At 70.1% G+C, this 112,487-nt stretch carries 110 protein-coding genes, 3 tRNA genes and 3 pseudogenes (2 of these 116 only partly in view); 83 read left to right on the top strand and 33 right to left on the bottom strand.

What is annotated here, in order from left to right:
* From pntB to ACULK2_RS17855, 3 genes are all read left to right on the top strand, one after another.
* Window positions 1-955, top strand: partial view of a Re/Si-specific NAD(P)(+) transhydrogenase subunit beta gene (gene pntB, locus ACULK2_RS17865; RefSeq protein ID WP_445967801.1) — the 3' portion only. It extends 461 nt beyond the left edge of the window; 955 of the gene's 1,416 nt are visible here — the last part of the coding sequence; the start codon falls outside the window, past its left edge; it ends in the stop codon at window positions 953-955.
* A gap of 154 nt (window positions 956-1,109) precedes the next feature.
* Complete coding sequence (locus ACULK2_RS17860) at window positions 1,110-1,715, top strand: DUF308 domain-containing protein (RefSeq protein WP_445967802.1); 606 nt, start codon at window positions 1,110-1,112, stop codon at window positions 1,713-1,715.
* On the top strand, window positions 1,712-1,999 hold the full coding sequence (locus ACULK2_RS17855; RefSeq protein WP_445967803.1) for an ABC transporter ATP-binding protein: 288 nt from the start codon (window positions 1,712-1,714) through the stop codon (window positions 1,997-1,999). The genes ACULK2_RS17860 and ACULK2_RS17855 overlap by 4 nt, the downstream gene beginning before the upstream one ends.
* 281 nt (window positions 2,000-2,280) lie before the next feature.
* Here ACULK2_RS17855 and purB read toward each other — a convergent pair whose 3' ends face one another.
* Both purB and ACULK2_RS17845 read right to left on the bottom strand, forming a co-directional pair.
* Complete coding sequence (gene purB, locus ACULK2_RS17850) at window positions 2,281-3,666, bottom strand: adenylosuccinate lyase (RefSeq protein WP_445967804.1); 1,386 nt, start codon at window positions 3,664-3,666, stop codon at window positions 2,281-2,283.
* Window positions 3,663-4,190, bottom strand: coding sequence for a low molecular weight protein-tyrosine-phosphatase (locus ACULK2_RS17845; RefSeq protein WP_445967805.1), 528 nt, complete (start codon window positions 4,188-4,190; stop codon window positions 3,663-3,665). The genes purB and ACULK2_RS17845 overlap by 4 nt, the downstream gene beginning before the upstream one ends.
* Before the next feature lie 90 nt (window positions 4,191-4,280).
* Between ACULK2_RS17845 and ACULK2_RS17840 the strand changes: the two genes are divergently transcribed.
* The 3 genes from ACULK2_RS17840 (at window position 4,281) to ACULK2_RS17830 (ending at window position 7,174) form a co-directional block, all read left to right on the top strand.
* A complete protein-coding gene (locus ACULK2_RS17840; protein WP_445967806.1) occupies window positions 4,281-5,204 on the top strand; it encodes an aminoglycoside phosphotransferase family protein in 924 nt (307 codons plus the stop codon).
* A gap of 135 nt (window positions 5,205-5,339) precedes the next feature.
* The gene (locus ACULK2_RS17835; protein ID WP_445967807.1) at window positions 5,340-5,669 is read left to right on the top strand and encodes a hypothetical protein; all 330 of its coding nucleotides are present in this window, start codon (window positions 5,340-5,342) and stop codon (window positions 5,667-5,669) included.
* The gene (locus ACULK2_RS17830; RefSeq protein ID WP_445967808.1) at window positions 5,666-7,174 is read left to right on the top strand and encodes a hypothetical protein; all 1,509 of its coding nucleotides are present in this window, start codon (window positions 5,666-5,668) and stop codon (window positions 7,172-7,174) included. Before ACULK2_RS17835 ends, ACULK2_RS17830 begins: the two co-directional genes overlap by 4 nt.
* Window positions 7,175-7,201: 27 nt before the next feature.
* Here the strand turns inward: ACULK2_RS17830 and ACULK2_RS17825 are convergent, their stop codons facing one another.
* Window positions 7,202-7,582 (bottom strand): phage holin family protein, encoded by a 381-nt coding sequence (locus tag ACULK2_RS17825; protein WP_445967809.1) that lies wholly within the window; start codon window positions 7,580-7,582, stop codon window positions 7,202-7,204.
* A 52-nt stretch (window positions 7,583-7,634) separates the two neighbouring features.
* Here ACULK2_RS17825 and ACULK2_RS17820 point away from each other — a divergent pair, with 52 nt between their 5' ends.
* Genes ACULK2_RS17820 through ACULK2_RS17805 form a run of 4 tightly spaced genes read left to right on the top strand, consistent with a single transcriptional unit; the run spans window position 7,635 to window position 12,390 of the window.
* Complete coding sequence (locus tag ACULK2_RS17820) at window positions 7,635-8,717, top strand: histidinol-phosphate transaminase (protein ID WP_445967810.1); 1,083 nt, start codon at window positions 7,635-7,637, stop codon at window positions 8,715-8,717.
* Window positions 8,718-8,760: 43 nt separating this feature from the next.
* Complete coding sequence (locus ACULK2_RS17815) at window positions 8,761-9,894, top strand: thiamine pyrophosphate-dependent dehydrogenase E1 component subunit alpha (RefSeq protein WP_445967811.1); 1,134 nt, start codon at window positions 8,761-8,763, stop codon at window positions 9,892-9,894.
* Between the two features lie 59 nt (window positions 9,895-9,953).
* Window positions 9,954-10,919, top strand: coding sequence for an alpha-ketoacid dehydrogenase subunit beta (locus ACULK2_RS17810; RefSeq protein WP_445968215.1), 966 nt, complete (start codon window positions 9,954-9,956; stop codon window positions 10,917-10,919).
* A gap of 43 nt (window positions 10,920-10,962) precedes the next feature.
* Complete coding sequence (locus tag ACULK2_RS17805; protein ID WP_445967812.1) at window positions 10,963-12,390, top strand: dihydrolipoamide acetyltransferase family protein; 1,428 nt, start codon at window positions 10,963-10,965, stop codon at window positions 12,388-12,390.
* 54 nt (window positions 12,391-12,444) lie between these two features.
* On the opposite strand, the gene ACULK2_RS17800 is transcribed toward ACULK2_RS17805, so the two are convergent.
* Window positions 12,445-12,942, bottom strand: a complete 498-nt coding sequence (locus ACULK2_RS17800) for a GNAT family N-acetyltransferase (RefSeq protein WP_445967813.1) — start codon at window positions 12,940-12,942, stop codon at window positions 12,445-12,447.
* 118 nt (window positions 12,943-13,060) lie between these two features.
* On the opposite strand from ACULK2_RS17800, the gene ACULK2_RS17795 reads away from it, so the two are divergent.
* The 8 genes from ACULK2_RS17795 (at window position 13,061) to ACULK2_RS17760 (ending at window position 21,057) form a co-directional block, all read left to right on the top strand.
* Entirely contained in the window at window positions 13,061-14,116 is a 1,056-nt protein-coding gene (locus ACULK2_RS17795) for a metal ABC transporter substrate-binding protein (RefSeq protein ID WP_445967814.1), read from the top strand.
* 4 nt (window positions 14,117-14,120) lie between these two features.
* Window positions 14,121-14,888, top strand: coding sequence for a metal ABC transporter ATP-binding protein (locus ACULK2_RS17790; protein WP_445967815.1), 768 nt, complete (start codon window positions 14,121-14,123; stop codon window positions 14,886-14,888).
* Window positions 14,889-14,901: 13 nt separating this feature from the next.
* Entirely contained in the window at window positions 14,902-15,858 is a 957-nt protein-coding gene (locus ACULK2_RS17785) for a metal ABC transporter permease (RefSeq protein ID WP_501044941.1), read from the top strand.
* The gene (locus ACULK2_RS17780; protein ID WP_445967817.1) at window positions 15,858-16,700 is read left to right on the top strand and encodes a metal ABC transporter permease; all 843 of its coding nucleotides are present in this window, start codon (window positions 15,858-15,860) and stop codon (window positions 16,698-16,700) included. The genes ACULK2_RS17785 and ACULK2_RS17780 overlap by 1 nt, the downstream gene beginning before the upstream one ends.
* Complete coding sequence (locus tag ACULK2_RS17775) at window positions 16,697-17,101, top strand: Fur family transcriptional regulator (protein ID WP_445967818.1); 405 nt, start codon at window positions 16,697-16,699, stop codon at window positions 17,099-17,101. Before ACULK2_RS17780 ends, ACULK2_RS17775 begins: the two co-directional genes overlap by 4 nt.
* 388 nt (window positions 17,102-17,489) lie before the next feature.
* The gene (locus ACULK2_RS17770) at window positions 17,490-19,046 is read left to right on the top strand and encodes a quaternary amine ABC transporter ATP-binding protein (RefSeq protein ID WP_445967819.1); all 1,557 of its coding nucleotides are present in this window, start codon (window positions 17,490-17,492) and stop codon (window positions 19,044-19,046) included.
* A complete protein-coding gene (locus ACULK2_RS17765) occupies window positions 19,043-19,990 on the top strand; it encodes an ABC transporter permease (RefSeq protein WP_445967820.1) in 948 nt (315 codons plus the stop codon). Before ACULK2_RS17770 ends, ACULK2_RS17765 begins: the two co-directional genes overlap by 4 nt.
* Before the next feature lie 173 nt (window positions 19,991-20,163).
* The gene (locus ACULK2_RS17760; RefSeq protein WP_445967821.1) at window positions 20,164-21,057 is read left to right on the top strand and encodes a glycine betaine ABC transporter substrate-binding protein; all 894 of its coding nucleotides are present in this window, start codon (window positions 20,164-20,166) and stop codon (window positions 21,055-21,057) included.
* A gap of 150 nt (window positions 21,058-21,207) precedes the next feature.
* Here ACULK2_RS17760 and ACULK2_RS17755 read toward each other — a convergent pair whose 3' ends face one another.
* A complete protein-coding gene (locus ACULK2_RS17755; protein WP_445967822.1) occupies window positions 21,208-22,419 on the bottom strand; it encodes an AI-2E family transporter in 1,212 nt (403 codons plus the stop codon).
* A 296-nt stretch (window positions 22,420-22,715) separates the two neighbouring features.
* Between ACULK2_RS17755 and ACULK2_RS17750 the strand changes: the two genes are divergently transcribed.
* Window positions 22,716-23,036, top strand: coding sequence for a carboxymuconolactone decarboxylase family protein (locus tag ACULK2_RS17750; RefSeq protein ID WP_445967823.1), 321 nt, complete (start codon window positions 22,716-22,718; stop codon window positions 23,034-23,036).
* An 18-nt stretch (window positions 23,037-23,054) separates the two neighbouring features.
* On the opposite strand, the gene ACULK2_RS17745 is transcribed toward ACULK2_RS17750, so the two are convergent.
* Window positions 23,055-25,292 carry a winged helix-turn-helix domain-containing protein gene (locus tag ACULK2_RS17745; RefSeq protein ID WP_445967824.1) on the bottom strand — a complete coding sequence of 746 codons (2,238 nt, stop codon included), beginning with the start codon at window positions 25,290-25,292 and terminating at the stop codon, window positions 23,055-23,057.
* 98 nt (window positions 25,293-25,390) lie between these two features.
* The gene (locus tag ACULK2_RS17740) at window positions 25,391-25,798 is read right to left on the bottom strand and encodes a DUF7144 family membrane protein (protein WP_445967825.1); all 408 of its coding nucleotides are present in this window, start codon (window positions 25,796-25,798) and stop codon (window positions 25,391-25,393) included.
* 268 nt (window positions 25,799-26,066) lie between these two features.
* On the opposite strand from ACULK2_RS17740, the gene gad reads away from it, so the two are divergent.
* From gad to ACULK2_RS17705, 7 genes are all read left to right on the top strand, one after another.
* On the top strand, window positions 26,067-27,434 hold the full coding sequence (gene gad, locus ACULK2_RS17735) for a glutamate decarboxylase (RefSeq protein ID WP_445967826.1): 1,368 nt from the start codon (window positions 26,067-26,069) through the stop codon (window positions 27,432-27,434).
* Between the two features lie 4 nt (window positions 27,435-27,438).
* Window positions 27,439-28,074: a hypothetical protein gene (locus ACULK2_RS17730; protein WP_445967827.1), complete on the top strand. Its 636-nt coding sequence runs from the start codon at window positions 27,439-27,441 to the stop codon at window positions 28,072-28,074.
* Window positions 28,075-28,289: 215 nt separating this feature from the next.
* Window positions 28,290-28,526, top strand: coding sequence for a 50S ribosomal protein L28 (rpmB, locus tag ACULK2_RS17725; RefSeq protein ID WP_056727420.1), 237 nt, complete (start codon window positions 28,290-28,292; stop codon window positions 28,524-28,526).
* Window positions 28,526-28,693 carry a 50S ribosomal protein L33 gene (rpmG, locus tag ACULK2_RS17720; RefSeq protein WP_021760158.1) on the top strand — a complete coding sequence of 56 codons (168 nt, stop codon included), beginning with the start codon at window positions 28,526-28,528 and terminating at the stop codon, window positions 28,691-28,693. Before rpmB ends, rpmG begins: the two co-directional genes overlap by 1 nt.
* A 3-nt stretch (window positions 28,694-28,696) precedes the next feature.
* A complete protein-coding gene (rpsN, locus tag ACULK2_RS17715) occupies window positions 28,697-29,002 on the top strand; it encodes a 30S ribosomal protein S14 (protein WP_234660293.1) in 306 nt (101 codons plus the stop codon).
* A gap of 298 nt (window positions 29,003-29,300) precedes the next feature.
* The gene (locus tag ACULK2_RS17710) at window positions 29,301-29,588 is read left to right on the top strand and encodes an HU family DNA-binding protein (RefSeq protein WP_129233735.1); all 288 of its coding nucleotides are present in this window, start codon (window positions 29,301-29,303) and stop codon (window positions 29,586-29,588) included.
* A gap of 164 nt (window positions 29,589-29,752) precedes the next feature.
* Window positions 29,753-31,756, top strand: a complete 2,004-nt coding sequence (locus ACULK2_RS17705; protein ID WP_445967828.1) for a bifunctional copper resistance protein CopD/cytochrome c oxidase assembly protein — start codon at window positions 29,753-29,755, stop codon at window positions 31,754-31,756.
* Window positions 31,757-31,825: 69 nt separating this feature from the next.
* On the opposite strand, the gene ACULK2_RS17700 is transcribed toward ACULK2_RS17705, so the two are convergent.
* Window positions 31,826-32,875, bottom strand: a complete 1,050-nt coding sequence (locus ACULK2_RS17700; RefSeq protein ID WP_445967829.1) for a hypothetical protein — start codon at window positions 32,873-32,875, stop codon at window positions 31,826-31,828.
* A gap of 197 nt (window positions 32,876-33,072) precedes the next feature.
* On the opposite strand from ACULK2_RS17700, the gene ACULK2_RS17695 reads away from it, so the two are divergent.
* The gene (locus ACULK2_RS17695; protein ID WP_445967830.1) at window positions 33,073-34,389 is read left to right on the top strand and encodes an ATP-dependent DNA helicase; all 1,317 of its coding nucleotides are present in this window, start codon (window positions 33,073-33,075) and stop codon (window positions 34,387-34,389) included.
* An 82-nt stretch (window positions 34,390-34,471) separates the two neighbouring features.
* Here the strand turns inward: ACULK2_RS17695 and ACULK2_RS17690 are convergent, their stop codons facing one another.
* Both ACULK2_RS17690 and ACULK2_RS17685 read right to left on the bottom strand, forming a co-directional pair.
* Window positions 34,472-35,062: a hypothetical protein gene (locus ACULK2_RS17690; RefSeq protein ID WP_445967831.1), complete on the bottom strand. Its 591-nt coding sequence runs from the start codon at window positions 35,060-35,062 to the stop codon at window positions 34,472-34,474.
* A 10-nt stretch (window positions 35,063-35,072) separates the two neighbouring features.
* Entirely contained in the window at window positions 35,073-35,480 is a 408-nt protein-coding gene (locus tag ACULK2_RS17685) for a DUF4383 domain-containing protein (RefSeq protein WP_401000636.1), read from the bottom strand.
* 241 nt (window positions 35,481-35,721) lie between these two features.
* Here ACULK2_RS17685 and ACULK2_RS17680 point away from each other — a divergent pair, with 241 nt between their 5' ends.
* From ACULK2_RS17680 to ACULK2_RS17640, 9 genes are all read left to right on the top strand, one after another.
* Window positions 35,722-36,990, top strand: coding sequence for a serine hydrolase domain-containing protein (locus tag ACULK2_RS17680; RefSeq protein WP_445967832.1), 1,269 nt, complete (start codon window positions 35,722-35,724; stop codon window positions 36,988-36,990).
* 117 nt (window positions 36,991-37,107) lie between these two features.
* Window positions 37,108-37,914 (top strand): class II glutamine amidotransferase, encoded by an 807-nt coding sequence (locus ACULK2_RS17675; protein WP_445967833.1) that lies wholly within the window; start codon window positions 37,108-37,110, stop codon window positions 37,912-37,914.
* The gene (locus ACULK2_RS17670) at window positions 37,889-39,772 is read left to right on the top strand and encodes an MFS transporter (RefSeq protein ID WP_445967834.1); all 1,884 of its coding nucleotides are present in this window, start codon (window positions 37,889-37,891) and stop codon (window positions 39,770-39,772) included. The genes ACULK2_RS17675 and ACULK2_RS17670 overlap by 26 nt, the downstream gene beginning before the upstream one ends.
* Complete coding sequence (locus tag ACULK2_RS17665) at window positions 39,769-41,265, top strand: DUF2252 domain-containing protein (RefSeq protein ID WP_445967835.1); 1,497 nt, start codon at window positions 39,769-39,771, stop codon at window positions 41,263-41,265. Before ACULK2_RS17670 ends, ACULK2_RS17665 begins: the two co-directional genes overlap by 4 nt.
* Window positions 41,266-41,435: 170 nt before the next feature.
* On the top strand, window positions 41,436-43,037 hold the full coding sequence (locus ACULK2_RS17660; protein WP_445967836.1) for a sodium-dependent transporter: 1,602 nt from the start codon (window positions 41,436-41,438) through the stop codon (window positions 43,035-43,037).
* On the top strand, window positions 43,034-43,201 hold the full coding sequence (locus tag ACULK2_RS17655) for a methionine/alanine import family NSS transporter small subunit (protein ID WP_445967837.1): 168 nt from the start codon (window positions 43,034-43,036) through the stop codon (window positions 43,199-43,201). Before ACULK2_RS17660 ends, ACULK2_RS17655 begins: the two co-directional genes overlap by 4 nt.
* Before the next feature lie 106 nt (window positions 43,202-43,307).
* Window positions 43,308-44,192: a phosphatase PAP2 family protein gene (locus ACULK2_RS17650; protein WP_445967838.1), complete on the top strand. Its 885-nt coding sequence runs from the start codon at window positions 43,308-43,310 to the stop codon at window positions 44,190-44,192.
* Window positions 44,179-44,994 carry a phosphatase PAP2 family protein gene (locus ACULK2_RS17645; protein ID WP_445967839.1) on the top strand — a complete coding sequence of 272 codons (816 nt, stop codon included), beginning with the start codon at window positions 44,179-44,181 and terminating at the stop codon, window positions 44,992-44,994. The genes ACULK2_RS17650 and ACULK2_RS17645 overlap by 14 nt, the downstream gene beginning before the upstream one ends.
* 124 nt (window positions 44,995-45,118) lie before the next feature.
* A complete protein-coding gene (locus ACULK2_RS17640) occupies window positions 45,119-46,861 on the top strand; it encodes a SulP family inorganic anion transporter (RefSeq protein ID WP_445967840.1) in 1,743 nt (580 codons plus the stop codon).
* A gap of 3 nt (window positions 46,862-46,864) precedes the next feature.
* Here ACULK2_RS17640 and ACULK2_RS17635 read toward each other — a convergent pair whose 3' ends face one another.
* Window positions 46,865-47,647: an SDR family oxidoreductase gene (locus ACULK2_RS17635; RefSeq protein WP_445967841.1), complete on the bottom strand. Its 783-nt coding sequence runs from the start codon at window positions 47,645-47,647 to the stop codon at window positions 46,865-46,867.
* A gap of 158 nt (window positions 47,648-47,805) precedes the next feature.
* Between ACULK2_RS17635 and ACULK2_RS17630 the strand changes: the two genes are divergently transcribed.
* Complete coding sequence (locus tag ACULK2_RS17630) at window positions 47,806-47,991, top strand: hypothetical protein (protein ID WP_445967842.1); 186 nt, start codon at window positions 47,806-47,808, stop codon at window positions 47,989-47,991.
* Window positions 47,992-48,172: 181 nt separating this feature from the next.
* Window positions 48,173-49,753, top strand: a complete 1,581-nt coding sequence (locus ACULK2_RS17625) for a multicopper oxidase family protein (protein WP_445967843.1) — start codon at window positions 48,173-48,175, stop codon at window positions 49,751-49,753.
* A 143-nt stretch (window positions 49,754-49,896) separates the two neighbouring features.
* Here the strand turns inward: ACULK2_RS17625 and ACULK2_RS17620 are convergent, their stop codons facing one another.
* Genes ACULK2_RS17620 through gadC form a run of 3 tightly spaced genes read right to left on the bottom strand, consistent with a single transcriptional unit; the run spans window position 49,897 to window position 53,227 of the window.
* Window positions 49,897-51,246 carry a dipeptidase gene (locus ACULK2_RS17620; protein ID WP_445967844.1) on the bottom strand — a complete coding sequence of 450 codons (1,350 nt, stop codon included), beginning with the start codon at window positions 51,244-51,246 and terminating at the stop codon, window positions 49,897-49,899.
* Window positions 51,243-51,692, bottom strand: coding sequence for a hypothetical protein (locus tag ACULK2_RS17615; RefSeq protein ID WP_445967845.1), 450 nt, complete (start codon window positions 51,690-51,692; stop codon window positions 51,243-51,245). Before ACULK2_RS17615 ends, ACULK2_RS17620 begins: the two co-directional genes overlap by 4 nt.
* Window positions 51,689-53,227 (bottom strand): glutamate/gamma-aminobutyrate antiporter GadC, encoded by a 1,539-nt coding sequence (gadC, locus tag ACULK2_RS17610; protein WP_445967846.1) that lies wholly within the window; start codon window positions 53,225-53,227, stop codon window positions 51,689-51,691. Before gadC ends, ACULK2_RS17615 begins: the two co-directional genes overlap by 4 nt.
* A gap of 174 nt (window positions 53,228-53,401) precedes the next feature.
* Between gadC and ACULK2_RS17605 the strand changes: the two genes are divergently transcribed.
* The 8 genes from ACULK2_RS17605 to ACULK2_RS17570 all read left to right on the top strand — a co-directional run bounded on the left by ACULK2_RS17605 (window position 53,402) and on the right by ACULK2_RS17570 (window position 59,698).
* The gene (locus tag ACULK2_RS17605) at window positions 53,402-53,785 is read left to right on the top strand and encodes an SHOCT domain-containing protein (RefSeq protein ID WP_445967847.1); all 384 of its coding nucleotides are present in this window, start codon (window positions 53,402-53,404) and stop codon (window positions 53,783-53,785) included.
* A gap of 239 nt (window positions 53,786-54,024) precedes the next feature.
* Window positions 54,025-55,473, top strand: a complete 1,449-nt coding sequence (locus tag ACULK2_RS17600; RefSeq protein ID WP_445967848.1) for an ABC1 kinase family protein — start codon at window positions 54,025-54,027, stop codon at window positions 55,471-55,473.
* A gap of 112 nt (window positions 55,474-55,585) precedes the next feature.
* On the top strand, window positions 55,586-56,233 hold the full coding sequence (locus ACULK2_RS17595) for an RNA polymerase sigma factor (RefSeq protein ID WP_445967849.1): 648 nt from the start codon (window positions 55,586-55,588) through the stop codon (window positions 56,231-56,233).
* 1 nt (window position 56,234) lies between these two features.
* Complete coding sequence (locus ACULK2_RS17590; RefSeq protein WP_445967850.1) at window positions 56,235-57,005, top strand: hypothetical protein; 771 nt, start codon at window positions 56,235-56,237, stop codon at window positions 57,003-57,005.
* 146 nt (window positions 57,006-57,151) lie between these two features.
* Entirely contained in the window at window positions 57,152-58,822 is a 1,671-nt protein-coding gene (locus ACULK2_RS17585; RefSeq protein ID WP_445967851.1) for an FAD-dependent oxidoreductase, read from the top strand.
* Between the two features lie 61 nt (window positions 58,823-58,883).
* Complete coding sequence (locus tag ACULK2_RS17580; protein WP_501044940.1) at window positions 58,884-59,009, top strand: DUF8730 family Cys-rich protein; 126 nt, start codon at window positions 58,884-58,886, stop codon at window positions 59,007-59,009.
* A 76-nt stretch (window positions 59,010-59,085) separates the two neighbouring features.
* The gene (locus ACULK2_RS17575; RefSeq protein ID WP_445967852.1) at window positions 59,086-59,247 is read left to right on the top strand and encodes a DUF8730 family Cys-rich protein; all 162 of its coding nucleotides are present in this window, start codon (window positions 59,086-59,088) and stop codon (window positions 59,245-59,247) included.
* Window positions 59,248-59,257: 10 nt separating this feature from the next.
* Window positions 59,258-59,698, top strand: a complete 441-nt coding sequence (locus tag ACULK2_RS17570) for a hypothetical protein (RefSeq protein ID WP_445967853.1) — start codon at window positions 59,258-59,260, stop codon at window positions 59,696-59,698.
* Window positions 59,699-59,708: 10 nt separating this feature from the next.
* On the opposite strand, the gene ACULK2_RS17565 is transcribed toward ACULK2_RS17570, so the two are convergent.
* Together ACULK2_RS17565 and ACULK2_RS17560 are read right to left on the bottom strand one after the other, a co-directional pair.
* Window positions 59,709-59,957 (bottom strand): hypothetical protein, encoded by a 249-nt coding sequence (locus ACULK2_RS17565; RefSeq protein ID WP_445967854.1) that lies wholly within the window; start codon window positions 59,955-59,957, stop codon window positions 59,709-59,711.
* A 204-nt stretch (window positions 59,958-60,161) separates the two neighbouring features.
* Complete coding sequence (locus ACULK2_RS17560) at window positions 60,162-60,851, bottom strand: hypothetical protein (protein ID WP_445967855.1); 690 nt, start codon at window positions 60,849-60,851, stop codon at window positions 60,162-60,164.
* 216 nt (window positions 60,852-61,067) lie between these two features.
* Here ACULK2_RS17560 and ACULK2_RS17555 point away from each other — a divergent pair, with 216 nt between their 5' ends.
* From ACULK2_RS17555 to ACULK2_RS17520, 8 genes are all read left to right on the top strand, one after another.
* Entirely contained in the window at window positions 61,068-61,742 is a 675-nt protein-coding gene (locus ACULK2_RS17555) for a GntR family transcriptional regulator (protein ID WP_445967856.1), read from the top strand.
* Between the two features lie 112 nt (window positions 61,743-61,854).
* On the top strand, window positions 61,855-63,054 hold the full coding sequence (locus ACULK2_RS17550) for an NAD(P)/FAD-dependent oxidoreductase (RefSeq protein WP_445967857.1): 1,200 nt from the start codon (window positions 61,855-61,857) through the stop codon (window positions 63,052-63,054).
* Entirely contained in the window at window positions 63,051-63,425 is a 375-nt protein-coding gene (locus ACULK2_RS17545; protein WP_445967858.1) for a (2Fe-2S)-binding protein, read from the top strand. Before ACULK2_RS17550 ends, ACULK2_RS17545 begins: the two co-directional genes overlap by 4 nt.
* Window positions 63,422-64,846 (top strand): FAD-dependent oxidoreductase, encoded by a 1,425-nt coding sequence (locus ACULK2_RS17540; RefSeq protein ID WP_445967859.1) that lies wholly within the window; start codon window positions 63,422-63,424, stop codon window positions 64,844-64,846. Before ACULK2_RS17545 ends, ACULK2_RS17540 begins: the two co-directional genes overlap by 4 nt.
* Window positions 64,843-65,796, top strand: coding sequence for a dihydrodipicolinate synthase family protein (locus ACULK2_RS17535; RefSeq protein ID WP_445967860.1), 954 nt, complete (start codon window positions 64,843-64,845; stop codon window positions 65,794-65,796). The genes ACULK2_RS17540 and ACULK2_RS17535 overlap by 4 nt, the downstream gene beginning before the upstream one ends.
* Window position 65,797: 1 nt before the next feature.
* Complete coding sequence (locus ACULK2_RS17530) at window positions 65,798-66,799, top strand: proline racemase family protein (RefSeq protein ID WP_445967861.1); 1,002 nt, start codon at window positions 65,798-65,800, stop codon at window positions 66,797-66,799.
* Window positions 66,800-66,890: 91 nt separating this feature from the next.
* A complete protein-coding gene (locus ACULK2_RS17525) occupies window positions 66,891-67,358 on the top strand; it encodes a hypothetical protein (protein ID WP_445967862.1) in 468 nt (155 codons plus the stop codon).
* A 58-nt stretch (window positions 67,359-67,416) separates the two neighbouring features.
* Complete coding sequence (locus tag ACULK2_RS17520; RefSeq protein WP_445967863.1) at window positions 67,417-67,686, top strand: hypothetical protein; 270 nt, start codon at window positions 67,417-67,419, stop codon at window positions 67,684-67,686.
* Between the two features lie 136 nt (window positions 67,687-67,822).
* On the opposite strand, the gene ACULK2_RS17515 is transcribed toward ACULK2_RS17520, so the two are convergent.
* Genes ACULK2_RS17515 through ACULK2_RS17505 form a run of 3 tightly spaced genes read right to left on the bottom strand, consistent with a single transcriptional unit; the run spans window position 67,823 to window position 69,888 of the window.
* Window positions 67,823-68,029: a cold-shock protein gene (locus ACULK2_RS17515; RefSeq protein ID WP_445967864.1), complete on the bottom strand. Its 207-nt coding sequence runs from the start codon at window positions 68,027-68,029 to the stop codon at window positions 67,823-67,825.
* Between the two features lie 52 nt (window positions 68,030-68,081).
* Complete coding sequence (locus ACULK2_RS17510) at window positions 68,082-68,309, bottom strand: hypothetical protein (protein WP_501044939.1); 228 nt, start codon at window positions 68,307-68,309, stop codon at window positions 68,082-68,084.
* A gap of 31 nt (window positions 68,310-68,340) precedes the next feature.
* On the bottom strand, window positions 68,341-69,888 hold the full coding sequence (locus ACULK2_RS17505; protein WP_445967865.1) for an adenylate/guanylate cyclase domain-containing protein: 1,548 nt from the start codon (window positions 69,886-69,888) through the stop codon (window positions 68,341-68,343).
* A gap of 194 nt (window positions 69,889-70,082) precedes the next feature.
* Between ACULK2_RS17505 and ACULK2_RS17500 the strand changes: the two genes are divergently transcribed.
* The 3 genes from ACULK2_RS17500 (at window position 70,083) to ACULK2_RS17490 (ending at window position 73,125) form a co-directional block, all read left to right on the top strand.
* Entirely contained in the window at window positions 70,083-70,484 is a 402-nt protein-coding gene (locus ACULK2_RS17500) for a DUF1801 domain-containing protein (RefSeq protein WP_445967866.1), read from the top strand.
* Window positions 70,485-70,605: 121 nt separating this feature from the next.
* Complete coding sequence (gene gntH, locus ACULK2_RS17495) at window positions 70,606-71,784, top strand: guanitoxin biosynthesis MBL fold metallo-hydrolase GntH (RefSeq protein ID WP_445967867.1); 1,179 nt, start codon at window positions 70,606-70,608, stop codon at window positions 71,782-71,784.
* 36 nt (window positions 71,785-71,820) lie between these two features.
* Window positions 71,821-73,125, top strand: a complete 1,305-nt coding sequence (locus tag ACULK2_RS17490; protein ID WP_445967868.1) for a cation:proton antiporter — start codon at window positions 71,821-71,823, stop codon at window positions 73,123-73,125.
* Between the two features lie 99 nt (window positions 73,126-73,224).
* Here ACULK2_RS17490 and ACULK2_RS17485 read toward each other — a convergent pair whose 3' ends face one another.
* Complete coding sequence (locus ACULK2_RS17485; protein WP_445967869.1) at window positions 73,225-74,268, bottom strand: LacI family DNA-binding transcriptional regulator; 1,044 nt, start codon at window positions 74,266-74,268, stop codon at window positions 73,225-73,227.
* Between the two features lie 116 nt (window positions 74,269-74,384).
* Between ACULK2_RS17485 and ACULK2_RS17480 the strand changes: the two genes are divergently transcribed.
* The 5 genes from ACULK2_RS17480 (at window position 74,385) to ACULK2_RS17460 (ending at window position 83,993) form a co-directional block, all read left to right on the top strand.
* Window positions 74,385-75,299 carry a carbohydrate ABC transporter permease gene (locus ACULK2_RS17480; RefSeq protein ID WP_445967870.1) on the top strand — a complete coding sequence of 305 codons (915 nt, stop codon included), beginning with the start codon at window positions 74,385-74,387 and terminating at the stop codon, window positions 75,297-75,299.
* Window positions 75,300-75,382: 83 nt separating this feature from the next.
* A complete protein-coding gene (locus ACULK2_RS17475) occupies window positions 75,383-76,249 on the top strand; it encodes a carbohydrate ABC transporter permease (RefSeq protein WP_445968216.1) in 867 nt (288 codons plus the stop codon).
* Window positions 76,250-76,322: 73 nt separating this feature from the next.
* Window positions 76,323-77,675, top strand: a complete 1,353-nt coding sequence (locus tag ACULK2_RS17470; RefSeq protein ID WP_445967871.1) for an ABC transporter substrate-binding protein — start codon at window positions 76,323-76,325, stop codon at window positions 77,673-77,675.
* A 133-nt stretch (window positions 77,676-77,808) separates the two neighbouring features.
* Window positions 77,809-79,587: a glycoside hydrolase family 35 protein gene (locus tag ACULK2_RS17465; RefSeq protein ID WP_445968217.1), complete on the top strand. Its 1,779-nt coding sequence runs from the start codon at window positions 77,809-77,811 to the stop codon at window positions 79,585-79,587.
* 104 nt (window positions 79,588-79,691) lie between these two features.
* On the top strand, window positions 79,692-83,993 hold the full coding sequence (locus tag ACULK2_RS17460; protein WP_445967872.1) for a glycoside hydrolase: 4,302 nt from the start codon (window positions 79,692-79,694) through the stop codon (window positions 83,991-83,993).
* A 51-nt stretch (window positions 83,994-84,044) separates the two neighbouring features.
* Here the strand turns inward: ACULK2_RS17460 and ACULK2_RS17455 are convergent, their stop codons facing one another.
* From ACULK2_RS17455 to ACULK2_RS17440, 4 genes are all read right to left on the bottom strand, one after another.
* A complete protein-coding gene (locus tag ACULK2_RS17455; protein ID WP_445967873.1) occupies window positions 84,045-85,061 on the bottom strand; it encodes a TerC/Alx family metal homeostasis membrane protein in 1,017 nt (338 codons plus the stop codon).
* Between the two features lie 263 nt (window positions 85,062-85,324).
* Window positions 85,325-85,840 carry a TetR/AcrR family transcriptional regulator gene (locus ACULK2_RS17450; protein WP_445967874.1) on the bottom strand — a complete coding sequence of 172 codons (516 nt, stop codon included), beginning with the start codon at window positions 85,838-85,840 and terminating at the stop codon, window positions 85,325-85,327.
* Complete coding sequence (locus ACULK2_RS17445) at window positions 85,837-86,280, bottom strand: SRPBCC family protein (RefSeq protein WP_445967875.1); 444 nt, start codon at window positions 86,278-86,280, stop codon at window positions 85,837-85,839. The genes ACULK2_RS17450 and ACULK2_RS17445 overlap by 4 nt, the downstream gene beginning before the upstream one ends.
* A gap of 113 nt (window positions 86,281-86,393) precedes the next feature.
* The gene (locus tag ACULK2_RS17440; protein WP_445967876.1) at window positions 86,394-87,158 is read right to left on the bottom strand and encodes a hypothetical protein; all 765 of its coding nucleotides are present in this window, start codon (window positions 87,156-87,158) and stop codon (window positions 86,394-86,396) included.
* 387 nt (window positions 87,159-87,545) lie between these two features.
* Here ACULK2_RS17440 and ACULK2_RS17435 point away from each other — a divergent pair, with 387 nt between their 5' ends.
* From ACULK2_RS17435 to ACULK2_RS17420, 4 genes are all read left to right on the top strand, one after another.
* On the top strand, window positions 87,546-87,749 hold the full coding sequence (locus ACULK2_RS17435) for a hypothetical protein (RefSeq protein WP_445967877.1): 204 nt from the start codon (window positions 87,546-87,548) through the stop codon (window positions 87,747-87,749).
* The gene (locus tag ACULK2_RS17430; RefSeq protein ID WP_445967878.1) at window positions 87,746-88,150 is read left to right on the top strand and encodes a hypothetical protein; all 405 of its coding nucleotides are present in this window, start codon (window positions 87,746-87,748) and stop codon (window positions 88,148-88,150) included. Before ACULK2_RS17435 ends, ACULK2_RS17430 begins: the two co-directional genes overlap by 4 nt.
* A gap of 81 nt (window positions 88,151-88,231) precedes the next feature.
* Window positions 88,232-88,372, top strand: a complete 141-nt coding sequence (locus ACULK2_RS17425) for a hypothetical protein (RefSeq protein WP_445967879.1) — start codon at window positions 88,232-88,234, stop codon at window positions 88,370-88,372.
* 461 nt (window positions 88,373-88,833) lie between these two features.
* Window positions 88,834-89,997 carry an IS481 family transposase gene (locus tag ACULK2_RS17420; protein ID WP_445967880.1) on the top strand — a complete coding sequence of 388 codons (1,164 nt, stop codon included), beginning with the start codon at window positions 88,834-88,836 and terminating at the stop codon, window positions 89,995-89,997.
* 52 nt (window positions 89,998-90,049) lie between these two features.
* Here the strand turns inward: ACULK2_RS17420 and ACULK2_RS17415 are convergent.
* A tRNA-Gly gene (locus tag ACULK2_RS17415) sits at window positions 90,050-90,189 on the bottom strand.
* An 817-nt stretch (window positions 90,190-91,006) separates the two neighbouring features.
* Between ACULK2_RS17415 and ACULK2_RS17410 the strand changes: the two genes are divergently transcribed.
* The 4 genes from ACULK2_RS17410 to ACULK2_RS17395 all read left to right on the top strand — a co-directional run bounded on the left by ACULK2_RS17410 (window position 91,007) and on the right by ACULK2_RS17395 (window position 94,817).
* Entirely contained in the window at window positions 91,007-91,636 is a 630-nt protein-coding gene (locus ACULK2_RS17410) for a hypothetical protein (protein ID WP_445967881.1), read from the top strand.
* A 339-nt stretch (window positions 91,637-91,975) separates the two neighbouring features.
* Window positions 91,976-93,067: a peptidoglycan-binding domain-containing protein gene (locus ACULK2_RS17405; protein WP_445967882.1), complete on the top strand. Its 1,092-nt coding sequence runs from the start codon at window positions 91,976-91,978 to the stop codon at window positions 93,065-93,067.
* On the top strand, window positions 93,064-93,708 hold the full coding sequence (locus ACULK2_RS17400) for an ABC transporter ATP-binding protein (RefSeq protein ID WP_445967883.1): 645 nt from the start codon (window positions 93,064-93,066) through the stop codon (window positions 93,706-93,708). The genes ACULK2_RS17405 and ACULK2_RS17400 overlap by 4 nt, the downstream gene beginning before the upstream one ends.
* A 44-nt stretch (window positions 93,709-93,752) precedes the next feature.
* Complete coding sequence (locus ACULK2_RS17395) at window positions 93,753-94,817, top strand: ABC transporter permease (RefSeq protein WP_445967884.1); 1,065 nt, start codon at window positions 93,753-93,755, stop codon at window positions 94,815-94,817.
* 94 nt (window positions 94,818-94,911) lie between these two features.
* On the opposite strand, the gene ACULK2_RS17390 is transcribed toward ACULK2_RS17395, so the two are convergent.
* Together ACULK2_RS17390 and ACULK2_RS17385 are read right to left on the bottom strand one after the other, a co-directional pair.
* Entirely contained in the window at window positions 94,912-95,514 is a 603-nt protein-coding gene (locus tag ACULK2_RS17390; protein WP_445967885.1) for a response regulator, read from the bottom strand.
* Entirely contained in the window at window positions 95,511-96,557 is a 1,047-nt protein-coding gene (locus ACULK2_RS17385; RefSeq protein WP_445967886.1) for a sensor histidine kinase, read from the bottom strand. The genes ACULK2_RS17390 and ACULK2_RS17385 overlap by 4 nt, the downstream gene beginning before the upstream one ends.
* A 701-nt stretch (window positions 96,558-97,258) precedes the next feature.
* Between ACULK2_RS17385 and ACULK2_RS17380 the strand changes: the two genes are divergently transcribed.
* From ACULK2_RS17380 to ACULK2_RS17355, 6 genes and pseudogenes are all read left to right on the top strand, one after another.
* Window positions 97,259-98,239, top strand: coding sequence for a hypothetical protein (locus ACULK2_RS17380; RefSeq protein ID WP_445967887.1), 981 nt, complete (start codon window positions 97,259-97,261; stop codon window positions 98,237-98,239).
* Window positions 98,240-98,282: 43 nt separating this feature from the next.
* A pseudogene (locus ACULK2_RS17375) lies at window positions 98,283-99,652 on the top strand (glycoside hydrolase domain-containing protein); the annotation flags it as partial.
* A 384-nt stretch (window positions 99,653-100,036) separates the two neighbouring features.
* Window positions 100,037-100,576 carry a hypothetical protein gene (locus tag ACULK2_RS17370; protein WP_501045002.1) on the top strand — a complete coding sequence of 180 codons (540 nt, stop codon included), beginning with the start codon at window positions 100,037-100,039 and terminating at the stop codon, window positions 100,574-100,576.
* A gap of 877 nt (window positions 100,577-101,453) precedes the next feature.
* A pseudogene (locus ACULK2_RS17365) lies at window positions 101,454-101,528 on the top strand (siderophore-interacting protein); the annotation flags it as partial.
* Window positions 101,527-101,754 (top strand): annotated as a pseudogene (locus ACULK2_RS17360) (SIP domain-containing protein); the annotation flags it as partial. The pseudogenes ACULK2_RS17365 and ACULK2_RS17360, both read left to right, overlap by 2 nt.
* 40 nt (window positions 101,755-101,794) lie before the next feature.
* Complete coding sequence (locus ACULK2_RS17355; RefSeq protein ID WP_445967888.1) at window positions 101,795-101,986, top strand: SIP domain-containing protein; 192 nt, start codon at window positions 101,795-101,797, stop codon at window positions 101,984-101,986.
* 478 nt (window positions 101,987-102,464) lie between these two features.
* Here the strand turns inward: ACULK2_RS17355 and ACULK2_RS17350 are convergent.
* Window positions 102,465-102,536 (bottom strand) — tRNA-Gly (locus ACULK2_RS17350).
* Window positions 102,537-103,025: 489 nt separating this feature from the next.
* On the opposite strand from ACULK2_RS17350, the gene ACULK2_RS17345 reads away from it, so the two are divergent.
* A complete protein-coding gene (locus ACULK2_RS17345; RefSeq protein ID WP_445967889.1) occupies window positions 103,026-103,745 on the top strand; it encodes a RelA/SpoT-related domain-containing protein in 720 nt (239 codons plus the stop codon).
* A gap of 510 nt (window positions 103,746-104,255) precedes the next feature.
* Here the strand turns inward: ACULK2_RS17345 and ACULK2_RS17340 are convergent.
* The 5 genes from ACULK2_RS17340 to ACULK2_RS17320 all read right to left on the bottom strand — a co-directional run bounded on the left by ACULK2_RS17340 (window position 104,256) and on the right by ACULK2_RS17320 (window position 108,019).
* Entirely contained in the window at window positions 104,256-104,786 is a 531-nt protein-coding gene (locus tag ACULK2_RS17340; protein WP_445967890.1) for an RNA polymerase sigma factor, read from the bottom strand.
* Complete coding sequence (locus ACULK2_RS17335; protein ID WP_445967891.1) at window positions 104,783-105,436, bottom strand: hypothetical protein; 654 nt, start codon at window positions 105,434-105,436, stop codon at window positions 104,783-104,785. Before ACULK2_RS17335 ends, ACULK2_RS17340 begins: the two co-directional genes overlap by 4 nt.
* 218 nt (window positions 105,437-105,654) lie before the next feature.
* Window positions 105,655-106,308 carry a response regulator gene (locus ACULK2_RS17330; protein WP_445967892.1) on the bottom strand — a complete coding sequence of 218 codons (654 nt, stop codon included), beginning with the start codon at window positions 106,306-106,308 and terminating at the stop codon, window positions 105,655-105,657.
* Window positions 106,305-107,558, bottom strand: a complete 1,254-nt coding sequence (locus tag ACULK2_RS17325) for a sensor histidine kinase (protein ID WP_445967893.1) — start codon at window positions 107,556-107,558, stop codon at window positions 106,305-106,307. The genes ACULK2_RS17330 and ACULK2_RS17325 overlap by 4 nt, the downstream gene beginning before the upstream one ends.
* A gap of 390 nt (window positions 107,559-107,948) precedes the next feature.
* Window positions 107,949-108,019, bottom strand: a tRNA-Gly gene (locus ACULK2_RS17320).
* Window positions 108,020-108,100: 81 nt separating this feature from the next.
* On the opposite strand from ACULK2_RS17320, the gene dcd reads away from it, so the two are divergent.
* The 6 genes from dcd to ACULK2_RS17290 all read left to right on the top strand — a co-directional run.
* A complete protein-coding gene (gene dcd / locus ACULK2_RS17315; RefSeq protein WP_430647030.1) occupies window positions 108,101-108,706 on the top strand; it encodes a dCTP deaminase in 606 nt (201 codons plus the stop codon).
* Between the two features lie 5 nt (window positions 108,707-108,711).
* Window positions 108,712-109,917: a hypothetical protein gene (locus ACULK2_RS17310; RefSeq protein WP_445967894.1), complete on the top strand. Its 1,206-nt coding sequence runs from the start codon at window positions 108,712-108,714 to the stop codon at window positions 109,915-109,917.
* Window positions 109,914-110,981: a glycosyltransferase gene (locus ACULK2_RS17305; RefSeq protein ID WP_445967895.1), complete on the top strand. Its 1,068-nt coding sequence runs from the start codon at window positions 109,914-109,916 to the stop codon at window positions 110,979-110,981. Before ACULK2_RS17310 ends, ACULK2_RS17305 begins: the two co-directional genes overlap by 4 nt.
* On the top strand, window positions 110,978-111,859 hold the full coding sequence (locus ACULK2_RS17300; protein WP_445967896.1) for a nucleotidyltransferase family protein: 882 nt from the start codon (window positions 110,978-110,980) through the stop codon (window positions 111,857-111,859). The genes ACULK2_RS17305 and ACULK2_RS17300 overlap by 4 nt, the downstream gene beginning before the upstream one ends.
* Window positions 111,859-112,125 (top strand): PqqD family protein, encoded by a 267-nt coding sequence (locus ACULK2_RS17295; protein WP_445967897.1) that lies wholly within the window; start codon window positions 111,859-111,861, stop codon window positions 112,123-112,125. Before ACULK2_RS17300 ends, ACULK2_RS17295 begins: the two co-directional genes overlap by 1 nt.
* Before the next feature lie 97 nt (window positions 112,126-112,222).
* Window positions 112,223-112,487, top strand: partial view of an ABC transporter ATP-binding protein gene (locus ACULK2_RS17290; RefSeq protein ID WP_445967898.1) — the beginning only. Its footprint extends 1,547 nt past the window's final position; the window shows 265 of its 1,812 coding nt (coding positions 1-265); its start codon is at window positions 112,223-112,225; its stop codon lies off the right edge, out of view.

Here is a 112,487-nt window from a genome sequence, read left to right as displayed (position 1 = left end):
CGTCGCGTTCCTGAAGCTCTCGGGGCGGATGAAGTCCGCGCCGCTCGTCCTGCCGGGCAAGAACGCCCTGAACCTCGGCGCCATCGTCGCGTTCGTCGTGCTCACCGTCTGGTACGTGATCACGCCCGAGCTGTGGCTGCTCGTCGTGGTGACGGCCCTCGCCCTCGCGCTCGGCTGGCACCTGGTCGCCTCGATCGGCGGCGGCGACATGCCCGTCGTGGTGTCGATGCTGAACAGCTACTCCGGCTGGGCGGCCGCGGCCGCGGGCTTCCTGCTGAACAACGACCTGCTCATCGTGACCGGCGCGCTCGTGGGTTCCTCGGGTGCGTACCTGTCGTACATCATGTGCCGCGCCATGAACCGGTCGTTCATCTCGGTCATCGCCGGCGGGTTCGGCATCGAGGCGCCCAGGAAGGGCGACGACGACCTCGGCGAGCATCGGGAGATCGTGGCCGAGGATGCCGCTGAGATGCTGAAGAACGCCTCGAGCGTGGTCATCACCCCCGGGTACGGGATGGCGGTCGCGCAGGCCCAGTACCCGGTCGCGGAACTGACGGCGAAGCTCCGCGAACGCGGCATCGACGTGCGCTTCGGCATCCACCCCGTCGCCGGCCGCCTCCCCGGGCACATGAACGTCCTCCTCGCCGAGGCGAAGGTGCCCTACGACATCGTCGAGGAGATGGACGAGATCAACGACGACCTCGGCTCGACGTCCGTCGTGCTCGTGATCGGCGCGAACGACACGGTCAATCCCGCCGCGGCCGAGGACCCGGGCAGCCCGATCGCCGGCATGCCCGTGCTCCGCGTCTGGGAGGCCGACAACGTCATCGTGTTCAAGCGCTCGATGGCGTCGGGCTATGCGGGCGTGCAGAACCCGCTGTTCTTCCGCGACAACGCGCAGATGCTCTTCGGCGACGCCAAGGAGCGCGTGGAGGACATCCTCAAGGCGCTCTGATCCCGGTCGGGGTGGCGCCGGTCGGTGACCGGCTGAGACGGTGACGGATGCCGCGGCTCGCGTCGCGGCATCCGTCCCGCCGTGGCGGTGCCCAGCATCCTCTCGAACGCGGCGCGCGTAGGATTGAACGGTTCCCCATCCGAAAGAGGTCGCCGTGGCCGAAGCCCGCGATACCGCGCCCGAGCGCGCAGGCGCCTGGCTGCTCCCGGTGATCCGTGGAGCGCTCGCCATCGTCCCGTCCGTGGTGATCACGTTCTCGCAGGACCACTCGGCCGCCCTCGGCCTCGCCGTGTTCGGCTGGTGGGCGCTCGTGGCCGGCGTCGTGGTGGGCGCGCTGTCGGCGCGGCTGGTGGCCGACCGCCTGGCGCGCTGGACGTTCGTCGCGAACGGCGTGATCACCGCCACCGCCGGGCTCGTCGCCATCTGGCTGGCCGGAACCCCCTCGGCCGGTGTCGCCACCTTCACGTTCACCGTGGCCGTGTGGGCGGCCGTCACCGGCATCCTGGAGCTCTTCGCCGGCATCCGGGCGCGCGGCCGGGTCGCCGCCGCGCGCGACTGGCTGGCCGTCGGCGGGCTCACCGCCGCCCTGGCTCTCGTGTTCGTCATCTTCCCGCTCGATCCGGTCACCGCGGTGGGCCTCCTCGGCGCCTACCTCGTCGTGACCGGCGTGCTGCTCGTGATCGGCGGGTTGTCGTTGAAATGGGCCGCGACCGGGCCGGCGGGCGCCGGCGACGCGGCATCCGGATCGGAGCGATCGTGACCAACTCCCCCGACGGCGGCTACCGTCCGAGCCGGCGCGACGTGCTGCGCCCCATCGAGTACGTGGGCGGCGCCGCGATCGCGGCCGTGTTCACCGCATTCATCGTGCTGTTCGGCACGCGTGACTGGACCATCACGCTGATCACCCTCGGCGGCGTCTTCATCATCGTGCTGATGGTGCTCGCCCTCCTGTCGATGACCGTGAAGCCCAACGCGGGTGAGCACGGCGACGGCTCTGGCGGCGACCCCGAGCGCCGCCAGGGCGGCGACCGCTCGGGCCACTAGCCCCCGCGCGGACCACGCGGGCCTCCGCGCACCCGCGCGCCCGCGCCCGCGTCCGCAGGCCCGCATGCCCGAACGCGCGAACGCGCCCGCGAGCCCGCATGCCCGAACGCGCCCGCGAGCCCGCCCGCCCGATCGAGTGCGATTTCTGCGGTGGAGGCCGATCCGTCCGGTACTCCAACGCAGAAACCGCACTCCAACGTTGGCGCAGGGCGTGAGCGCAGCGCATGAGCGCCGGGCGTGAGCGCAGCGCGCGCAGGAGGCTGGCGCAGCTGCGCCGGGCGTCAGTCGCGCAGGCGGTCGACCAGCGGGTCGGCGATGCCCGTGTAGGTCGCGGGCGTCAGCGCGAGCAGGCGCTGCTTCGCGTCGTCGGAGATGTCGAGCCCGCCGACGAACTCGGCCAGCTCGGTCGCGCCGACGCGCTTGCCGCGCGTGAGCTCCTTCAGCAGCGCGTAGGGATCCTCGATCGACGAGCGGCCGGCCGCGACCTCGGCGCGGATCACGGTCTGGATCGCCTCGCCGAGCACCTCCCAGTTGCCGTCGAGGTCGGCGAGCAGCAGCGCGCGGTCGAGGTCGATCTCGCCGAGGCCGCGCAGGATGTTGTCGAGCGCGAGCACCGAGTGGCCGAAGCCGACGCCGATGTTGCGCTGCGAGCTCGAGTCGGTGAGGTCGCGCTGGAGGCGCGAGGTGACGAGCGTCGCGGCGAGCGAGTCGAGGATCGCCGACGACAGCTCGAGGTTCGCCTCGGCGTTCTCGAAGCGGATCGGGTTGACCTTGTGCGGCATGGTCGACGACCCCGTCGCACCGGCGGCCGGGATCTGCCGGAAGTAGCCGAGCGAGATGTACGTCCAGATGTCGGTGGCGAGGTTGTGCAGCACGCGGTTCGCGTGCGAGATGCGGCCGTAGAGCTCGGCCTGCCAGTCGTGGGACTCGATCTGGGTGGTGAGCGGATTCCAGGTGAGGCCGAGGCCCTCGACGAACTCGCGCGAGACCGTGGGCCAGTCGACGGATGGCGCGGCCACGACGTGGGCCGAGAACGTGCCGGTCGCGCCCGAGAACTTGCCGAGGTACTCGGTCGCCTCGACCTGGCGGAGGATCCGCTCGAGGCGGTACGCGACGACCGCGAGCTCCTTGCCCATGGTCGTCGGGGTCGCCGGCTGGCCGTGCGTGCGCGAGAGCATCGCGGCGTCGCGGTGCTCGTGGGCGAGCCCGACGAGCTTCGCGATCACGGCCCGGTACTTCGGCAGCCACACCTGGGCGACGGCGTCGCGCACGGTGAGGGCGTAGGAGAGGTTGTTGATGTCCTCGCTCGTGCACGCGAAGTGCGTGAGCTCGGCGAGGTTCGAGAGGCCGAGCTCGTCGAGCCTGCCGCGCACGAAGTACTCGACGGCCTTCACGTCGTGGCGCGTCGTCGCCTCGACGCGCGCGAGCTCGTCGATGTCGGCCTGGCCGAAGTCGGTGACGACCGCGCGGAGCGCCTGCTTCGCGTCATCCGCCAGCGGGCTCGTCCCGAAGAAACCGCGATCGGTCTGAGCGATGAGCCATTCGATCTCGACGTGCACGCGCGCGCGGTTCAGGCCCGCCTCGGACAGGTGCTCGCCGAGTTCGCCGACGGCGGCGCGGTAGCGCCCGTCGAGCGGGCTGAGCGGCTGGGGAGGCAGCGAAGTCATCGGGTTCCTTGTCTGAGAGCCGGCGCGAGTTGCCGGAAGAGCGCCTGAGTCGACCGCTCTATCATCCCAAGAACCCGGTCGAAGGTCGCATCGTCGCTGTAGTACGGGTCCGGGACGTCCTGCAGGGCGGCGAGCTCGGGGTCGAACTCGAGCAGGAGCCGCACCTTGTGCGCGTCGACCGTCGTGCGCGCCCAGTTGCGCAGCACGCGCGACTGCCCGCGGTCGAACGCGACCACGAGGTCCAGCATCGGGAAGTCCTCGGGGTCGAACTGGCGTGCGCGATGGCGGCTGCCGTCGTACCCGGCGCGCTCGAGCGCCTCGAGCGTTCGATGGTCGGCCTGCTCCCCCACGTGCCAGTCGCCGGTCGCCGCCGACTCGATCTCGAGTCGGTCGCCGAGCCCCGCGCGTTCGGCGAGAGCGCGCAGTACGACCTCCGCCATCGGAGACCGGCAGATGTTGCCGGTGCACACGAACGAGACACGGAAGCGCTGCGCGGAGTCCCCGGCCGGGTCCGCAGGCGTCATGGAACCCTATTCTGGACCGAATCCGGTGGTTCCGGACAGAGCGGGATCGGGTGCGGGTATTCCGCGGCGCCCCGCGAGAGGGGGTCTGTCGTGGCGGATGCACCCGACGCCGACGTCGAGGTCGAGGTCGACGCCGAGCTCGTCGCGAGGCTCGTCGCGGCGCAGCATCCGTCCTTCCTGGGGCCGGTCCGTCCGGTCGCCGTGGGGTGGGACAACGCGATCTTCCGGCTGGGCGATCGATGGGCGGTGCGGATGCCGCGGCGCGCGCTCGGAGACCGGAACGTGCGGCACGAGCAGCGGTGGCTCGCACGGGTGGCGGCCGCGCTTCCGCCCGGGGTGGCTTCCCCGGTCCCGGTCGCGGCGGGCGTGCCGGGCGACGGCTACCCGTACGCGTGGAGCATCACGCCGTGGTTCCACGGCGAGGCCGCGGCATCCGTCGACCCGGCCGGGCGCACCGACGTCGCCGAGGCGCTGGCGGAGACGATCGTCGCGCTCGGCCGTCCGGCGCCGGCCGACGCGCCGCCGAACCCGTACCGCGGCGTGCCCCTCGTCGCGCGTGACGACGTGGTCGCGGAGCGCCTGGCGTCGGGCCGGCTCGAACGGGTCGTGGCGACGGATGCCGCCGCGCTCGCCGGGGTGTGGGCGGATGCGCTCGCGGCGCCCGCGTGGCCGGGGCCGCCGCGGTGGGTGCACGGCGACCCGCACCCCGGGAACCTGCTCGTCCGGGCGGGCTCGGGTGGAGCGCTTCGCCTGACGGCGCTGCTGGACTTCGGCGACCTGACGTCGGGCGACCCGGCGACGGACCTCGCGGCGGCGTGGCTCGTGTTCGACACCGCTGGGCGGGAGCGGTTCCGCAGCCGGGTCGAGGCGATGCGGGCGACGGATGCCGCGGACTGGACCCGTGCGCGCGGGTGGGCGCTCGCGATGGGCTCGGCGATCGTCGACACCGTGGGCGTGGACGGGCCGATCGGACGGGTCGGCGCGCATGCGCTGGAGCAGGTGCTGCTGGACTGAGGTGCCCGGAAAGGGGCCACATGCCGCTCGTCGCGTCGTTGCCGAGCCGTCCTCCCCATCACACGGTCCGCCGCGTACACCACGTGAACCGGTGACCACGCCCGCAGCGGTCGTCGCCGGGAGCACGATCTCGGAGTGGTCCCCTTCGCCTCCTCCCCCGTCGTCCGGCTCGATGAGCTCGAGCGGGCGCTCCTCGCCGTCCGGCGTCTCCGCGTCGAGGTCGAGCACGTCCGTCCCGGGCTCGTGCTCGAGCGGATCGAGGGCTGGCACGCCGACGCGGCCGACCTCTACGCCGAGCGGGCGAGCGAACTGCGCTACGCCCTCGCCGGCGCCGAGCGGGCGCTGCTCGACGCGGAGGGACGACTCGCGGTCGAGCGGGAGCGGGCGCGCGACGCCGTCACGGCCGCGGCGCTGGCCGCGGCGACACCGGATCGACCGGTGTCCTGGATGGGAGGGGGTCGATGAGCGACCTGACGGTCCGGAGCGGCGCGCGCTACTCCGTCGAGACAGATGCGCTCATCGCCGAGGCCGTTCGGCTCTCCGCCGTGTCGCATCTCGTCGAGGGCTGGACGACCCGCGCGGCGCTGCTGCGCGCCGAGGCCGAGGGACTCGGCGACGCCGGCGGCGATCGGGGCGCGGCGATCGACCTCGACACCGCACACGCCGGTTTCGCCGCCGCGGTCGATGCCGCCTCGAGCCTGTCCTCCAACCTGGGGCTCAGCGCCGCTCGCTACGCGCTCACCGAGGAGGCGGTCGCGGGGCTCGCCGCAGCGGGCCGCCGGGTCGCCGCCGGCCTCGCCGACCTCGCGGTGTCCGGGCTGGCGCTGCCCGTCCTCTCGACCGGGGCGATCTCTCTCGGGCTCATCGCGCAAGCCGGCGTCATCCCGCTGCTCTTCGATCGCGAGCGCTCCCTCGCCGCGGTCGAAGCGGTGCTCGGCGAGCACGGCCTGCCGCTCCTGTCCGAGCCCGCCTTCGTGGGCCTCGTGCGCGCCGCGGCCGACCAGGCCGACGAGTTCCTCGCGGGTCTCTTCCGGATACCGGGCCTGTTCGCCGTCGGGGACGGACTCGACGCCCCGGAGAACGCAAGCCTGCTGCTCGCAGCCGCCGGCGTCGTCGGGCTCGTCACCGGCTCGCGCGCGCTTCGCGAGACGTCGCTCGCCGACCCGGTGCAGGTGGGTCCGCCGCAGGCCCACGGCCGCCGACGCGCGGAGCCCGGTGCGGGACCGCCCGGCCCGGACGCCGACGACGCGCCGCTCCCGCCCGCCGGCATCGAGGACCTCGCCGAACGCATCCCGCCGTCCGACGAGGGCGGACCGCAGGTGCGCATCGAGCGCTACGACACCGCCGACGGCAGTCGCTGGATCGTGTACTCGGCCGGCACGGCCGACTTCGGCCTGACGCCCGACGAGGAGCCGTACGACATGACCGCCAACCTGCACGGCGTCGCCGGGGCGTCCGCCCTGCACGACCTCATCGGACTGCCGAACGAGGCGGCCGCATCGGAACGGGCGGTGCGGGCGGCGATGGCGGCGGCGGGAGTGGCGGCCGGTGACCCGGTGATGGTGGTCGGCCATTCGGCGGGCGGGATGGTGGCCGCGAACCTGGCGGCGGATCCCGACCTCGACGTCGTCGCGGCCGTCAACTTCGGCGGTCCCGTGGCCCAGGTGGCGACCGGCACGACGCCGGTGCTCTCGGTCGGGCATGACGAGGACTTCGTCCACGCGACGGCCGGGTCGGGCGTCCCCGCCCGCGGACGCATCGAGGTCGGGTTGAGCGCCGGGCCGCTCGACCCCGGTCCGGGCGAGGCCGTGCCCGCGCACGCGATGGAGCGCTACGTCGGTGCAGCGGGACAGGTCGACGGTTCCGCGGACGAGCGGCTCGTCGGGTTCCGCGGCCTCGTGACCGGGTTCACCGCCGGCGCGACCACGTCGGAGGTCTCGTACTGGCGGGCCGAGCGGGAGGGCCGGTAGCCGGTGGCGCCGGCGGACGGAAGGCCCTCAGTCCGAGGGGCGGACCACGAGCCCGATGAGCCAGCTGATGAGGCCGAGCACCAGCGCGCCCAGCACGCCCCACCAGAATCCGTCGACCTCGAGGCCGAAGCCCATGAGGCCGCTGATCCAGTCGACCAGCAGGAGCAGCAGCCCGTTGACGATGAACGAGATGAGCCCCAGCGTCAGCACGTAGAGCGGGAATCCGACGATGCGGATGAACGTGCCGATCGTCGCATTGACGATGCCGAAGATCGCGGCGATGAGGAGGTACGTGATCACCGTCGCGATCTCGGTGTCCTCGTACGGCACGACACTGACACCGGACACGATGAGCGTCGTGAGCCACAGCGCGAACGCGACGACGACGACCTTCAGGAGGAAGCGCATGCCTCCACTATGGCAGCGGGCCGACATCGGGCGAAGGGGTACGGTGGATGCCGTGACCGCATCGGAGCCCACGACCGCGCAGGTGCGCCTGCGCCCCGAGATCGCCGCCCTCCCGCCGTACCGCCAGGGCCGACCGGCTCCCGCCGACGGCTTCAAGCTGTCCAGCAACGAGAATCCCTGGCCGCCGATCGCCGCGGTCCAGGCGGCCATCGCCACCGCCGCGACCGAGGTCAACCGCTATCCGGATGCCACGGCCCTCACGCTCCGCGAGCGACTCGCCGATCGCTACGGCGTCACGTCCGACGAGGTGCTGGTCGGCGCGGGCTCGGTGTCGCTCCTCGCTCAGTTCGTGCTCGCCGCGGCCGCTCCCGGCGACGAGGTCGTCTACTCGTGGCGCTCGTTCGAGGCCTACCCCGGGCTCGTGACCGTCGCGGGAGCGTCGAGCGTCCAGGTCCCGAACCGTCCCGACCACGGTCACGACCTCGACGCGATGGCTGCGGCCGTGACCGACCGCACGCGCGCCGTGATCGTCTGCTCCCCCAACAACCCGACCGGCGTCCCGGTCTCCGCCGAGGAGTTCGAGCGGTTCATGGAGCGGGTGCCCGTCGACCGGCTCGTGCTGCTCGACGAGGCCTACGCGGAGTTCGTGCGGGACGAGGCATCCGTCGACGGCAGCTCGCTCATCGGGCGCTATCCGAACCTCGTCGTCCTCCGGACCTTCTCGAAGGCGTACGGGCTCGCCGGCGTCCGCGTGGGCTACGCGATCGGGCCGGTGCCGATCCTCGACGCCGCCCGTTCGACGGCCATCCCCCTCGGCGTGACCGCCGTGGCGACGGCTGGCGCGCTCGCCGCGCTCGAGCCCGCGAACGAGGTCGAGCTGCTCGGTCGCGTCGACGCGCTCGCCGAGCGGCGCGACGCGCTGCGCGAGGCGCTCATCGCGCAGGGCTGGCCGATCCCGGCTGCGCAGGGCAACTTCGTCTGGCTGCCGACCGGTGAGCGCACCGCCGAGGTCGCCGAGGCGCTCTTCGAGGGCGGCATCGTCGCGCGCGCGTTCCCGGGCGACGGCATCCGGGTCTCGGTCGGCGAGCCGGAGTCTGTGGACGTACTCCTAAGGCTTCTGAAGGAGCTTGTCTGACCTCCACAAGAAGGGCCCCCCACCGAGCGGGTACCGTGGAACGGTGGCAGCCCTCTCACGCGACTTCACCGCTCCGACGGTCCAGCTCCTGACGCCCGAGGGCGACCTGCGTCCGACGCCCGAGGCGGAGGCCTACCTCCCCCTCGTCGAGGCGCTGCCGGACGCCGCGCTCGAGCAGTTCTACCGCGACATGGTCGTATCGCGCCGGCTCGACGTGACCGGCGCGAACCTCCAGCGCCAGGGCCAGCTCGCGCTCTGGGTGCCGAGCCACGGCCAGGAGGCGGCCCAGGTCGGCTCAGCACGCGCCGCTCGCCCGCAGGACCACATCTTCCCCTCCTACCGCGAGCACGTCGTCGGCATGATCCGCGGGCTCGACCCGGTCGCCGTCCTGAAGCTCCTGCGCGGCGTGACGCTGGGCGGCTGGAAGCCGGAGGAGAACGGCAACTTCCACCTCTACACGCTCGTGCTCGCGTCGCAGACGCTGCACGCGACGGGCTACGCGATGGGCCTTCAGTTCGACGGGGCGACCGCGACCGGCGACCCCGAGGCGGATGCCGCGGTGCTCGTCTACTACGGAGACGGTGCCACGTCGCAGGGGGACGCCAGCGAGGCGCTCGTCTTCGCATCGAGCTACAGGACGCCGCAGGTCTTCTTCGTGCAGAACAACCAGTGGGCGATCTCCGTGCCGGTCTCGCGCCAGTCGCGCAGCCCGCTCTCGCTCCGCGGCGGCGGCTTCGGCATGCCCGGCATCCGGATCGACGGCAACGACGTGCTCGCGAGCTACGCCGTGACCCGGCAGGCGCTGGAGGGGGCGCGCGCGGGCGAGGGCCCGTCCTTCATCGAGGCCGTGACCTATCGCATGGGCGCACACACGACGGCCGACGACCCCACCAAGTACCGCACCGACGACGAGGTCGCGTACTGGACCGCCCGTGATCCGATCGCCCGGTTCCGTACGTGGCTCGAGGGTCGCGGCGCGTCCGCGGAGTTCTTCGACGGCGTCGACGAGGAGGCGGCGGATGTCGCAGCCGGCGTCCGCACTCGGGCACTCGAGATCACCGCACCCCCGCGCGCCGACATCTTCGCCCACGTCTACAGCGAGCCGCACCCCGTGATCGACGCGCAGTCGGCATGGCTCGAGGAGTACGAGAACTCGTTCGAGGGAGGCCACGCATGACGGTCGAGACGATCGCCGGTGCACCGGCGGAGACGCCCGAGTTGCGCGGTGTGCACACGATGTCGATGGCGAAGGCCATCAACGCGGGTCTCGCCGAGGCACTGCGCAACGACCCGAAGGTCCTGCTCATGGGCGAGGACATCGGCGCGCTCGGCGGCGTGTTCCGCGTGACCGAGGGCCTGCTCGCCGAGTTCGGCGACCGCCGCGTGCTCGACAGCCCGCTCGCCGAGTCGGGCATCGTCGGTACCGCGATCGGCATGGCGATGCGCGGGTACCGCCCCGTCCTCGAGATCCAGTTCGACGGCTTCATCTTCCCCGCCTTCGACCAGATCACGACCCAGCTCGCGCGCATGAACGTGCGGCACGACGGCGGGATGCCGATGCCCGTCGTGATCCGCGTGCCGTACGGCGGCCACATCGGCTCGATCGAGCACCACCAGGAGAGCCCCGAAGCCTACTTCGCGCACACGCCGGGGCTGCGTGTCGTCAGCCCCTCCTCGCCGCACGACGCGTACTGGATGATCCAGGAGGCGATCGCGTCGAACGACCCGGTGCTCTTCTTCGAGCCGAAGAGCCGCTACTGGCCGAAGGGGCCGGTCGACCTCGACCACGCGGGCCTGCCGCTCCACGCGAGCCGCGTCGTGCGCCGCGGCGACGACGTGACGGTGGTCGGGCACGGCGCCATGGTCGCCACGCTCCTTCAGGCCGCCGACATCGCCGCCGAGGAGGGCCGGAGCCTCGAGGTCGTCGACCTGCGCTCGCTCTCTCCCATCGATTTCGGGCCGATCGTCGACTCGGTGCAGCGCACCGGACGCCTCGTGGTCGCGCAGGAGGCGTACGGCTTCGTGAGCGTGGGGTCCGAGATCGCGGCGACCGTCGCCGAGCGGGCCTTCTACTCGCTCGAGGCGCCGGTGCTGCGGGTGTCGAGCTTCGACACGCCCTTCCCGCCGGCGGCGCTCGAGACGGAGTACCTGCCGAGCGCGGATCGCGTGCTCGAGGCCGTCGACCGTTCACTGTCCTACTGATCGCGCGTCGCTTCCGACCGCACCGACGAACCTGAGGAGCACGATGAGCGAGATCCGATTCCCGCTTCCCGACGTGGGCGAGGGCCTGACCGAGGCCGAGATCGTGCAGTGGCGCGTCGCGCCCGGCGACCGCATCTCGCTCGACCAGGTGTTCGTCGAGATCGAGACCGCGAAGTCGCTCGTCGAGCTGCCGAGCGCGTTCGAGGGCACCGTGTCGGAGCTCCTGGTCGAGGAGGGACGGACGGTCGACGTCGGCACGCCGATCCTGGTGATACAGACGGATGCCGCTTCCGGCATGTCTTCACCCGATGCGGCGCCGGCTCCGGCGGCCGACGCACCGGTCGCAGCACCGGCGGCCCCCGCCGAGGCCACACCGGTGCCGGCGCCGACGGGCGACGAGGGCGGCGCCGTGCTCGTCGGACACGGCAGCAGCGGCCCGACGCAGAGCCGCCGTCGCCGGCACCCCGCCCCGGGCGGCGCGCACGAGCACCTCGCTCCCCCGCCCGCTCCCCCGACGCCGGCACCCGCCGCTCCCGCTCCGGCCCGGCCGGCCGCCTCGGCTGCGGCGACGGAGACCCCCGCTCGCCCCGCCGAGCGGCACGACGACGGTGTTCCCGTGATCGCGAAGCCTCCGATCCGCAAGCTCGCGAAGGACCTCGGCGTCGACCTCTCCCGCGTCGCGCCGACCGGCCCGATCGGCGACATCACGCGCGACGACGTGATCCGCGAGGCGAGCCAGGCGAGTGTCTTCCGCAACATCCAGACCCCCGAACTGCCCGCCGACCGTGAGACGCGCATCCCGGTCAAGGGCGTGCGCAAGGCGATCGCGCAGACCATGGTGCAGAGCGCGTACTCTGCGCCGCATGTGTCCGTGTTCGTCGATGTCGATGCCACACGCACGATGGAGTACGTCAAGCGCCTCAAGGCCTCCCCCGACTTCGCGGGAGTCCGGGTCTCGCCGCTGCTCATCATGGCGAAGGCCATGATCTGGGCGGCCCGCCGGAACCCGACGGTCAACGCGCAGTGGACCGACGAGGAGATCATCGTCAAGCACTACGTGAACCTCGGCGTCGCAGCGGCGACTCCGCGCGGGCTCATCGTGCCGAACGTCAAGGAGGCGCAGGCGATGACGATGGTCGAGCTCGCGACCGCGCTCGAGCAGCTGACGCTCACCGCGCGCGAGGGCAAGACGCAGCCCGCCGAGATGCAGGGCGGCACGATCACGATCACGAACATCGGCGTCTTCGGCATGGACACCGGTACGCCGATCCTCAACACCGGCGAGGTCGCGATCGTCGCCCTCGGCACGATCAGGCAGAAGCCGTGGGTGGTCGACGGCGAGGTGCGGCCGCGCTACGTGACGACCATCGGCGGCTCGTTCGACCACCGCGTGGTCGACGGCGACGTGGCCAGCCGCTTCCTCGCGGACGTGGCCTCGATCATCGAGGAGCCGGCACTGCTGCTCGAGTAGGCGCGGACGGACCGACGTCGCCTGACGCCCGCTGGGAACCCCGGCGGGAGCCGTTCAGAGGCGGATCTCGTACGCCACGTCGTCGTCGGTTCGGCCGACCTCGAACAGGCCGGCCTGCTCGAGCACGCGCCGGGCGGGCAGGTTGGCGATCTCGCACTCGGCGCGCGCGACGAGCGCGCCGGCGTCGCGGAGCCGTGCGACGGCGGCTTCCACGACGTGGAGGGACAGGCCCTCGCCGCGGGCGGCCGGGACGAGGCCGAAGGCGAACTCGACGGCGCCGCGATCGTCGGGCGGTCCGAACAGGTTGACGCCGCCGACGGCGACGCCCTCCTCCCCGTCGGGGCCGAGGCGGCGCACGAGGTACGGGCCGAAGGGCGCCGGGTCGCCGTCGCGCTGCGCTGCGCGGACGTACTCGGCCAGCAGATCGGGCTCGTCGGTGAACGAGTAGCCGCCCTCCCACCCGTCGGCGGGGTCGACGTGGCCGTCGAGGAGACGCTCGGCGTCGGCGGGGGTGAACGGGTGCAGGGTGATGGGGCTCGTGGTCGTTTCCACGGCTGACACTCTCGCATGGACGACCGACGAACGACAGTCCCAGTCCACAGAACGTCATGCGAACGGCAGGCTCCAGCTGGTTTTGACAATCATTATCAATAAGCCGTACGCTCGAGTCATGCCCATCGCATCGTCCCGCACCGCCCGCCTGTCCGCACTCGCCGTCGGTGCGGCATCCGTCACCCTGCTCGCGGGGTGCGCGACGCCCGGCGCCTCGGAGGGCGACGGCGTGCAGGTGGTCGCCACGACGACGCAGGTCGAGGACTTCGCGCGCGAGGTGGCGGGGGAGTCGGCCGACGTGACCGGCCTCCTCGAACCGGGGCAGAGCGCGCACTCGTTCGACCCGTCCGCCGCGCAGCTGCTCGCGCTCGGATCGGCCGACGCCCTGGTGGTCAACGGCGCCGGGCTCGAGTCGTGGATCGACGACGCCGTGGCGGCCTCCGGGTTCGACGGCGTGCTGATCGACGCGAGCACCGGCATCGAGCTCGAGGCGACCGACGACGACCACGCGCACGACCACGGTGAGGCGGCCGAGGACGACCACGCCGACGATGAGCATGCGGAGGAGGAGCACGCCGAGGACGCGCACGACCACGCCGACGGCAATCCGCACATCTGGACCGACCCGGTGCTCGCCGAGCGTATGGTCGAGAACATCGCCGACGGGCTCGCCGGGGTTCCGGGCATCGATGCCGGCGCCGTCCTCGGGAACGCCGACGAGTACACCGCGGAGCTCGAGGCGCTCGACGCCTGGATCGGCGAGAACGTCGCGCCGGTCCCCGTCGAGGGCCGCCTGCTCGTGACCAACCACGACGCGTTCACCTACTTCCTCCACGCGTACGACATCACCTTCGTCGGCAGCGTGATCCCGAGCTTCGACGACAACGCCGAGCCGAGTGCGGCGGAGATCGATGCGCTCGTCGCGAGCATCGAGGAGACCGGGGTGCAGGCGGTGTTCTCGGAGGCGTCCATCTCGCCGAAGGCCGCCGAGACGATCGCGGAGGAGGCCGGCGTCGCCGTCTACTCCGGTGAGGACGCGCTCTACGGCGACTCGCTCGGCCAGCCCGGCTCCGAGGGTGAGACCTACATCGGGAGCCAGGTGCACAACCTGCGGCTCATCCTCGAGTCGTGGGGCGTCGAACCTTCCCCGCTGCCCGCCGTGCTGGGAGGATGACGGCATGACCGATTCGCGCTCCGTCCTCGTCCTGGAGGATGCCGCGTTCCGGCACCCGGGCGGGGCGGGCGTCAGCGGGCTCCGACTCTCGGTCGCGCCCGGCGAGGCGGTCGCCGTCATCGGGCCGAACGGCGCCGGGAAGTCGACGCTGCTCCGTGGCATCCTCGGTCTCGTCCCGCTCGCTGCGGGCGCGATGCGCGTCGGCGGAACCGAACATGCCGCGGACGGCAGGATCGGTTTCCTGCCGCAGTCCTCGGAGCTCGATCCGGACTTCCCGATCAACCTCGAGCAGGTGGTCATGCAGGGTCGATACCGCCGGCTCGGCCTGCTCGGCTGGCCCGGCCGACGGGACCGCGAGGTCGTGCGCGGCGCGCTCGAGACCGTGGGGCTCGCGGACCGCGCGCGCCGGCGGTTCGGGGAGCTCTCGGGCGGGCAGCGGCAACGCGGGATGCTCGCGCGCGCGCTCGCCTCCGAGCCCGCCCTGCTGCTGCTCGACGAGCCGTTCAACGGACTCGACCAGGCCAACCGCGAGGCGCTCGTCGACACCATCCGCACGCTCAAGGCGAGGGGCGTCGCCATCATCGTGTCGACCCACGACCTCGAGCTCGCCCGGGAGGTCTGCGACACCGTCCTGCTGGTGAACGGCACCCAGGTCGGCTGCGGGCCGGTCGAGGACGCACTGACCCTCGAGAACGTGCAGGAGTGCTTCGAGGGCGTCGGCGTCGAGATCGACGAGCACACCCTGGTCGTCCCCGGCCACGAGGGTCATTGATGCCGGAGCGGGCATGCGACCGGGGGAGTGGTCCGCGGTGAGCCTCGGCGACATCCTCTTCGGCGCATTCGCACTGCCCTTCATGGGGCGTGCCCTGCTCGTGCTCGTCGTGCTGTCCGTCGTCGCAGGCATCGTCGGGGTGCTCGTGAACCTGCGCGGCCTCGAGTTCATCAGCGACGGCCTCACGCACGCGGTGTTCCCCGGGCTCGCCATCGGGTTGGCGGTGGGCGGCACGGCGGGCCTCGTGCCGGGCGCGGCGATCGCCGCCCTCATCGGGGCGGTGCTGCTGACCCTCTTCGTGCGAGCGGGGGTGACCTCCGACGCCGCGGTCGCGGTCGTGCTCACCGCGACGTTCAGCGTCGGAGTGATCGTCGTGTCGCGCAGCGACGACTACGCGGGAGAGCTCGAGGCGCTGCTGTTCGGTCGGGTGCTCACGATCGCGCCGGATGACGTCGTTCCGCTCCTGGTCGTCTCGCTCGTCGCGGCGCTCGCGGTGGGCGCGACCCTCAAGCAGCAGCTCTTCCGAGCCTTCGATCCCCAGGGCAGCCGTGCCGCCGGCGATCGCGGGCTCGCGCTCGACCTCGTGCTCAACGCGTCGATCGCGCTCGTCGTGGTCGCGGGCGCCAGCACGGTCGGGACGCTCCTCGTCCTCGCCCTCCTCATCGTCCCCGGGGCGTCCGCCCGCCTCGCGACCGTCCGCCTCTGGTGGCTCTTCCCGATCGCCGCGGCGGTCGGGGCGATCAGCGCCTGGCTGGGGCTCGCGGTCGGGTACGGCGCATCCGTCGGCGCGGGGGTCGACCTGCCCGCCGGCAGCACCGTGGTGGCCGTCTTCGTGGTGGTCTACGCGCTCATGCTCGGCACGCGCGTGGTGCGGGACAGGATCGTCGGCCGGCCCGCGACGCCGGCATGGTCGAGCGGGCCGGTCGCGTCGTCCCGTCGGACCGACGGCGCACGGGCGGGGGAGCGCTGATGGGCTACTTCGAACGCGCACTGCTCGCCGCCGTCGTGATCGGCGCCGGCGCGGGCTTCGTCGGCGCGCTGGTCGTGATGCGCCGGCGGACGTTCTTCGCCCAGGCGCTGACGCACGCCACCTACCCGGGGGCGGTCGCCGCCGCCGCGCTCGGCCTCAGCGTGCCGCTCGGGGCGGCCGTGGCATCCGTCGCCATCGTCGCCGTGGTCGCCGCCATCGCCCGCGTCCGGCACCAGGGAGCCCAGGTCGCCGCGGGCATCGTCCTCACGGGCGGCTTCGCTGCCGGCGCCCTGCTGCAGGCCGTGATCCCCGGCATCCCGGTCCGCCCCGAGTCGCTGCTCGTCGGGTCGATCCTCACGGTCACCGACGCGGACATCGCGCTCGCCGCCGCGGTGCTCGTCGGCGCGGTCGTGCTCGTCGCGGCGTTCGGCCCGCGGATCGCGTTCTCGACGTTCGACCCCGACGGCTTCCTGGCGGCGGGGTTCCGCGAGTGGCCGGTCGAGCTGCTCGTGCTCGGGCTGACCGCGGCATCCGTCGTCAGTTCCCTCCCGGCGGTCGGCGCCATCCTCGCCATCGCGCTCATCGCGGCCCCGGCGGCCGCGGCCCGCCTGGTCGTCTCGACGTACCGAGGCGTCCTCCTCGCGGCGCCCGTCATCGGCGCGGCCGCCGGCGTGGTCGGCGTGCTCGCCTCGCGCGCGCTCGCCGTCGCCGCCGGCCCCGCCATCGCGCTCGCGGCGACGGCGTTCTTCCTCATCGCGCTCGGCGGCTCACAGCTGCGCCGACTACCCTCGAGGCGGGCTCCGATACCGGTGGAGACCGCGGAGGACGCACGGATCGCATGAAACGGAACACCTGGCAGCGCGAGGCGGTGCGCGACGCGCTCGACGGAACCGAGGGGTTCATCAGCGCGCAGGCGCTGCACTCGGCGCTGCACGCGAGCGGCTCGCCGATCGGCCTGGCGACCGTGTACCGCGCGCTCGGCGACCTCGCCGCGAGCGGCGACGCCGACTGCCTGCAGTCGCCCGAGGGCGAGGCGATCTACCGCGCGTGCAGCACCGGCCACCACCATCACCTGATCTGCCGCAACTGCGGCCTCACGGTCGAGATCGCGGCCGACGAGGTCGAGACGTGGGCCCAGCGCGTGGCCGCCGAGCAGGGATTCACCGCTCCGGCGCACGTCGTCGACGTGTTCGGCCTCTGCGCCGAGTGCACGCGGCAGACCGCGGAGGGCGCGCGGGGCTGAGGCGCTCGCCGAGGGCGGCCGGAAGCCGGAGCTCTGCGCCGAACGGAAACTCCCGGTCAGCGGAGAATCGTCGCGCCCGGTTTGAGAACCGTGCGGAGACGGGGCTACGGTTGACGACGGTCCATGTGGACCAGACCGCCCAGTCCGCGCCCCCGGTCGCCCGGCACTCGCCCGAGTGCCCACCGGGGTCGTACGGTTCCCCGCGTGGTGTTCGGCCCGGATGGCCGGACGCGCTGGATTCGGCGCTCGCCCGGCGTGCAGCAACGCCGCGGCTCGAGCCCGTCTCCCGGATCGCCGGGATCCCGGCCGTGACCCTGAGCACGCTCCTGCCCTCCGGCCGAGCACCATGGCCGGCGACCGACGAGCGCGCCTCGGAGTGCCCGCACACATGCCCGAATCGTCCGTTTCCGAGACGGACGGCGCCGCGACCCCTGATGTCGCCTCGCCGCCCGGCACGACCCCCGAACCCCACGCAACCCGATCCGACGCCGCGGTGCCCGACGCCGCGGCCGACCCCGCCACGGCGGCCGCTGCCGCGGCCGCCCGCCTCGCACCGCCCGCCCTCGAGGTCCGCGGCCTGACCCGCTTCTTCGGCCGCAAGCCCGCCGAAGCCCTGCAGCGACTCGCCGACGGCGCCACGCGCGACGACATCGCCCACCTCGGCACCGCCGCGGTCGTCGACGCCGGCTTCGACGTGCGGCGCGGTGAGATCTTCGTCGTCATGGGCCTCTCCGGTTCCGGCAAGTCGACGCTCATCCGCATGCTCAACGGCCTGCTCGAGCCCACCGCGGGCACCGTCACGGTCATGGGGGAGCGGATCACCGGCGTCTCGCCCAAGCGCCTGCGCGCCATCCGGCGCGACCACGTCTCGATGGTGTTCCAGCACTTCGCCCTCCTGCCGCACCGCACGGTGCTCGACAACGCCGCCTACGGCCTGGAGATCCAGGGCGTTCCCGCCGGGGAGCGCCGCGAGCGCGCCTCACGCGTGCTCGAGCGGGTCGGGCTCGGCGGCTGGGGCGACCGGATGCCCGCCGAGCTCTCGGGCGGCATGCAGCAGCGCGTCGGGCTCGCCCGCGCGCTCGCCGCGGACACCGACATCCTGCTCATGGACGAAGCGTTCTCGGCCCTCGACCCGTTGATCCGTCGCGAGATGCAGGAGCAGCTCGTCGAGCTGCAGCAGGAGCTCGGCAAGACCATCGTCTTCATCACGCACGACCTCAACGAGGCCATGTTCCTCGGGGACCGCATCGCCGTGATGCGCGACGGGCGCATCGTGCAGCTCGGCACCGCGGAGGAGATCCTCACCGACCCCGCCGACGACTACGTGGCGCAGTTCGTGCAGGACGTGGACCGCGCCCGCGTGCTCACCGCAGGCAACGTCATGGAGGCGCCGCGAGCGATCGTCTCGTCGAGTGCCGGACCGCGCGCCGCCCTCCGCGCGATGCGCGACCTGCAGACCTCGACCGTGTTCGTCGTCGCGCCCGGCCGGCGCCTGCTCGGCGTCGCGCACGATCGCGAGGTGCTCCGCCTCGTGCAGCGCGGCGAGCGCAGCCTCGACTCGGCGATCCGCGACGACATCGCGACCGTCGGCCCCGACGAGCACCTCGCCGAGCTGCTCGGCAGCTCGGTCGAGCAGGAGCTCCCGCTCGCCGTCGTCGACGAGCGCCACCGGCTGCTCGGCGCGGTGCCGCGGGTGACCCTGCTCGCGGCGCTCGGCAACATCGCACCGTCGACCGGCGAGATCGCGGTCGTCGACCCGCCGGCGACCGTGCCCGTCGAGGTGATCACGGCGACGCTGCACGGCACCGAACCGGGCGAGCCGGAGCGCGCCGAACCGGAGAGCGACCCGTCGGCCGAGCCCGGCACGTCGGAGCGCATCGAGCCGGCCGAGCCCGGGAGCGTCGCCGACCACCGCGCCGTCGCGACCGAGGGGAGCCGCGCATGAACGAGGTCCGACTCCCCCTCGGAGACGTCGCCGAGGCCGTCATCGACGTGCTCACCGAGGCGCTCGGCGCCCTGTTCGACGTCATCCGCGCGATCTTCGCCGGGTTCTACGACCTCGTCGACGTCATCCTGTCGACCCCGCCGTTCTGGGCGGTGATCCTCGTGATCGCCGCGATCGCCTGGTTCGCGAAGGGCTGGAGGCTCGCCCTGGGCACGCTCCTCGGCCTCCTCGTGATCGTGGGCGTCGGCCAGTGGGAGAACGCGATGGACACCCTCGCGCTCGTGCTCGTCTCGAGCGCGATCGCCGTGGTGATCGCGATCCCGCTGGGGATCCTCGCCGCCCGGAACGACGTGGCGAGCCGCGTCATCCGGCCGATCCTCGACTTCATGCAGACGATGCCGGCCTTCGTCTACCTGATCCCGGCCCTCATCCTGTTCCGGGTCGGCGTGGTGCCCGGCATCGTCGCGACCATCGTGTTCGCGATGGCGCCGGGCGTGCGGCTCACCGAGCTCGGCATCCGCGGCGTCGATCGCGAGGTCGTCGAGGCCGGGTACGCCTTCGGCTCGTCGCCGTCGCGCATCCTGCGGCAGATCCAGCTGCCGCTCGCGATGCCGTCGATCATGGCGGGCGTCAACCAGGTGATCATGCTCTCGCTCTCCATGGTCGTCATCGCCGGGATGGTCGGCGCGGGCGGGCTCGGCGGTGACGTCGTGCAGTCGCTCACGCGGATCGACGTCGGCCTCGGCTTCGAGGCGGGCCTGTCGGTCGTGATCCTCGCGATCGTGCTCGACCGCATCACCGGCGCGTTCGGGAGCGGTCGCACCAAGCGCGCCTTCCGATCGAAGCGGGCGGATGCCTCGAACGCGACCGACCTCGCGGAGACCGACGACTCCGGCATGGCACTGAAGCACTCCGCCGTGAAGTCGCCCGTCGGCTCCAAGTAACCAGAACATCCGGTCACCCCGTATCCGCCTCGAGCGGGACGGCGGTGCCCGGCATGCCCGGCCCCCGTTCGCCCATCCGGCAAGCGAGCGGCCGGGACCCCCGCGCGGACCCGCGCGCGGAGACATCCCCGACACCCGTGCCACAGCACACGGGAGGAAAGGAACACCCTGCAATGACCAAGCATCACCTGATCCCCGCGCTCGCCCTCGGCGGCGCCGCGGCCCTCGTGCTCTCCGGCTGCGCCTCCGGCGCCGAGGCCGAGACCCTCGACAACGGCGACCGCGCGGACCTCACGATCGCCGTGTTCAACGGCTGGGACGAGGGCATCGCCGCGAGCGAGCTCTGGAAGGCCGTGCTCGAGGAGCAGGGCTACGACGTCGAGCTCGAGTACGCCGACGTCGCGCCCGTCTACCAGGGCCTGAGCGACGACGACTACGACGTCGTGCTCGACACCTGGCTCCCCATCACCCACCAGGACTACATCGACGAGTACGGCGACGAGCTCGTCGACCTCGGCGCCTGGAACGAGGACGCCAAGCTCACGATCGCGGTGAACGAGGACGCCCCGGTCGACTCGCTCGCCGACCTCGCCGCGAACGCCGACGCCTTCGGCAACCGCCTCGTCGGCATCGAGCCGGGCTCGGGCCTCAACCGCGTCACGACCGAGAGCGTCATCCCGACCTACGGCCTCGACGGCATGGAGTACCTCACCTCGTCGACCCCGGCGATGCTCGCCGAGCTCACCGCCGCGACCGACGCGGGCGAGAACATCGCCGTCACGCTCTGGCGTCCGCACTGGGCGTACGACGCGTTCCCGATCAAGGACCTCGAGGACCCCGAGGGCACGCTCGGCGACGCCGAGGGCATCCACTCGTTCGGCGGCAGGAGCTTCGAGGAGAACTTCCCGACGCTCTCCGGCTGGCTGAAGGACTTCCGGATGGACACCGAGCTCCTCTCCTCGCTCGAGAACGCCATGTTCAACGAGAACGACACCGACGACTACGGCCCCATCGTGGAGCAGTGGATCGCCGACAACCAGGAGTACGTCGACTCCCTGACCTCCTGAGGTCGACCGACCCCCTGAGGTCGACTCGCGCCGTGACGGCGCGATGAGCCGAGGAGCGGATGCCGCGGGCGCACGTCGTGCCCGCGGCATCCGCTCTTCTCGTTCCGGACCGTCGCCCCGCCCCGCCCGGGCTCGGCGAGGCGACCGCGCTCAGGGGTGGTCGGCTGCGCCCGCGCCCCGGGTGCGCTCGGCGCGCCGGGCAGCGCGAGCCGCCTTGAGCTCCGCGTCGGTCGCCGCCATGGAGTCCTTGGCATCGTCGAGGTCGCCGAGCAGTGGCCGCATCCAGGCCATGGAGGGATTCGTGTCGACCAGGAGCACGCGCACCAGGAGCGTGAGCGGGATGGCGAGGATGGCGCCCACCGGCCCGATGACGAGCGCCCAGAACAGCACCGAGAAGAAGGTGATGCCCTGGCTCAGGGCGACCGCGTTGCCGACCACGCGAGGCTGGACCACGGACTGCACGCCGGCGTTCACGATGCCGTAGACCACGATGACCGCGATCACGGTCGGCCACCCGCCGACCAGGCCGCCGAAGATGAGCGGGGGCACGATGGCGATGAAGTACCCGATGTTGGGGATGAAGCTGCAGAGGAACGACAGGAGCCCCCAGATGAAGGCCCCGGGGACGCCGAGCAGCACGAGCGCGAGCCAGTTGAGGAAGCCCTGGACCAGTCCGAGCAGGGTCGTGACGACCATGTACCGGCGCACGTTCGACGCGTAGGCGGACAGGGCCGTCACCACGAGCGGACGGTGCGGCCGAAGCTGCCTGAGCAGCGTGGGAAGGAAGGCGCCGTCCATCGCGAGCAGCAGCAGCATCGTGAAGATGATGACGAGCAGGCTGACCCAGCCCGTCAGGCCGCCGATCAGGCCGCCGACGAACCCGACGAGCACCGAGGGGTCGAAATCGGACCCGATCGCGGCGATCTGGTCGGCCGTGACGCCGATCGATGTCAGCCACGACGCGACGTCGCCGAGCCACTCCTCGATCTGCGGCTCGAACTGCGGGAGGAGCGCCGCGAACTGGCCGAACGCGACCAGCACCGCGTATCCGAACGTGAGCAGGAGCAGGATCACGGCCAGGATCACCGAGCCCGTGGCGAGACCGCGCGGAACGCCTCGGCGCTCGAGTGCGTCGCGCAGCGGGTGCACGCAGATCGTGAGCACGAGTGCGAAGAACACCGGCGCGAAGATCGGCGCGATCGAGGCGAGCCCGAAGGCCCCGAGCACCGCACCGCCGATGCCCATCAGGATGAACGCGTTGCGATGCTGCGGAACGGCCGCCGCCATCGCCTCGGCGACCTCGGGGCCTCCGTCGTCCGCGGGGGTCGTGGTGTCGGTCGTACGGCCGCGTCGCCACTTCATGACGGTGCCACCTCTTCGCCGCCTGCGTCATCGGTCATCGTGTCGTCCCCTTCCGCCATGACGGACCGTGCGGTCCGGCGGCGACGCCTTCCGTCGACGGCGGTGGGGAGACCCACCCGCGGTCCGCTGCCGTGGGGCACGATACGGTCGTCCGGCTCGCGCCCGCATCATTCGAATCGGGTGAATCGACGGTGCGGAACCAGATCACGCGTTTCGGGTGATGCGGACTGCCGATTCGAGGAATGGACTGGCGTCGAGCACTGGGAGTGCGCGGGACCCGGAGAGGGGTGCGTGTCGTGGACTATGCCGAACGATTGCGCCGATTCACGTTCAACGACGAACGGATCGACGCCGAACTCGCCGGCGCCGCGTCGCTCGACGAGAAGACCCTCGCCCTCGCCCGGATCGCCGCGCTCATCGCGATCGGCGGGGCGGAGCCCTCGTTCGGTGCCGAGGCGGATGCGGCGGTCGGGGCGGGAGCGACCCCGACGGAGATCGTCGACGTCCTGGCCGGAGTCGTGCCCGTCGTCGGGCTCGCCCGCGTCGTCGCCGCAGCGCCGAAGCTGGCGCTCGCGCTCGGCTGCGACATCGGCCTGGCCGCCGGCGACGACTACTGAGCGACCGCACTCGTCGGGTCAGGCTCCGAGCATGCCGAGCGCCACGGCCCTCGCGACGGCCTCGCTCCGCGTGGTGACCCGCAGCTTCCGGTAGATCGAGCCCACCTCCGAACTGACGGTGTTCCGGGAGATGAACAGCCGTCGTCCGATCTCGTTCAGCGTCAGATGCGTCTGCAGGTACGGCAGGAGCCTGAGCTCGGCCGGCGTGAGCGGCGTGCCACCGCCCGCGCCCGGGACCGAATCCGCGCGTCGCCGGAAGTCGGCGACCTCCTCCACGAGCCGCCCCATGCCGGGACGCACCGCCAGCACCTCGTCGATCTCGCGAAGGAGGTGCATCGCCGCTGTGCGCCTGCCGGCCTCGGTGTACGCCATCGCGAGCTGGAGCCGCACCTTGACCGCAAGGTAGGGCAGGACGTAGGTACAGCCGACCCGCGCCCGCATCGCGCGGGCGAGCAGGCGTTCCCCGCTCGACTCATCGCCGGCGTGGAGTGCGATGCGGGCGCCGACGGCCTGAGCGAGCGCCGCCGTCGGATAGCCGTCCATGTGGTGCGCCTCGATCGCGGCGAGCGCGACGGAGGAATGGCGCTCGGCCTCGTCCCACCGGCCGGCGTCGAGCTCGATCAGGGCCAGTTCGGGCGAGCTGAGGACGATCGAGTCCGCATTGCCCATCGCCGACGCCTGCTCGACGGCGTCGGCGAAGGCGCGCCGCGCGTCCTCCGGTCGCCCGGTGAGCAGCCGCGTCATCCCGGCGAGGTGCAGCGCCTGGTCGCGCCACGGGCTCCACGCCGGTTCGCTCGCGACGGCGAGCTCCGCGTCATCCGAGGCGCGCTCCGGCCCGTCGGCGAGCATGGCAGCGCGCAGCATGGCCCGCGCCGCCTCGAAATCCGGCTGGTTGTCCGCGGGAGCCGCACCGTGCGACGCCCGCTCGACGACGTTCGCCCACCGCTCGGCGTCGGCGGGCCGGCCCGTCAGGACCGCCTCCCACGCAGCGAGCACCGCCAACGGCGGATAGGTCGAGACGGCGTCATCGCCGAGCTCGGTGAGCCAGCGGTTCACGACCGTGACCTGTCCCGCCTGGTAGGTCGGCAGCGAGAGTTCGGCCACGAGGTGCACCGAACGCGATCGATCCCCGGCGGCCAGGAGATGCTCGATCGCCCGGGCGGGCACGCCGTGCTCCTCGTACCAGTCGGCGGCTCGACGATGCAGCGACTCCGCCGCTCCGCCCTCCGTGCGATCGAGCTCCGCGAGCAGGAACTCCCGGAAGAGCCCGTGGTAGCGGAACCAGCCGCGGCGGTGGTCGAGCGGCACGAGGAAGATGCCCGTCGCCGCGAGTTCCCGCAGCGTCGCGTTCGAGTCGGACCGGTCGAGCACGGCGTCGCACAGGGCGCCGGACATCTGCTCGAGGATCGCCGTCCGGCGCAGGAACCGCTGGGATGTCGGAGGAAGGCGCCGCAGGCATTCCCGGTAGAGGTAGTCGGCGACGAACCGGTCGTCGCCCGCGATCGAGGTGGCTTCGCCGCCGTCGCGCGCGATCATCGCCGCGAGGACGAGTCCGACCGGCCATCCCTCGCTGCGCTGCACGAGCGCGTCGAGCTCGTCGTCCGAGCGCTCGACGCCGACCGTACGGAAGATCACCCGCGCGGCCGCGACATCCGCCCGCAGGTCGGAGGCGCCGATCTCCCAGGTCAGGCCCTCCGCCCGGCGGCGCGCCAGGTGCGCCTGCTCGTGCCGGCCCGCGAGCACGACCTGCGAGCCGGCCGGCACCCCGGCGAGCGCCACCTCGAGCACGTCCTGGCAGGCCGCGGAGTCGACCTCGTGGAGATCGTCGATGAGGATCACGAACGGGCGGGGCGCGTTCGACAGGGTCGAGGCGAGGAGCGGAGCCGAGCGCCCGAGCGGGCCGACGTTCATCCCGCCCATCTCCGAGGCGAGCGGGCCCGACTCGGGGAAGGTCCGGGCGAAGGCCGTCGCCACGAGTGCGAGCACGGCGGCGGGGTCGTCGTCGAACCGGTCGAGGGCCACGCAGGCGACGGGCCGTTCCTCGGTCGCGGCCCATTCCGCGAGCAGGGTGGTCTTGCCGTATCCGGCCGGGGCGGTGACGCCGACGATCCTCGCCTGGCTCGTGCGCGCTCGATCGATCAGCGCGCGCCGGCTCGCGAACTCCGCCGGCAGCCGCGGCGTGTTGAGCTTCGTGTCGAGTAGGACGCGGTCCAGCTCGAGCGCGGGGGTCGTGCCCCCCCGTGTGTCCCCGACCACGGTCGCATCCTATGGGCGGCCCGGGTGAGGCTCAAGGACGGTCGACCTGCCGGGTCCCGCCCCGACGGGCGGGACCCGGCTCCAGCGCGATCGTGCGACTATCCGCGGGCCATCTTCAGTTCCCGCCCGTGCACCGTGAGGGCGTAGATCACGAGGATGTCGAGCACGATGATCGTGAGCGACCACCACGGCTGCACGGGCAGCAGGAACAGCTGGCTCACGGCGTTCAGGATGACGAGGATGATGGCGACCACGCGCGCCCAGGTGGCGCCGGCGAACAGGGCCAGCGCGACGAGGATGAGCGCGGCGCCCGTGATCAGGTGCCACCATCCCCATCCCGCGACGTCGAAGAGGAAGAGGCTCCCCTCACCGGTGACGAAGTACGCGCTGTCCGGTCCGATCACCGCCATCAACCCGTAGATGACGTCGAAGATGCCGGCGGTGAGCAGCACGATGCCCGCGAACCAGCCCCATCCGACCCATCCGGTCGTCTCGGTCTCACTCATCTCGAACCTCTCTTCAGGTGGTGTCGGGTGCCGCCCACCTCGCGGTGGGCTCCGACGGAACGCTGCCGAAGCTACCGCCCGGACGGAGGGCCGGGCATCACCCAGGTCGCGTGAAACGCCGCGCGAGCAGACCTCACCCAGAACAGGTGACGCGCCGGATGCGGGTCCGGCGTACCCTCGGCTCCGGAGGGGGTGTCCGGCGCGTGTCGCATCACCCTTCGGGGGCCGCGGCAGCGAAGCCGGAATCCGACGAATCGCAGGGGGAGCAATGCGCCACGACGACGAACTGATGCCGACGTTCACGCGAGCGGGAGAGGCGACGACCGCGAGGTACACGCGGATCCCCGAGGGCGAGATGCTGCCCGAGACCGCCTACCGCATCATCCACGACGAGTCGATGCTCGACGGCAACGCCCGCCTGAACCTGGCGACGTTCGTGACGACGTGGATGGACGAGCACGGCGATCGGCTGTACCACGACGCGTTCGACAAGAACATGATCGACAAGGACGAGTACCCCGCGACCGCCGCGATCGAGGAGTACTGCTGGCGGATCCTCGCCGACCTGTGGAACGCCCCCGACCCGGACGACGCGATCGGCACGTCCACGATCGGCTCGTCGGAAGCCTGCATGCTCGGCGGCCTGGCGCTCAAGCGCCGATGGCAGCACGCGAGGCGCGCGGCCGGCAAGTCGACCGAGACGCCGAACCTCATCATGTCGAGCGCCGTGCAGGTGTGCTGGGAGAAGTTCTGCAACTTCTTCGACATCGAGATGCGCTTCATCCCGACGAGCGACGAGCACCCGCTGATGGACGGCACCGGCCTCGAGGACGTGGTCGACGAGAACACCATCGGCGTCGTCGTGATCATGGGCGTCACCTACACGGGCTCGTACGAGCCGGTGACGAAGGTCGCCGCGAAGCTCGACGAGATCCAGGCGGCGACCGGCCTCGACATCCCCATCCACGTCGACGGGGCGTCCGGGGCGATGGTCGCGCCGTTCCTGCAGCCCGACCTCGAGTGGGACTTCCGGGTCGAGCGGGTGCAGTCGATCAACACCTCCGGGCACAAGTACGGACTGGTCTACCCGGGTGTGGGCTGGGTCGTGTGGCGCAACACGGCCGCGCTGCCGGAGGACCTCGTGTTCCGGGTGAGCTACCTCGGCGGCTCGATGCCGACCTTCGCGATCAACTTCTCGCGGCCCGGCGCGCAGGTGCTGCTGCAGTACTACCGGTTCCTGCGGCTCGGCCGCGCCGGCTACGCCGCGATCCAGCAGGCCTCGCAGGACGTCGCCCTGTTCCTCTCGGGGGAGATCGCCTCGCTCGACGCCTACGAGCTGCTCACCGACGGCAGCGACATCCCGGTGTTCGCCTGGCGCCAGGTGCCGGGACGGACCGACAAGTGGACCCTGTACCACCTGGCCGAGCGGCTCCGGATCAAGGGATGGCTCGTGCCGGCCTATCCGCTCTCCGGCGACCAGTCCGGCCAGACCGTGATGCGGATCGTGTGCCGCAACGGGCTCAGCAAGGACCTCGCCGAGGACCTGCTCCGCGACATCCGCGAGGAGACCGAGTTCCTCGACGGGCTCGAGGGGCCGATGCCGCACGAGGGCCTCGTCCAGACGTTCCACCACTGAACCGGTGACGGAGGACACCGGAACGAGCCGACGGCTCCGACGCGAGGCGTGGGGCTTCGCGGTCGGCTCGCTGTGCTTCTTCGTGGCCGCCTTCCCCTTCTACGCCGAATGGCTCGGCCCGGTGGGGGTCAACGTCACGTTCGTCGTCGGATCGGTGTTCTTCACGCTCGCCGCCTTCATCCAGTTGAGCCTCAGCGGCCGGCACGTCCCGCGGAAGGGCACGAACGTCGCGGACCGATGGGACTGGTGGGCGGCCGCCGTGCAGTTCGCCGGCACGCTCCTCTTCAATCTCAGCACGGGCCTCGCGCTCGCCGCCGCGATCGCGGACCCCGACTACGTGGGCGCGGGCTGGAGGCCGGACGCGTGGGGCTCGCTCGCCTTCCTGGCCGCGAGCTCGTTCGCGATCGTCGCCACCGGGCGCCGCGGTGAGCTCTGGGACACCGACGCCCGGACGTGGCACGGCACATGGCTGAACATGCTCGGCTCGGTGTTCTTCGCGCTCTCCGCGATCGGCGCGTACGTCCTCCCCGAGACCGGGACCCTCGTCAGCCTGCTCTGGGCGAACCTCGGGACGATGCTCGGCGCCCTCTGCTTCCTCGTCGCGGCGCTGCTGTCGCGGCGGTCGATCCCGAAGGGCTGAGCGGGCGGATGGCGCGTGCCGCGCGCCGCCCGCGGCATCCGCCCGAATTCGGCCGCCATCAGCCGGTCTGCTAGACTCGACGTTTGGCTGGGCGCTTCCACCGCCCGGACCGTGGACGAATCCCCTGTATCTCCCGCTCGCGCGGAGGGGATCCGCCTGCAGACAAGTGACCTTGGGAGGGGCCGTCCGGCCCCTCGGTATTGGAGGAAAGACCAATGGCAGCAGTGTGCCAGGTGACCGGAGCCGTCCCCGGCTTCGGCCACAACATCTCGCACTCGCACCGCCGGACGAAGCGCCGCTTCGACCCGAACGTGCAGAAGAAGACCTACTACGTGCCGTCGCTCCGTCGTAACGTCACCCTGAACGTGTCCGCAAAGGGCATCAAGGTGATCGACGCCCGCGGCATCGAGGCCGTCATCAAGGACATCCAGGCTCGTGGGGTGAAGCTCTGATGGCGAAGCAGCAGGACATCCGTCCCATCATCAAGCTCCGTTCGACGGCCGGCACCGGGTACACCTACGTGACCCGCAAGAACCGTCGCAACAACCCCGACCGTCTCGTGCTCAAGAAGTACGACCCCGTGGTGCGCAAGCACGTCGACTTCCGAGAGGAGCGCTAGGACATGGCCAAGAAGAGCAAGATCGCGCGCAACGAGCAGCGCAAGGTGGTCGTCGACCGCTACGCCGCGAAGCGCGCCGAGCTGAAGAAGACCCTCGTCGACCCGAACGCGACCGACGACGCCCGTGAGGCCGCCCGCGTCGGCCTGCAGAAGCTGCCGCGCAACGCCTCGCCGGTGCGCGTCCGCTCGCGTGACGCCATCGACGGCCGCCCCCGCGGCGTGCTCACGAAGTTCGGCGTCTCGCGCGTCCGCTTCCGTGACATGGCGCACCGCGGCGAGCTGCCCGGCATCACCAAGTCGAGCTGGTAAGCACCGCTTCCCGAGAGGGGCGTCCCGGATCATCCGGGACGCCCCTCTCGTCGTCTGCGATGGGTTCCGCCGACGGTCCGCGCCGACGGGCCGCATCATCGACGGTTGCCGCGGCATCCGTCAAGCCCCCTGCGAACCGGCTCCGAACCGCCGCCGGAGGCCCGGAAATCCGCGTGTTTCCGCGGGACTCTGCTACATTCGAGGCGGCCTGAACGGCTACGGGGGCGATCGACACGATCCGTTCCCGTGTTTCCACACGACAGCTGTATCAACAGCGAAGGTCCGAGGAGGACATTCAATGGCTGACAAGTCGCTCAACAAGTCGGAGCTCGTTGCCAAGATCGCCGCGTCGACGGGACAGAGCCAGACGGCCGTCGACGCCGTGCTCAACGGCTTCTTCGACACCCTCGCCGAGTCGGTCGGCTCGGGCACCAAGGTGTCGATCCCGGGCTGGCTCGCCGTCGAGCGCACCCACCGCGCCGCCCGCACGGGCCGCAACCCGCAGACCGGCGAGACCATCCAGATCGCCGCCGGCAACTCGGTCAAGGTCACCGCGGGCTCGAAGCTCAAGGCCGCCGCGAAGTAACCCGCGCGCGTCCGCAGACGCACTCCGCGACTCCCGAAGGGGCGCCCGGTCGGTCCGGTGCGCCCCTTCGTCGGCGCACGAGGTCAGTCGCGGAGGGTTTCGCCGGAATCGGCGGACCCGGGGTCCGCGACCGCGCTCCCAGCCGGCTCGCCTAGGCTCGTACGGTGATCCGTTCCGCCCGCGTGCTGGGCCCCGCCGCACTCGTCGCCGTCGCGCTCGCCGTGACCGTCGTCGCGCTGTCCTACGGCGGCGGTGCGGAGCCGTACCCCATCCAGGATCCGGGGCCCGTGGCCCGGTGGGGCGTGCCGGTCGCGAAGCTCTTCGTGAACCTCGGCGCCGCCGGCATGATCGGCGCGCTCGTGCTCGCCGTGTGGGCGCTGAGTCCCAAGCGCCGCGAATTCGATCTCGCGCTCGACGTGGCCGCGGCATCCGCGGCCGTGCTGACCGTCGCGAGCGCCGCCACCGGCGTGCTCACCTTCATGCTCGTCACCGGTGCCGAGTTCTCGCTCGGCGACCGCTTCGGCCAGCAGCTCGGCCAGTTCGCGACCTCGATCGAACTGGGCCAGGCGTGGCTCACCACGACGCTCATCGCGGCGGCCGTCACCGTGCTGTGCTTCGCGGTCCGCAACCACACCGCGCTCGTGTTCGTCGCCGTGCTCGCGGTCGTCGCCCTCGTGCCGATGGCGCAGCAGGGGCACGCGGCCGGCGCATCCGGGCACGACGAGGCGATCACGGCGCTCGGCCTGCACCTCGTGTTCGCGGCCGCGTGGCTCGGCGGCCTCCTCACCATCGTGCTGCTGAAGCCCGCCCTCGACGGCGAGCGACTGGGGGTCGTGCTCTCGCGCTACTCCACGGTCGCGCTCATCGCGTTCATCGTCGTGGCGGTCTCCGGCTACGCGAGCGCCGCGCTCCGCATCGGCACCTGGGACCAGCTCGCGACGCAGTACGGCGTGCTCGTCGTCGCGAAGGTCGCCGCGCTCATCGCGCTCGGCCTGTTCGGCGCCGCGCAGCGGCGCGTCATGATCGGGCGGATGCTGCGTGCGGACGCGACGGCCTCCACCCGCGGCTCCGCCGGCTCGTCGGCGAACCGGACGTTCTGGATGCTCGTCGTGATCGAGCTCGCGTTCATGGGGATCGCCTCGGGCGTGGCCGCCGCGCTCGCGCGCACCGCGACGCCGGTGGGCGAGGACGTCTCGGGCGGTCTCGCCCGCACTCCCGCCGAGATCCTCACGGGCGACCCGCTGCCGCCCGTGCCCGACGGGCTGCGGTACTTCACCGAGTGGAGCCCCGACCTGCTCTGGCTGATCGCCTGCGGCTTCGGCATCTTCTTCTACGTCGCGGGCGTCGTGCGCCTGCGCCGTCGCGGCGACCGCTGGCCGATCTACCGGACGGTGCTGTGGATCGCCGGACTGGCGCTCCTCGCCTGGGTCACGAGCGGCGGCGTGGCCGCCTACGAGCAGTACCTCTTCTCGGCGCACATGCTCGGGCACATGATGCTCACGATGGCGGTGCCGGTGCTGCTCGTGCCGGGCGCGCCCGTGACGCTCGCGGCACGGGCCATCCGACTCAGGAAGGACGGCAGCCGCGGCGGGCGGGAGTGGATCCTGCTCGGCGTGCACTCGAAGTTCGCGTCGATCATCGCGAACCCGATCGTCGCGGCCGTGCTGTTCGCCGGGTCGCTCTGGGTCTTCTACTACTCGCCGCTGTTCCGGTGGTCGATGGAGGACCACATCGGGCACGAGTGGATGATCGTGCACTTCCTCATCACGGGCTACCTGTTCGTGCAGTCGCTCATCGGCATCGACCCGGTGCCGTACCGCCTGCCGTACCCGTTCCGGCTGCTGCTGCTCCTCGGCACGATGGCGTTCCACGCCTTCTTCGGCCTCGCCATCATGATGGGCACGGGGCTGCTGCTCGCCGACTGGTACGGCGCGATGGGCTGGGGCACCGACGCGCTCGCCGACCAGCAGCTGGGCGGCGGAATCGCGTGGTCGATCGGCGAGATCCCGACCGTGGCGCTCGCGATCACGGTCGCGGTGCAGTGGTCGCGCACCGATGCCAAGGAGTCCAAGCGCCGCGACCGGCACGCCGACCGCACGGGCGACGCCGAGCTCGAGGAGTACAACGCGCGGCTCGCGGCGCTCGGCGAGCGCGACGGGGTGCGCTGACCCGCAGCGACCGGCCGCTCGGCGCGACCGGCCGCTCGGCGCGACCGGCCGCTCGGCGCGACCGGCCGTTCAGCGCAGCTGGATCGAGATCGACCCGTCGGGCCGCACGGTCGCATCGAGCGCGAGCGTGAACGACTCGTCCTGTTCGAGCGTCGAGAACGTCCCGTCGAAGAGCGACTGCACCTCGACCGAGATGTGGGCGAGGCCGGGCGTCGGCGGCATCTCGAACGTCGTCTCGCCGGGGACGAGCGTGACCACGGGCGACTCCAGGATGCTCCACGCCGGCTCGCCGACGACACGGTCGTCGATGACGACGCCGAACGGGCAGCCGGCCGGCTGGAGCACGGGCTGGCTCGCGCACTGGTCGATGAGGTACTCGTCGACCTTCGCCTGCACGCGCTCGACGAACGCCTCGGTCGGCAGCGCATCCACCGTGACGGCGGTCGTCGCGCCGGCCTCGGCGATGACCTGCACCGGCAGCGCCTCGAGGAGCGTGGACTGGTAGGTGAACTCGTACACGGCCGGAGCGATCGCGAGGTACGGGGCGGTCTGCCTGAATGCCGTCAGCTCGTCGCCGGTCTTGGTGGCGCGCGCGTCGAGCGTCAGCGTGCCGACCGTGAACAGCGGGCTCTGCGCCGCGGTGACGTCGATCACGGCGAGCGGGCTCGTCGCGAACTCCCACCGGTGCAGCACGCCGTAGAGCGGCTCGATGGGGCGGACATCGAACGCGGTCTGCACGATGGCCGTGTCGAGCCGGTAGCTCACCGTCACGGTGTGGTCGCCGTCGGCGTGGGCCTCGTCGGAGATGACGCGCACGTCCTCCGGGCCGGAATCGACGACGCTCGAGCGGAGCATCGCGGTCGAGATGTCGGCGGGAAGGCCTGCGCCGGCGAGGTCGCCCTCGTCGAGCCGGACGCCCGGCGTCGCCGCGGCGCCCACGATGTCGTCGCGCGCGATGGCGTCGAGGTAGCGCTCGACGAACGCGGGCGCCCCGTACAGGCTCTGGTTCAGGCCGCCGAGTGCGGCGAGGAAGGCCCCGAAGAGCACGACGGCGAGGCCTGTCCACCCGATGATCGCGACCGGCGACAGGCGTCCCTCACGTCGGCCCGAGCTCCCCACCCGGCAAGTCTAGACAGCGCCGTGTGACGGCCCGGTTTCTCCACAGCATCGATCGACGAATCGACGGATGCCTCGGCCGCGGGCCGGGCCGGAGGATCGCGGTCTACAGTGAAGACGCCCGTCCGCGGCATCCGCCCTCGAAGCGGGCCGCGCGAGACCCGCCGAACCCGTCGACACCGCGATACGAAGGCCCACCCGTGCAGCACGTGACCCTCACCGCCGAGCAGGAGGCGGTGTTCCGGGCGATCGAGCACACGCGCGAGCACGTGTTCGTGACCGGCCGCGCCGGCACGGGCAAGTCGACGCTGCTGAACCACCTGAACTGGAACACGTCGAAGCAGATCGTGATCTGCGCGCCGACGGGCGTCGCCGCGCTCAACGTCGGCGGGCAGACGATCCACTCGCTGTTCCGCCTGCCGATCGGCGTGATCGCCGACCACGAGATCGACCAGAACGACGCGGTCCGCAAGATCCTGAACGCGATGGACACGCTCGTCGTCGACGAGGTCTCGATGGTGAACGCCGACCTGATGGACGCGATGGACCGCTCGCTGCGGCAGGCGAGGCAGCGCCCGCACGAGCCGTTCGGCGGCGTGCAGGTCGTGCTGTTCGGCGACCCGTACCAGCTGGCGCCCGTGCCGGGGTCGGGCGACGAGCGCCGGTACTTCGCCGACACCTATCGCTCGATGTGGTTCTTCGACGCGAAGGTGTGGCAGGAGGCCGACCTGCGGATCTACGAGCTCGGCGAGATCCATCGGCAGCACGACGACGCCTTCAAGCACATGCTGAACGCCGTGCGCCACGGAATGGTCACCGCCGAGATCGCCGGAGTGCTGAACGACACGGGCGCGCGCCGCCCCCTGCCCGAACAGGGCGCGATCACGCTCGCCACGACGAACGAGACGGTCAACCGCATCAACCGCGCCGCCCTGCACCGGCTGCCCGGGCACTCGATCGCGAACGAGGCCGACGTGAACGGCGAGTTCGGCGGGCGAGGCTATCCGGCCGACGAACGGCTCGAGCTGAAGGTGGGCGCGCAGGTCATGTTCCTCCGCAACGACACCGCGGGGTGGGGCGAGGCGCCGCGCTGGGTGAACGGCACGATCGGCACGGTGACCTCGCTCGAGCGCGAGGTGCGCGTCGAGGTCGACGGCGAGGAGCACGAGGTCGAGCCCGCGACGTGGGAGAAGTACCGGTACTCATGGGATCCGGTCGCGAAGAAGCTCGCGCGCGACATCGTCGCCGAGTTCACGCAGTTCCCGTTGCGGCTGGCGTGGGCGGTCACGATCCACAAGTCGCAGGGCGCGAGCTACGACACCGCGATCGTCGACCTCGGCTCGCGCGTGTTCAGCCCCGGCCAGACCTACGTGGCGCTCTCGCGGCTGACGAGCCTCGAGGGGCTCTACCTGGCGCGCCCGCTCGTGCCGCGCGACATCATCGTCGACCGCGATGTCGAGCGGTTCATGTCGGGGGCGAGTCGCGACCTCGGCACGGCCGACGAACTGCCGGGCTGAGCCGACGAGCTGCCGGCCCGAGCAGGCGAGGGAAGCGACCGGGGGCGTCATCGCCACGCGCCCCCGGCCGCGGTCGGTGTGGTCAGTGGTGGTGGCCCGGCCCGCCCGGCGCGTCGACCGGATGCGTCCCGTGCTCGCCGTGGGGCACGGCCGACCGGCCGGCCTCGGTGGCGGCGAGGGCCGGCGTGGCGAGCGCCGAGACGAGCACGGCGCCGATCGCGAGGCCCGCGAGCGAACGGCGGGCCTCGGCGGCGGGGGAGGGGCGGGCATGCGCCGGGCGGCCGGCCGGCGTGCGGTCGACGACGGATGCCTCCGGCTGCGCCGGCACGGCGCGACCGTGCCGCGCAGCGGGGGCGACGGACAGTGCGACCGCCGCGAGGAACGCGCAGGCCGTCGCGAGCGGCAGGCCCGGGACATCCGCCACCGAACCGGACGCCACGGCGGCGCCCGCCAGCAGCAGCGCCGCGACCGAAGCGGCGAGCACCGTGCGCGGGGCGAGCGGGCGGCCCGAGCGGAGGGACAGGACGCCCCAGCCGAGCGCGGCGACGCCGAGCCCGGCCAGGACGACCTGCGGTGCACCCCCGGCACCGGCGGCGAGAGCCGTGCCGACCAGGCCGCCGCCGAGGGCGGCGAGCATCGGCCAGCTGCGGGTCGTCGTCGCCGGTGCGTGCATGGCCGGCTCCCTACGCCGTCGCCACGCGTGCGGAGCGCTCGGCGCCGACCCCCACGCCGAGCAGCACGATCGCGCTGGCCAGGTGCAGGAAGTGGTCGGGCGTGTTGAGCGCGAGGATGTTCGCCGGCGTGCCGGCGATGAAGAAGCCGACGACGCCGAGCAGCAGGTACGCGGCTCCGACGACGGCGTTGACGGTCTTCGCGGCGGCGACGTTCGACAGCCCGGCGATGAGCAGGGCGGCGCCGATCGCCAGGTGGGCGATGTTGTGCAGCGGATTGACCGCGAACACGCCGAGCAGCAGGCCGCCCTCGGTGGCGATGAAGCCCACGCCGCCGGTCACGGCGAAGCCGAGCAGGCCGACGAGGACGTAGACCGCGCCGAACACGGTCGCGGCGATGCGGTTGGGTGAGTTCTTCATGGCGATGCCTCCTTGACGTCGCGCGGCGGGCGCCGTGCTGGGAGGGGTTCGGCGCGCCGCGGCATCCGGTTTGGATCGCTTCCCGAGCTCGTCGGCCGTGCTCGTTCGGGGGACATGCCGGGGGTGCGCCGGGACGGGGTGCCGCAGGGGTCGCGGAGCGCCATGCGGCCGTGCAGGACGCGCGGGTTACAATCGCAGCGGACACACGGCGGGGGGCGTAGTGGCTGCAGGGACAGGTCGGATGCGTCGGCTGATCGCCGCGACGCTGGCGTCGGCGTTCGCGTTGGCGAGCCTCGCGGCGTGCACCGGCGCGGACGATCCCGCGGCGGACTTCGCCCAGGTCGACGCACCCTTCGACGCGGAGACCGTCGAGCAGCTCGAGGGGACCCTCGCCGAGGCGGTCCGGCTCAGCGGATCGAGCGGCGCGGTCGCGGGCGTCTGGGCGCCCTGGGCGGGCAGCTGGACCGTCGGGACGGGCACGGTCGATTTCACCGACGGCGCCGCCGAGGTCTCCGCGCAGACCGCGTTCCAGCTCGCCGACGGGACGGGGCAGCTCACCTGCGCGGTCATGCTGCGGCTCGTCGACGCGGGGGTCGTGGAGCTCGACGAGCACGTCGCCGACATGGTCCGCGGCATCCCCGGCCTGGACGGCATCACGCTCGAGCAGCTGTGCCGCAACCGCTCGGGCCTCGCGGACTACTACGCGCCGCTGCGCGCCCACTTCGTGAAGAACCCGGCGCGGATCTGGCCCGCGAACGAGCTGATCGCGAGCGGGCTCGCGTCCGGCCGGAAGGGCGCGCCCGGCGAGGTCTGGGCGGAGTCGGCGACCGGGATCCTGCTCCTGACCGCCGCGCTCGAGGAGCGGACCGGCAGGTCGTGGTCGGACCTCGCCGAGGAGTACGTGCTCGACCCCCTGGAACTCGAGACGACGACGCTGCCCTCGGCGTCCAGGACCTCGTACGGCGGCGCCCTCGGCGGCTACGCCGCCGCCTACTCGGGCGGCAAGCCGGCGTGCGACGCGATCGTCGACGTGTCCGAGCGCTCGAGCTCGATCGGCGGCACCGCCTCCGGCGCCCGCACGACCCTCGGCGACGCGAAGGCGATCAGCGAGTCGTACGCGACCGGGGCCATGTTCGACGAGGCGACCGCGCGCGACGTCTGGACGCTCACGCCGTTCGGCGGCGACACGCCCGGCTGGCAGGCGCAGGGCATCGGCGCCCAGCAGTACGGGCCGCTGCGCGGCGTCGCCGGCGAGTCGACGGGTGCCCTCTCGGCGATGTTCACCGACCCCGGGACGGGCCTCACCGTCGTGCTCGCCCTGAACAACTCCACGGGCGGTGAGAAGCTCGTGCGCGAGGCGGCGTTCGCCCTCGCGTCCATCGCCTCGAAGGCCGCGCCCGCCGAGGGCGGCGAGCGCCCGCTCGTCGAGCTCCCGTGGTCGCTCGAGCAGGCGACGCAGCGCATGACGGATGCCGCGCCCTGCCCGCTCCCGGCCGAGACCGGGGAATGAGACTTTGGACCCATCGCGCCCTGCCGCCCGGGTCCAGAATGGCGCCGACGGGGCGCGAACTCCGCGTCGGGGGGAGGCGTTCGCATGTGCCGATGGTTGGCGTATTCAGGGGAGCCGTTGAGGACCTCATCGGTTCTGCTCGACGCGACCCACTCGCTGGTCGCCCAGTCGCTCGACTCGCCGCTCGGCGCCGAGACCGTGAACGGCGACGGGTTCGGGATCGGATGGTATCCACCGGGCGCGGTGGCCGGCAGCATCCCCGCGGTCTTCCACAGCACCGAACCGGCGTGGAACGACGAGAACGTGCGCGAGCTCTCCCGGGCGATCGAGAGCCCGCTGTTCTTCAGCCACGTGCGCGCCGCCGCGGGCCCGCCGATCCAGCGCACGAACTGCCACCCGTTCCGCTGGGAGAACTGGCTGTTCATGCACAACGGGTTCCTCGCGGACTTCGCGAAGGTCAAGCGCGACCTCACGTTCGCGATCGACCCGTCGATCTATCCGCACGTGAAGGGCACCACCGACTCGGAGGTGCTGTTCCACCTGGCGATCACGAACGGCCTCGCCGACGACCCGGTCGCGGCGCTCCGCGCGACCGTCGACCTCGTCGAGCGCGTCGGCCGCGACCGCGGGATCATGTTCCCGATGCAGGGCACGATCGCGGTCGCCGACGGCGCGACGATCTGGGCGCTGCGGTACTCGAGCCAGGGCCGGTCGCGCACGCTCTTCCATTCGGTCGACATCCCCACGATCCGCGAGATGTACCCGGATGCGGAGCGCCTGCGCACCTTCGGCGAGCACGCGCACGTCGTGGTGTCCGAACCGCTGAACGACCTGCCGGGGGTCTTCGTCGAGGTGCCGGAGTCGACGATCGCCGTCCTCGATCGAGAGGGGTACCACCATGAGCCGTTCCGAAGCGCAGCCTGACCCCGGAGGAGCGGCCGGCGACGAGCCGGCCGGCTCACCCGACGCCGGCTCGGCCGACGCTCCGGCGCCCGAGCCGGCGCCCGCGTCGGCGACCGAGGCGGCACCCCCGGGCGGAGGTTCCGGGAAGACCTCGTGGGTCGTCGTCGCCTCGCTCTCCGCCGCCCAGTTCGTGATGGTGCTCGACAGCACGGTGATGAACGTGTCGATCTCGCAGGTCGTCGAGGACCTCGACACGACGGTCTCGGCCATGCAGGCCGCCATCACCTTCTACACGCTCACGATGGCGGCGCTCATGCTCGTCGGCGCGAAGCTCGGCGACGTGTGGGGTCGGCTCCGCGCCTTCGTGATCGGTGCGATCATCTACGCGATCGGCTCGCTGACGACGGCGCTCAGCCCGAACATCGTGGTGCTGTTCACCGGATGGAGCGTCATCGAGGGCGTCGGCGCCGTTCTCGTCATCCCCGCCATCGCCGCCCTCATCGCCGACAACTACGAGGGCCGTGCCCGGGTCACCGCCTATGCGATGATCGGCGCCGCCTCGGGCGCCGCGGTCGCCGCCGGCCCGCTCATCGGCGGATTCCTGACGACCTACGCATCGTGGCGGTACGTCTTCATCGGCGAGGTCGTCGTCATGGCCGTCGTCGTGCTCTTCTCCAGGCGCATCGTCGACCGCCACCAGCCGGAGAAACTGCGGATCGACCCGCTCAGCGTCGTGCTCTCCTCCGCGGGCCTGATCGCCATCGTGCTGGGCATGCTGCAGAGCAAGACGTGGGGCTGGGTCGTGCCGCTCGACTCGCCCGAGATCGGCGGCGTGCCCGTCGAGCCGCTCGGCATCTCGCTGACGACCTGGCTCATCCTCGTCGGCGGCGTGCTGCTGGCGTGGTTCGCCGGCAGGCAGCGCCGACTCCTCGAGCGCGGGCGCGAGGCCTTCCTCGACGTCTCGCTGCTGCGCATCGACCGGCTGCGGAGCGGGCTCTCGGCGCTCGGCGCCCAGTACGCGGTCACGGCCGGACTGTTCTTCATGGTGCCCGTCTACCTGCAGATGACGCTCGGGCTCGACGCCCTGCAGACCGGCATCCGGATCTTCCCGCTGTCGGTCTCGCTCATCTTCTTCTCGTTCGCCGGCACCCGGCTCTCGCGGGTGTGGTCGCCGCGCCGGATCGTGCGCGTCGGGCAGGTCGTGCTCGTCGGCGCCGCCGTGCTGCTCCTCGCCTCGGTCGACGAGGAGCTCCGCCACGTGGCGTTCGGCATCGGCATGTTCATCGCCGGTGCGGCGCTCGGGCTCCTCGCCTCGCAACTCGGCAACGTGAACATGTCGAGCGTCGGGCCCGAGAAGTCGAGCGAGGTCGGCGGCATGCAGGGCGTCTTCCAGAACCTCGGCTCCTCGCTCGGCACCGCGCTCATCGGGTCGGTGCTCATCGGCGCGCTGGCCACCTCCTTCGCCACCGGTGTCGCGACGAGCGACCTGCCGGCCGACGTCCGCGAGGCGGTCGCCGAGGGAACGTCGGAGGGCGTCGAGCTGCTCCCGGCGTCGGAGGTCCAGGGGATCGCCGAGGACGCGGGACTCTCGAGCGCCGACGCCGAGACGCTGAGCGAGACGTACCGCCAGTCGCAGCTGCAGTCGCTGCGGGTCGCGTTCGTCGGACTCATCGGGATCGCGTTGCTCGCGCTCCTCTTCTCGCGCGGCATCCCCGACGTCGTCGAGGGGGCGAGCGCTCGCCGCGGGAAGCGCGGCGAGGGAGGGTCCTCGGGTCCCGGCGGATCGCCCGATGCCGACGGCGACGCCGCCGACCCCGGCGGTCCCGAAGATCCGGACCACCCGGATCGGGTCGAGCACGTCGTGACGGACCGGCCATGAGCGCGGTCGTGGGATTCGACGGCCGACCGACCGGATCGGGCGACGACGCCGAGGTCGATCCGCACCGCACGGGCATCGAGGAGCTCGCGCCCCGCGACGACTTCGGGGCACGTGCCTCGGCCGGTCGCGCGGCGCGCGCCCGCGCCCCGCGCACCTCCCACGCGGGCTGGACGCCGCCGGCCGACCGAGGCGATCCGGTCGCGCTCCTCGAGGAGCAGGCGACCACGCGCGTGCCCGAACTCGTGCCGATCCGGTACGCACGCATGGGACGCACGCCGTTCGACTTCTTCCGCGGCGCCGCGCTCATCATGGCCGCCGACCTCGCGACCACGCCGGTGTCGGGCATCACGGCGCAGATCTGCGGCGATGCGCACCTGTCCAACTTCGGCGTGTTCGCCTCGCCCGAGCGCGACCTCGTGTTCGACATCAACGACTTCGACGAGACGCTGCCGGGGCCGTGGGAGTGGGACGTCAAGCGACTCGCCGCGAGCCTGGAGGTCGCCGGGCGCCACCGCGGCTTCACGGTCGAGGAGCGCCGCGACATGGTGCTCGCCGCGGTCGGCGCCTACCGCGGGCAGATGCGCAACTCCGCCCGCGCGCGCGTGCTGGACGCCTGGTACGACCGGCTCGACGCCGACGAGATCCGCGCCAGGGTGCAGCGCGAGCGCGAGGCGAACCGGGTCGACAAGGCGCAGGTCAAGCGCACGGAGGCGGCCCTCGCGAAGTCGCGCACGCGCGACAGCGTGCGCGCCTTCTCGAAGCTCGTGTCGGTCGAGGGCGGCCGGATGCGGATCGCGGCCGACCCGCCGCTCATCGTCCCGGTCGAGGACCTCGTCGAGCGCGGGCTCGAGGGCGAGGACGTCCCGCGTGTCATGCGCGGCATCCTGCGGCAGTACCGGACGACGCTCCGCCTGCCGCGGCATCCGCTCGAGGAGTTCGAGTACGTGCACATGGCGCGGAAGGTCGTCGGCGTCGGCAGTGTCGGCACCCGGGCATGGGTCGTGCTGCTCCGGGGACGCGGCGACGACGATCCCCTCATCCTGCAGGCGAAGGAGGCGGAGGCCTCGGTGCTCGAGCGCTTCCTCCCGCCGAGCCACTACGAGCAGCACGGCGAGCGCGTCGTGCAGGGGCAGCGACTCATGCAGTCGGCCAGCGACCTCTTCCTCGGATGGCAGCGGGTCGTCGGCGTCGACGGAGTGCAGCGCGACTTCTACATCCGGCAACTGCACGACTGGAAGGGATCCGCCGACATCGAGCTCATGCAACCGCGGGGCGCCACGCTCTACGCGGAGGCCTGCGGCGAGACGCTCGCTCGCGCGCACGCCCGGGCGGGCGATCGCGTCGCGATCGCCGAGTACCTCGGCGCGTCCGACCGCTTCGACCGGGCCATCGCGGAGTTCGCGTCGGACTACGCCGACCAGAACGACCGCGACTTCGCGGCGTTCACGGCGGCCGTGGCATCCGGCCGGCTGCCGGTCGCGGAACGGTTCTGAGACCGGGCCGGCGGAGCGGGTCCGCCCGACCGGGGCGGCCGGGGGCGGATGCCGCGGCGACGCGCGCCGAACGGAGGCTGCGGCATCCACCCCGCCCTTGGTAGCGTTCAGGGGTTCGGGTCGCAGCGAAGGCGCCGCGGCCGCAGGCGACGGGCCACTGGGAGGCGCGAATGTCGGCAACCGCAGGCGAGCACACGGCGGCGCAGCCGCGCGAGCAGTGGACGGGCCAGGTCGGATTCATCCTCTCGGCGATCGGCTCGGCCGTCGGACTCGGCAACATCTGGCGCTTCCCGGGGGTCGCCTACGAGAACGGCGGCGGCGCGTTCCTCATCCCGTACCTCGTGGCGCTCGTCACGGCGGGCATCCCGATCCTGTTCCTCGACTACGCGCTGGGTCACCGGTTCCGCGGTTCGGCGCCGACGGCCTTCCGGCGCCTCGGCGGGGGCCGGCTGCGGTGGCTCGAGAGCCTCGGATGGTTCCAGGTCGCGATCTGCTTCGTGATCGCGCTGTACTACACGGTCGTGATCGCCTGGGCGGCGAGCTACTTCGTGTTCTCGTTCGACCTGCGTTGGGGCGAGGACACGGCCGGATTCCTCACCGGCGACTACCTGCAGGTCGGCGAGCCGGGGCTGTCGTTCGTGTTCGTGCCGTCGGTGCTGATCCCGCTGGTGCTGATCTGGGTCGCCGCGATCGTGGTGCTCGCGTTCGGCGTCGCGCGCGGCGTGCAGCGCATCAACGTCATCTTCCTGCCGCTGCTGGTCGTCGCGTTCGCGGCGCTCGTCATCCGGGCGCTGTTCCTCGACGGTGCGGCCGACGGCCTCAACGCGCTGTTCACGCCCGACTTCTCGGCGCTCGGCGACCCGAACGTGTGGATCGCGGCGTACAGCCAGATCTTCTTCTCGCTCTCGATCGCGTTCGGCATCATGATCACCTACGCCTCGTACCGCCGGCGGCGGTCGAACCTCACCACCCCGGGCCTCGTGGTCGCGTTCGCGAACTCGTCCTTCGAGATCCTCGCCGGCATCGGCGTCTTCGCGACGCTCGGGTTCTTCGCGTTCGAGCAGGGCGTGGATGTCGCCGAGCTCGAGGGCCTCACCGGAGTCGGGTTGTCCTTCATCACGTTCCCGGCGATCGTGTCGCAGATGCCGGGCGGCCCGATCTTCGGCGTGCTCTTCTTCGGCTCGCTCGCCATGGCCGGCTTCACCTCGCTGCTCTCGGTGCTGCAGGTGGTCTCCGCGGGGTTCCAGGAGAAGTTCGGGCTCTCGCCGCGCCAGGCGGCGACCCGCGTCGGGATCGTGGCGATGGTGCTCTCGGTGCTGCTGTTCTCGACGACGTCGGGCCTCATCGCCCTCGACACCGTCGACAACTGGGCGAACAACATCGGCATCGTGGCATCCGCCGTGCTCACCGGGATCTTCGCGTTCTGGGTCCTCCGCAAGGGGCCCGAGCTCAGGTACCACCTGAACGCCGTCTCGACGTTCCGCGTCGGCGGCGTCTGGACGATCCTCGCGGGCGTGCTCGCCCCGGTGATCCTCGGCTACATGCTCATCTCGCGCATCGTCTCGCTCATCCTCGAGGGCTACGGCGGCTACCCCGAGTGGTACCTGCTCGCCGTCGGCTGGGGCACCGTGCTCGTCCTCGTCGTGATGGCGCTCGTGTTCACGGGCATCCCGTGGCGCCAGAGCCCCGACGCGTTCCGACCGTGGCCGCCGTTGCCCGAGCAGGTGCCGCGCGCTGATGCCACCACGTCGACGGAGGGGGGCCGGTCATGACCGGAACCGCGATCTTCTTCCTCGTCCTCGCGATCGTGCTCGTGTGGGGCGGGTTCACCGTGAGCGTCATCGCGCTCAGCCGGCGGCCCGACCGGCACGACTACCCGCCGGGCGGGGTCGACGACCACCGCGAGGACATCGGGCCCGTCGAGCGGGACACGTAGACGCGGGGCGTGTCGGCGCGGGGGCGCAACCCCCCGAACCGACCCGGCCGCGCGCGGCATACTGTGGGAACCCCCGCCCGGTGCGGGGCCCGAGAGGAGGTGCGCCGTGACCGAACCCGAGGCCGGCACGCAGGGGAGTGGTGCGCGCGGCGCCGACGCAGCCGACACGACGTCGCAGGGCTCGAACGCCCCGGACGCCTCCGGCGAGGACGGCGCGAAGCCCGGGCGCTGGCATCGGTTCCACGAGCGGTTCATCGTCGAGGAGCGGGTGCTGTCGTCGCGCGCCCGACGCAACCTCTACCTCACCGCGGCGGCGCTCGTCGTGGTCGGGCTCACGGGGTTCTTCGTCGTGCTCGACTCCATCCTCGAGTCCGACGACCTCTCCTTCATCGACGCACCGGTCGAGGCCTGGCTCGACTCCGGGCGCGACGAGTGGCTGACGACCTTCATGATCGTGCTCGCGATCGTGTTCGGGCCGATCGCGATGCCGATCATCATCCTCGTCACGACCGTCGCGTGGGGCCTCTTCGCCAAGCACGCGTGGCGCCCGCTGCTGCTCGCCGGCGGCATGATCCTGGGCGTGATCATCGTGCAGCTGCTCGCGCCGATCATCGCGCGGGACCGTCCACCGGCCGACGAGATGCTGTTCGGCTACGACCCGAGCTCGTCCTTCCCGTCGGGGCACGTGATGGGCGTCGCCGACTTCCTCTTCATCGGCACCTACCTCGTGTTCTCGCGCCACCGACGCCCCGTCGTGACGACGCTGGCGTTCGCGGCGGCCACGGCCGTCGTCCTGCTCACCGCGGCCTGCCGCATCTACCTCGGCTACCACTACGCGACCGATGCGCTCGGTTCGATCTTCCTGTCCCTCGTCGTGCTCGGCCTCGTGATCGCCGTCGACACGTGGCGCACGGTCCGGGTCGGCACGGACGAGCAGATCGCCGAGTCCGACCGGCGGCCCGAGATGTGGGGGCGCGATGAGCGCGGATGACCGCGAGCCCCGGTCCGCGTCCGACGAGGCCATGTACGCGGCCGACGACGTGCGGCCCGCCGACCCGGCGGCGACGCCAGGGGACGAGCCGCCCGAGCCGCACGAGTCGCACGCCGGACACTCGCACGCCCCCGCGCCGCTGCGGGTCAGCCGCCGCCCGTGGCTCTTCGCCGGCGTCGTCGCGCTCGTCGCCGTCGCGCTCGTCGGCGTCGTGATCGTCTACGCCGAGCGCCGGGCGTTCGACTTCGAGGTCGAGCTGATGACCGCGCTCGCCGCGGCCCGCACACCGGCCGTGACCGCCGTCGCGCTCGTGTTCGACGTGCTCGGCGGCGGGCTGCTCTCGAACGTCGTCTTCCCGATCCTCATCGCGGCGGCGCTGCTCGTCTGGCGGCGGCCGTGGGCCGCGCTCTACTTCGGCGTGGCGGCGCTCGCGAGCGCCGGCGTGACGCGGCTCGTCAAGGTCTCGGTGGGTCGCGTCCGTCCCGAGGACATCCTCGTCCACCCCGACTTCGGTTCCTTCCCGTCGGGTCACAGCTCGGCGGCGGCACTCATCGCGACCGCGCTCGGACTCGTCTTCATGCGCACCTGGGTGTGGGTCGCAGGCATCGCCTGGACCGTGCTCATGATGCTGAGCCGCATGTACCTCGGCGCGCACTGGCTGAGCGACACCGTCGGCGGAGCGCTCGTCGGTGCGGGCGTCGCGCTCATCGTCTGGGCGCCGTTCGCGTACCGCCTGTACCGCGAGAACCGACTGCAGCATCCGCCGATCTGGCGGCCGATCGAACCGGCCGCGACGACCTGACCCGAGCGCGTCGGCGCGCTGCGCCGCGACGCGCGGCCGTCGGCCCGGCGCGAGGCCGCGGCATCCGCCAAGATCGGAACCGGAGGCCGGAATGGGCGCGAAGGGCGAACGGATGCCGCGGCGGATGCCCCGCTGGGTCCCGCCGGGCATCGAGCTCGCGCGCACCTATCGCCGGGACTGGCTCGTGCCCGACCTGCGCGCCGGCATCGTCGTCACGGCGCTGCTCATCCCCGCCGGCATGGGCTACGCGCGCGTCGCCGGTCTTCCGCCCGAGACCGGCCTGTACGCGACCATCCTCCCGCTGCTCGCCTACGCGATCTTCGGTCCGAGCCGCATCCTCGTCCTCGGGCCGGATTCCGCGCTCGCCCCGATCATCGCTGCGGCGATCCTGCCGCTCGCGGTCGGCGACGACGAGCGGGCGGTCGCGCTCGCCGGACTGCTCGCGATCATGGTGGGCGCGATCCTGCTGCTCGGCGGCATCCTTCGCCTCGGCTTCGTCACCGACCTGCTGTCGAAGCCGATCCGCGTCGGGTACCTGAACGCGATCGCGCTGCTCGTGCTCATCTCGCAGGTGCCGGCGCTGCTCGGGTTCTCGGTCGAGGCGGACTCGCCGGTCGCGGAGGTCGGGGCGATCTGGGTCGCGCTCGTCGGCGCCGGGATCGACCCGCTCGCGGCAGCCTTCGGGCTCGGCTCGCTCGCGGTCATCGTCGGGCTCACACTGCTCCGTTCGCCCGTGCCCGGCGTGCTCGTGGCGGTCGTGATCGCAACCCTCCTGACCTGGATCCTCGGCCTCGGCGAGCAGCTCCCGGTGGTCGGCGCACTGCCGCAGGGCCTGCCCGCTCCGGCGCTCGGCAGGCTGGAATGGGCGGACGTCGCGGGGCTCGCGCTGCCCGCGGCGGGCATCGCGCTCGTCGCCTTCACCGACACGGCGGTGTTCTCGCGCGCGCTCGCCGCGCGTCGTGGCGAGACCGTGAGCGGCAGCGGCGAGATGGCGGCGATCGGCTCGGCGAACGTCGCGGCGGGCCTGTTCGGCGGGTTCCCGATCTCGGCGTCGTCGTCGCGCACCCCGGTCGCCGAGCAGGCCGGCTCCAAGTCGCAGCTGACCGGCGTGATCGGCGCGGTGCTCCTCGTCCTGTTCATCCTGCTGGCGCCCGGCGTGACGGCGTTCCTGCCGTCCGCGACGCTCGCCGCGGTCGTCGTGACGGCCGCGGCGAGGCTCATCGACGTGCGCGGGTTCGTGCGTCTGATCCGCATGGACCGGGTGGATGCCGCGCTCTCGGCGGCCGCGTTCGTCGGCGTGTTCGCATTCGGCGTCCTGCCGGGCATCGCCGTGACGATCGGCCTGTCGCTGCTCGCGTTCGTCTATCACTCGTGGCAGCCGTACCGTGCCGAGCTCGGGCGGGTCACCGGACTGCGCGGGTACCACGACCTCTCGCGCAATCCCGAGGGCGAGCGCATCCCGGGCGTCGTGATCGTGCGATTCGACGCGCCGCTGTTCTTCGCCAACGGCAGCCTGTTCGACGACTTCGTGCGCTCGCGCGTGGAGGCGGCCGGTCCGGGTGTCCGCACGGTGATCCTCGCCGCGGAGCCGATCACCGACATCGACACCACCGCCGTCGACGAGTTCGTCGAGCTCGACGACTGGCTCGCGAGCCGCGGCATCCGGCTCGTCATCGCGGAGATGAAGGACCCGGTGATCGACGTGCTCCGCCGCTACGGCCTGGGCGATCGGTTCACGCCCGACCGCTTCGCGCCGACGGTCGGCGCCGCGGTCGACGAGATCACGGGGACGCTGCGCGGCGACCTCGACGGCACGAAGTGGGAGGAGGAGCGGGACGACGGGCGAGACGACGAGTCGGGCCGCTGAGGTTCACCACGTCGCGTCGCCGCGGATGATCGCGTCGGAGCCGCCGTCGATGAAGACGACCTGGCCGCAGAGGTGCGCGTTCTCCTCGCTCGTCAGCCACGCGAGCAGGTAGGCGACGTCGCGCGGCTGGAAGATCCCGTTGAGGGGCATCGGCACCATCTCGAGGATCGCCGTGCGCGCCTCGTCGGTACCCGTGTACTGCGCCGTCATCGGCGTCTCGACGACGCCCGGCGCGATCGCGTTCAGCGGGATGCCGGCGCCGGCCCACTCGGGTCGCGGCGCCAACCGGCGGATCCAGCGCACGAGTGCGCGCTTGCTCGTGCCGTAGATCAGGTTCGCCTGCTCCGCCGAGCCGGCCTCGAGCTCGGCGGCGCGGGCCGTCGCGGCGGTCTCGTCACCGGCGAGGAACGCCTCGAGGAGCGCCTCGTCCGGTGGGAACACCGAGGCCATCGACGCGGTCGCGACCGCGCGCGGCGACGCGGAGCCGGCGAGGAGCGGCCGGAGCCCGTCGAGCGTCGCGAGGGCGCCGAAGTAGTTCACCGCCGCGGCCTTCGCGATCGGGACGGCGAGCCCGGCGTTGGCGATGATCGCGTCGATGCGCCCGCCGCTCGCGTCGGCGACCCCGGAGACCAGGTCGGCCCGCCCCTGCTCGGTCGACAGGTCGACGTCCACGTCGCTGTCGTGCAGGTCGACCCCGATCACGCGATGTCCGCGTTCGGCCAGGAGGTCGGCGGTCGCGCGGCCGATCCCGCTCGCGGATCCGGTGACGACGTAGGTGCGTGGCATGGCTGCTCCAGCTTCGGTGCGGCGGTCGCGCCGGGGTGCCGGCGTGGGACCCGATTCGCGGTCCCTTCCGAGCCTCCCCGTCATCGCGCCGCGCGCACGGGTCGTTGGGCCCGCGGCGGCGGACGCCCGGCGCCTAGCCTCGGGAGCGGAGGTGCGACATGAGCAACGGGTCGAATGCGGGTCTCGCCGGTGGCGGCGCGATCTACGGTCTCGGGATCTTCGGGGCCTGGGTGTACTTCTGGCTGCAGGCCGATGCCTTCTGGGAGTACGTGTGGGCGATCTTCCAGGGCCTGTTCTGGCCGGCGTTCATGGTCTACGAGCTCTTCGAGGCGCTCGGCGACTGACGTTCGCCCGGCCGCCTCGCTGCATTCGAGGACGGTTTCTGCGGTGGAGGTCCGTCTGAGGGGTACTCCATCGCAGGAATCGCACTCCAGTGTGCGCGGCGCCGGCCGCGGGCGGGCGGATCCGGCCGGGGCGGGGCGAAGGTCCCGGCGCCCGCATCGAGCGCCGGGATACCGTCGGGGTATGTCTGGCACCAGCGGGGACGAGCCCGGGCACCCGGCGCCGCGAGCGGGTGGCGACGATCGGGACGGCCCGGGCGGACTCAGTCGCCGCAGCGTGCTCGTCATCGGCGCCTCGGCCGTCGGCGCCATCGCCGTCGGGTCGGGCGGGCTGGTGTGGTGGAGCTCGTCGCAGGTCGACGGGTCCGACACCGGGGCACCCATCCCGACCGACGGCGGGCAGGATGCCGACGCCGAGGGCGCGACCGGCGAGACGTTCCGGGAGCCCGAGGTGCGTGCGAGCTCGGGCGGCCGGCTCGACGTCGGGTTCACCGCGGCCCTCACGACGGTCACGATCGACGGCCGGGAGGTCCGCGTGCTGGGCTTCGATGGCGGCATGCCCGGCCCGACGCTGCGGGTCCGCCCGGGCGACCGGATCACGCTCGCCTACCGCAACGACCTCGATGCGACGACGAACCTGCACACGCACGGCCTCGAGGTCTCGCCCGAGGGGAACTCCGACAACGTGTTCGCGATGATCCCCGCGGGCGGCACGTTCGACTACGCCTACGAACTCGGCGACGGGCACCCGCCCGGCGTCTTCTGGTACCACCCGCACCATCACGGCACGACGGCCGACCAGCTCTTCGCCGGCCTGTACGGCGCGCTGATCGTCGAGGACGCCGAACCGATCCCGGTCGCGCGGGAGCGCGTGCTCGTGGTCGCCGACATCTCGTTCGACGCGAACGGCGACGTCGCCGTGCCCTCGCGCCCCGATCGGATGCTGGGCCGCGAGGGCGACCTCGTGCTCGTGAACGGCCAGGTGCGTCCGACGATGGTCGCTGCGTCCGGCGACCGCGAGCGCTGGCGCATCGTGAACGCCTGCACGTCGCGGTACCTGCGCCTGCGCCTCGACGGGCAGCGGATGCGGCTGCTCGGCATCGACGCCGGGCGCTTCCCCGAGCCGCGCGAAGTCGACGAGATCATGCTGCTGCCGGGCAACCGCGCCGACGTCCTCGTCGACGCGACCGAGGGCGAGGCGGTGCTGCAGTCGGTCCCGTTCGATCGCGGCAGCATGGGCGCGATGGGATCGCCCCGCAGTGCGACGACGGGCGCCGACCTCGCGCGGTTCGTCGTGTCGGGGGTCGCCGCTGCCTCCGCGGGGCCGCTGCCCGCGGCATCCGTCGCCCCACGCGACCTGCGCGAGGCCGAGCCGACCGGGCGTCGCACGGTCATCCTCGCGATGGGCGGCATGGGCGGAGGCGGCGGAATGGGCCAGGGCATGGCGTTCACCATCGACGGCCGCACCTTCGCCGAGGGCCGCACCGACCTCGAGGTGGCGGCCGGCGCGATGGAGGAGTGGACGATCGAGAACACGAGCACGATGGACCATCCGTTCCACCTGCACGTATGGCCGATGCAGCTCGTCGAGGTCGACGGTCGGTCGGTCGACGGCGTGGACCGGCGCGACGTGGTGCCGGTGCCCGCGGGCGGGCGGGTCGTCGTGCGGATCGCGTTCGAGGGCATCACCGGCCGGACCGTGTACCACTGCCATATCCTCGACCACGAGGACCTCGGCATGATGGGCGCGATCCGCGTCGCGTGAGGACGCACGGGCCGCGCGTCCGCCTGCGACCGCCCGGTCCCGAACGAGGACGATCTCTGCGGTGGAGGGCCGCCCGCGGGCGTACTCCACCCCGGAAACCGCACTCGAACGTTCGGTGGGCGCGCGAGCGAGTCGGCTCGCGATCAGGACGCGACGGCGTACGAGCGCAGGAAGAGCGCCTCGGCGACCGCGAGGTGCTCGATCTCCGACGGGTGCACGCTCTCGTTCGGTGCGTGGATCAGCGCGAGCGGCTCCTCGACTCCCATGAGGATGATCTCGGCGCCCGGGTAGGTCTCGGCGAACACGTTGCACAGCGGGATCGATCCGCCCTGGCCGAGCGTCGTCATCGGGACCCCGAAGGCCTCGCGCATCGCCTCGGACATCGCCCGGAACGCCGGGCCGTCGGTCTCGGCGCGGAACGCCGATCCGATCGCCTCGGTCTCGACCGCGACGCGCACGTTCCACGGCGCGTGCGCGCGCAGGTGCGCGGCGAGGGCGTCGTGGGCGGCCTGCGAGTCCATGCCCGGCGGCACGCGGAGGTTCAGGCGTGCCGCGGCTCGCGGCACGATCGCCGCGGTCGAGCCGACCACACGGGGCGCGTCGATGCCGAGCACCGTGAGGGCCGGTCGCGCCCAGAGCCCGTCGGCCACGGTGCCGTCGCCCAGCAGGTCGACCCCGTCGAGCACGCCCGCGTCGGTGCGGAACTGGTCGGCGTCGTACGGCGCGCCCGTCCACGTCGCCGACCCGTCGAGCCCGTCGATCGTCGTGTTCCCGGTCGCGTCGCGGAGCGACGCGAGCATCGCGATGAGCGCCGCGAGCGCATCCGGCGCCGGACCGCCGAACATGCCGGAGTGCACCTCAGAGGCGAGCGCCTCGACGCGCACGACCACGTTCGCCATGCCGCGCAGCGTCACGGTCGCGGCGGGCCTGCCGACCGCCGCGTTGCCCGTGTCGCACACCAGGATCGCGTCGGCGCGCAGCACATCCGGGTTCGCCTCGACGTAGCGTTCGAGCCCGCCGGTGCCCTGCTCCTCGGAGCCCTCGACGACGAGCTTCAGGTTCACGGGGACGTCGTCGCCGAGCGCGCGCAGTGCGAGCAGGTGCATCAGGATGTTGCCCTTGCAGTCCGCCGCCCCGCGGCCGTGCCAGCGCCCGTCGACCTCGGTGAGCTCGAACGGCGGGGTGCGCCACGCGGACTCGTCGAGGGGCGGCTGCACGTCGTAGTGGGCGTACAGCAGCACCGTCGGGGCATCCGTCGCCATCGACCGCCGAGAGCCCACGACCGCGTCGGACCCGTCGGGCGTGCGCTCGAGGCGCGCGTCGGCGAAGCCGAGCTCGGCGAACCGGTCGCGCACCCACGCCGCTGCCCGCGCGCACTCCTCGGCCGGGAACTGCCGCGGGTCGGCGACCGATCGCATCGCGACCAGCTCGGCGAGCTCGTCGTGCGCCGCCGGCATCATCGACCGGATGCGAGCGCGGAGGTCGTCGCTCACGAGTCGCCGCCGTCGATCGTCCCCAGGTCGTCGACGAACTGCTGGAACTCGTCCAGCTCGTCGGGGCAGTACGTCTCGATGATGAGCAGCTGCCCCTGCAGCAGGCGCTCCTCGACGATGACCGGACGGGCGCCGGGCCCGGCGGCGCCGTTGGCCAGCTGGCTCAGCAGGATCGAACGCGAGAGCGCGTCGTTCGGGTTCGCGCAGACGGCGCCGCCGTCGTCGCCGAGGACCGACGCGATCTGCTGCGACGTGAGCGAGACCTCGACTCCGGCGTCCTCGAGCGCCTGGATCAGCTCCTGCGCCTTCTCGTCGGCCTCCGCGCTCTGGCGGGCCGCGCGCAGGCTCAGCAGTCCGATGACGACGAGGACGACGAGGAGGACGACGGCGACGATGTAGATGATCGACCGTTCGCGCCCGGTCTGCTGCTCGGTCTGGGTGCTCATGACGCGCTCCCCTCAGCGGTCGAGTCGGGCGTGGATGCGGAGCCGCCGCCCCCAGTGCCGGTCGCGGCGTCCGCCCCACCGGCGCCCGACTGGGGCGGGAGCTTCCACGACGGCTTGCGGAACCGGTAGAAGAGGTACGGCACGAGCAGGCCGAGGCCGAGCGCGCCGCCCGCGACGATCAGCAGGTAGATCCAGGGATCTCCGCCGCCGAACTGCGACGGCGGGATGAACCCGACGAGCAGTGCGGCGAGCGAGGCCGCGAAGCCCATGCCCGCGAGGCCGATGAGCATCGGGGCCCGGTAGCCGCGCGGGTGGTCGGGGTGCGTCCTCCGCAGCCGGATCGCGGCGACGAACATCAGCAGGTACATGATGAGGTACACCTGCGTGGTGATCACGGAGAAGATCCAGTAGGCGCTCGAGACGTTCGGGATCAGCGCGTAGCCGAGGGCGATGATCGAGGTGACGATGCCCTGGGTCACGAGCAGGTTCTGCTGGACGCCGTTCTTGTTGAGCTTCTGCAGGAACGGCGGGAGGTAGCCTTCCTCGCGCGAGATCAGCAGGAGGCCCTTCGATGGTCCGGCCAGCCAGGTGAGCATGCCGCCGAGGGATGCCGCGACGAGCATGATGCCCACGATCGGGGTCAGCCACGACACCGAGAACGCGGCGAACACGGCCTCGAACGCCTGCATGACGCCTGCCGTGAGCGAGAGCTGCTCGGCCGGGACGATCCAGCTGATCGCGAGCGCCGGGAGGATGAAGATGAGCAGCACGAGGCCCATGGCGAGGAAGATCGCCTTCGGGTACTCGCGTGCGGGGTTCTTCAGCGACGACACGTGCACCGCGTTCATCTCCATGCCGCTGTACGACAGGAAGTTGTTGACGATGAGCACGAGGCTCGCGAGGCCCGCCCACTGCGGCAGCAGGTTGGCGGCGGTCATCGGTGCGGCCGACTCGTTGCCCTGGCCGAGGAAGATCGCGCCGAGCAGCACGAGCACCGCACCCGGGATCAGGGTGCCGATGATGAGGCCGCCGCTGGCGAGTCCGGCGACGCCCTTGGTGCCGCGCGCCGAGATGAAGACGCCCGACCAGTAGCAGACCATGATGACGAGCGCGGTCCAGACCCCGCTCGACGCCAGAGCCGGATTGATGACGTACGCGAGCGTCGACGCGACGAACCCGAGCAGGCTCGGGTAGTAGAAGATCGTCATCGCGAACTGGCACCAGATGGCGAGGAAGCCCATGGGCTTCGAGATGCCGGTGGACACCCACTTGTAGACCCCGCCCTCCCAGCCGGAGGCGAGTTCCGCGGCGACGAGCGACGTCGGCAGCAGGAACACGATCGCCGGCACGAGGTACAGGAAGATCGCGGCGAGTCCGTAGACCGCCATGGTCGGCGCCGGCCGCAGGCTCGCCACCGAACTCGTCGTCATGAGCGCGAGTGCGATCCACGAGATCCAGACCGTGCCCGGCACGGCCTTCGCCTTCGACATCGCCGCGCCGCGCGGGCGTTCGGCCGCGGCATCCGCCGTGCTCACGACCTCACCGCCCGGGTCGTCATCGATCGGTCCACGCCCATCGCCCCCCTCGGTTCCGGATACAAGCGAAATCTAGCGACGCGCCGGAGCGCGGATTCGGGACCAAAGGCCGTCGATGAGCGGGCCCGGGAGTACCGTGTGACTCGTCATCGCAGCCGTCGAAAGGAACTCCCCGTGGATCTCTGGGCCTGGATCTGGTTCTTCTTCTGGATGTTCGCGTACATCGCGTACCTGTTCGTGCTCATCTACATCGTGATCGACATCTTCCGCGACCACTCGCTGAACGGGTGGCTGAAGGCGGTGTGGGTGATCTTCCTCGTGTTCCTGCCCTGGATCACGGGTCTGGTCTACCTGATCGCCCGCGGGAAGGGCATGGCCGAACGCTCGGCCCGCAAGCAGGTCGAGTACGAGACGCACACGGCCGAGGAGTACCGCCAGATCTCGTTCGCGAGCCCGGCCGACGAGATCGCGAAGGCGCAGGCGCTCCGCGACCAGGGCGTCATCACCCCCGGTGAGTTCGAGGCGATCAAGGCGAAGGCGCTGGGGTCGAAGTTCTGAGCGCCGGCTCGACGGAGTCGCGGCACCGCGCCCGGTACCGCGAGATCGCGGCGGTCCTGCGCCGGCACAGCTTCGGCCTCCTGGCCGGGCTGGTCGGCGGGGGCCGCCGCGCTCCGTTCCGGCGCGGGGCCGCGCCCGACGGCGACGCCGCGGCCGAGGCCGCCGCGATCGCCGGTCCGCCCGAGCACCTGCGCCGGGCGCTCGAGGAGCTCGGCCCGACGTTCATCAAGTTCGGCCAGTTGCTCTCCACGCGCTCCGACCTGGTGCCGCCCGCCTACGCCGACGAGCTCGCGAAGCTGCAGGACGCCGCGCCGCCGGTGCCCGTCGACCAGATCCGCGCGGTGATCCGGAGCGAGCTCGGCGCCGACGCCGACGAGCTGTTCGCCTCGTTCGAGGACGTGCCCCTCGCCTCCGCCTCGATCGGGCAGGCGCACGTCGCCGTGCTGCACGACGGCACGGAGGTCGTGGTCAAGGTGCGCCGGCCCGGTGCCGTCGCGCAGGTGCAGCAGGACCTCGAGATCCTCCGCAACCTCGCCGACCGGGCGAGCCGCAGCTGGAGCCTCGCCCGCGAGCACGACGCGCGCGGCCTCGCCGACGAGTTCGCGCAGACGCTGCTCGCGGAGCTCGACTACCTGCAGGAGGGGCGCAACGCCGAGCGCTTCGCCGCCGACTTCGATCTCGAGGCGGATGTCGCGATCCCGCGCGTCTACTGGGATTTCACGACGTCTCGCGTGCTCACGCTCGAGCGGATGACCGGCCTCAACGTCGGCGATGCCGCCGCGCTCGACGCGGCGGGGGTCGATCGCAAGCGCGTGGCGCGTCGAGGTGCCGAGATCGTCCTCAAGATGACGTTCGAGGACCGCTTCTTCCACGCCGATCCGCATCCGGGCAACCTGTTCGTCCAGCCCGACGGCACGATCGCGCTCATCGACTTCGGCATGGTCGGCGAACTCGACGAGACGCTGCGCGACCAGCTCGGCGCGCTCTTCGTCGCACTCGTGCGCGGCGACTCCGAGCGGCTCGCATCGGCGCTGATCGACCTGTCGCCGACCTCCGCGCATGCCGATCGCGAGCTGCTGGAGGACGACCTCGCCGAGTTCCTCTCCCGCTACCGGCTCGACTCGCTGCGCGCCACCCCGTTCGCCCGCATGATCGCCGAGCTGTTCGGCATCCTGCGCCGTCATCGGCTGCGCCTGCCGCGCCAGATGGCCCTGCTGTTCAAGGCCCTGCTCGTGATCGAGGGGCTCGCGCTCCGGCTCGATCCGGAGTTCCGGCTCGGCGAGACGCTCCGCCCGTATGCGCAGCGCCTCGCGCGCGAACGGCTCAGCGCGATCGCGCTCGCCAAGCGCGTCGCCCGGGCGTCGGCCGACCTCGGCGAGCTCGCGCTCGAGATGCCCGGGGCGGTCCGTCGGCTCCTCGAGCACGCGGACGAGGGCGGCATCCAGGTGCACCTCCGCGCCGCGGAGCTCGAGCCGCTCGTGGGCCGCGCCGAGCGCATCGGCAATCGGCTCGTGGCCGGCATGATCAGCGCCGCGCTCATCACCGGGGTCGGCGGGATCGTCTCGAGCGAGCGCAAGTGGCGCTCGTGGGAGGGCGTCATGCTCGGCACGGGTCTCGGCGTGCTCGGTTCGCTCGGCGGCTACCTGGCCTGGACGTCCCGACGATCGGGGCGTCGCCGGCGAGGGTGACGGACGCCGCGGGGCGCGTTCCGCACCTCGCACCGCCCGGCGGGTGCCGTTGCTGCGCGCTGCGGAAACGGGGACTGTCGTCCCCCTGTTCGGGTGGCATACACTACCGCGCGTGGCCGACCCCGACGGCGCACTCGCCGGAGCCCCCCTGCGCGTGGAGCGCACGCTGCGCACGCCTGCATCGGCCGGCGCCGAGCAGTTCGCGTCGGTGCTCCTCGCGGCGCAGGCGGGAGCCCGCTGGGCCAACACGCGGTTGTGGAACGACCACGCCCCCGCCGTCGCCGCATTCCTCCGGGCGCGCGGTTCGCGCGAGCCGGAGGACCTCACGAGCGAGGTGTTCCTCGCCGTGTTCGACCGCCTGGGCGACTTCGACGGGGGAGCGGCGGACTTCCGGGCCTACGTGTTCACGATCGCGTATCGGCGCCTGGCCGACGAGCTGCGCCGCCGGTCGCGGCGCGGCGACACGGCGGAGTGGTCGCAGGAACTCGACGACCGGCGTGCGCCGAGCGCCGAGGAGGAGGCGGTCGGGCGGCTCGGGGATCGCTCCGCCCGGGACCTCATCGACTCGCTCGCGCCCGATCAGCGCGACGTGATGGTGCTGCGCATCATCGGCGACCTGACGGTCGAGCAGGTCGCGCAGGTGCTCGGCAAGCGCCCGGGCGCGGTGAAGGCGCTGCAGCGACGTGCGCTGGAATCGCTTCGCAGGAAGATCGCGTCGGGCCGTACCCCTGGGCGCCGCTCCGTCGATGGCAGGGAGTGAGATGACGACCGACCCGATCACCGACGACGACGCGGAGGCACTGCTCCGCGGGCGTTCCCCCCGCGCCCGCGCCGAGCTCTCCCCCCTCGCCGACGCGATCGCCGGATACCGGATGTCGTCATCCGGGGGGTCGCCGCGGCCGAGCGCCGCGGTGGCCTCCCGCCTCGATCCCGACCTCGTGTCGGCGATCGGGGTCGCCCCTGGAGAGAACCCGGACATGGCGGCGAGCGCCCCTGCGTATGCGCCGCCGGCAAGGAGAAGACGAGTGGTGATGGAGTGGTTCGCGGGCCTCGGCCTGGCGACGAAGATCTCGGTCGGTGCGGCCGCGGCGATCGCGGTCGGTGCGACGGGAGCCGGCGCCGCGGGCGCCGCGGGCATGCTGCCCGAGCCGGCACAGGTCGTGTTCGACCAGGTCGCCGGCACGGAGCCGGGCGTGGATCGGGCCGGCGGTTCGGACCTGCGCGGCGCCGACGGCGCGGGTGACGACGAGAGGGCGACAGGGCTCGAGCACGCGGAGGAGCGCGCCGGTTCGGGGCTCGAGACGGCCGTGGAGCACGCCGACGAGAACGCCGAGTTCGGCCTCGACACGGCCGAGGAGAACGCCGGCTCCGGCATCGGCACCGGCGCCGAGCGGTCGGCGGACGCCGGGCAGCCGGCCGGCGCCGGCGACCAGGCGGAGGGGGCGGCCGACCAGTCCGACGGTGCAGGCGACCAGGTGGACGGCGCCGGTTCCCGGTCGGGCGACCACGGAGCTGCGGACTCGGACGACTGACCCGCGCAGTTTCGATCGGGCCCTCGCCGGGATTCGGCGGGGGCCCGTCGGCGTCCGGAGGGGAGTCGGAGGCACCGGTCGGCTGACCCGAGCGATACCCGGTACCTATTTTGACAATACCCCTGGGGTATTGATACGGTGGCGTCATGACCTCGAAGCGCTACCTCATCATCGGCGGTGTCGCCGGCGGCATGTCCGCTGCGACCCGACTGCGTCGCCTCGACGAGCACGCCGACATCGTCGTGCTCGAGCGCGGCGGGCACGTCTCGTTCGCGAACTGCGGTCTCCCCTACTACCTCGGCGGCGTCATCGAGGAGCGCTCCAGCCTCCTCCTGCAGACCCCCGCCTCGCTCGGCAGCCGGTTCAACCTCGACGTGCGCGTGCGCACCGAGGCCGTCTCGATCGACCGCGAAGCGAAGACCGTGCTGGTGCGCGACCTCGTCACCGGCGGGGAGACGAGGGAGCCGTACGACGCGCTCGTGCTCTCGCCCGGCGCCACCCCCGTCCGTCCGCCCGTGCCCGGCGGCGACCGCATGCTCACCCTCCGCGACATCGACGACGTCGACCGCGCGATGGCCGAGCTCGAGGTCGCGCCGCGTACCGCCCTCGTCATCGGCGCCGGCTTCATCGGCCTCGAGATGGTCGAGAACCTCGTGCACCGCGGCCTCGACGTCACGCTCGTGGAGCTCGGCGACCAGGTCCTCCCGCCGCTCGACGCCGAGATGGCCGCGCCCGTCGCCGAGCGACTCCGCGATGCCGGCGTCGACGTGCGCCTCGGCACCCAGGTGACCGAACTCCACGCCGACACCGCTCTGCTCAGCGACGGCACGAGCGTGCCGGCCGAGTTCGTGCTCGGCTCGATCGGCGTACGCCCCGACACCTCGCTCGCGGCCGCCGCGGGCCTCGAGATCGGCGAGCGCGGCGGCATCCGCGTCGGCGACGACCTGCGCACCAGCGACCCGCACATCTGGGCCATCGGCGACGCCGTCGAGAAGGTCGACGCGATCAACGGCGAACACCGCCCCGTCGCGCTCGCGGGACTCGCGAACCGCCACGGCCGGCTCGCCGCCGACGCGATCGCGGGCCGCGACATCCGGGTCCGCAACGCCCTCGGCACCGCCGTCGTCGGACTCATGGGCCTCACGATCGCCACGACCGGCTGGCCCGAGAAGCTCCTGCGCCGCGTCGGGCGCGAGATCCGCGTCATCCACACGCACCCCGCCTCGCACACCGGCTACTACCCGGGCGCCGAGCAGATGGCGCTGAAGCTCGTCGTCGACGCGAAGACCGACGAGATCCTCGGCGCCCAGGGCATCGGCGGCCACGGCGTCGACAAGCGCATCGACGTCATCGCGACCGCGATGGCCGGCGGCCTCACCGCCTCCGACCTCGCCGACCTCGAACTGGCGTACGCGCCGCAGTTCTCGTCGGCGAAGGACCCGGTCAACATGCTCGGCTACGTCGCGCTCAACGCCGCCGAGGGGCTCACCCCGTCGATCCAGTGGCACGAGCTCGACGCCGCGATGGCGGCGGGCGACACGCTGATCGACGTCCGCACGGCCGACGAGGTCGCCGCGGGCGCGATCCCGGGCTCGCTGAACCTCCCGCTCGACTCGCTTCGCGACCGCATCGACGAGCTGCCCGCCGGGCGCCTCGTCGTGCACTGCAAGGTCGGGCAGCGCGGCCACACCGCGGTCCGCCTGCTCGCCCAGCTCGGCCGCGAGGCCGTCAACCTCGACGGCGGCTACCTCACGTGGGAGGCCGGCGAGTCCGCCCGCCGCCACGCCGAGGCCCGCGAGACCGCGGCCGCCGCCTGACGCGGCGCGCCACCAGGCTCGAACGACACCCACGCACGCACGACCCCTGAGGAGAACCATCATGTGCAGCCCCGTCACCTGTTCCTGCGGCAGGACCACCTGGTCCGGCTGCGGCCAGCACATCGACTCGGTGAAGGACGTCGTCCCCGCCGACCGGTGGTGCGACGGCGACCACGACGCTCGCTGAGCCGCGGCATCCGCCCCATTCGACCTTCACCGGGCCGGCTCGACCGGGCCGCCCGCAGAACCCCGAGGAGAACCACATGTGCCGAGCCGTCACGTGCCGCAAGTGCGGCAAGACCACCTGGGCCGGGTGCGGCCAGCACGTCGACCAGGTCATGCGCGGCGTGCCGCGCGCCCAGCGCTGCGCGGGCCACGAGGAGGAGCCGTCGACCGGCTTCTTCGCCAGGCTCTTCGGGCGCTGATCCGCAGCCGATGCCGCTGATCCGGTCGATCCGGGGCGTCTCCGTCCGCCCGGACACGCTCGCGCCCGGCTCAACCGCTCCCGCCGCGCCCCTCGGCCGCGAGGACGTTCGCGGCCTGCGCGCCGCCGCCGCGCAGGCCTGGGCCGACACCATGGGGGACGCGACGAGCTGCGCGCTCGCGAAGGACGGCCGCTCGTACCCCGCGGGCAAGTACCACGAGGGGCGCACGGCGGCACTCGGGGAGCTGCTTCGGGCGCTGCCGTCGGATGCGTCGGGGCGGCGCGTCGCCGCTGAGCTGTCGGATGCCTCAGGGCAGACGGTCGCCGCGCTCGCCGCGTCGCTCGCCGACGAGTGGGCGGCGCATCCCGTGCCGAAGGGCGCGGGCCGCGACTGGGAGAGCTACCGCGCGGGTGGGGCGCACGCGCTCGCCGAACTGGCCTCCCGGCGGTGATCGGTCGCGATCAGCGGCGGCGCTCGCGGAGCGTGCGCTCGATCGCATCGACCGCCGCGTCCATGGATCGGTAGGAGCGCCGGATGCCGATCCGTGGCCGCATCCAGAGGATCTCGACGTCGTCATCTCCACGGGTGAGATAGCCCATGATCTGACGCGGGTCGCCGTCGTCGCGACTGGTGTCGACGATGCGCCAGATGTCGTCGCCGAGTTCGACCAGGCAGGTCGCGGGAACCGGAGTCGTCGGAGTGAGTCCCATCATCGCGCACCTCGCAATCGATCTTCAGTCAAGACTGCAACGATCGCGCGGGCACCGGGAGGGCCTTGACGGACGCCGAAACGGTTCCCTCGCGTGGCGACGTGCTCGCGGAGCGACCGCGAGCCGTCGCGATGGGCGACGGTTCGCGCCATCCGTGGCCCGGGTCGAGCAGAGACGGGTCGAGCAGAGGGATGTCGCCCAGGGCTATGACGTGACGCGTGCGGCGATCGGATCCCGCTCGGCGTGCAGCGGGGCCTCCTCCGGAGCGCCGACGAACCGCTCGGTGTCGGCGATGGCCGCCGAGAGCAGGGCGACGAGTCGGCTGTCGCGGTCCGGGACGGCTGCCGTCGCGATCCCGTCGACGGCGCCGGTGATGACATCGCGGCACTGCTTCACCGACGTGCGCGGGCGACCCCGCCCGACCTCGTCGATGAACCGGATGGCCCAGGCGTCGGCCGCCGGAACGGCGCGCAACGCCGACTCGGCGAGCTCGCTCGCCTCCGCGGCGAACTCGTCGTCGCGGTCCGCGAGCGCGACGAGTGCCACCCGAAGGCCGACGGCCTGCGACCGCTGGCGTTCCTCGGCGGCGACCGGCAGGGCCGCGTGCGCGGCTCGCACGGCCAGCAGGACGTCGAGCTCCGGATCATCGCTCGTGAGGCCGACGACGGACGGGATGAGCGCGGTGAGCCGAGCGCGGCCGGAATCGCTCGTCCGGTCGTTGACCAGTCGCGCGAGGTGCGCGAGGGTGCCGTGGGTGCAGGCCGGATGATCGCTCCACCGCTCGCCCGCGAGGTACGAGGCGAACTCCATGAAGCAGGCCCCGCGGCGCGGGGAGCGGTGCTTCCCGGCTGACAGGATCGGGACGACGTCCGGCTCGAGTTGCGCGTTTCGCATGAGACCCCCCTCGCTCCTTCCACTGTGCGCCTGCTGCGCCGGCGATTCAAGGGCCCGGCGGATGTCTCGGTGCCGCTGCGGCCGGGACCGACGGCGGGAGGGCGCTCGTCGATCGCGGTGCGGTGTGGCATAGTACTGATCGCCGGGCACTCGAACGGAACGCGTCGGCCCGATGCGGCAGCCGATGGGTTCCGCCACCGTCGAGGGAGGCCGAACATGGCTCGGGAAACGAGCGTCACGCCCATCCGGCCCTCGTCGAGCCTCCGCGAGCGCGTGGAGGCGGCGCTGGCCGCCGCCATCCGTTCCGGCGAGATGAAGCCGGGCGAGTTGTTCTCCGCGCCGACCCTCGCCGCACGGTTCGCCGTCTCGGCCACCCCGGTGCGCGAGGCGATGCTGAACCTCGAGAAGCGCGGGTTCGTCGAGATCGTGCGGAACAAGGGGTTCCGCGTCACCGGGGTCAGCGACCAGGACCTGCAGGACATCGTCGACATCCGCCAGCTGCTCGAGCCGCCCACGGTCGGTGCCCTTGCCGGCCGCATCCCCGCGGAGTCGTACGGGCACCTGCGCGACCTCGCCGGCCGCATCGTCGACGGTGCCGTTCGCGGCAGCCTCGCCGACTACCTCGAGGCCGACGCGGACTTCCACGCCGCGGTGACGTCGCACGCCGGGAACCCGCGGCTCAGTGCGTTGATCACGGAACTCCGCGCGCAGACGCGCCTGCCCGGCCTGGCCGACCTCCTGGCGACCGAAGAACTCGCGGCCTCGGCCGACGAGCACCTCGAGCTCCTCGACCTGCTCGAGGCGGGCGACGGCGAGGGCGCGGAGCGGCTGATGCACCGCCACATCGCGCACATCATCGGCTGGTGGGCGGGACGTCCCGAAGCCGAGTGAGCGGACACTCGAATCATCGTGTCACCGGGCCGGGGTGGCGCGATCGACCCTTCTCCTCACTTGAGATGTGTGACATAGTACTGAGACGTCAGGCCGAGGTCGGGAGGTGCGCGTGAGCCGGGTCGTCATCGTCGGCGCGGGGATCGTGGGCGCCGCGACCGCCCGGGAGCTCGCGCGCTCCGGGCACGACGTGGACGTCATCGAGCGCAGCGCGCCCGCCAGCGGAACGTCGGGTCGAGGCGAGGGCAACGTGCTCGTCAGCGACAAGGCACCGGGTGCGGAGCTCGAGCTCGCGCAGCTCTCGCGGGCGCTCTGGCGCGAGCTCGCGCGAGACCTCGAAGAGGAACTCGGCGACGGCTTCCCGGGCATCGAGTTCGAGCCCAAGGGCGGGCTCGTGGTCTCGACCACCGAGGCGGGCGCCCAGCCCCTGCTCGACTTCGCAGCGGCGCAGCGCGACGCCGGCGTCCGCGCCGAGGTCGTCGGCGCAGCCGACGCTCTCGCCCTCGAGCCGCACCTCTCGCGGGCGCTGACCGCGGGAATCCTCTACCCCGACGACGCCCAGGTCCAGCCCGTCACCGCGACCGAGGCGCTGCTGGCCTCCGCCAGGCGCGCGGGCGCGCGCGTCGCAACGGGTGCGGAGGTGCTCGGCGCCGTCCGCGAACCCCGGGGGCCGATCGAGGGGGTCACCGTCCGCTCGGCGGACGGCCGCGAGTCCGTGCTGCGCGCCGACGTCGTCGTCAACGCCGCCGGGCCCTGGGGCGCCGAGCTCGGTCGGCGGCTCGGTGCCCCGATCCCGGTGCGGCCCCGGCGCGGCATGGTCCTCGTCACCACGCGGATGCCGCATCGCGTGCGCCGCAAGGTCTACGACGCCGACTACGTGGGCGCCGTCGGGTCCTCGACCGCCGACCTGCAGACGAGCAGCGTCGTCGAGTCGACCGCGTCGGGGACCGTCCTGATCGGGTCGTCGCGCGAGCAGGTCGGGTTCCGCGACGACTTCAGCAGCCGCATCGTCGCCGAACTGGCCCGCAAGGCGATCCTGCTCTTCCCCTTCCTCGCCGACGCATCCGTCATGCGCAGCTACAGCGGATTCCGGCCGTACATGCCCGACCATCTCCCCGTCATCGGCGAGGATCCCCGATGCGAGGGGCTGTGGCACGCCACCGGCCACGAGGGTGCCGGCATCGGACTGGCGCCGGGCACGGCTGCCATCCTCTCCGCCCTGGTCGGCGGCAACCGGCCCCCCATCGACGCCGACCCGTTCGCGGTGAGCCGGCCGGGACTCGCGCCGCACCTCGAGGAGGCGCCGGCGTGAGCCCGGCGCGCATCCCCGCCGACCGCGACGCGGTCGGGCCCCGGCGCAGTGCGGCGATCGAGATCAGCCTCGACGGCCGGCCGGTCGCCGGCCTCCGCGGCCAGACGCTCGCGGGCGTGCTGCTCGGCTCGGGGCGGCTCGCCTGGCGGACGACGTCCACGCGGGACGAGCCGCGCGGCGTGTTCTGCGGGATCGGTGTGTGCTTCGACTGCATCGCCGAGGTCAACGGCGAGCGCGACGTGCGGCTCTGCCAGCGTCGGGCGTCCGACGGCGATCGCGTGGTGTCGCAGCACGATGCCCTGCCCAGCCCGGTGACCGACGCCGAGGCGTCGCCGAGCGGCGCCGCACCGGATCGCGGGGTGACCTCGTGACCGCGGGCGTCCTCGTCATCGGGGCCGGCCCGGCGGGCCTGGCCGCGGCCGTCGCCGCGCTCGACGGCGGCCGACGCGTGACCGTCGTCGACGGCGCCGACCTGACCGGCGGGCAGTACTGGCGGCACCTGCCCGACGAGCGGCGCGGCCGGCACGAGTCGCGCCTGCACCACGGCTGGTCCCGGTACACGCAGCTGCACGACCGCGTGAGCCGCGACTCGGCCTGCGAGCTGCGGCTCGGCGCGAGCGTCTGGGCGATCGAGCCCGACGACGATTCGCCCTCCGGTCTCGCGGTCGAGCTCGCCGAGGGTGCGATCGACGCCGCGGGGGCACGGATGGCGCGGCTCGCGCCCGAGGCGATCGTCCTGGCGACCGGGGCGCACGACCGCACGCTGCCGTTCCCCGGATGGCAGCTGCCCGGCGTGTTCACGGGCGGCGCCGCGCAGGCGCTCGCCAAGGGCGAGCGCGTCCGGGTCGGCGAGCGCGTCGTCGTGGCCGGTGCCGGTCCGTTCCTGCTCCCGGTGGCGACCTCCGTCGCCGAGGCGGGCGGCCGGGTCGTCGCGGTCGCCGAGGCGAATCCGCTCGGGCGGATCGTGCGGGGCTGGTCGCCGAGGCCCTGGCGCCTGCTCCGCGCATCGTCGAAGCTCGTCGAGCTGACGGGGTACCTCGCCGTGTTCGCCCGCCGCCGGATCCCGTATCGCACGCGTACGGCGGTGGTCGCCGCGCACGGCAGGGATCGCGTCGAGGCGGTGACGCTCGCCCGCCTCGACGCGGAGTGGCGAGTCGTTCCGGGGACGGAGCGCCGCGTCCCCGCCGACGCCGTCTGCGTCAGCCACGACTTCACCCCGCGGCTCGAGCTCGCGATCGCGGCGGGCTGCACGATCGACGCACGCCGGTTCGTCGTCGTCGACGAGCGCCAGTCGACGACGGTCCCGAATGTCTACGCCGCGGGCGAGATCACCGGGATCGGGGGCGTCGACCTCGCGCTCGCCGAAGGGGCGATCGCCGGCGCCGCCGCGGCGGGTGCGGAGCCCGATCCGGCCGCGCTGCGACGCCGGGCCGTCTTCGCCGACGTCGCAGCGCGCATCCGGGCCGCGCACGGTATCCGCCCCGGATGGCGCCACTGGCTGCACGAGGACACCCTCGTGTGCCGGTGCGAGGAGGTCGGCTACGGTCGCCTCTGCGCGACCGCCGCGGCGACCGAGGGCGGCGGACTCCGCTCCCTGAAGCTCACCACGCGAGCCGGCCTCGGCATCTGCCAGGGCCGGATCTGCGGACGGACCGTCGAGGAGCTGCTCCTCGACGAATCCGGCGCGGACCGATTCCCCGACTCGGTCGGCACCGACCGGCGCCCGATCGCCGCGCCCCAACGGCTCGGCGACCTGGCGTCGATCGGCGCCGACGACCAGGACCCCTCATGACCACCAGGAAGGACACCCACGACATGGAACCCAGGAGCCCCCTCGGCGGCGTGATCGTCGCCACCGCGCTGCCGTACAAGGAGGACCCGTCCGCTCCGGCCGGCCTCGCGGTCGACTACGACCGCTTCGCCGAGCACTGCGACTGGCTCATGGCGAACGGCTGCGACGGCGTCGGGCCGAACGGCTCGCTCGGCGAGTACTCGTCGCTCACCGACGAGGAGCGTCGGCGCGTCATCCGGGTCGCGGTCGAGGCGGTGGGCGAGCGTGGCATCGTCGTCGCCGGAGTGCACGGGCCGGGCTGGCACCAGGCCAAGCACTGGGCCGAGCTCGCCGCAGAGGACGGCGCCACGGGCGTGCTCGCGCTGCCGCCGACCATGTACCGGGCCAGCCGCTCGCAGGTCGTCGAGCACTACGAGCGCATCGCCGAGGTCGGGCTCCCGATCATGGCGTACAACAACCCGATCGACACCAAGGTCGACCTCGTGCCCGACCTGGTCGCCGAACTCGCGCAGATCGAGCACGTGGACGCGATCAAGGAGTTCTCCGGCGACGTGCGCCGCGCATTCGAGATCTCGGAACTCTGCGACATCGACATCATCGCCGGCGCCGACGACGTGGTGTTCGAGCTCCTGCTCGACGGCGCGGTCGGGTGGTTCGCGGGGTTCCCGAACGCGTTCCCCGCCGAGTCGGTCGAGATCCACGACCTCGTTCGTTCGGGCCGGATCGACGAGGCCCGTGAGCTCTACCGCAACCTCGTCGCGATCTTCCGGTGGGACTCGCGGACCGAGTTCGTGCAGGCGATCAAGCTGAGCATGGAGATGGTCGGTCGCTACGGCGGACCGTGCCGGCCGCCGCGCGGCCCGCTCACGCCGGAGCACGAGACCGGCGTCCGTGCCGACATGCAGCGGGCGATCGACTTCCTCGCCTCGCGGCAGCCGGCGCTGGCCTGACATGCGCTCCTCGCGGCTGTTCACGGCGGTCGACTCGCACACCGAGGGGATGCCGACGCGCGTCGTCACCGGCGGGGTCGGCGTCATCCCCGGCGCGACGATGAACGAGCGGCGGCTGTACTTCATCGAGCACCTGGACCACATCCGGAAGCTGCTGGTGAACGAGCCGCGCGGGCACGCGGCGATGAGCGGTGCCATCCTGCAGCCGTCGACCCGCCCGGATGCCGACTTCGGCGTTCTCTACATCGAGGTCTCGGGGTGCCTGCCGATGTGCGGTCACGGCACGATCGGCGTGGCGACCGTGCTCGTCGAGACCGGCATGGTCGAGGTGGTCGAGCCCGTCACCGAGATCCGGCTCGACACGCCCGCGGGCCTGGTGATCGCGCGGGTCGAGGTGAGCGACGGCCACGCCGACTCGGTGACGATCGAGAACGTGCCCTCGTACCCGGTGCGACTCGACGAGACGATCGAGGTGCCAGGCCTCGGCACCGTGCCCTACAGCCTCGCCTTCGGCGGCAACTTCTACGCGATGGTCGACCTCGACGACGTCGGGCTCCCCTTCGACCGGGACCGGCAGCAGGAGATCCTCGAGGCCGGCCTCGCGATCATGCGCGCGATCAACGAGCAGGCGCCCCCCTCGCACCCCGAGATCGACGGCGTCGACCACTGCCACCACGTGGAGTTCATCGCGCCGGGCTCGGATGCCGCGCACTCGCGCCACGCGATGGCGATCCATCCCGGATGGTTCGACCGCTCGCCCTGCGGCACCGGCACCTCGGCGCGGATGGCCGAGCTGTGGGCTCGCGGGGAACTGCCGCTCGACCGCGACTTCCGGAACGACTCCTTCATCGGCTCGAGCTTCACCGGCCGGCTGATCCGCGAGACCGAGGTCGCCGGCATCCCCGCGGTCGTCCCCACCATCACCGGCCGGGCCTGGGTGACCGGCATCGGCCAGTACCTGCTCGACCCCACCGACCCCTTCCCGGAGGGGTTCGAGTTCTGACCGCCGGAAGCGAGCACGGCGACCGCCGTCGCGGCCGGCTTCGAAGCGCCAAGCTGTGAGCGCGCACATGTCGGAGGACTACCGTCCGGTCATGAGCACGAATCACGCGTCCGATGCGACGCCCGAGCACTTCGCGGCCTTCGCGGTCGACCACATCCTCGTCGACCAGCTCCCGGCCTCGCTCGGTACGGTCGATGCGCCGGAACGCTACACGGTGAAGGCCGTCTTCACTCGTCGCCCGCTCCCGCAGGAGATCGAGCTCCTGGCGATGCCCGCGATCGAGGAGCGCCTCGCCGTCGCGGGGTACACCCACACGACGCTGAGCACGTCGGACCGGCGCCTCATCATCACGAACACCAACCTGCACGAGCTGAAGAACGGACTCGCGCACCTCGTCGGGCAGATCCTCGACGACATCGGCAGCCAGGTCGCGACGACGCGATCGGCCCAGGCGAAGGATGCCGCGGAGCTGGCGTCGCGCGCGGCGGAACGGGCCAGCCACATCGTCGACGAGGCCGCGCAGATCGATTTCTCCGCTCGCACGTCGCACTACAGCTGAGCGGCTCCGACCTCCCAGACCTGTGAGTGCGCACATGTTGCGCGGCTAGTCTCCGGAGATGGACACGACGCGCCCCGATCCGCAGAGCCGACGGCGATGGGACGACGCGCGCCACCGGCACTGGCACGGTGCCGCGGCGACATCCGAAACGTCCGAGCGCGAGGCCGCGGCCGAGACGGCCGAGGCCGGTGAGGCCGCGGAGGCGGCCGAAGGCGCCGACGCCGAGGAGACTCGTGACTCGCTCGCTCACGAGGGTCGTGTGACCCGGTGGGAGCAGGCCACGGGCCGGACCTGGGACCGCGGGCACGGAACCGGCGGGCAGTCGTAGACGGACCGGTCGCCGGCCCTCCGGCCGCCCGGTGAGACGCGAAGAGCGGATGCCGTGAGCATCGCCTCCGAAGAGGCGCGCCCGCGACATCCGCTCGATGCGCGTCGGGATCGCCGTCGATCAGACGGCGCGCACGCTATGAGATGGTGCGGATGTTCTCAGCCTGCAGGCCCTTGGGGCCGCGGGCGGTCTCGAACTCGACCTTCTGGTTCTCCTCGAGCGAGCGGAAGCCGCCCGTTGCGATCGCGCTGAAGTGCGCGAAGACGTCGGCGCTGCCGTCGTCGGGAGCGATGAAGCCGAAGCCCTTGTCGGCGTTGAACCACTTGACGGTTCCGGTTGCCATATTCATTTCCTTCTGTAAAGCCGAGCCGCCGGAGCGGCTGCGACGTGCACGACTAGGCCGTGCGATGTTCCGACGACGACGTCCGTCGACGGAAGTTGGTGGGTGCGTCCGGCGTGGGGACGACGACGGGACGGGCGGCCTGCGGTCGCGCGGGATTCGAGATCGCGCCGAGGGCTTCGATGAAGGGGATGTCGCCACGTCCTGGCTGGTCGTCGACTTCCCAGCCGGAATTCGCGGGCGAACGCCCGCTGCAGATCTGTCGAGTGTACGCGACGGACATGGGAGGGCACTGTGAGGGCGGCCGGCAGCGGTCAGCCGGAGAGGGCGTGCACCGTCAGCGGGTGCTGCTTCCCCTTGATGCGGACCTCCGTCAGGGTCGTCGCGTCCAGCGCCGGCGCGTCGTCGAGGGCCCGGTAGGTCTCGTCGCTCAGCAGGATGGGGAAGCCCGTGTCCTTGGTCCGGTCCTCCAGCCTCGAGGCGAGATTCACGGCATCCCCCATCACCGTGTACTCGATGCGCTCCCTGCCGCCGATGTTGCCCGCGATGACCGGGCCCGTCGCGATGCCGATCCCGGCCTCGAGGCGCGGCAGGGCGGCGACGGTCTCCTCCCGATTGAACGCCGCCAGTGCCCGCCGCATCCCGAAGGCCGTCTTCACGGCGCGGTCCGCGTGATCCGGCATCGGGTTGAGGGGCGTGCCGAAGACCGCCAGGACGGAGTCCCCGCCGAAGCGCGTGACCATGCCGCCGTGCTCGACGACGACGGCCACCATGGCGGTCATGTAGCGGTTGATCAAGCCGACCAGTCGTGCCGGCGGCATCCGTTCACTGAGGGTGGTGAAGTCCCGGATATCGGAGAAGAGCACGGAGCACTCGACCTGGGTTCCGCCCAGGCCCGCCCCGGTCTCCACGGCCGCCCGCGCGACTTCGGGACTCACGTAGAGGCCGAACAGCTCGCGAAGGCGCTCGCCCTGCCGCAGCCCCTCCGTCATGGAGTTGAACCGCTCGCCCAGGTATCCGAGCTCGTCGTTCGTCGACACCACGATCCGGGTGTCGAGCTCGTTCGCCTCCACGCGACCCATCGCCTCCTGCAGGGCACGCAGCGGCCCGACGATCGCGCGCGCGACGAGGATGGCCGTGATCAGCCCCGCAGCGAGCCCGACCGCGAGGATGAACAGCTGCACGAGGATGAGGTTGTCGAGGATCGCCTCCGGGTTCTCGGAATCGAGGAGGGCGCGGGTCCGAACCTGGGACAGGATGACGAGCAGGACCGGCGTGATGCCGCCGATCAGCACGAAGGCGAGCAGCAACCGCCTCCGCACCCACGGCCGGAAGGCGCGGACGGCGCTGAGGTTCCCGTCCGGGAGGAATGCGGGGACCTGTTCGCGCCAGACGAGGTCGGTGCCGAAGTAGACGATGGTCGTCGTGACGGCGCCGCCGACCGCGATGCCCACGAAGTTGCCCGGATCGCCGTACAGGACCGAGAAGAGGACGGCCATCACCAGGCCGGCAGCGCCCACGAGTGTCGCGCCGATGAGGGGCCAGTTCAGCACCAGGCGGGCGACGCGCGCCGGCAGCTCGGAGGCGGGGGTGCCCGCCTCGATCGCGCGCCGCCACGTTCGGATCGGTCGCCCGAGCCCGCTGATCACCGCGAGGGCCCCGACGAACATGACCACCGCGGTGGCACCGAACACCACGATGTCCGCGGTCTCGAGCGAGCGCACCGCCGCTCCGCCGACCGGCGGCGGATCGATGACCGCGAAGTACAGGAAGATGATCAGCGCACCGAGGAAGTTCGCGCCGACGATGAGCAGGACGAGCTTGCGGGTCGTGTCCCGTGGAGTCGGCCGGGAGGTCGTCATCGCGTCTGCCCTCTTCCTCGGTGGGCCGTGCCGGAGCCGCGGGGCTCGCGCCGCGCCGCCCGCGCCCACGCGCCCATGGTCTCATCGCTTCGCGAAGAATCCTCGGCTCGGCCGGGGAATGTCGATCCGGCGGTAGCCTGAGGCATCCGTCACGCCGGCGCTTGCGAGGAGCCATGGCCGTCACGCAACCTGCGATGTCACCGTCCGACCTTCCGGTCGAGGTGGTGCTCGACCGCGCCACGGGCCCGCGCCGGGCCGAGGCCGACGAGCTGGTCGCTCTCTTCGCCGACGTGAGCGGCGAACCGCCGATGGTGTGGGCCGGTCGCATCGTCGGCTTCGGGGAGTACGAGTACCGCTATGAGAGCGGGCACGGCGGCCGGTCGCCGCTCCTCGCGTTCGCGCCGACGGCCAGGCAGCACACCATCTACCTTCCGGACGGCTTCGCCGAGCGGTGGCCCGACCTGATGGCCGCACTCGGCCCCCATCGCGCGAGCAAGGTCTGCCTGTACCTCACACGGCTGACGGGCGTGGACCGCGGCGTGCTGCGGACGCTGCTCGAGCGCGCGCTCGCCGCGGCGCGGGCGCAGGCGCGCTGAGCCCCGGCGCGATCGACGGAAGCACGAGCGGCGACGGCCTCCCGAACGGGGGCTCCGCATGGTGAGTCCCGCCATGACCTTCGTCCCGCGGCCGCGCCCGGAGCCCGCGTAGACAGATGCCATGAGCGACGACATCACCGAGCTGACGCAACTCGCCCACGAGGGCAGCACCCGGCCGCTCACGACCACGCCGGTCGTCGGTTCCCCCGCCCGGGAGTACTCGGGCGTCCTCGCGGTGGGCGACGAGCCCGTCGAACCCGGCGAGCTGCGCGTGACCGTGCTCGGCAGCGGCGATCCGTTCGTCAAGCGGTCGCAGGCGTCGGCGTCGATGCTCGTCGAGGTGGGCAACGAGCAGCAGGACCGGTTCCTGTTCGACGTCGGCTCGGGTTCGCTCGCGAACCTCAACGGCCTGGGCCTGCCGGTCACGGGCACGACGAAGGTGTTCCTCACGCACCTGCACGCCGACCACGTGGGCGACATGCCGACGCTGATCTGGAGCCTGGCGAAGTCCGGCCGTCGCGACCCGGTCGAGGTGTGGGGTCCGGCCGGCGAGTTCCGGCCGCTGGGAACCCGCCGCTACACCGAACTGCTCGAGGCCGCGCACGCGTGGGACATGGAGTCGTTGAACGGTCACCCCGGGCAATCCGGCGCGATGACGATCACGACCGAGGTGCCGTACGACCGTCCCGCGGTGGTCTACGAGCGCGACGGCGTGAGCATCAGCTCGTTCCCGGTGATCCACCTGGTGAACGGCTCGGTCGGATACCGGCTCGACTACGCGGGCCGCAGCGTGGTGTACACGGGCGACACACGTCCGACGCAGACGGTGATCGAGGCGTCCGACGGCGTGGACCTCCTGATCCACGAGACGTTCCCGACCGCCGAGGTGATGTCGCGCAAGTCGGGCATGCCGCTCGAGGTCGCGAAGCTCGTCATCGAGAGCTCGCACACGGCTCCCGCGATGGCGGGAGAGGTGTTCGAGCGGGCGGGCGCGAGGATGTCGGCGATCTTCCACCTCGCGGTCGACCACGACACGGTGCCCGGCGTGTGGAGCGAGATGCGCACACGTCACGACGGGCCGGTCGTGATCACCCAGGACCTGACGACGTTCGACATCACCCAGGACCTGACGACGTTCGACATCACGGCCGACGCGATCGTGGTGCGCCAGCGGCTGATCCGGCCCGACCTGTGGCCGGTGGTCGGCCCCACGACGGTGACCGGACCGCCCATGACCGCGCCGCACAACCCGCCCGCCTGGTGGGCGGAGAAGCTCCTGGCGGACACGCACGCGCACTGACGACCGGGCTCCGGCCCTGGCACGAGGGGGTCCCACATGCTGACGGCGACCGTGGTCCTCGTGGTCATCATCGTCTGGGCGGTGTGCTCGGCGCCGCTGGACCGCCGCGGGATCACCTCGGCGCTGTTCTTCTCCGTCGCGGGGCTCGTGCTCGGCGCCTCCGTGCTCGGCTGGATCGACGTCGAACCGGAGTCGGCGACGTTCGAGCGGCTGACCGAGGTCGCGCTCGTGCTGCTGCTGTTCAGCGATGCCAGCCGGCTGGACCTGCGGTCACTGCGCAGGGGCGTCGGATGGCCGAGCCGCCTGCTGTTCATCGGCCTCCCGCTGACGCTGCTCGCCGGCATCGGGGCGGGCATGCTCGCCTTCCCCGGCATGGCGCTCGCCTCGGTCGTGCTGCTCTCGACGATGCTCGCCTCGACCGACGCCGCCCTCGGCCAGAAGGTCGTCACCGACACGGCGGTCCCCGCCCGTGTGCGCCAGGCGCTCGACGTGGAGAGCGGCCTGAACGACGGACTCGCCGTGCCGTTCTTCCTCGTGGCGCTCGAGATCGCGAACGCCGACCTCGAGACGCTTCCGACCGCCGCCCTGGTCGGGAACATGGCCGCCCAGATCGGCTGGGGCATCGCGGGCGGGCTCACGGCGGGCGTCGTGGGCGGCCTGCTCTTCCGCGCGGCCGCCCGTCGCGGGTGGATCGGCGAGGACTGGCGGCAGATCGTGCCGCTTGCGGCCGCGCTCGCCGCCTACGCGATGGCACTGACGCTCGGTGGAAGCGGATTCATCGCGGCCTTCGTCGGCGGCATCGCGTTCGGAAGCCTCTCGGGCGCGCGGGGGTCGACGGTCACGCTGCTCACGGAGGAGTCGGGCGGATTCCTCGCCGCGGTCACGTGGATCGGCTTCGGCTCGGTGCTGCTCACCCTCGCCATCCCGTACCTGACGTGGCAGGTCCTGCTCTATGCGCTGCTCAGCCTCACGATCGTGCGCATGATCCCCGTCGCGATCGCGTTCGCGGGGCAGCGCATCGGGCGACCCACGGTGGCATTCATCGGATGGTTCGGCCCTCGCGGACTCGCCTCGCTGGTGTTCGCACTGCTCGCGGTGGAGCGCGGCATCCCGGACAGCGAGGTCGTCCTGACGACGGTCTTCGTCACGGTCGCGCTGAGCGTCCTGCTGCACGGACTCACGTCGGTCCCGCTCGTCTCGCTCTACCACCGCTGGTACGAGGGACATGCGGCCGAGCACCCCACGGCGGCGGAGACGGTACCGGCGACGGTCTCCCGCGGTCGTCGGGTCGGACGTGCGTCGCGGGCCGGCGAGAGCGCCGAGCCGGAGGGAACACGCTGATCGCGGGCTCTTCGTCGTGGTCGGGACGGCCGGGCGCTCGAGAACGCAGAGGTCCGCTCGTCCGGCTCGAGGAGGCGCTCGCGGACGCCAGGTGGGCCTTCAGCTCGCGTCGGCTCCGGGCGGCGCGGTGCTCTTGCGGACGACGAGCGTGGTCGGGACGAACGACCGGCCCGGTTCCGGCGTCTTGGTCTCGATCTCGTGCATCAGCTTCTCGATGCAGAGTCGCCCCACTTCGGCGAAGTCCTGGCGGATCGTCGTCAGCGGCGGCCAGAAGGCCTTCGACTCCTCCATGTCGTCGAACCCCACGATGCTGATGTCGCCGGGGATGGCGAGACCGGCCTCGTGGAAGGCCTGCATCGCTCCCAGTGCCATCTGGTCGTTCGCGGCGAACACGGCGGTGATGTCACCCCGTGCGGCGATCTCCGTGCCGATGCGATAGCCCGAATCGGTCGTCCAGTCGCCCTGGAACGCCGGTGGCGGCGTGATGCCGTGCTCGCGAAGGGTCGCCGCCCATGCCCGTGCGCGATGCAGGCCCGAGAAGGAGGTGTCGGGCCCCGCGATGTGCCACACGGTGCGGTGCCCGAGCCCGAGCAGGTGCTCGGTCGCCTGCCTCGCGCCCTGGGCCTGGTCGGTGTCGACGATCGTGAAGCCGTCTCCCGCGTTCGAATCGATGATGACCACGGGTTGGTCGGCCGGCAGGCTGATCTCGGCACGGTCGAGCAGGTGCGCCTCGAAGATGATGATGACGCCGTCCACGGCCTGCTCGCTCAGCCTCCGGTACGCTCCCGAGACGTTTCCCGTGGTGGGGTCCGGGATGCGGATCACGGTCACGGTGTGGTCCGCGTCCGCGGCCGCGGTGGTGATCGCGTCGAGCGTGCGCATGTTCCCGAAGGTCGAGAGCGTGAACGTGATGACGCCGATCGACCGGAATCGGCCCGTGCGGAGCGCCCTGGCTGCCCGATTCGGCTTGTAGCCGACCGTGTGCATCGCCGCCAGCACGCGGTCGCGAGTGGCCGGGTCGACGTTCGTCTTCTCGTTCGAAACGCGGGAGACGGTCTGCGCGGAGACGCCGGCCACCTTCGCGACATCGGCGATCGATGGTCCGCGCCGGGTTTCAGGGCGTGCGCGGGATGCGTCGGGCATGGGGACTCTTCCGTTCGGGTGGGAGGTGCCGATGAACCATGTTCACGTAGACATGCTAGGGGAAGTGTGATATCTGTTTACGTGAACATCCCGCAACTCGAAGGATTCGCTTCACCATGACAACGACGTCCCCGTCACTCGCCCATGCGGTCGGCCGCGGCCGGAGCCGCGGCCGCCGCTGGATCGCCTGGGCGTTCGTGGCACCCTTCATGGCCGTCTTCGCGTTCGTGCTGGTCGCGCCCGTCATCTATTCGATCTACCTCAGCCTGTTCCGTGAACAGCTCATCGGCGGCGTCAGCTTCGTCGGCCTCGACAACTACGCCGCGGCGCTCACCGACGAGAAGTTCTGGGCTTCGTTGGGCCGGGTCGCGCTGTTCCTCGTCGTGCAGGTGCCCATCATGCTCGGCATCGCACTCGCCGCCTCGCTCGCCATCGACAGCACGCGTCTGCACGTGTCCTCGTTCTTCCGGATCTCGATCTTCCTGCCGTACGCCGTGCCCGCCGTCGTGGCGACCCTCATGTGGGGCTTCATGTACGGCACGCGGTTCGGGCTCATCGGCAACCTCAACGACGCCTTCGGGCTCGAGCTCCCGGCTCCGCTCTCGTCGAGCTGGGTGCTCGCATCGATCGGCAACATCGTCACCTGGGAGTTCGTCGGGTACAACATGCTGATCTTCTACGCGGCGCTGCGCGTGATCCCGACCGATCTCTACGAGGCCGCGGCCCTCGATGGGGCCGGCGCATTCCGGATCGTCCGCAGCATCAAGATCCCCGCCATCCGCGGAGCGATCGTGATCGCTTCGATCTTCTCCGTGATCGGGAGCTTCCAGCTGTTCAACGAGCCCAACATCCTGAAGACCCTCGCGCCGAACACGATCAGCACGTTCTTCACGCCCAACATGTACGCCTACAACCTGTCCTTCGCGGGACAGCAGTTCAACTACTCCGCGGCGATCGCGATCATCATGGGCCTCATCACGGTCGTGATCGCCTACGCGGTCCAGCTCTCCGGACGTCGGAAGGAGGCCTGATCGTGGCGACCGAAGCGATCATCACCCGGACCGCCGCCGAGGCGCCGAGCCGCACCGTTCCCCGTGGCGACCGGAGCCGCCGACTGGTCCGCTCCGTGCACGGTCGGGATCCCAGGAAGTCGGTACTGCTCACCGTGGTGACGGCCCTCCTCGCCGGCTACGCCCTGCTGCCCCTCTTCTGGCTGGTCGTGAACTCGACGAAGACCCAGCAGCAGCTCTTCTCGAGCTTCGGGCTCTGGTTCTCCGGGGACTTCGCGCTCTGGGACAACATCGTGCAGACGCTGACGTACGACGACGGCGTGTTCCTCCGTTGGTTCGGCAACACGCTGCTCTACGTCGCCGTCGGCGCAGGCGGCGCGACGTTCCTCGCGACCCTCGCCGGATACGCGCTGGCGAAGTTCGACTTCCCGGGCAAGCGCGCCGTCTTCGCGGTCGTCCTCGGAGCGGTCGCGGTGCCGGGCACGGCGCTCGCGGTCCCGACCTTCCTCATGTTCAGCCAGATGGGGCTCACCAACACGCCGTGGTCGATCATCCTGCCGTCGCTGATCAGCCCGTTCGGGCTCTACCTCATCTGGGTGTTCGCGAGCGAGGCCGTCCCCACGGAGCTCCTCGAAGCCGCCCGGATGGACGGGGCCGGCGAGTTCCGCACCTTCTTCACCATCTCGTCGCGCCTGCTCGCACCGGGGTTCGTGACGGTGCTGCTGTTCACGATCGTCGCCACCTGGAACAACTACTTCCTGCCGCTGATCATGTTGAGCGAGTCGACCTGGTACCCGCTGACCGTCGGCCTGAACGCCTGGAACGCGCAGGCGACGACCGCCGGGGGCGAGGCGATCTACCACCTCGTCATCACGGGATCGCTGCTCACCATCGTGCCCATCGTCGTCGCGTTCCTCTTCCTCCAGCGCTACTGGCAGTCCGGCCTCGCGGCCGGGAGCGTCAAGCAGTGACGGAGATCCCTCCCCGAGCACACCCTTCCGAGCAGTCCTGCTCACATCCCCACACCGAAGTGAAAGGAACACCATGACCACCATGCACCGCAGCGGACGTCGCTGGGCCGGAGTCGCGATCGCCGCGGCACTCGCCGGCTCGCTCGCGGCCTGCGCGCCCGCAGGGAACGCCGCAGACGACGATGCAGGCGCCACCGCCGACGAGATCGCCGCGGCACTCCAGGAGGAGAGCAGCATCACGGTCTGGGGCTGGGCACCCCAGCTCGAGCCGATCGTCGAGGCCTTCGAGGAGAAGTACCCGAAGGTCGACGTGAAGCTCGAGAACGTCGGTACCGGCAACGATCACTACACGAAGCTCCAGAACGCCATCAAGGCAGGCACCGGGGCTCCGGATGTCGCGCAGGTCGAGTACTACGCACTGCCCCAGTTCGCGCTGTCCGGGGCGTTCGTCGATCTCACCGACTTCGGTGCGGCAGAGCTCGAGGACCAGTACACCGCCTCGACCTGGGGGTCGGTGTCGCTGAACGACGGCATCTACGCCCTGCCCCAGGACTCCGGTCCGATGGCGATGTTCTACCGGGCCGACGTCTTCGAGGATCTCGGACTCGACGTGCCCACCACGTGGGACGAGTACATCGAGGCAGGCGAAGCCATCCACGCGGCGAACCCCGACGCGTACATCACCAACGACGTGGGCGACGCCGGATTCACGACCAGCATGATCTGGCAGGCCGGCGGCCAGCCCTACTCCGTCGAGGGTGAGAGCGACGTCATCGTCGACTTCGGCGACGAGGGCAGCCGCACGTGGGCGAACACCTGGAACGAACTCGTCCAGGGCGACCTGGTCGCTCCCATCTCGTCGTGGAGCGACGAGTGGTACCAGGGACTCGCCGACGGCAGCATCGCGACCCTCGTGATCGGCGCCTGGATGCCCGGCAACCTCGAGTCGGGCGTTCCGGATGCCGCGGGCAAGTGGCGTGTCGCCCCGATGCCCACGTACGAGGAGGGCGTCGCTGCCGCCGCGGAGAACGGCGGCGGCGGGGATGCGATCCTCGAGCAGAGCGAGAACAAGCTCGTCGCCTACGGCTTCCTCGAGTTCCTGAACGGACCGGAGGGCGCCGCGATCCACGCTGCCAACGGCGGCTTCCCGTCGACCGTCGCCGACCTCGAGTCTGATGAGTTCCTGGACTACGAGAGCGACTACTTCGGCGGTCAGAAGATCAACGAGGTGCTCGTGCAGGCCTCGAAGGACGTGGTGCCGGGCTGGAGCTACCTGCCGTTCCAGACCTACGCGAACAGCATCTACGGCGACACGGTCGGACAGGCGTACGCCTCGAAGTCGGACCTCAACGAGGGTCTCGCGGCCTGGCAGGAAGCCACCGTCGAGTACGGCGAAGAGCAGGGCTTCACGGTCAACGGCCGGTAGGCCCGACCCCACGCGTGACGTGCGGCCGGCCGGCCCCAATCCCCCTCCGCCGGCCGCACGCCACCCGAGAGACGACTGAGGAACACACGTGTCAACACCCACCATCGGCGGACGGCAGGTCACCGCCCAGGGGATCGCAGCCCCCGCGCCATCCGAGGTCGCGCACTCATTCGTCATCGGCGAGCGCGACTTCCTGCTGAACGGACAGCCGCATCGGATCCTCTCCGGTGCCCTGCACTACTTCAGGGTCCACCCCGACCAGTGGGCCGATCGCATCCGCAAGGCACGCCTGATGGGGCTGAACACGATCGAGACCTACGTCGCCTGGAACGCGCACGCGCCTCGCCGCGGCGCGTTCGACACCAGCGGCGGGCTCGACCTGGGTCGCTTCCTCGATCTCATCGCCGCCGAGGGGATGCACGCCATCGTCCGTCCCGGCCCCTACATCTGCGCGGAGTGGAACAACGGGGGGCTCCCGGCCTGGCTCTTCGGCGATGCCGGCGTCGGCGTGCGCTCCTCCGAGCATCGGTACCTCGAGGCGGTCCGGGAGTACCTCGAGGCACTCGCCCCGATCCTCGTGCCGCGGCAGATCGATCGCGGCGGGCCGATCGTGCTGGTGCAGGTCGAGAACGAGTACGGTGCCTACGGCGACGACCGCGCGTACCTCGAGCACCTGGTCGAGTTGAACCGGGCGATCGGGCTCACCGTCCCGTTCACCACCGTCGATCAGCCGACCCACGAGATGCTCGAGGCGGGGAGCATCGCCGGCGTGCTCAAGACCGCATCCTTCGGTTCGCGCTCCCTCGAGCGCCTGGCCACGCTGCGCGAGCATCAGCCGACCGGCCCCCTGATGTGCTCCGAGTTCTGGGACGGATGGTTCGACCACTGGGGCGCGCATCACCACACGACGGACGCGGCGCAGACCGCGCAGGATCTCGACGACCTCCTGTCGGTCGGAGCTTCCGTGAACATCTACATGTTCCACGGCGGGACCAATTTCGGTTTCACGAACGGTGCGAACGACAAGGGCGTCTACCAGCCGCTCGTGACGAGCTACGACTACGACGCGCCGCTCGACGAGGCGGGGAATCCCACTCCCAAGTACTGGGCCCTGCGCGACGTGATCGCCCGGCACGCCCCCGTGCCCGAGGAGCGTCCCGAGCCGGGGAACCCCGGCCCGCGTCTCCGGGTCGAGCTCGACCGTTCGGCGGCGCTGTTCGACGTCGTCGAGCGGCTCGGCGAGTTCACCGCGCACGACGACCCGCCCACGATGGACGACCTCGGCGCGTACGACGGATTCGCGCTCTATCGCGCCGAGATCGCCTGCTCGGGTCCCGCCCCGCTCGAGGTCGACGAGGTGCGCGACCGCGCCCAGGTCTTCGTGAACGGCGATTCCGTCGGCGTGCTCACGCGGACTCACCGCACTCGTTCGCTCACGCTTCCCCGCGATGCCCACGGCACGCTCGACCTCCTCGTCGAGGATCAGGGCCGCGTGAACTACGGCACGCGGATCGGCGAGCAGAAGGGCCTCATCGGATCGGTGCGCCTCGGCGGGGAGCCGCTGGGGCGCTGGCGGGTCGCCGGGCTCGACGTCGGTCGACTCGAGGCCGTCCGCGAGGCGCTCGAGCCCGCGCGGGCCGTCGCAGGTCCGTGCTACCGAGCGGGGTCGTTCGACCTCGAGACTCCGGTCGACCTGTTCCTCGACACCACGGGGTGGGGGAAGGGCGTCGTCTGGATCAACGGATTCCCGCTCGGCCGGTACTGGTCCGCCGGCCCGCAGCGGTCGCTCTACGTGCCCGCGCCGGTCCTCCGTCCGGGTGGGAACGAGATCCTGGTCCTCGAGTTGCACGGCGCGCCGGCGCGCGTGGCGAACTTCGTGGAACGCCTGGATCTGGGGCACACCGAGTCGTAGTACGCCACGCCCCCGCACCCTTCGCACCCGCCCCGAGACGAACGGAGACCCTGACGCAAGACGCCCCATGTTCACGTAAACCCACGAGATGAACGGAATTGACAGTGTTGTCGAAATCGAACGCTCGAACGCGGTGGGCCCTCCCCGCCGCGATCGTCTCCTCCACCGTCGCCCTGGCGACGCTGCAGCTCTCACCGGTCGCCGCCGCAGCGGCGAGCGATGTCGCCGATGTCGTGCTCACACCGAACCCGGCCTACACCGGGCCCGCATTCGAGGGCTGGGGTACGAGCCTCGTCTGGATGGCGAACGCCACCGGCCGGTACCCGGCATCGGTCCGCGACGAACTCATCGACAAGGTCTTCGGCGATGACGGCCTCAATCTCAACATCGCCCGGTACAACATCGGCGGCGGCAATGCCAGCGACGTCCCCGACTACCTGCGCCCCGGTGGCGCGGTGCCGGGCTGGTGGAACCCCGATGCCGGATTCTCCGACGCCTCGGGTCCGATCACGTCGGACTACGCGGATCGGGACCGCTACCTCGCCGCATGGACGGGCGAGGATGCGTCGGACTACGACTTCGACGCCGACGCATCGCAGCGCGCCTGGATCGCCGCGATCAAGGACGAGGTCACCACGTGGGAGGCGTTCAGCAACTCGCCGCCCTACTTCATGACCGAGAGCGGCTTCGTCAGCGGCGGGTTCGACGCGAACGCCGACCAGATCAAGCCGGATGCGGTCGACACGTTCGTGCAGTACCTGAAGACGGTCGTCGAGCACGTCGAGGAGACCGAGGGCATCAGCTTCGACTCGATCAACCCGCTCAACGAACCGAACACGAACTACTGGGGGACCCAGCTCGGCGGCGACGGCCTCCCGACCGGAGGACGCCAGGAGGGCGCCCACGCCGGCCCCGCGCTGCAATCGCAGGTGCTCTCCGCGATGGCGGCCGAGCTCGCCGAAGCCGGGACCCAGACGGATGCGATCGTCTCAGGTCCTGATGAGACCCACCCCGGCCGGTTCCTCGAGGACTGGTACGGCTGGACGCCGGAGACGAGGGAGGTCGTGGGCCAGCTCAACGTGCACACGTACGCCACCGGCGAGCGGAACCGCGTGCGGGACATCGCCAAGGCCGTCGGCACGCCGCTCTGGATGAGCGAGGTCGAGGGAAACTGGGGCGGTGACGCGTGGAACCCCGCCAGCATCGAGAACGGACTGGGCATCGCCTCGCTGATCACCGACGACCTGCGCGAACTCGAGCCGGACGCATGGGTGCTCTGGCAGCCCGTCGAGGACCTCTACAACATGGAGCTCGGTGAGAAGAAGAACTGGGGTTCCGTCTTCATCGACTTCGACTGCAATGCGGACGGCGACTCCGAGCGCCGGATCGCGGACGGCGCGACCGATCCCTCGTGTCGTGTCGAGGTGAACTCGAAGTACAACACGATCCGCAACTTCACCCATTACATCGAGCCGGGCGACCGGATCATCCCCACGAACGACAACAGCACCACGTCGGCCGTGAAGGCGGATGGCTCGGGGGCCGTCATGGTGCACACCAACACCAGCGGCGACGCGCGCACCCTGGAGCTCGACCTCTCCCTGTTCGCCGACATCGGTCCCGGCGCCACGGTCACCCCGATCGTGACCACCGAGTCGCCCTCAGACGACCCCACCCGGAACGCCCTCGTCGCCGGAGATCCGGTCGCGATCGACGCAACGACGCGCTCGGCGGTGCTGACGGTGCCGGCCAAGTCCGTGACGACGTTCCTCATCTCCGAGACGTCGGGCGTCGCCGACGACGCGCCGTTGCTGCGCGACGGCGAGTCGTATGTCATCCGCGGCGTGCAGAGCGGCAAGCCGGTCACGGCGACCTCGGGTTCGCCCGCCACGGTCCTCGGCGGCGGCACCGATGCGGCCGCCCAGGTGTGGACGGCCACCAGGATCGCCGAGGGCGACGGCACGTCGCGCGACCGCTTCGTGCTCCGACTCGCCGATGGCCGCGCACTGACGGCCGGCGACGACGGGACCGAGCTGCGAGTGATCTCCGACGAGGAGGCACTCGCTGACCGCACGGCGCAGTGGCTCGCGTCCACGCCGGACGGCACCACCTTCAGCCTGCTCAACGGCGAACGCGAACAGGTTCTCGACGTCGCAGGACAGGCGACGAGCGCCGGATCCCGGGTCGGCCTCTGGCCGTCCAACTGGGGCGCGAACCAGGAGTTCACGCTCGAGCAGGTGCCCGACGGCGGGATCGTCCACGAGCCCTACTCGACCTTCCGCCCCGGGCAGGAATGGCTCGACGATTCCGGGCAGGTGATCCAGGCGCACGGCGGCCAGGTGGTCACCGCGGAGGACGCGGACGGACGCACCATCTACTACCTCTACGGCGAGGACCGCACGAACGGGTGGCTGAACACCCCGGGGGTGCACGTCTACAGCTCGTACGACCTCTACAACTGGACCGACCGCGGTCTCGCCCTCCGTGCGATGTCCTCCTTCGACCAGTTCGACTCCGACGAGTACTTCAGCGAGCTCTACGCGGGGTACACGACGCAGGAGAAGGAGGCGGTCTATCGCGACCTCGGGACGGTGCAGACCGACCCGAGCGTGAACCCCGCCATCCTCGAACGTCCGAAGGTGATCTACAACGAACTCACCGGCAAGTGGGTCATGTGGGTGCACGCGGACGGTCCCTCGTCCACCTCGAACGCCCTCTACGCGAAGGCGAAGGCCGGCGTCGCGGTGTCCGATTCCCCGTTCGGGCCGTTCCGGTACATCGACAGCTACCGGCTCCACCGGGCAGCCGCCGACGACCCGACGAACCAGGCGCCGGACAACCCGGGCATGGCTCGGGACATGAACCTGTTCGTCGACGACGACGGGACCGGCTACATCATCTACTCCAGCGAGGAGAACGAGACCATGTTCATCTCCAAACTGAACGATGACTACACGTATCTGTCGGCACCTCCGGCGGCAGCGGTCGAGGGGGTCGACTACCGACGGGTCTTCGTCGACGGGTCCCGGGAGTCGCCGGCGATCTTCCGATACGAGGACCGGTACTACCTGATCACGTCCGGGCTCACCGGCTGGGCGGCCAACCCCGCCCAGTGGGGGAGCTCGACGTCGATCCTCGGCGAGTGGACCGCGTACGACAACCCGTTCACGGGCGACGTCGCATGGAACTCCAACAACTCCCAACCCTCTTCGGTGATCACGATCGACCGTGAGAAGGGGAAGTACATCTACATGGGCGACCGTTGGAACAACGGCGAGGACCTCGCGAATGCGCAGATGGTCTGGCTCCCGATCCAGATGGGCGAAGCCGGACGGACGCTGTCGATCGCGACGCCGGCGGAATGGCGGCTCGAGGACCTCGACCAGTACGCCGTCTGGAACGCGACGGGCGTGCCGACCAGCCTGTCCGTGGGCGAGTCCCTGGACGTCGCGAGCGTGACGGTCACGCAGAACGGCCGGTCGAGCACGCAGCGCGTCAGTTGGAACGTCAGCGGAACCACCGAGGTTCCCGGCGTGATCGTCGCGACCGGCACGCTGCCCGACTTCGGCGGGCGCACGTTCACTCGCACGATCCCCGTCGTTCCCGACGGCGTCGTGTACGCCGTGAACGCCGGCGGTGACGAGACGTCCGACTGGAAGCACCTGGTCGAGGCGGTCGAGGCCGGCGGCTCGCTCGGCAACAGCGTGCCCGACCAGCCCTTCGGTGCCGACGGCACCACGGGTGCGACCTGGGGATACGAGAGCGAGGGCAGCGGGACGGCCGGAACCGCGGACGGCGACATCTTCTCGACGCTCCGCTACGCGGTCGAGGGCCGAGACCTCGCCTACCGTTTCGAGGACCTCGAGCCCGGCGAGTACACCGTGTACGCGGGCTACCACGACCCCTGGCCGTGGGATGACCGCGGTGCCCGGGTGACCGTCAACGGCACGGTCGTCGAGGACGATCACGACTACAGCGCCGAGTACCAGACCAGTGCGTACGAGAACGTCAGCGTGGGTGCCGACGGCAGGCTCTCGTTCAGCCTCAGCCGCACGCGCGGGCACGACGTCCAGCTCAGCTGGCTCATGATCGCGCAAGCGGGTCCCGCGACTCCGGTGCTCGACGTGTCGGCGTCCGCCTCCACACGGTGCGTCGCGAAGAAGGTGGTCGTGACGGTGCAGGCGACGAACAACGACTCGGTGCCGGTGTCGATCTCGTTCGAATCGGCATGGGGGACGAAGTCGTTCGCGTCGGTGAGCCCGGGCGCCAGCGCGACGCACGCGTTCTCGACGCGCGCCGCGAGCGTGCCCGCCGGGTCCGTCGCGGTGGCGGTCGAGGCGACGGTCGACGGCACGCCGGTGACGTCGTCGGTGGATGCCCCGTACGCGGCGTCGTCGTGTAGGTGACGGTCGGGTCGGTGGTCCGCCGGACGGCGGACCACCGACCGGTCCTGAGGGTCAGCCGCGTTCCCTGGTGACCTGAGCCGTCGGCTCGTCGTCGATCGGCGTGCGGCGCCCGCCGCGGGTCGTGACGAGGCTGGCCACGGTGGCAACGGCGATCGTCGCCGCGATGAACAGCAGCGACATCCAGATCGGGATCTCGGGGATCACCGTGACCGCCTCGCCGCCGTTGATGAAGGGCAATTCGTTCTTGTGCAGGGCGTGGATGAGCAGCTTCACGCCGATGAAGGCCAGGATCACGGCCAGCCCCTGCGTGAGGTACACCAGCCGCTCCAGCAGGCCGCCGATGAGGAAGAAGAGCTGCCGCAGTCCCATCAGCGCGAACACGTTGGCCGTGAAGACGATGTAGGCCTCCTCGGTCAGCCCGTAGATCGCGGGGATCGAGTCGACGGCGAAGATGAGGTCGACGAAGCCGATCGCGATGATGGTCAGCAGCATCGGCGTCACCCATCGCCGGCCGTCCGTTCGCACCGTGAGGCGGTCCGCGTGGTACTCGTTCGTCACCGGAAGGTGACGTCGGACGAACCGCATGAACCTGCCGTCGGCAGGGTTCGAACCGCCGTGCGAGAACGCCTGCTGGTAGGCGAGGAACAGCAGCAGCGCACCGAACAGGTAGAAGACCGAGGAGAAGTTCTCGATCAGGGCGGCACCGAGGGCGATGAAGATGCCGCGCAGGATCAACGCGATGACGATGCCGATCATCAGCACCTTCTGCTGGTAGATCTTGGGCACGGCGAAGCTCGCCATCACGATGAGGAAGACGAACAGGTTGTCGACCGACAGCGCCTTCTCGGTCAGGTAGCCCGCGAAGTACTCGCCACCGTAGGTCCAGCCGGAGACGACGCCGATGCCGACGCCGAAGAGCAGCGCGAGCGCGATGTAGAACGCCGACCATCGGGCCGACTCCCCGATCGTCGGCTCGTGGGGCCTGCGGACATGGGCGAAGAACTCGTAGATGAAGAAGGCCACAGTGACGGCGACGGTGATGACCCAGACGATCGGGGTGACATTCACGAGGAACTCCAAACCTGGCGTGGACGGATCGACGCCAAGGTCTTCTCCATTCCCGCGATCGGGAACCGATGGCCCGGGATGCGACATGCATCCGTAGTGACGGGCGATCGTGCCGGAGTACTCCCCTTGGACTGCTCATTCTAAAGGTCTTCATCGGGTGTCGCCTGAAGAGGTGCCCGGTGCTCGATGCCGCGGGTGGGCGTGCCGTTCCCGTGCTCTCCCGCCTCCCAGGCGAGCGCGTTCGGGTTCCCGTGGGCTCCGGCTCAGTCGGCCCGAGCCGCGTCGAAGGCGCGAGCAGCGGCCGCGTACACCGCGTCGATGTCGGTGTCGGGCGGGAAGCGCCGGGCCAGCTCGAGCTCGATCAGGCCGTTGATCGTCGCCCAGGCCGCGCGGCCGAGGTGGATGTCTCCGCCCGTGGCGACGATGAGCGGCTCGGCGGCGCGGTCTTCCAGTTCCTGGGGCACGCGGCTGCGGTCGAGGGGGCGCGTGTTGAGGAGGCGGTACAGGTGGGGGTGGGCCAAGGCCCAGGCGCGGTAGGCGCGGGATACGTCGGTGAAGGTCGCGGGGACCACCCCGACGGTCTCGGCCAGCTCGGTCAGCCCTTCGATGGCCACTGCGGCTTCGATGGCCGCCTTGTCGGGAACGTGCTTGTAGAGGGAGGGGCCGCGCATGCCGAGGGCAGCTCCGAGTCGTCGGATGGTGACCGCTTCGATACCTTCCGTCTCGAGGAGGTGCCGCGCAGCGGCGACGAGTTGGGCCTTGCGCGCGGAGCCCCTCATCTCGCGACGACCCGTTCCGCTCGGTGCTTGAGTGCGAGGTTGAACGCATCGAAGCCATCGTCGGCATCCCTCGTTGCGCCTCCCATCAGGCTGACGAGGATGCCGCTGAAGGTCTCGCCGTGCGTCATCCGGGTGCCGCCATCGGCACCGCGGTCCAGGACGAAGAAGTGCTCGCCGTCGAACAGGCCGCCGAAGGCGAGCTTCCCGAGCCAGCGCAGCTCGCGCCCGGGGGTGGCGGTGAGGACGGTCGGCGTGAACGTCATGCCACGGCCGCCCGCGGGCGCGAGACGGACGACGAGTCTGCTGCCGACCTCGGGAGTGCCCTCGATGCTGCGAATGAACGGGTTCCACTCCGTGTAGGACGCGAAGTCGGTCAGCACGGCCCAGACCGTGTCGGGGTCGGCGTCGATGTCGATCGTGGTCGTGATGGTGGTGCTCATGGCATCCTCCTGGCTCCGTCTTCAAGCTATCAGCGATAGCCACTTTCAGCTAACGCCGATAGCCGCTGCCCTATTCCTGCGCGAGCCGCGTCGGAGCGAGCCGGTCCGAGGGCTCAGCCATTCTGGGCGGCACGGAGTTCGGCCATCTTCGTATCGACGTCGAGGCAGAGCTCGAACACCGCCTGCTCGCGGTTCGGGTCGATGGGCGCGGTGCCGGTGCCGGGGAACCAGACGTAGTCGGGCCACTTCGCGACCCACTCCTCGCGCGGCGCGGGAGGAGGGTTCTCGAAGCCGTTCGCAGCCAGGCACGGGGCGCTGTAGGCGACGAGGTAGTCGTAGATCCAGCCGAGTTCGGCGTCGGTGGGTCCTGCTGCGGTCCGTTCGACGGGGTGCGAGGCCTCGCAGGTCCAGGCCGCGATGGCTTCGGCCTCATTCGCCGTGAGCGGGCTCACGCTCACGACGGGTCCATCGGGGTCGGTCGCGGCGCGTCCTTCTTCGACCTGGAGTCCGGCGGTGTCGTAGCAGGCGCGGCGTACCTCGACGCGTTCGTCCTCCGTGATGTACGTGTCGAACGGGTCGGCGGGGCGCACCGCGTCGGGGTGGGTGACGAGCAGCGCCTCCCACTGCGCGTCGGCGTCTGCCAGCCGCGCCGCTTCGGACTCGTCCTCGGTGAGGGGCGGTGCCGGCTCGGGGACCGGGTCGAGGTGGGGCATCGGGATCAGGACAAGCTTCGTCTCCGACGCAGGATCCGGGGTGGCGGCGGGCGTGTCGGGGGTGTCGGTGGCGCAGCCGGCGAGGGCGACGAACGTGAGGGCGGATGCCGCGACGAGTGCGGCACTTCTGCCGAGACGCGCTGCGTGACGTGAGGGTCGGGTCATGGGGGAATCCTGCCGGAGATCCATCTCCGCATCAGCGAGCCACGGCGGGATCAGGTGCGTCGCACGGTGCCGGCACCACGACCGGACCGTCATCGACCCGGTCGTCGGGCTTGTGCGAGACTCGCTCGGGCGGTCGGGTGGAGTCGTCTTCGTCTCCCATGACCCCAACCTGGTCACGTCGAACGGGACGACCGACGAGACCCACCGCCGCGAGGATCCGGGGCGATCAGGCCTGGCCTTCGCATCGAATGTGGCCTGACAGGGTCGAAGGCCTTCACAAGCCTGTCGTATTCCGGCTACGGCGTCGCCTCGTACACCGCACAGAAGGCTCTCACTGCTGGGCACAAGGGGGCGATCCAGGCTCACCATCTTGTCGAGAAGCGATTCGTGGACCAGATCGGCGGCAACACCAACGAGTGGGCAACGGTCATCGTCACGAGGGAAGAACACGCGATGTTCACAGCCGCCTGGCGGAAGGAGATTCCGTACGGCGACGGCACTCGGAACGCGACCCGCGCAGACGTCGAGAACGCAGCAAGGAAGATCTATGCTGATTACCCCGAGATCCTCGGCGCATTGGGGTTGAATTGACCGAGTTCGTCGCGCTCGAGTTGAAGCGCAATCGCGGCTGGCCGTGGCCCGAGACCTCCTTCGGGTTGGACCCAATGTTCGGCGATGATGGCTGGTGCCACGACTGCGGAATGCCGTTGCGCGAGCAGTGCGGGCCGGTGACGCTGCAACGAAAGGGCATGGCGACCGCCGCGGGAGCGTGGGTGCCGTACTGGCGGTACGACATCATCTGTCTCGAGCAGTCCCTCGCCGACCAGGTCGCAGACGCCTTCTCAGTGCAGTTCATGCCTGTGGCGTGGCGCGGATTCGAGCCCGGCTCCGCACAACAGATCGTGATACCCACCGTCGGCTCGACCTGGTTCGATGAGGATGAGCTGCGCGCGGCGACGATCGCTCGTCACGGATCGGCTGGCGCGCTCTGAAGCGGATGTAGCCGGTGGCGGTGGTTCCCGCTCTCACGCGACCGCTTGCCCGCATACCGGTTGGAGTCGCATCTGGAAGGTGTGGACATCGCCGCCAGCCCGGAGTGGTTCGGCGATGGATGGAAGAGCTTCCGGGAAGTGGTCATGCGTCGTGAACTCGCCGAACTCATCTCCAAGGCAAGCCCGCGCGACTTCAGACCGGTAGAGATCACCGCGGCATGAGCTGCTGACGTGCGCGACTCGGCGTCGGCATGAATCAGCGCCTGCTGCTTCGTTCCGACCCGCTCCCTATTCGGCGGTGACAGGCTGGGCCAGGTCGAGGTGAGTACGACTGCAACACTCCATCGAAGTGGATCGGTTCGAGCAAGCGGTCGCGCGAACAGCCGTGAACGGAGCCGTCGGCACTGGTGCGCGTTGTGCTCCACGCGAGAGCCGCGATCGGCTCGTCCGGAGTTGAGCCGAGGCCGCTCACGAAAACGAACTGAATCATTAATAGACCGTGACGCAACGAAAACAAATCGAACTGACGAACGTCGATCTATCGAGGAAAACATAGCCTGATCAGCCACTTTTCACGAAGAGCCGATGACGGTGTCTGGTTTCAGGACATCGTGAACGGATGTCTCAAGACATCGTGAACGACGGGCTGGTCGGCTGCGGGATGTCTCAAGACATCGTGAACGGTGACCAAGTACGAGTTGCTGATCAAAGCCGTGACCGTGCAAGGGCTCTCCTACGGGCAGGTCGCCGCCCGGTACGGGGTGTCCAAGACGCTCGTGCACAAGCTGCACCACCGGTGGCTCGAGGAGGGTGAGGCGGCCTACCAGCCACGCTCGAAACGGCCCGCGGCCTCACCGACCCGCGTCCCGGCAGCCACCCGTGATCGCGTCCTCGCGCTCCGAGAGGAACTGGTCCGGTTCGGCCTGGACGCCGGATGCGACACCATCCACACCCACCTGCTCAGGGAGGGGCATCAGGTCAGCCGATCGACGGTATGGCGGATCCTCAAGCGGGCTGATCGGATCACCCCGCAACCGCAGAAACGCCCGAAAAGCTCGTACCTGCGGTTCGCCGCGGACCGGCCGAACCAGATGTGGCAGTCCGACTTCACCCACTGGACCCTGACCGCCGGGGTCGGGGTGGAGATCATCGGCTGGCTCGACGACCACTCCCGCTACCTGCTGCACCTGTCCGCGCACCGCCGCGTGTCAGGTCGCACCGTCACGGACACCTTCACCGCCGCGGGCGCAGCGCACGGGTACCCGGCGTCGACGTTGACGGATAACGGCATGGTCTACACCACCCGGTACGCCGGCACCTCGACCGGCACCGGCAACCCGAACGCGTTCGAGACCCTGCTGGCCCTGTACGGCATCACCCAGAAGAACGGACTGCCCTACAAGCCCACCACCCAGGGCAAGATCGAGCGGCTCTGGCAGACGTTGAAGAAACACCTCGCCGCGCACCCCACGGCGACGATCGAGCAGCTGCAGCAGATCCTCGACGCCTTCCGCGAGTACTACAACCAGCACCGACCGCACCGAGCCATCAACCGGCGCACCCCGGCGTTCGCGTACGAACTGATCCCGAAGGCTGCCCCGACCGCGCCGGACGATCCGGACCTGTGGCGAGTCCGCTACGACCGAGTCGACCCCGGCGGGAAAGTCTCACTCCGCTACGCCAACCGCATGCTGCACCTGGGCATCGGCCGACCCCACGCCGGCACCGACATCATCGTGCTCATCCACAACACCGAAGCGACCGTGATCGACCCCGACGGCACCATCCTCAGCGAACACGAAATCGACCCAGAACGGACCTACCAACCAGCAACGAAAAACGGCTGAACCCGCGTCATCCGCGGGTTCAGCCGTTCACGATGTCGTGAGACATCACAGGAGCCGATGACGGGAATCGAACCCGCGCTGTCTGCTTGGGAAGCAGAAGTTCCTAAGTGCCGTATCACAGTCCTTCACTCAGGCTCACGAGCCGCGGAATCCCGCGAAATGTGAAACGCAGTGAGACAGGGTGAACTCGGCAAAACCGTGAGTTAACCGTGACTGCGCCAGGTCGGCTGAAGTACTTGCGAGCCGGCTGGGGGCGGCGGAACAATCCGCCTCGGCAATCGGGCGCTCCTGGCGGGCAAGCTCGTCGCAGCCGCAGAGCGGCGCCCCGCGCACTACCAACGCGTGGCCCAACCCTGGCCCCGGCCTCGGCGCTTCGGTCCGCGCGTCGGCGCAGCTGCACCACGTCGACGCATCTCCCTTCAATGTCATCGTTGCGCATGCTTCGCCTTGGCGATCATGCTCGCCAATCATGACAAAGCCTCGCGTCGCTGGTGGCAGTACGCCTTTGGACACATATGTGTGCGCGCGCATTGACGTGAAACAACTGGCGAAGGCACGCTGACCTCGTACCGAACCGGAACGAGAATTTGGAGGAATCACAATATGAATGTCACGCGCAGAAGTATCGTTGGAGCAGCGGCGGCCGCGACAGCGCTCGCGCTCGCGTTGACGTCCGCCGGGCCTGCGAATGCCTATTATCAAAGCGCCTGGAAGACGCTGAATTGTACGACTACCACGCAAGCGTCGGTGTATTCGGAAGCCAACACCACCGGCTGGCATAGGTACAGCGGCACCACGTACTCCGGCACGATCTACGTGGGAGGAGGCGCACAGAGGACGTACGGATACACTCAGAACGGTCAGTGGCAGCATGGGTTCGAAGGCAACCAGGGGTGGGGTACGGCGAGTTGCGTCCGGATTTGACTGCCCCGACTGCCTTGAGTCGGGAGCATGCTGGCGGTCGAGATTCATACTGAGCGCGAAGAGACCTGGGAGATCGGTGCCAAGCGTGGCGGATTCGAAGAAGGTTGTTAGTTATGGGCTTCGGCCCGCGATTTTGGCCGCGGCTGCCTGCGGGGTCATGGCCCTGTCAGGCTGCGCGGGCGTTTACAGCGGAGACGTCGAGCCTTCTGTTGAGCCTACGGCGCTCATCGCAATGGACCCCGCCCTAATTGAGGAGATCCAAGTCGGTATCGAAAGGCATGAGCAACTGTTTCGGGATGTCGTCGCCTGTGTAGAAGCCGAGGGTTGGGATGTCACGGTGTTGGGCAATCAGACGTTCACCATCGAGGGCGTCTCTCCCGAGCAGCAGCCGTTGGCGGACAACGCGTACCGAACTTGCTCCGAAGAAACTGGATGGAGCAGGTCATCGGCAATAGATCGTGACGCTCTCGCTAAACTGTATGGTTATGAGCTAAAGACTCTCGATTGCCTTGAGTCGCTTGGCTGGACTGTCTCCGAGCCCCCTTCGCTCGAGGTCTATGTGGAGCGGTTCAGCACGTCGAATTCTTGGAGCGCGTACTCAGAGATTCGCGATCAAATGACCGAGTCAGAAGTCCAGGGCAATGAAGAAGTACCCAGCTGGGACGTGGTCAATGCAACTTGTCCGCAGCCTATCCACTGGGCAGACTTGAACTGACGACCACGCAATGCTGAGGAATTCCGAGATTCGGGCGAAGCATTCGATACGAGACCACTCGTAGCTGTGATGCGGCTCAGAAACAAGATCAGGCGTAAGCAGCTCGCGCGTGGGGATGCCGTGTCGGGCGCCCGATCTGAACGAAACGGGAAACTCTGGTCACTGGATCCTAATCCTGGCTGCCCGGTCCAACGGGATGACATCTACACCTCGTCCGAGTCAGTGGGAAGCTCCTGGGCCTGGTCGGTCTCTCGGTGTGGGAATCAACGATACTGCGCGCGAGTCCCGTCAGTCGGGCGCGTTGAAGTGACGAGTGCTGCTGCAAAGGGGGTGTGAGGAATGTCTGAACGCGGCGCCTCTCAAGTTGCAGGGTGGCTCAAGTGGCTGCTGGCTGGCGGGCTCCTGGTGGTACCATGCCTGCTCGCCGCTTGGGCTGGTGCGGCCGTGCTTGCGCCCCCCAGGGATGTCCCGGCGCCAGCGGACTTCACCTATGTGGCGTTGTCAAACGGGGAAGTCGGGTCCTCGATCACGCTGAACGCGGTGGCGATGTGGGAGAAGGTCCCAGCTGGCGCGAATCGTGCTGCGGGAGTGGTGACTGGCGTGAATGTCGCACCGGGAGATGTGGTGTCGCCGGGCTCCGTGCTGTTCGAGTTAGATCTGCGGCCGGTGGTCGTGGCTGAGGGTGCGGTACCTGCGTTCCGTATGCTCGCACAGGGTGCTGAGGGTGCGGACGTTGCACAGTTGCAGCGCCTCCTCGCCGAGCTCGGGTTCTACGGCGGCGAGCAAGATGGTGGATTCGGGACCGCCACCGCAGGTGCGGTCCGCGATTGGCAGGAATCTCTCGGAGTGGAGAATGACGGTATTGTCCAGCCGGGAGATATCGTGTTCGTACCATCCTTGCCTAACCGGGTCGCTCTGGATCCGGCGCAGGTGTTTCGTGGTGCGACTCTGGCCGGTGGCGAGCTCGTCGTGTCGGTCCTCGGTTCTGAACCGTCGTTCCGGATTCCAGCCACGACCCAGCAGGCGGCGATGATGCCGCTGGGCACCCGCGTAGAGATCATGATCGAGGATCAGGTGTGGATGGCATCGGTCGCCGGCCAGAAGGTGGCGAGCGAGAGTTCCGACCAGATCGACGTGTTCCTGACGGGTGAGGATGACGGTTCGATCTGTGACACGCAGTGCGAACTGGTGCCTATCGAGGGTGAGAGTCTCCTCCTCACGCGGATCATCACACAGCAGACCGTGTCCGGCCTTGTTGCGCCATCCGCTGCACTACTAACCGATGCGGATGGCTCGGTGTCAGTGATCGACGACGCCGGAGTGTCGCACCCCGTCGATGTGATTGCATCCTCGCAGGGGATGTCGGTAATCGACGGCGCCACAACCGGGATGCGGGTCCGCGTTCCCGCTTCCGCACAAGGGGCAGGATGAGCGTCGCTCGGTTGGAGGCGCGCAATGTCCGGTTCCGGTACGAACCGGACAGGCCGCTCCTCGAAGAGTGGTCGGCGGCCTTTCATGCCGGGGAGGTCGTGGCGGTCACGGGACCGTCAGGGAGGGGCAAGTCGACGCTGCTGTACCTTCTCGGGCTGATGCTGCGCCCTCACGCCGGCGAGATCTTCCTGGATGGTGAAGCGTTCCACATCCGGTCCGACCGTGATCGCGCTGCGGCTCGCGCCAAGGCATACGGGTTCGTGTTCCAGGATGCTGCGCTCGACCAATCCCGGACCGTGCTGGATAACATCCTCGAAACCACACTCTACCGAGGCGATGACCGGAAGGCGCTGGCCGGCCGCGCCCGAGCGCTGATGGAGCGGTTCGGGGTGGCACTGCGACAGGACGCCAAGCCGGGACAGGTGTCCGGCGGGCAGGCGCAGCGGATAGCGCTGTGCCGGGCGCTGCTCGGGGACCCCAACGTGCTGCTGGCTGACGAGCCGACCGGAAACCTCGACCCCGCCTCGTCCGACATCGTCGTCCAGGCGCTGCATGAGCAGGCGTCGCGCGGCGCGGCGGTCGTCGTGGTCACCCATGATCCTGCGCTCGTGGCGCGATGCGACCGCCGGCTCGAGTTGTGATGCGAATCACACTTCAACGCGTCGTGGCCGTCTTGCGTGAGGCTGTGACCGCTGCGATCGCTGCGCCCGTGGCCTCGGTGGTCGTGGTCGTGATGATCGCCGGGATGTGCGCCGCAGTGCTGCTGACTTCCGGCCGAACAGTTGGAGCAGAGCAGGCAGTGATCGGCTCGATCGACTCCAAGGGAACCCGCTCGATCGTCGTCCGCGCCGATCCGGCAGCCGGTCTGGACTCGAGCGTGCTCGACCGAGTCCGACACATTGGGGGGATCGAATGGGCCGGCGCATTCGGAATCGCGACCGACGTGCAGAACGCCGCGTTCCCCGGCGGTATCCGCGTGCCGCTCCGCAAGGCGTGGAGCGACGACTGGACTCCGTTCCGGCTCCCAGTCCCGCTCTCGACCGGTGGTGAAATTGCCTACGGGTCGAATCTCGCGCTCGAGCAGCTTGGGATGGCCGAGCCAGTCGGCAAGATTCGATCCACCGATGGTCTCGTCCTCGGAGTCGCGGCTCGCGCCGTCGTCCCCGAGCACTTGCGGTTTCTCGAACCCGTCCTGATCGCCCCCGCACCGGAAGGCGAGCCGGCACCGGTGTCGGTGCTGGTCGTGATTGCTGACCGGCCCGACCTTGTCGCCCCTGTTGCGCTCGCCGTTACCAGCGTGCTCGCCGTGGACGACCCCACCAAGGTCGACGTGCAGACGAGTGAGGATCTCGCCAAACTCCGGGCGCTTATCGAGGGCCAGCTCGGGAGCTTCGGACGCGGCTTGACGCTAGGAATCCTCGCCCTGACCTCGGTCCTGGCAGCCGCAATCCTCCACGCGCTCGTCATGCTCAGACGGAAAGACTTCGGCCGGCGCCGAGCCCTCGGCGCGAGCCAACGACTGATCATTCTGCTGCTCGTGGTCCAGGTCGGAGTGCTCGGGGCGGTCGGCGCTGCCGTCGGCATTGGAGTCGCGCTCATCGTTCTCGCAGCGGGAGGCGATCCACTCCCCGGACCCGATTACATCGCTGGCTTGGGAATCCTGGCGGTGCTGGTTGGCGCGCTGGCAAGCGTAGTTCCCGCCGTCATCGCCGCCCGCCGCGAGCCCATCGTCGAACTCAGAGTGCCCTAGCGGCGGGGAGTACGCGGTGCACCGACCAGTCTGCGCGCCGGTTCACATCAGCAGTATCGTTTGGCGTATTGTCCGGAACCTCTCATCGCGGAGGCTAGATTTCGCCCAGCCGCGATGCCTTCCGTAATGCGTCGGTTCGCGACTTGGCTCCGAGCTTCGTGAAGATGTTCGTGTTGTGACGCTTCACCGTCCCGACTGAGATCGACAAAGACCGGCTGATCGCGTCGTTCGACATGCCCTGCTCGATCAGACGTATCACTTCGCGTTCACGGGGAGAAAGCAGCGATCCGAGGGGCATTCTGTCTGGGGCGTGCTCGCGCGCTCCACTTGTGTGGTGTATTGCGGCGATCAGTTCGCTTGAGGGAGCCGATTTCGAGATGAATCCGGCGGCTCCTGCCAAACGGACGTGATTCGAAAGGATCCGGTCGCGGTGCATAGTCACGATCAAGATCCGAGTGCTCGCAGCCTCGGCCCGCACCCGCGAGATCGTGGACAGTAGCGGAATGCCGGGCATCTCGACGTCGAGCAGCAACACGTCGGGTTGTAAGTTGATGGTCAATGCGGACGCGTCGTCATGGGTTGCCGCCTCACCGATCACCCGCACCCCAGACGACGCTGCGAGCATTGCCCTCAGCCCGTCCCGGAATAACTCATGGTCGTCCGCGATCACGACAGTGACGGATCCAGTTGCCGTCATGATGTCCCCTGACGGACGAACGGTAGTGTGAGCTGGATGCCTGTTGCGCCGGCGGCGTTGAGAAACTCGACCGTCGCCCCGATCGCGCCGGCACGCTCCGCGATGCCACGCAGACCCAACGATGTCGAGGCTCGCGGGCCGTCGTCATAGCCGCGTCCGTCGTCGGTAACCGTCACCTCGAGGGTCGTCGCCGACCACTCGAGTCGCGCACTCACAGACGTCGCCTGCCGAGCGTGCGTTCGGGAGTTGCGGGTCGCTTCTGTGACAATCGTGAACAGCTCCTCGCGGGCGAGGTGAGTGAGGGGCCTCACGGGGCCGACCTGCGTAACGTGGATCGGTAGGGTGTCACGGCCACCGGTGGCGTAGGCATAGTCCTCAAGCGCCTCGGCGAGTTCGCTTTCTCCAACCTTGGCTCTGAGGTCGATGGCGATGTCCTGCGTGTCGAGAAGGGCGTCGCGAAGGATGCTAATCGCCTGCGCGATCTCCTCGTTGGGCTGGCGCAATTCGACAGCTTCCAGCCGTTGCAGGCCAGCTGCAATGCCATGCGCAATCCTGTCGTGTAATTCACGAGACAGACGGACCCGAGCCTCGCGATGCGACGATTGCAGCTGGCTCCTCAGAACCTCAACGTAGGCGATCGCACCGGGTGGGAACCGACGCCAGATCGCGTGATGCAGCGCCCGCGCCACGTCCAGATCCCGCCGGGCACCGTAGGAGACTGCGACCGCATCAGCGACGTGGGGCAACGCGACACCGAACAGGACCTCGGCAGCCATCAGCGGCTCTGATGGATCGATATCTAACGCAGCTGAGCGCCGTCCGTGTGTGCTCAGATCCTCGAGCTCAGCGTACTCGACGGAGACCAGCGGAGATTCGGCGCCACCTGCCAGCACAGACATAGTCTCTGCGATGATGGATCGCGTCTGCGCCTCGAGCCCGCCATCGAGTGCTTCCGCGGTTACCAACGCACTTCCCCGCTCCGTGAGCCGCCGGTGCAGCTCGTCAATCACCGCAGCGGCGACCGCGAGTTCCTCTGCCGTCATACGTTGCATGCCTCCCATAGGTCGCTCGTCGGCGTTCGTGGCATCTTCACCCGAACACTCGGCAGGCCGGGCGTTCGAGCAGCGGGCCGATCGTGCGTCCGTAGGACGCTACCCGGAGTCGGTTTGGGTTCGATACGACCTCCGCTACATCGTCGCATCGAAGATCGGGCGGCGGGCGGCGCCGATCGGCGCAAATCCTACCAAGGTCGTATTCGGGATGGCGCATCAGTGCGGCAATGATGACTTGGTAGCAGGCTTGAAGGAGTCGAGATGCACGCAGACATCCGCCGCGGAACGATCACCCGCCGAGCTGTACTCGCGTCGATCGCCAGCTCAGCCCTGGCGGTGGGGTTCGATTGGTCGGCCGCCAATGCGACTGAATTCAGCGAGGTCGACCAATGGGTTCTGCCCCGGCTGCGAACAACCTCTACCTTCTTCACGGATAACTTCCGCAGGTTGGTTCGGTGGGATATCGCTTCGACTGTCCGCCTCAACGCACTCCGAAGCTCGCCGCGACATCGAACACAAAGAGCGAGCGAGGCAACTGCCTGAGTCGGGTCTTCCGGACTCTAATCGCTTCAGCGCTTTGCACGCCATCAAACGTCCTATAGGTAGGAAGCCCACTCACTATGCCCATTACACGGCGCCAACTGATTATCACGGCGGTAGCGGCTGTGCCGACGCTCGGTTCGCTCAGCCATGTGACCACTTACCCAGAACGGAACACCGATGACGGCGGCGCTATTCGGTTGACCGACGGCGAGATGCGAAACACACCGTTCTTCAATAGTGAATTCACAGTGCATCAGGACCTGCGTGTCCCCTATCTCCTGCAGATCACCGCCGATCCGCCAGCCACAGATCTGAGCCTGGAGCTCAGCTATGACGGAGCGCTCTTTGAGCTTAATGACGAGCTCGTTGCGCTAAGCGGATCGGAGGTGGTCCGAGCGCCGCTGGCGATAACCAGCGATGAGACGGGAAGGGACGGACTCGGAACCGCCAAGTTGCCGTTCGACGAATCGTGGACCACCCTGACACTTCTCCTCCCCCTCATGCGGAAGAAGCTCTACCCGGGCGAGAACGTCGGCGACGCCTACCCAGTTTCTATGACAATGACCGCTAACACGGGGGCAACTGCTGAAACCATCTGGGAGCCCGTAGTGACAGAAGCAAACACTGCGCCGTGGGGCCTGGTGCTGAGCCCGAGTTGGCGATCAGTTGAAGGCGGTTCTGAGAAGACGGACTACCGCTACACGTCTGCGCTTCGATGCCTCAGCGTTGGGCCTGGCGCAGTTCCGGCGGGAACCTCCATCGCCATCCATGGTGACCGCCGAATTCTCAAGTCGATGGCTGTTTCGACTGTCGCGGTGGATGGCGTCGTTCAGGAGGACGCCTTCTCCACAAGGGAGGCGGCAGCAGACGGAAGCCGATCTATCGCGCTGGTGACGCTGAACAACGACGTTCCGTCCGGCGCCAACCTCGATGTCGAGCTCGTCATTGACAGCATCCCCTTGCCCATTACGCCGGATGGCCTTCAGTTCGCCGGCGCACGTGTGATCCCTCCACCCCTGGATCTGAGTCGGCCGCAGAGGATCACCGGTGCCGAAGCTGTGAGGGACCTAACCACCTCAGGTCAGCCTCGAACCGCACCCACCCTCAAGCAAAGCAACGCAAGGAAGTAAGGAATCGACCTTGGACATCTGGGTTCAGAATTCGCAGTTCTGGATGAACTCAACTTACGCGAACGTTGAGGGATTCATTCCTGCCCCCACCGACGGCATTACCGGTTGGGATACGATGTTCGCGCTGACGCGTGCGCTCCAGCACGAACTCGGCATCACGTCCCTCTCCGACAACTTCGGACCTACGACTCTATCGAGGCTCACGAACAACGTCGGCAGCGTCGGCGCCATGACTGCAAATACGAACATCGTGGCGATCATGCAGTGCGCAATGTGGTGCAAAGGATACTGGGGAGGCACTGACTTCGGAACATTCACTTCCGAAGTGGGCGCCGATATCGGATCCATGCGGGCAAATATGGGATTGAGCACGGGCGCAACCGTTACTCCCAAGATGTTCAAGAGCCTTCTCACCATGGACGCCTACACGTTGATCGGGAATGGCACGCCAGAAGTGCGGGCGATCCAGCAATGGCTCAACTCGAAGTACCTAAGCCGAGCCGACTTCTTCCTTGTTCCGTGTGACGGGAACTTCTCACGAGACGTGCAGCGCGGCCTGATGCTGGCGATTCAGTACGAGATCGGAATGCCCGATGGCACAGCCAACGGGAACTTCGGACCAGGCACCAAGCAAGGCATTCGTGACCAGGCACACCTGGTCGTCGGTTCGACCGACAGCGGAAAGGCGTTCGTCCGCCTGTTCCAAGCGGCGCTCACCTTCAACAGCTATGCCACCGCGTTCGATGGAGTGTTCTCCTCCCAAACGCGCACAACAACGCAACAGTTCCAGAGCTTTGCGGCCTTGACTGCCAACGGAGAGGCAGACTTCCAGACCTGGGCTTCCCTGCTCGTGAGCACCGGAGATGTAGACCGGCCGGGACGCGCCGCAGACTGCATCACCACAATCAACACCGTCCGCGCCCAGACCCTCACCTCCAGCGGCTACGAAATCGTCGGCCGGTACCTGACCAATTACCCAGGACCCAACCCAACCAACAAGAAGATTCAGCCCGGCGAGTTGCAGACGATATTCGCGAACGGGCTTCGGGTGTTTCCCATCTTCCAGCAGGGCGGCGATGCGGTCGAGTATTTCAGTGAGGACCAGGGGTACGAATCCGGATTGACTGCCTACGCGGCCGCTCTGAGCTATGGATTCCTACCCGGTACGCGATATACTTCGCGGTCGATTTTGACGCCGTGGAGGAAGAAGCCTGGGCAATGGTGGTCCCATACTTCCAAGGTGTCAATAACGCGCTCTTCGACGCAGGGGGTGAATACAGCGCCGGCATCTACTCTGCTCGAAACACTTGCTCGATTGTCAGCGGCGAGGGGCTCGCGCAACTGAGCTTTGTCAGCGACATGTCTACTGGCTATAGCGGCAACCTCGGTTTCACGCTCCCCACCAACTGGGCCTTTGATCAGATCTTGGAGTACTCGATCGGCAGCGGCTCCGGCGCTATCAACATCGACAAGAGCGTCACGTCAGGCCGGGACCAAGGTCAATCAACCCTACGCAGCCCATCCACGTTCGCGACGTACATCCAATGGCTCTACAATCACGCTCTCGCGTACAAGGACACACACCCCGGAACGACTTACTCAGCGAACGACCTGGTACTTCAGTACCTGCGTCAACCCACCTACGCAGGCGTCAACTGGGAGAATGCGGCTGGCCCCATCCTCACCTTCTGGGTCGAGTACATCGATCAGCAGCCTACCCAGCGCATCTTCGGCTTCGTCAGCCCAAGAACCGGACGGTACATTCATGTCAGCCACTTCGCCGCAGCGCTCCATGGCATGATCCACCAGAATGGATGGCCCGCCGACGAGGGCACCGTTGGCATCGGTGACATGACCGGATGGGCAGGTGATCTCGTGCAAAGCTTCGGCGATTGGATCGTCGCGAAGCGAGCTGACCCATCCCTTTCGGACTCATACGCTTTCGGAAGGACCTGGATCGCCCGCAAGGGCGGACATAGCGATCACGACTTCGATGAGGACGTTGATGCCGCAATCATCGCTGCCGCGTCACTCGCGAACCCAAGCGCACCAGTATCCGACGTCATCAACGCCTCCTACGCGCAACCTGACGACTACGGCGCGTGGTACACCCGGTTCCTACAGACACGCTTTGGTGGCAGCACAACGACGGCATATGATGCTGCCCTCGACACGTTCGACTCCTTGGACCCCGGCGTCGTCGCCTACCGCGAAGGTGTGCTCGGTTCATACCTCGGAGTCCAGCCACGGCCCTGGGAGTTCACCCCGGCGGACCTCGCAAATCTGGCCCAAGCATGGACAGACATACTCTCAGCAAAGATCGCGGGAACCGAGTGAAGCTGATCCGCTCACAACCCTCGTGGCGAGCGCGCCCGTCTGGAGGGTAAGTAGGTGACCGTCATCCCGTGTTAGACAGCTGGACTCCTTCGACGACGCCCTGGATCGTCGCACTACTCGCCCTGTGCGCGGCGGTCACCGTTGCCGTTCTCCGCAGCAGCGACAAGAGGCTCCGCATCGGGTTCGGCATCACTGCGACGATCGTCGGAGTCCTCGGCGCATTCACATGGCCGTCTCTCGCTGCACGCGCCATCAATCCGCGAACAGTCGATCTGGTACGGCTCTGCGGTGACGCGATCGGACGCGAGCACATTACAGATCTGAAGGTGCGAACAAGCACCTTCCCTCCCGCGATACTTTGTTTCCCGAGCGGATGGCAGAGCGAACCCATCGTGGCCACGCCCGCTCAAACGGGGACCCTCACTGTAATCTTGGTCGGCCTCTTGGCCTGCATCCTTGTCGGCGTCATCTGCCTGATCAGGAGAGCGGACAACCGGACTGATATCACGCCTTCCCGATGACGCTGCGGCGCGACTCAAGCGAGCCAACGGCTACTTTGAACGGGTCATCCCAACCAGGTGAAGCGCCCCGGGTCTCTTGTGGAGGCTCGGTTATCGGGTGTAGTCGGGGTCGGAAGCCTCCGGCTTCGAGCAGCGATCTGGTATATAGCGGTGGCGCGGGCGCTTGCATCCTCCACTTCGTCCACCTCACGGTGGCGGGCGACGGCTTCGCGGAATGGCGTCACCTTGGATTCGACCAGTGGTTCCGTCTCGGCGTTCCGGCCTCCGGCGCCGCTCGGTTCGACAACCTGGCCGATGCTTTCGACTTCACCGGATACCTGAAGTAGCTCACGCTTCCCCGCGCAACGCGACCGGTGATGCGCAACTACACGGTGCGCGAGTTCCGGCCCGACGACCTCGAGATGGACATCGACTTCGTTGTGCACGGCGATGAGGGCGCCGCCGGTCCGTGGGTGGGCACGCAGCCGCTCGGCGCGCGCGTCGGCCTCGTCGACCAGTGTTGTGGTTGGCGTCACTCACTCGGATGGCGCAGAGCGAGTGCTCCTCGCCGGGGACGAGAGCGCGCTGCCGGCCATGGCCGGCATCCTGCGCGACCTTCCGCGCAATGCGCGCGGCACCGCGCTCATCGAGGTCTCTGACGTCGATGACCGGAAGGATGTCGCGGCGCCCGACGGTGTCGACGTGCACTGGATCGTCCGTGGCCCCGGCGAGCGGGCCGGGGAGTGCGGGCTGGTGCAACCTGCGCGACCTGCCTCGCCCCGAGGCATCCGTCACGGCCTTCGCCGCGGGCGAGTCGAAGCTCGCCACCGGGGCGCGCCGCCGCCTCGTGAACGAGTGGGGCGTGCCGAAGGCCGACGTGACGTTCTGCGGATACTGGCGCGCGTGGTAGCGGCGCGTTCGCGCGTTGCGAGCTCGATCCTCGGTCGTGCGCGTCCGGGCGGCGATCAACCATGCGGGCCTCACGGAACACGACGCACAGCGCCGTGCTCACCCGTCCTTGGCCGCTTCGTTGTTCGGAACTGCGGGAACATCCGAGGCGACCACCGCGCCCGAGGGAAGCTGCCGTTCCGAGATCGGCGGTTCTTCGCGGCAGTCGTCATCGTGTGTGGTCGGTTCTACACGACGCTTGACGCGATGTCTGATCGGTCGAGCAGATCGACGCCGATGTGCTTGGCCAGCTCGGTGATCACCGGGTTCACGCCTGGTCGCTCGCCGAAGGGTCGATCGACGGAGTTGAGCGCGGTTCGCTCACGAAAACAAACTGAATCGAATACCGTGAGTTAACCGTGACTGGACGAAGCAAACCAAACTCACGGACGTCGGTATCGATGAAGAAAAAGCTCGCTGATCAGGCAAAATTCACGAAGAGCCGATGACGGGAATCGAACCCGCGCTGTCTGCTTGGGAAGCAGAAGATATCCAGTAGTGATTCACTGGGCTTCACTCGGGCTCACGAGCCCCGGAATAACGGGGAAGTGTGAACTCGAGTGAAGCAACGTGATGCCGACTTTGTGACTATTAAGTGACTACGAGCGCCTCCGGCCGGTTATAAGAGGCAGCGGGAACCGGCCTCGATGCAGGGTAGCAATCGAGGTGACTTCACCGCGCATCTACACAGACGGGCATCTGCACGCCGTTGTTGCGTGCGGGGTGCGAGCATCACCGAGCGACGGAGTGAATGAGCCGGTATCGAGGCAGTGGAGCCGCGAAGCGATCGACGACGCCCGACCGGAGATCTTCGAAGCTCCATGGTGGTATCGCCGGGGCTGGGGACCAGTGCGAGAGTCGCGTGCCTTGAGAGAAGACAATCGTCGTACGTTATGGAGGTGAACTCGTGTCCATGGTCAGGCGCGCAGCTGAAGAAGCTGGGGCGCCACATTCGCGACGGCACGGTTCCGCCTGACGGGCTCCCCGAGTATGACGACGTCATGGTGTGGTACAACGAGGCGGCCGCTGAGGTCCAGAGTGAGATCCTCAGGCTCGACTGGGAACCGCTCTTGGATACTCGACCGTTCGAAGTGACGTCTCGGCCGAAGACCATAGACACGCTCCGACAGAAGCTGCAACGGGATCACGCCACTCCCTTGCCTAGCATCCAGGACATTGCCGGCGTTCGGTTCGAGGCCGAGATGTCCCTCGACGAACAGGATGCCGTCGTGAATGCGATCGCAGGCAGGTTCGGCCACGATGAAAGCGCCATCAAGGACCTGCGAGTCAGTCCGCACTCGGGGTACCGTGCGGTGCACATCTGGCTGAGACTCGACGCGCGGGTCGAAGTGCAGGTTCGCACCCATCTCCAAGGCATGTGGGCGAACATGTATGAGTCGGCGGCTGACCATTTTGGACGAGGGATCCGCTACGACGAGCTCCCCAACGACCCGGATGAGCGCAAGATCGTCGAGCGACTTCGCGAGTTGTCGACCGCTGACATCGCTCAGCTGGAGCAGGACCGAAACGAGAGCGCGCGTCTGCGGATGGCTGCCGAAGAACGAGGGCTTCCCGGACATCCAAGCCCTCGCGCCGCCGCGATCATGTCTAGACTAAGGAAACTCGACGCTAGGGAAGTTAGTACAGAGCAGCGCATGCAGGAGATGCTCACGCAGCTCCATGATGTCTTCACGGCGGCGAGAAGGAACGGAGGGAGCTGAGTTGCCAGGCTTTGTCATTGAGTACAACCGCCGCAACGCGGACCGTAGGGTCACCTCGTTTCCTGGCCCTTACGGACACCGAGACGCACTGAGGCGTCGACTCGAGCTCGAGAAGCAGCGCACCGATGACGATTGGGAGATTGCTTCACTGAATAGTGATTCCCTAGAGACCGTGATGAAGACTCACAAGCGGTATTTCGAAGGCACCGAGCTGAACGCAAGCTGACGCCGGCGAGTCGGCACCCTCGCCGCATGCGCATGCGCTTGCGCCGAAGGCCCACATCTCGTGATGGACCTCGTTCCGACGGCGCTCGGCGAATCCGCAGAGTTGTTCCCAATCCCCCTCAGACTCGGTTCTGACTACGAGGCGGATGGACGCGTTCCGTCAGACCGGGTTCTGGCGGGACCATCAGCCGGTCGGTTCATCCGCCGGGTCGGGGAGGTAGTCGGTGATGTCGATGGATTGTGTGGCTGGGAGCGAGGTGGCGGCGGGGTCGATGTGTTGCGTGTTCATCGTATGCTCCGTTCGTGCTGGTACTCGTGCAGGTGGGCACGGAGGTTCGTGCGGGCTCGCTGGTACCGGCCCCGCGCAGTGGATTCGCTGATACCGAGGATTTGGGCTGCCTCTGGGACAGGGAAGCCGTCCCACAGCACGAGACGTATCAGCTCCGATTGATCCGCTGGGATGGCGTCGAGGGCGGCCCGCACTTGTAGGGACTGATCGTCCGGGGCTTCGGGCGGGAGGGTTGCGAGGTGTTCCCGGAGTCGTGCGGTGAGTCGATGGCGACGCGAAGCTCCGCGTGCGGCGTTCGCGACTACTCTCCGGGCGATGCCGAAGAGCCACATGCGTGCTTCTTCTCCGTCGGTGGGAAGATGGCGGCTGCGGCGGGTGGCGACCAGGAAGGTCTCACCGAGCAGGTCCGCGGCGTCGGCGGGTAGCGGTAAGCGCCGGCCGAAGTAGCCGAGCAGGTCTGCAGCGTTGGCGATGTACGCGGCTTCGAGGTGCGCGAGGTCGGGCTGGTGTCGGCCGCTGGCGGTCACTGCGCTGCGCCTTCGCTCGCGTTGGCGCATGGCCCGGCAGCGGCCTCGAGTGATACGCCCGGCTGCGAGTGGCCCGCGTGTTCGAACTCGGCCGAGATGCGATCGGCGATCAGGCCCGTCGCCACGCCCGATAGCGTCGCGGGTGGCGGCGTCACCGTGTCAGTGGTGACGGACTCGCGTTGGGCAGTTTCGCGTTCAAGCGCGGCCTGGATCTCGGTCGCGGTGATCGACTGGATGACCGGATCCCAGTCGTGATTGGTCAGGAACCTTCTTGCCGCCTCGGTTCGTCGGTCGACTTCCTCGTTCGGCACGGCACCGTACTCGGGTGTTACTCGGACGAAGACTTCGCAGAGTCCGAGCTCCGAGCCGTCACCGAGATCGAAGGTGCGCTGCGCCACGATGTCGGGTGTCCAGCCCAGCCACTCGATCACCGCCGGAGACGCCGCTGCCGCGCCTATACCGAGACCGAGGATGCCGAGCCCGAGGGCGATACCGCCCGCGAGCTTGCCGGAACGCGGCCGCCGCGCACGCGGCCGCGCGTGATGCGTTGCCGCCTCCCTGGCGACGGCTTCCGCATGCTCTCGCGCGCCTGGGCTCGAGCCCAGTGCCGGCGGCGCCGCTTCTCGCACCGCCTCATCCAGCCAATCCATCGCCCTGTCCTCTCGTCGGCGGTGCTCACAACAGACATGTCCGGACTCGCCCGATCCTTAACGCAGCTGGGTCGAAACCTGTCGAGCCGCTCAATGGGGTCGCCGGTTCAGGCTGCGTGTTCGTCCTCGGCTTTGGACAGGAACGCGCTGATGTCGATGGGGCGGGTTGCCGGTAGTTGGACGGCCGAAGGGTCGGTTCCTGAACTCAAGCGTGCTCCTTACTTGACGAGATGGTGTGTGTAGGCGTGCGCGATGAGTTGGAGCCGGGAGGCGAGCCCGAGTTTCGTGAGGATGCTCGAGACATGCGTCTTCACGGTGGTCTCGCTGATGTACGCGGCTTCGGCGATCTCGCCATTGGAGAGCCCGCGCGCGGCGAGCAGGTAGACCTCGCGCTCTCGGGTGGTCAGCGCTGCAATCGCCTGTTGGTCCGGCTCGTCCCCACGGATCGAGGTGAGGTCGTGGATGAGGGCGATGGTCGTGGATGGTGCGAAGACGGAGCTGCCGTCGTGGACGGTGCGGATCGCGGCGAGGAGCAGCTCGGGTCGTGCGTCCTTCATGAAGAACCCATGCGCGCCGGCGTCGATCGCGTGGGCAACGGCATCCGGTCGCTGATGCGTGGTGAGCACGATGACACGGGACGCGGGGGAGGCAGCGAGCACTCGTCGGGTGGCGGTGATCCCGTCGGTTCCGGGCATCCGGATGTCCATCAGGACCACGTCCGGTGTCGCCTCTTCGGCGAGCGAGACGATCTGTTCCCCGTCGTGCGCGGCGCCGGCGAACTCGAGGTCGGGTTGGGAGCGGATGATCATCTCGATCCCGGCGCAGAAGAGCACGTGGTCGTCGGCGATCGCGACCCGGATCCGGTCGCTCATGCCGCCGCCTCGGCCGCACCGGGTCCGGTGTCGGGGATGAAGGCGTTCACGATGAACGTCCCCCTTTCGTCGGCCTCGGCCGTGAGCCATCCGCCGGCGAGCCGTGCCCGTTCCTGCATGCCACGGATGCCTCGCCCAGGTCGCGACGGGCTGGTCATCTCGGCGGGGGTGGCGATCAGGATCGCGAGGCCGGGCCCGCGCCAGTCGAGCGTTACCTTCGCCGTCGCCTCCTCGCCGGCGTGCCGGACGGCGTTCGTGAGGGCTTCCTGCACGATCCGGTACACGCCCAGCTGCTGGCCCACCGGTAGCGGCTTGGCGTCGCCGAACTCGGCGAACTCGCACTCCAGCCCCGCCGCCCGGACCCGGTCGAACAGGGCCGGCAGGTCGGCCACGCCGAGATGTGATGCATCCAAGTCGTCTGGCGCGGCATCCAGCAGCCGGCGCAGCTCGGTCAGTCCGTCGCGTGCCGTGTCTGCGATCGTGGCGAGCGCGTCCCGCGCGCCTGCGGCCAGGGACGGGTCGCTCATCCGCGCCCCATCGGCCTGCGCGGCGATCACCGCGAGCGAGTGCGCCATCACGTCGTGCATATCCCGGGCCAGACGCTCACGCTCGGATAGCGCGACGAGCTCACCTTCGACGACCGCGAGGTCCCGTTCCAACGATTGGGCGTGCCGTCGCGCATCCTGCGCGTGGCGGGCGACGCGGAGTGCGAGCCCAGCGCACCACGCCCCGACCGCGAGACCGACCGTAACGACGCACGCCACCGGGACGGTCGAGACCAGATCGAACTCGCCTCCGCTCTGGAAGGCACGCGCGGACTCCAGCGAGTAGAACACCGGCCACCCCTGCTGCCCCAACGCGGGCAGCGTCAGCAGCAGTCCGACCGTGACCCCGTAGACGATCACCACCGGCAACGAGAGCCGATGCAGCACGGGCCGGCCGAACGCGCTGATATTGAACACCGCGTACAACAGCGGAAGGTACGCCGCCCAACTCGTGCTGCCGAACCGGGCCCCCTCCACGACGAGCTGGAGCACGAGACCGACGCCCAACAGAGCGAGCGCGACAGCCGGCCATCGCTGTGAGACCGCGATGACGACACCGAACAGGACGAAGGGAACCAGCGAGACCAGCGGTCCCTGCGGGCCGTTCCCGAGACGGCCTGCCTCCCCGATCCACCACAGCACGACATACACCACACCGACAGCCGGCGCGAGAAGACCGGTCAGGCGGCCAAGAGTCCGTTCCACACTGCGAACCTACGGTGCCTCGGCACGAGTCGGGTTGTTCCCCACTGAGATCTCCTACCCACGATCGAGGAATACCCATCGACAGTATGAGCAGGGCAAGTGGTACCCGCATCATCGGTCGAAGCGGCACTCCGAGAGCATCCGCCCAGGACCTTCGACGCGGTGCTCCTGGAAGGGCTCGCCCCGGAATTTGTGACTATTAAGTGACTACGAGACCGATTGTGCAATCGAAAGTCGCGGCCACGTTGGGTCGAAATCCCTGATCAGACAGGAGAACATGTTGGGCCGCATCCGTGTGGATTGTTTTCTCGCGGTCCTCGCCCACGGGTGGGATTGCACGCGAGCTTCGAGCGGCGGGGAAAGTATGCCTGATCAGGGAATTTCCGGCGGAGCCGATGACGGGAATCGAACCCGCGCTGTCTGCTTGGGAAGCAGAAGTTCTACCATTGAACTACATCGGCACGCGGCATCCGCTCTGACGAGGAGGACGCCGCGGACACCATCGTAGCAAGGCGCGGGCACCCCCTCGGTAGGCTGACTCCGTGCTTCTCTCGGATCGCGACATCAGGGCCGAACTCGACCGCGAGCGCATCCGGCTCGACCCGTACGACCCCGCCATGATCCAGCCGTCGTCGATCGACGTGCGGCTCGATCGGTACTTCCGGTTGTTCGACAACCACAAGTACCCGTTCATCGACCCGGCGGAGGACCAGCCCGAGCTCACGCACCTCATCGACGTGCGGCCCGATGAGGCGTTCGTGCTCCATCCCGGCGAGTTCGTGCTCGCGTCGACGTTCGAGGCGGTGACCCTGCCCGACGACGTCGCCGCGCGCCTCGAGGGCAAGAGCTCCCTCGGCCGGCTCGGCCTGCTGACGCACTCGACGGCCGGCTTCATCGACCCGGGCTTCACCGGGCACGTGACGCTCGAGCTGAGCAACGTGGCGACGCTGCCGATCAAGCTCTGGCCGGGGATGAAGATCGGCCAGCTCTGCTTCTTCCGCCTGTCGTCGCCGAGCGAGCGCCCCTACGGGTCGCCCGCCTACGCGAGCAGGTACCAGGGCCAGCGCGGTCCGACCGCGTCGCGGTCGTTCCAGAACTTCAGCAGGGCGGATGTCGGCGTGACCGACGCCGGCGCCGCCGGAAGCTAGCGCGGATGACGATCGTCATCGGGACGCCGGTCGTGCGGGCCGTCGACGGCCGCATCGCCTACGAGGTCGAGCTCGCCGGTGTCGACGAGGTCGATCGACTGCGCTTCACCGTCCCGGAGTCGGCCGAGGCGTTCGTGAACCCCAGGGCGGATGCCGCGCTGCTGGCGCTGCTCATGCCGGCGATGCGGGTGCGGCAGGATCTCGTGGTCGAGGGTCCGGTCACGGACGAGCTCGCCTGGAACCTGCGGCACGACGTTCCGGCGGTCCTCCGTGGCGTCCGGCCGGAGCTCTCCTCGATCGGCCTCGACGTGCGCGACGCGCTGGCGCCGTCACCGGCGGGCGACGCCGTCGCGACGGGGTACTCGGCCGGCGTCGATTCGTACGCGACGCTCGCGCGCCATCATTTCGCGGCTGACGTCCCGGCCTCGGTGCGCGTGACCCACCTGCTCTTCAACGACGTCGGTTCGCACGGCCGAGGGGAGCGCGGGCACGAGCTCGCTCGCCGGCGCCTCGAGCCGATCCGGCGCGGAGCCGAGACCATGGGCCTGCCGCTCATCGACGTCGAGTCCAACCTCGACGAGCTGTACCGGGCGCCGGGGCTCGGCTTCCAGCAGACGCACACGATGCGCAACGCGGCCGTCGCCCACCTGCTCTCGGCCGGCATCCGTCGGTTCCTCTATGCCTCGTCGGTACCGTACTGGGCGGTATCCACTGCACCGAGCTTCGACATCTCGTTCGCCGACCCGATCCTGCTGCCGTTCCTCTCCCATGCCTCGCTGACCATGCAGCCGTCGGTGACCGACCTCGATCGGGCCGAGAAGACCGAGCTGGTGACCGAGGTCCCCCACTCGTACGAACGCCTCGACGTCTGCATCGAATCGGTCGACGGCTCGAACTGCTCCCGGTGCTGGAAGTGCCGGCGGACGATGCTCACGCTCGACCTGCTCGGCGAACTCGACCGTTATCGCGGCGTCTTCGACGTGCCGCCGGACCCGGCGTGGAAGGCCGAGTACCTCCGTGCCGCGCTGCTGCGGCAGTCCCTGCCGAGCACGCGGAGCATCGTGCGGTTGTACGACGAACGGATCGGCATCCCACGGGCGTGGCGGGTCGAGGCCGGGGCCCGCACGTCCGCCGCATCGATCCGGAGCGGCGTCCGTACGACCGCGCGGCGGGCTGCGCGTGCCATCCGGACGAGAGGCGACGACGCGTGACCCGCCTCGTCCTGGCGCACGACTACCTCGTGCAGGTCGGCGGCGCCGAGCGCGTCGTCGCCGAGTGGGCGGCCGGCTTCGGGGTCGGTCGGGTGGTGACGCTCGCCTATCGTGCCGAGTCGACGTTCGACGCGTTCGCGGCACTCGACGTGCAGGCGACGATTCCCGCGAGCATGTCGGGCCAGGTCGAGCGGATGCTTCCGGCGCTGCCGGCGATCGCCGCGCGCACGAGGGTGTCGGGCGCGGACGTCGCGCTCGTCTCGTCGAGCGGGTGGGCGCACCGCTTCCACTTCGACATGCCGCACGTCGTCTACGTGCACAGCCCGGCCCGGTGGCTCTACGCGGCCGACGACTACCGGTTGCGGCTGAGCGCGGTGCGCCGGGCCGGCCTGACCGTGAGCACGCCGATCCTGCGGCGCGGCGACGCCGAGGCCATGGCCGGGGCGACGGCGATCGTCGCGAACTCTGCGGTCACGCAGGCGCGTATCCGCGTCGCCTACGGCCTCGACTCGACGGTCGTGCATCCGCCGGTGGAGCCCGTCGCCCCGGATGCGATCCCGCCCGGGCGGGAGCTGCCGACGGCGTTCGCGGTGGTCGTGGCGCGCGACCGCGGCTACAAGAACGTGTCGCTCGCGATCGAGGCGGCTCGCGCGGCGGGGCTGGCGATCGCGGTCGTCGGGGCCGGGTCCGAGGCGCTCGACGACCCCGGCGGCGGAGTGCACGGCCTCGGCCGAGTGAGCGACGCAGAGCTGTGCTGGGTCTACCGGAACGCCGCGGTCGTCGTCGGGGCGGGTCGGGAGGACTTCGGCCTGACCGTCCTGGAGGCCGCGCTCGAGGGCACGCCCGCGGCCACGGTGGCGGCCGGCGGATACCTCGAGACCGTGCGTTCGGGCGTGAGCGGCGCATTCGCGGCATCCGCCACGGTCGGGGACCTCGCGGAGGCCATCCGGGTCGCGCAGGGCGTCGACCCGGAGGGAGTCCGGGAATGGGGGCGCGCGTTCCGACGCGACGCGCACGTGGCGCGGCTCGCTAGCCTGATCGACGAGGCGGTGGAGCGCGCGTGAACGAGTCGCAGGTGGCGGTGCCGCTTCAGGTGCGCCTGCAGTTCGGGCATGCGGCGGTCCAGCGGGTGGCGGATGTCGATGGGATCGACCTGCTGCACATCAAGGGCGCCGCGGTCGCCCCGGCGCTGCGCCCGGAGGGGTACCTTGGCAGCGACGTGGATGTCCTGGTCCGGCCCGACCAGGTGGACGCGATCGACGCCGCCCTGCGCGAGCACGGCTGGACGCTCTACAGCACGTTCGAGCACGGCTCGCCGTTCGGCCACGCGCAGACGTACGTCCACGATGCGTGGGGGTACATCGACATCCACCGCCGCTTCCCGGGCATCCGATTGAGACCCGACCTGGCGTTCGACGTGCTCTGGCGCGACCGCCACGCGACCGACATCGCCGGGGTGACCTGCCAGGTCCCCAGCGAGCCCGCGCAGGGAGTCATCCTCGTGCTCAACGCAGCGCGGTCGCCGAAGGGGGCCCGCGGCGATGTCGTCACGGTGTGGAAGGAGGCCGACGCGGACCGCCGCGTCGCGATCGAGCGGCTGGTGGAGCGTCTGCACGCCGAGGTCGCGTTCGCCGCGGCGGCCGGAGGACTCGAGCGATTCCGGCACGACAGGGAGTACCGGTTGTGGAAGGTCGTCTCAGAGGGCGGCTCGCGATCGGCCGAGTGGTGGGCCCGCATCCGCTCGGCGCCGACGACGTGGGCCGGCGTCCGCATCGCGCTGCGAGCGCCGCTCGTGAACGTCGACCACCTGGCGCACCGTCTCGGGCGGACGCCGACGCCGTTCGACGTCTCGGTCGAGTTCGTGCGGCGACCGTTCGCCGCCGTGTTCGAGGGTCTCAAGGGCGCCGTTCGCCGCGTACGGCCGCGACGGGTGGTGCGCTGATGGGCGGGTACCGGCCGACGGAGAGCACGGGCGTCGTCGAGTACGGCGACGTGCTCTACGCTGCGACCCTGCCCTCCGGTCCGATCCTCGTCCTCGACGGCATCGCGGGACTCATCTGGGCGGTCGCGTGCGAACCGTCGGACGAATCGGTGGTGGACCGCGTCGCAGAACTCACGGGCGCCCCACCGGCCCACATCCGCATCGAGGTCGAGCGCTTCGTCGACGACCTGGTCGCCCGCGGCCTCCTCGCACCGATCGCCGGCTGACGGTTCCTCGCCGGCACGGCGCCGTGCGGGGTCGCGGCTATGATTCCGGGAGGCCCGCCCGACCGGAAGCTCCGGGCGGAGGCCGTGGAGGCGCAGGATGGCACGAGCCCGGGTCGGTGGCGGCCTGATCGCACAGCTGCGCCTCATGCTGCACATGGCCGACGTCGATCCGAAGCGGTGGCTCGCCGGCACCGTGGCCGCATCCGTCGTGCTCGCGGCGCTCGACACCCTCGGCGTCGCCGCGATGGTCCCGCTGACCCAGCTCGCGACCGGCGGCGACCTCGACACGGGGGCGCTCGGCTGGATCTCCGACGTCGTCGGCACGACCGACCGATCCGTGCTGATCCCCGTCGTCGCGATGT

The organism is Agromyces molybdatiresistens, from assembly GCF_052748445.2.
The sequence above is the reverse complement of the archived record's forward strand: the minus strand, read 5'-3'. Positions and strand labels throughout refer to the sequence as shown.

Bases quoted from the DNA above. Each gene is read 5' to 3' on its own strand.
- purB (WP_445967804.1), bottom strand. From the start codon at position 3,666: ATGACTTCGCTGCCTCCCCAGCCGCTCAGCCCGCTCGACGGGCGCTAC.
- ACULK2_RS17845 (WP_445967805.1), bottom strand. From the start codon at position 4,190: ATGACGCCTGCGGACCCGGCCGGGGACTCCGCGCAGCGCTTCCGTGTC.
- ACULK2_RS17830 (WP_445967808.1), top strand. From the start codon at position 5,666: ATGAGCGACCTGACGGTCCGGAGCGGCGCGCGCTACTCCGTCGAGACA.
- ACULK2_RS17825 (WP_445967809.1), bottom strand. From the start codon at position 7,582: ATGCGCTTCCTCCTGAAGGTCGTCGTCGTCGCGTTCGCGCTGTGGCTC.
- ACULK2_RS17810 (WP_445968215.1), top strand. From the start codon at position 9,954: ATGTCGATGGCGAAGGCCATCAACGCGGGTCTCGCCGAGGCACTGCGC.
- ACULK2_RS17805 (WP_445967812.1), top strand. From the start codon at position 10,963: ATGAGCGAGATCCGATTCCCGCTTCCCGACGTGGGCGAGGGCCTGACC.
- ACULK2_RS17795 (WP_445967814.1), top strand. From the start codon at position 13,061: ATGCCCATCGCATCGTCCCGCACCGCCCGCCTGTCCGCACTCGCCGTC.
- ACULK2_RS17790 (WP_445967815.1), top strand. From the start codon at position 14,121: ATGACCGATTCGCGCTCCGTCCTCGTCCTGGAGGATGCCGCGTTCCGG.
- ACULK2_RS17785 (WP_501044941.1), top strand. From the start codon at position 14,902: ATGCGACCGGGGGAGTGGTCCGCGGTGAGCCTCGGCGACATCCTCTTC.
- ACULK2_RS17780 (WP_445967817.1), top strand. From the start codon at position 15,858: ATGGGCTACTTCGAACGCGCACTGCTCGCCGCCGTCGTGATCGGCGCC.
- ACULK2_RS17775 (WP_445967818.1), top strand. From the start codon at position 16,697: ATGAAACGGAACACCTGGCAGCGCGAGGCGGTGCGCGACGCGCTCGAC.
- ACULK2_RS17770 (WP_445967819.1), top strand. From the start codon at position 17,490: ATGCCCGAATCGTCCGTTTCCGAGACGGACGGCGCCGCGACCCCTGAT.
- ACULK2_RS17765 (WP_445967820.1), top strand. From the start codon at position 19,043: ATGAACGAGGTCCGACTCCCCCTCGGAGACGTCGCCGAGGCCGTCATC.
- ACULK2_RS17760 (WP_445967821.1), top strand. From the start codon at position 20,164: ATGACCAAGCATCACCTGATCCCCGCGCTCGCCCTCGGCGGCGCCGCG.
- ACULK2_RS17755 (WP_445967822.1), bottom strand. From the start codon at position 22,419: ATGAAGTGGCGACGCGGCCGTACGACCGACACCACGACCCCCGCGGAC.
- ACULK2_RS17740 (WP_445967825.1), bottom strand. From the start codon at position 25,798: ATGAGTGAGACCGAGACGACCGGATGGGTCGGATGGGGCTGGTTCGCG.
- gad (WP_445967826.1), top strand. From the start codon at position 26,067: ATGCGCCACGACGACGAACTGATGCCGACGTTCACGCGAGCGGGAGAG.
- rpmB (WP_056727420.1), top strand. From the start codon at position 28,290: ATGGCAGCAGTGTGCCAGGTGACCGGAGCCGTCCCCGGCTTCGGCCAC.
- rpmG (WP_021760158.1), top strand. From the start codon at position 28,526: ATGGCGAAGCAGCAGGACATCCGTCCCATCATCAAGCTCCGTTCGACG.
- rpsN (WP_234660293.1), top strand. From the start codon at position 28,697: ATGGCCAAGAAGAGCAAGATCGCGCGCAACGAGCAGCGCAAGGTGGTC.
- ACULK2_RS17710 (WP_129233735.1), top strand. From the start codon at position 29,301: ATGGCTGACAAGTCGCTCAACAAGTCGGAGCTCGTTGCCAAGATCGCC.
- ACULK2_RS17690 (WP_445967831.1), bottom strand. From the start codon at position 35,062: ATGCACGCACCGGCGACGACGACCCGCAGCTGGCCGATGCTCGCCGCC.
- ACULK2_RS17685 (WP_401000636.1), bottom strand. From the start codon at position 35,480: ATGAAGAACTCACCCAACCGCATCGCCGCGACCGTGTTCGGCGCGGTC.
- ACULK2_RS17680 (WP_445967832.1), top strand. From the start codon at position 35,722: ATGCGTCGGCTGATCGCCGCGACGCTGGCGTCGGCGTTCGCGTTGGCG.
- ACULK2_RS17670 (WP_445967834.1), top strand. From the start codon at position 37,889: ATGAGCCGTTCCGAAGCGCAGCCTGACCCCGGAGGAGCGGCCGGCGAC.
- ACULK2_RS17665 (WP_445967835.1), top strand. From the start codon at position 39,769: ATGAGCGCGGTCGTGGGATTCGACGGCCGACCGACCGGATCGGGCGAC.
- ACULK2_RS17660 (WP_445967836.1), top strand. From the start codon at position 41,436: ATGTCGGCAACCGCAGGCGAGCACACGGCGGCGCAGCCGCGCGAGCAG.
- ACULK2_RS17655 (WP_445967837.1), top strand. From the start codon at position 43,034: ATGACCGGAACCGCGATCTTCTTCCTCGTCCTCGCGATCGTGCTCGTG.
- ACULK2_RS17645 (WP_445967839.1), top strand. From the start codon at position 44,179: ATGAGCGCGGATGACCGCGAGCCCCGGTCCGCGTCCGACGAGGCCATG.
- ACULK2_RS17640 (WP_445967840.1), top strand. From the start codon at position 45,119: ATGCCCCGCTGGGTCCCGCCGGGCATCGAGCTCGCGCGCACCTATCGC.
- ACULK2_RS17635 (WP_445967841.1), bottom strand. From the start codon at position 47,647: ATGCCACGCACCTACGTCGTCACCGGATCCGCGAGCGGGATCGGCCGC.
- ACULK2_RS17630 (WP_445967842.1), top strand. From the start codon at position 47,806: ATGAGCAACGGGTCGAATGCGGGTCTCGCCGGTGGCGGCGCGATCTAC.
- ACULK2_RS17625 (WP_445967843.1), top strand. From the start codon at position 48,173: ATGTCTGGCACCAGCGGGGACGAGCCCGGGCACCCGGCGCCGCGAGCG.
- ACULK2_RS17615 (WP_445967845.1), bottom strand. From the start codon at position 51,692: ATGAGCACCCAGACCGAGCAGCAGACCGGGCGCGAACGGTCGATCATC.
- ACULK2_RS17590 (WP_445967850.1), top strand. From the start codon at position 56,235: ATGACGACCGACCCGATCACCGACGACGACGCGGAGGCACTGCTCCGC.
- ACULK2_RS17585 (WP_445967851.1), top strand. From the start codon at position 57,152: ATGACCTCGAAGCGCTACCTCATCATCGGCGGTGTCGCCGGCGGCATG.
- ACULK2_RS17580 (WP_501044940.1), top strand. From the start codon at position 58,884: ATGTGCAGCCCCGTCACCTGTTCCTGCGGCAGGACCACCTGGTCCGGC.
- ACULK2_RS17575 (WP_445967852.1), top strand. From the start codon at position 59,086: ATGTGCCGAGCCGTCACGTGCCGCAAGTGCGGCAAGACCACCTGGGCC.
- ACULK2_RS17570 (WP_445967853.1), top strand. From the start codon at position 59,258: ATGCCGCTGATCCGGTCGATCCGGGGCGTCTCCGTCCGCCCGGACACG.
- ACULK2_RS17565 (WP_445967854.1), bottom strand. From the start codon at position 59,957: ATGGGACTCACTCCGACGACTCCGGTTCCCGCGACCTGCCTGGTCGAA.
- ACULK2_RS17560 (WP_445967855.1), bottom strand. From the start codon at position 60,851: ATGCGAAACGCGCAACTCGAGCCGGACGTCGTCCCGATCCTGTCAGCC.
- ACULK2_RS17555 (WP_445967856.1), top strand. From the start codon at position 61,068: ATGGCTCGGGAAACGAGCGTCACGCCCATCCGGCCCTCGTCGAGCCTC.
- ACULK2_RS17535 (WP_445967860.1), top strand. From the start codon at position 64,843: ATGACCACCAGGAAGGACACCCACGACATGGAACCCAGGAGCCCCCTC.
- ACULK2_RS17530 (WP_445967861.1), top strand. From the start codon at position 65,798: ATGCGCTCCTCGCGGCTGTTCACGGCGGTCGACTCGCACACCGAGGGG.
- ACULK2_RS17525 (WP_445967862.1), top strand. From the start codon at position 66,891: ATGAGCACGAATCACGCGTCCGATGCGACGCCCGAGCACTTCGCGGCC.
- ACULK2_RS17520 (WP_445967863.1), top strand. From the start codon at position 67,417: ATGGACACGACGCGCCCCGATCCGCAGAGCCGACGGCGATGGGACGAC.
- ACULK2_RS17515 (WP_445967864.1), bottom strand. From the start codon at position 68,029: ATGGCAACCGGAACCGTCAAGTGGTTCAACGCCGACAAGGGCTTCGGC.
- ACULK2_RS17510 (WP_501044939.1), bottom strand. From the start codon at position 68,309: ATGTCCGTCGCGTACACTCGACAGATCTGCAGCGGGCGTTCGCCCGCG.
- ACULK2_RS17505 (WP_445967865.1), bottom strand. From the start codon at position 69,888: ATGACGACCTCCCGGCCGACTCCACGGGACACGACCCGCAAGCTCGTC.
- ACULK2_RS17500 (WP_445967866.1), top strand. From the start codon at position 70,083: ATGTCACCGTCCGACCTTCCGGTCGAGGTGGTGCTCGACCGCGCCACG.
- gntH (WP_445967867.1), top strand. From the start codon at position 70,606: ATGAGCGACGACATCACCGAGCTGACGCAACTCGCCCACGAGGGCAGC.
- ACULK2_RS17490 (WP_445967868.1), top strand. From the start codon at position 71,821: ATGCTGACGGCGACCGTGGTCCTCGTGGTCATCATCGTCTGGGCGGTG.
- ACULK2_RS17485 (WP_445967869.1), bottom strand. From the start codon at position 74,268: ATGCCCGACGCATCCCGCGCACGCCCTGAAACCCGGCGCGGACCATCG.
- ACULK2_RS17480 (WP_445967870.1), top strand. From the start codon at position 74,385: ATGACAACGACGTCCCCGTCACTCGCCCATGCGGTCGGCCGCGGCCGG.
- ACULK2_RS17470 (WP_445967871.1), top strand. From the start codon at position 76,323: ATGACCACCATGCACCGCAGCGGACGTCGCTGGGCCGGAGTCGCGATC.
- ACULK2_RS17450 (WP_445967874.1), bottom strand. From the start codon at position 85,840: ATGAGGGGCTCCGCGCGCAAGGCCCAACTCGTCGCCGCTGCGCGGCAC.
- ACULK2_RS17445 (WP_445967875.1), bottom strand. From the start codon at position 86,280: ATGAGCACCACCATCACGACCACGATCGACATCGACGCCGACCCCGAC.
- ACULK2_RS17440 (WP_445967876.1), bottom strand. From the start codon at position 87,158: ATGACCCGACCCTCACGTCACGCAGCGCGTCTCGGCAGAAGTGCCGCA.
- ACULK2_RS17405 (WP_445967882.1), top strand. From the start codon at position 91,976: ATGTCTGAACGCGGCGCCTCTCAAGTTGCAGGGTGGCTCAAGTGGCTG.
- ACULK2_RS17400 (WP_445967883.1), top strand. From the start codon at position 93,064: ATGAGCGTCGCTCGGTTGGAGGCGCGCAATGTCCGGTTCCGGTACGAA.
- ACULK2_RS17390 (WP_445967885.1), bottom strand. From the start codon at position 95,514: ATGACGGCAACTGGATCCGTCACTGTCGTGATCGCGGACGACCATGAG.
- ACULK2_RS17385 (WP_445967886.1), bottom strand. From the start codon at position 96,557: ATGACGGCAGAGGAACTCGCGGTCGCCGCTGCGGTGATTGACGAGCTG.
- ACULK2_RS17370 (WP_501045002.1), top strand. From the start codon at position 100,037: ATGATCCACCAGAATGGATGGCCCGCCGACGAGGGCACCGTTGGCATC.
- ACULK2_RS17345 (WP_445967889.1), top strand. From the start codon at position 103,026: ATGGTGTGGTACAACGAGGCGGCCGCTGAGGTCCAGAGTGAGATCCTC.
- ACULK2_RS17335 (WP_445967891.1), bottom strand. From the start codon at position 105,436: ATGGATTGGCTGGATGAGGCGGTGCGAGAAGCGGCGCCGCCGGCACTG.
- ACULK2_RS17330 (WP_445967892.1), bottom strand. From the start codon at position 106,308: ATGAGCGACCGGATCCGGGTCGCGATCGCCGACGACCACGTGCTCTTC.
- ACULK2_RS17310 (WP_445967894.1), top strand. From the start codon at position 108,712: ATGACGATCGTCATCGGGACGCCGGTCGTGCGGGCCGTCGACGGCCGC.
- ACULK2_RS17295 (WP_445967897.1), top strand. From the start codon at position 111,859: ATGGGCGGGTACCGGCCGACGGAGAGCACGGGCGTCGTCGAGTACGGC.